Below are 109,824 nucleotides of genomic sequence, written 5' to 3'. Positions count from 1 at the left end.
AATGGAGCGCTTGCAACTTTCTTATGAGGTTACGAACCTGAAAATGCTATCAGGAAAACCATTGCCGGTTAATCTTGAGGTGGTGAACTAAAAAAAGGAAGAGCGGTAAACATCTGTTTACCGCTCTTCCTTTAAACAAACAACTAAAATTACCTTGTTTCTTTGCAATCAGATCAACCAATCAACCCTAAAAAAGTCCCTAATAACAAAACAAAAGACTATGTGATTGCAAAGGATTATATGATACGAATGTTTTATGCAATAAGTTTCATTTGCTTCGAAACTGGTTATTTTAGCGCAATTACATTCTTCTTTAACCATAGGAATACGTCATACAATCCCTATTGTCAATAGGTATTTCACTTTGTGTCAGCCTTTGGTGAAAATGTTTTGATTTTTTTTCTTATTGAATTGTTACAAGAATTCACGTAACTCATTCAATCAAAAGCAATTAAACCTAAAATCACACATAATGGAAGATTATCAAGATTTAATTGACAAAGCCTACGAGCTGATGCTCATCTATGCTCCCAAGATCGTATTGCCCATTCTTGTCCTTGTTATTGGCATGTGGATCTTCAACCGATTTACAAAAGCTACCAGACGAACGATGACCGTTCGTAGTGTCAACGTTTCGCTGATTGGATTTGTATCCAGCTTGACCAATCTGGGACTTAAAGCTCAGGGACACCTGGACGTGGTGAAGGAAATCCACATCTTCGTAACTATTTTATTGTCGCCAGACAGCAAAACGATCATCATTCCAAACGGTGCCATTTCGAATGGTGATATTACCAACTACAACACCGAGGGAAAAATCCGTGTTGACATGACTTCCGGAATTTCCTATGAATCCAATAGTAAAACCACGAAAGATGTTTTGATGGGCATTTTAACAGCTCACATCCCAAGGTGTTGAAAGAACCAGCACCTTTTGTTGGAGTCAGCGAATTGGCTAATAGTTCGGTGAATCTCGCTGTTCGTCCACATGTGAAACCCCAAGATTATTGGGCCGTTTATTTTGTTGATATGTATGAAAATGGAAAAATTGCACTGGATGAAGCCAAAATTACGATTCCCTTACCTCAAATGGATGTTCACGTGGATAAATAGGTTTCCGACTGGCTCTCATGACTGCGCGATGAAAAAGTCATTTAATCCTCTTTCTTCATGCGTTAAAAGAATAACATTTTTAGAAGGTCAGTGAATTTTTATTTGGCAGTTCAAATAAAAATTCATTTTTTTGTTGTCACAAGTTCAAAAAGATAATGATATAAATACAATATGGCTTCCGTGGTGGGGTCTTCTTTTGGTAAGAAGGTAATAGCCATATTGGTATTTAAAAAAAATATTTCAAATGAATCAGATCATGTTAACATCTTGGTGGTGGCGCAACAACTTTTCACAATACCGTGGAGAGAGGTAGCTTTCATGTCAAGACATGATCAAAGGAGCGGCTTATCGGAACACGGTAAGCCGCTTTTTTTATTTCGAAAATTAAATAATACAACATACCATGAACCCAATTAATGTACAAGTAAACGTCAAGAAAATTCTGGCCGACACGCTAACACCGGTCAGTGTTTATCTTAAGTTCAGGGAGTTGTTTCCCAACTCCATTTTGCTTGAAAGTTCCGATTACCACGGAAACGAAAACGCCTATTCATTCATCTGTATCAAGCCGATGTATTGCTTTACTGCCGATCAGGGGTTAATCACTATCGACCATTTGGGCAAGCAGCTGATGGAAAAGGAAGTTACAGATCATAAAACGGTAGCTGTCGATTTGGATGCTTTTTTTAAGTCGTTTAAGTTGAGAGGTGATGTGGCCGAAATGCCGGCCAACGGCTTATTTGGCTACCTGAGTTTTGATTCGATCAAGTATTTTGAGAAGATTGATATTACTGCCGAGCGAAAAGAAGAATACGCCGTGCCTGAAGTAAAGTATTGCTTTTACAAATACATCATTGCGATCGATCATAATAAAGACATGATCTCGCTGATCGAAAACCTCCCGGAAGGTGAAACAGCAGAGATGATACAAATTGAGTCCTTATTGAAAAACCTATCATTCCCCGATACACATTTTAATCTGGTAGGCGATGAGAAGTCGAACATAACAGATGAGGATTACCGACAAATGGTGACCAAAGGCAAAGAGCATTGCTATCGGGGCGACGTTTTTCAGATTGTACTTTCGCGCCAGTTTTCACAACAATATGCAGGCGATGAATTTAACGTGTACCGGGCACTGCGGTCAGTTAATCCATCGCCTTATTTATTTTTCTTCGACTATGGCGATTACCGAATTTTTGGGTCGAGCCCCGAAGCAGAACTGCGTATTAAAAAAGGTCGTGCGATAATCAATCCAATTGCCGGAACTTTCCGCAGAACAGGCAATGATGAACAGGATCGTGTATTAGCAGAGCAATTGTGCGCTGACCCGAAAGAGAATGCCGAACATGTGATGCTGGTTGATCTGGCACGCAACGACCTTAGCCGCAACGCCGAAGACGTGGTGGTAGACAGCTATCGCGAAGTGCAATACTTTTCGCATGTGATTCACCTGGTGTCAGAAGTTTCTGGCAAATTACCGGAAAATGCGAATATGGTGACCGTGTTAGGCGATTCCTTCCCTGCCGGAACTTTGTCGGGAGCTCCCAAGCACATGGCCATGCAGTTGATTGACCGATACGAAAACCAACGCCGGAGCTATTACGGAGGAGCCATTGGTTTTATGGGATTCGATAATAGTTTGAACCATGCCATCATGATCCGTTCATTTTTGAGTAAAGAAAAAACACTTTACTACCAGGCTGGTGCCGGAATTGTAGCAGATTCGCAGGAAGAAAACGAACTGCAGGAAGTAAATAACAAATTGGCCGCCTTGAAGAAAGCCATCGAAATTGCGAAGGAGATTTAATCATGAAAATAGTAGTCATAGATAATTACGATTCATTCACCTACAATTTGGTGCATGCTATTAAAAAGATATCTGGCCAGCCCGTTGATGTCATTCGCAACGATGAGTTGGTACTGAGTGATTTGGAAAAATACGATAAAATTGTACTTTCTCCCGGACCGGGAATACCTGAAGAAGCTGGTTTACTGCTAGATATTATCCGCGAATTTGCCCCACGGAAAAGCATGTTTGGTGTTTGTCTAGGGCATCAGGCCATTGGCGAAGCATTTGGTGGAACACTAACTAATATGAACCGAGTGCTGCATGGTATTGCCACTCCGGTGAGTCAGGTGGCAGCCGATCCGATTTTATTTGCCGGACTTCCTGAGCAATTTGACGCGGGCCGCTACCATAGCTGGATTGTTGATGCGGAAGGACTGCCCGACTGTTTTGAAGTAACCAGCACAGACAAAAATGGACAGATCATGTCGATGAAGCACAAAGAATATGACGTGCGAGGCGTGCAGTTTCATCCCGAGTCGGTATTAACTCCACTGGGCGAAAAGATGATCGAAAACTGGTTAAACAACTAAAAACTCGAAACTAATTGACATGAAAGATACTTTAAACTATTTATTTGAAGGAAATACGCTGACTGCTGCAGAAGCAGAAGCGATTCTGACAAAAATTGGTGAAGGGCAGTTTTCCGAATCTGAGATTGCTTCTTTTTTAACGGTTTTCCGCATGCGAAAAGTGAAAGGCGAAGAGATGGCCGGCTTTCGTCAGGCGATGTTGAACTTGTGCATTCCGGTCGACTTTTCTGACTTCAATACGATTGACGTGGTGGGCACCGGTGGCGACGGTAAAAACACGTTTAACATTTCAACTTTAAGTTGCTTTATTATTGCCGGAGCGGGTTATAAAGTTACTAAACATGGCAACTATGGTTTATCGTCGGTAAGCGGTTCTTCCAATATGTTTGAGCATTTTGGGTATCGGTTTACCAACGATCCTGAAAAGCTTCGTCGCGAAGTGGATGAAATCGGACTTTGCTTTTTTCATGCTCCGCTTTTCCATCCGGCGATGAAGCATGTTGGACCGGTTCGAAGAGCGTTGAAAGTAAGAACCTTATTCAATATTATGGGGCCACTGTTAAATCCATCTTTTCCAAAAAATCAACTGGTTGGGGTTTCTGATCTGGAGATTATGAAACTGTATCACGAGGTTTTTAAAAGCAGCGACCAGAACTACATGATTGTGCATAGCCTGGATGGCTACGACGAAGTTTCGCTAACCAGCGATGCTCAGGTTATTTCCACTCAGGATAACAAGATCCTTTCGCCTGCTGATTTTGGTTTTGACACTTACGCCCAGGAGGAATTATCGGGTGGAGAGTCGGTTGAAGATGCAGCATTTATTTTTAAGAGTATTTTGGAAAGCAAAGGAACATCGGCACAACAACATGTAGGAATTGCCAATGCGGCACTGGGCATTCAATGCATGTGTCCCGAAAAATCACTTTCTGACTGCGTTGCCGAAGCTACTGAAGCGTTGGAAAGCAAGAAAGCGTTGGCAGTTTTCACCAAACTAATGAATTCTTAGATGGGTTTTAAGCTCGAAAATATTGTGCCTTGGGGGCGAAATTTGTCAGAATATTGTGAGTTTTTCAGGTTGACAAAGGAAGATCTGAGCAAGCCGATATTGTCTTGCGCTGATGGCCCTGCATCATTCAATGCAGAACTTTCCAGAATTGGGGGCAGTTGTGTTTCAGTCGATCCGATTTATGAGTTCGCTAGTGAACAAATCAAACAACGGATTGATGAAACGGCCAACGAGATATACAACCAGTTGCTGATTCACCAAACCGACTACAACTGGGAATTATACGGGTCGCCCGAAAATTTATTGAAAATCAGGCTTGATGCAATGGACACGTTCTTGAAAGATTACCAAACCGGAGATGCGCATCATCGTTATCAATATGGTGTTTTGCCTGACTTGAAAAGTTTTTCGGGAGATTTCGATCTGGTGCTTTGCTCTCATTTTTTATTCACCTATTCAGAGCATCTTTCAAGCGAGTTCCATATTGAATCGATAAAGCAGATGCTCTCAAAAGGCAATGAGATTCGTATTTTCCCGATTTGTCAAATTGACGGCAGGCCCTCGGTCCATCTCGAGAAAGTTGTTGCGTATTTAAAACAGGAGAACTATCGATACTGCCAGGTGAAAGTTAACTTTGAATTTCAAAAAGGAGGAGACACGATGCTCCGGATCTTTAATAAAAAATGACATTGAAATGACCATATTAGACGAAATAAATAACAATAAACGGGCAGAAATTGCCGATGCTAAATCAAAAATCAGTCAGGAGGAATTGAAGCTTTCACCCTTTTTCAAGCGAAAGACAAATTCTTTGAAAACCGCTTTAAGTGTAGACCGTGCTTCCGGAATTATCGCTGAATTCAAAACAAAATCGCCCTCAAAAGGGATGATAAACGAAACGGCCGAAGTAACGGAGGTGACCGCAGGCTACGTTGCTGCCGGAGTATCTGGCTTGTCGGTATTGACTGATCGCAACTATTTTGGCGGCTCATTTGAAAACCTGGCGAAGGCAAGAATGACTAATCCGAATACACCGATTTTACGCAAAGATTTTATGCTTGACCCCTATCAGGTATACGAAGCCAAGGCACATGGTGCCGACCTGATTTTGTTGATCGCTGCCAGCTTGAGCAAAGAAGAAATGCTGCGTTTATCGGAAACAGCCAAAGAATTGGATTTGGAGATTTTGGTTGAAGTGCACACCGAGGAAGAAATCGAAAAGCTCAACCCTTTAATTGATTTGGTTGGGGTGAATAACCGTAACCTGAAAACCTTTGAGGTGGATATCGAAAACTCAGTTCGGTTGAGCAAATTATTGCCAACAGATATGATTCGCATTTCCGAAAGCGGATTGTCGTCGGTTGATAGTATTCGCTACTTGCGGAAAGCCGGTTTTAGCGGCTTCCTGATGGGTGAGAATTTTATGAAAACAGAGAATCCCGGGCAAGCTTGTGCCGGGTTTATAAAAAGTTTGTAGTAATTGAGCAGGTGACTTCAAGTCACCTGCTCAATAATCACAATAAGAATGAAAGACCTAAAAGTAAAAGTTTGCGGCATGCGGGATCCTGAGAATATTCAGGGTGTTTTAATTGCGGAGCCTGATTATTTGGGCTATATTTTCTATTCAAAATCCAAACGCTATGTTGGGAAAAATCCCGATCCAGAGATTTTTGAGATCGTTCCCAAGTCAACCCTAAAAGTAGGAGTATTTGTGAATGAACCTTTGGATAACGTGATTACAGCCTGCCGTAATTTTAAACTTGAAGTGGCTCAATTGCATGGTACCGAAGATCCCGATTATTGCAGTCTGATTCGGTCAACCGGCCTAACCGTCTTCAAAGCTTTTTCGGTAGATGAGGAGTTTGACTTTTCGTTATTGGAACCATACCGCGAAGTCGTCGATTTTTTTTTATTCGACACCAAAGGGAAACTACCGGGAGGCACCGGTTTAAAGTTCGACTGGGATATCTTGCAAAACTATCAACTGCCAGTTCCGTTCTTGTTGAGTGGAGGCATTAAGCCGGATGATGTTGAAGCACTCCTAGAATTCAACCATAAGCAATTTTATGCGTTGGATATTAACAGTGGATTTGAGATTAGTCCGGCTTTAAAAGCGGTTGATAACGTGCATACTTTTATTCAGAAAATGAGAAAATAAAAATATAAACACATGAAATATCAAGTTAACAAAAAAGGCTACTACGGTGAATTTGGGGGAGCATATATTCCCGAGATGATGCACCCGAACATTGAAGAACTTCAGCAAAAATACATGGAGATTATTGGTTCCTACAATTTCAAACAGGATTTCATTCACTTGTTGAAACATTATGTGGGAAGGCCATCTCCGCTGTATCCGGCACAACGGTTATCCGAAAAGTACAGGACAAATATTTACCTGAAACGTGAAGATCTGAATCACACAGGATCGCACAAAATTAACAATACCATTGGGCAGATTTTGCTGGCAAAGGCGTTGGGTAAAAAACGGATTATTGCTGAAACCGGAGCCGGACAACACGGCGTGGCCACAGCAACCGTTTGTGCCTTAATGGGAATGAAGTGCATCGTTTATATGGGAGCTTTAGACGTGCAACGACAGGCTCCGAACGTAAAAAAAATGAAGATGCTGGGGGCCGAGGTTGTCCCTGCTGTTTCGGGAAATCAAACCTTGAAAGACGCGACTAACGAGGCCATGCGCGACTGGATTAACAATCCGGTTGATACACATTACATCATTGGCTCGGTCGTTGGGCCACATCCGTTCCCGGATATGGTTACTCAGTTTCAAGCCGTGGTTAGCGAGGAAATTAAAATGCAATTGGATGAGCACATTGGCCGCGAGTTCCCCACACGAGTGGTTGCTTGCGTTGGTGGTGGAAGTAATGCAGCAGGTGCTTTCTATCATTTTTTGGAAAATGAAGAAGTCGAGTTAATTGGCGTTGAAGCTGCCGGCAAAGGAATTGACACACAGGAAACAGCTGCTACGTTAACGCTCGGCAAAGTGGGAGTGCTGCACAGTGCCAAGTCCATGCTAATGCAAACCGAAGATGGACAGATTATAGAACCATATTCTATTTCTGCCGGCTTGGATTACCCGGGAATTGGGCCATTGCACTCACACCTGTTTAAAACCGGTCGGGCCAAATACCTGTGGGCAACAGATGAGGAAGTTTTTGAAGCAGCTCTGGAACTAACCCAATTGGAAGGAATTATTCCTGCTTTAGAATCAGCGCATGCATTGGCAGCCCTCAAAAAAATCAAGATGAAACCCGATGATGTCACGGTCATCAATCTTTCAGGAAGAGGTGATAAAGACATGGAAACTTATCTGGATCATTTCGGCTATTAATCGACTCTAAAATTATTAATGATGAAGAATAGAATCAATCAACTATTTCAAGATAAAAAAGAAAACATCCTTTCTGTTTACTTTACGGCCGGTTATCCACAAGTGAATGACACGGTTGAAATTATCAAAACGCTGGAGAAAAACGGAGTTGACCTGATTGAAATCGGCATGCCATTCTCTGACCCGGTTGCCGATGGGCCTGTCATTCAGAATAGCAGTACTGTTGCGTTGAGAAATGGAATGAGCATCAAGCAGCTTTTCGAACAATTAAAGTCAATTCGGCAAACAGTCAACATTCCACTAATCCTAATGGGATATTTAAACCCGGTTATCCAGTTCGGTCTTGAGGCCTTCTGCAAGAAATGTCAGGAAGTTGGTATCGATGGACTCATCTTACCCGACTTACCGGTTTCTGTTTATCAGGAAGAATACAAAGAACTGTTTGAGCAGTATGGTCTGCATAATATTTTATTAATTACTCCTCAAACATCCGATGCACGGATACAGGAGATTGATAAAGCTTCCGGTGGTTTTATTTACATGGTATCCAGTTCATCAACCACCGGCACAAAAGATAAAGTTTCTGATTTTCATGAGGACTATTTTAATCGGGTGAACCAGTTGAAATTGAATAATCCCCGGCTGATCGGCTTTGGGATTTCAAATCAGGAGACCTTTGAGAATGCCTGTAAATATGCTTCGGGAGCAATCATAGGAAGTGCATTTGTAAAAGCTCTTGAGCAAGACAAAACACTGGAAGAAAAGATTTCAGCATTTGTTAATCGTATTGTAAAGCCTGTTTAATCTGAGGATCGTTTATTTGTACTGAGATCACATTTACAAATGTTATATAACAAGTTAAAACGCTGCTTTTTTTTACTGGCTGAATGTCAGTTTTTTATCCTTCATGTTGGGGTTAAGGGAAGTTAAATCGTGTTAATTTCTATTCTTCAACATACCAAAAAAGGACTAGTTTTGTTATCTTAATAAGGAAATTAATTAAACGTTCTTAATACTATGATTGAATATGCACAAGTAATTTTACCAAAGGTTAGTTTTAGCCGGGATTTATTCCGAAAAGAATTAATCAAATGTGTGAAATGGGCTGAGAGCACTAAAGACGTCAATGAACTTCGTATTTGGTGTGATGACAATTTTGGGGAAATGTATCCCGATATTTTAAATGATGTTTTTTCAATAATTGCAGCATAACTTAAAAAATAAAAAGGCCTTTTCCGGGGCCTTTTTTCATTCCAAATTTGTTGGACTATTCTCCAATACTTTTCAAAACACCATCCAAAACTCCATTCAGGTCAAACTCTCCTTTTTTAGAATAACCGGTTCGAATCACAATCAGCTCTTTCGATGGGATTATACAAATAAATTGACCATCATGTCCTTTGCACATCAACATATCTTTGGGTGCATCCGGATACTCAGCAGATTGATTGAGCCAGAAAAACGAACCATAACGACCGTTTGAACCATTGGCAACCTGAGCTGTATAATCAACCCAACCCTCGGGTAACAATTGCTCACCCTGCCAGTTTCCTCCGTTCAAATACAGCAGAGCAAAGCGTGCATAGTCGCGCATGGTAGCATATAAATAAGAAGATCCCACAAAAGTACCGGACGCATCCACTTCAAATACGGCGCTGGTCATTCCAATTTTATTGAATAAAGCTGTGCGTGGAAAAGCAAAGTACTCTTCATCAGATGCAAATGTCTTGCGTAATTCCCGACATACCAAATTAGTCGTTCCTGAAGAATACAACCAAACCGAATCAGCTGGATATTCATAAGGCTTTTGCTGTGCATACAATCCCATATCCCCTTTCTTATGAAGCATGATGGTCACGTCTGATAAATTTCCATAACCTTCATTCCATTCCAGACCACTATTCATGTGCATCAGGTTATTGAGCGTGATACCTTGCCGCTTATCATCCTGCCAATCATCAATCTTCAGGGGCTGCTGGATAGCCATCTTTCCATCTTTAACCCGCAAGCCAACGAGGGTATTGGTAAAGCTTTTGGCCATCGACCAACTTAAAAAGCGATTGTTTTCGTCAAAATCATCCCGGTAAACTTCGGCTACCGGCTGACCTTTGTAGATAACCATCAATGCAAAGGTGCCTTTGTAGGGAACGGTGTCTGCCATAGCCCGACTTAAAGCCAGCTTCAGTTTAACCGTGTCAAGATCAATTGGAATGGAGTCTGCAATTAAATTCCCCATTGGCCACGCCATGGTATCCGGATTCGCCGGACGACTTTCGATGATCGGATAATTCCTGTCTTTAATTTCCTTTTCAGAATACGCTTCCACCAACGTGCATCCATAACCGTCTATATAAACTGCTTTAGATTCGCTCCATAAAAAACGACTGACGACTTCCCTCTTTTCAAAATCGATCGTATTATTAGTGAAGGCAACAACCGAAAAATTCAGGTCTTCATTTTCCATCGCTTCCTGACTACGTCCAGCGACAAAAACTCCTGAAGCTAGGTTTTTTGCCGCATAACCGGTAACAACAGGCATTAGCAAGTTTAAATAATAAACAGCTCCAATTATAACAGCAATCAGGATGGCAACAAAAAGTCTTTTTTTCATAGTGAGGCAAATAGAAATTGTCTAATCAATTGCGCCTCAATTTACAAAAATATCAGGCATTCAAAATAAGATCGCGACACTTCCAGAACAAAACTGAACATCTATAAAACCAGGTCACCGAAGAAGACTTGTCAGGCATTAACTGTAAAAAGGGCAGTGCTTCCAAACTTAAGACCACAAAAAACCCCTTGAAAATCACTATTGCTCAAGAGGTTTCATTGCCTATCTCGTAGTCCCACCGGGAATCATGATATATTTTTTTAGATTTATCAACTTTGTTACTACTTGCAATAATTCAACTACTTACAAAGGTGTATTAACTTTCCTTTTTCCTAAATTTCGCCCATTTTTTACAAATTTCGTTCCCCCTGTCGTTCCCCTTTCTTATTTTTGTAGATAAATAGAACTTCAAAAGATATGGCTAAAATAGCTTTCCATCTGAACATGAGTAAAAGAGACAAAAATGATTTTGTACCGATCCGGACAAAAATCGCAGTTGAATCTAAGGCAGTCATGAAAAATTTGCCATTCAAAGTTAAGGTAAAGAAAAACAATAAAGGGTCTTTTGAACCTGTAAAATGGGACAAGGGAAAACAACGATTTGCCGGTTTTCGAAAGGAAGATAAAAACGCTGATTACTACAATAAGGCTAACGCATTTCTGGATGATTATACCTCAAAAGCAAATAATTTCTTTAACGACTGCTTGTTGAATGATATCCCGCTAACGATTCCTCTCATCAAAGATTTTTTTAATGGGATCACACCAAATTTAAAAAATAAGAAAGTGGGTTTTTGGATAGCTTGGGATGAATTTTTGACAGCCGGGGAACTCACGTACGAAGCAAATACCATTCGGAGCCGCAAATCGAAAAAGAAGAAATTTGAGGAATTTCAAAATGATACCGAATACAAAATGACTTTTGAAACTATCAACTTGGAATTTTGGGATAAACTTACAGAGTATATCTTATTTACAAAAGAACATGAATTCAATTATCTACCCGCACTCATAAAACAACTAAAAGCCTTTATGAAATGGAGCTACGAAAGGGGATATCACAACAGTAAAACTTATAAAAAGTTCTCAGTTCAGGAAAAAGAAGGGAGTATTATCTATTTGACGTATGCTGAATTAAAACAACTAGTTAACTTCCAGTTTAAAAACAAACGTCTTTCCCGTGTTCGGGATTTTTTCTGCTTTGGATGCCTGACCGGTGCCAGGTATAGCGATCTGATCCGGCTAACTAAAGACAACATTGCTGAGAGTACATTAAAATTCACCACTGAAAAAACGAACAAAGACGTAGCTATTCCAATTTTTCCAGAGCTGCAAACAATTATCGATCGGTATCCTGACCAATACAAACTTTTACCTTCGTACAGCGACCAGAAGGCACGAGACTACATAAAAGAAGCATGTCAATTAGCTGGCATTAAGGCCAAGACTGAAAAAAGAAGCTTCAAAAAGAATGAAACAATCAAAACATTCCGACCAAAATATGAACTAATAGGCACCCACACAGCCCGAAAAACATTCGTTTGCCTGGCACATGAGAGAGGAATGGATATTAAAACAATTATGGATATTACCGGAATAAAAGACCAACGGACACTCAGTAGGTATCTAAATGTTTCTATTAACACAAAAAAGCAACATCTTTCAAATACATTTGGAGATCTAAGCCCGAAAGAAGAATCTGACGAAACATTGACAGCAATGCGGGAAACACTTTTAAAAGCTGGTTTTGACCAAGAAAAAATTAATAAAATCATCAAAGAAAAAAACTAACTAAGTTTGAAGTACGAAATAAAGTACTTATTTTTGTACTTATTAAATATCGTGAGACATGAAAGCAGTTAATTATTCTGAATTGAGGCAAAACCTTAAAGCCAATCTGGATGCAGTAACAGAGGATGAGCTACTAGTCGTTCATCGATCAAAAGGCAAAAGTATTGTTATGATGTCATTAGAAGAATTCAACGCATTACAGGAAACCTTTCATCTGAACCGGAGCAGAACAAACCGCCAAAGGCTTGAAAATGCCGTTGAAAATATCAATTCTAAAACAAACCTGGTCAAAAAACCCATTGTAGAGTAATGGACATTTATTGGGATAAAACAGCCTGGGAAGATTACCAGCACTGGGTGGCAAATGATCGTAAGGTATTAAGGAAAATCAACGCCTTGATAAAAGAGTGCCAGCGCACACCATTTGCCGGAACCGGCAAGCCAGAAGCACTGAAACAAAACCTTTCCGGCTTTTGGTCGCGCAGGATAACAGGAGAACACCGCCTGGTTTATAAGGTTGAAAATGATATTTTATACATTGCTCAATGCAGATACCACTACTAAGCGAACGTTTATTTAACATTATATTTTATGTGTTGTGGCTTTTTACAAATATGTATAATATGATAAAAGTAACTATTGACGGAAAAACAGAAAAAAGCAAAAAGTTAATTGAATTATTAAAAGCTTTTCCTAAAAACGATATATTCAGGATTGTTGGTGAACCTACTGGTAAAAGTGATAATTCTTTAAAGGAACAAGATTTTAGCATCGATGAACTGCTAAAGAAAATAAGCGAATTGTAACGCTAACCAGAAAAAGAAAAGCCCGAAAAGCTACTTGATAAGATATTCCGGCCTAATGCTGTCTGGGTGCTTGTATGCTTTCGCCCATTGCAGACGTCCGAAACGTGCCCAGCCCAGCAATGCAAAGTTAAGTGATCCTAAGATTAAAAACAAAAAGCCCAACCAATGATCCTGATCCACTGCCAGTTGGGCTATCAGGTAATTCATGGCTGGGCAAAACCCGACTGATAAGCTAGTCCTGTCAAGGATACTGCATTGGACTCAGTCGGTTATTAGGCAGTAATTTTTTCTTTAAACCTTTTCATCAGAGGCTCAAAGTTTTGATCTTTAAATTCATTCTCTATTTCATCTTGCGAGAGAAGTCCATTTTTAACCCATGCAGCCAATAAACCGGCTTCAATATCAATAAATTTAAATTTTTTCTTGAAATGAATATTAATGTAGTCTGACTTTCCTTTGTCTACGGGCTGTTCTCTCTCAACTTGTTCTAGTTCCGTATAATAAAACTCCTTTATCCAATTGAGCGACATGCTTTTCATGCCCAGTAGGTCTCTAGAGTAATAGTGTTTTAAGCTAATATTATCCTCGAGTTGCCTTTGTAAAGATTCAATTTCCTTTTTCAGTTCCTCTATCAACCTTGATTGATCATTTTCTTTGTGGTCCACATCAAAAAGAAGATTGAAATCCTGATCTAATATTTTTGCAAGCCCTTTTCCAACCTGGATTGATATGCTCTTTGTTTTTCCCGTTTCAATACTTGCATATGATGCCTGAGTAAGTCCAGATGCTTCGGCTACTTGAGACTGACTTAATCCCTTTGATTTTCGTAACTGCTTTAATTTTTCGCCAATTTTATCCATACGTCAAAAATATAGAAATATCTATCATTCTCAAAATCAATAATAACTATATCGTTATTCATATCTTTTTTTTAATTATATTTATTTGTATTTGGTTATTTAAAACGATATTTCTATCATTGTATTGAAAAACAAATAAAATAATACAAAATGGAAAAACAAATCATTATTATTACCGACGAGCAAACCTTAGAAAGAACCATCGAATCTGCTTTAAGGAAAAACCTCGAAGGGAAAAACAGCCTTAACCCTGATTTTGAACAAGACAAGCTAACGTTGACCAAAGCAGCAAGACTTTCCAATATGTCAATTCCAACCTTTAACAACCGGGTAAAAGACGGCATTTTCAAAAAACACGGTACCGGCCGTAAAATCTTCTTTTTGAAATCTGAAATTATCGAAGCTCTAAAAAACAATGCTTAAATGGTATGCGGAATAAAAACACCAAAAATGAAAAACTAGCAGCTCTGTATATGAGAATTGGTACTGATTACTATAAGATTATTGAGCAGCCCTTAACATCAGGAGACCGAAATGAGATAATCAAAGTATGGAGAAAACAGGAAATAATAGATGATCATGGAAGACCATTTTTGAGTGATATTGGAAAATATGATTCATTTTGTTTTATCCCGGATCATGAAAACTATCAAAGAGTTGTCGGAAACTCATATAATAAATACGAACCGATACCTCACGAACCCAAAGAGGGAGAGTGGCAAAAAATAGAAGTATTTCTTAAGCATATCTTTGGAGAACAATATGCAATAGGATTGGACTACCTAACGATTATTTGGAAGTACCCAACACAAAGGCTCCCTATTCTATGCCTGGTTTCAGAGGAACGGAATACAGGAAAAACCACGTTTCTGTTATTTCTAAAAGCAATATTTGGTAAAAACATGACTTTCAACACAAACGAAGACTTTAGGACTCATTTCAATTCTGGCTGGACATGTAAGTCAATCATCGGTGTAGATGAAGTTTTTTTGGAAAGAAAAGAAGATGCGGAAAAGCTGAAAAATCTTTCAACCTCCAAAACAGTAAACAATGAAGCCAAAGGTAAAGATAGATTTGAACAGGAGTTCTTTGGAAAGTTTATCCTTTGCTCAAATAACGAAACAGATTTTTTAAAAATTGACTCAAAGGAAATACGTTATTGGATTCGCAAAGTCCCAACCTTTCAGACCGAAGATAAAGATCTATTGGACGAAATGAAAAAGGAGATACCGGCTTTTATTCATTTTCTAACATCCAGGGAGATTGAAACACCAAACAGAACTCGAATGTGGTTCACCAGAGAACAGCTATGGACTGATGCTTTAAAAAAGGTTATACAGTCTGGAACCTCTCCGCTCGAGCACGAAATAAAAGATGTAATTACCGACCAGTTTTTAAACTTTGAACAAGATGAAGTTAAACTAACTCAAAAAGACATTATTGACTTGCTAAAAAATGAAAACGGCGTTAACAATGTGAGAAAAAAGGACATTACTGACATTCTTAAAAAATGGGGATACGAACCAACCGAACAGCCTAAATATTACAAAAAATGGAGATATGTTTCTGATAATGAGGGAAAGCATATTCCGATGGAATTTTCAAATACTGGGCGTTACTGTACATTTAAACGCAGTGATTTTGTTAGTAAAAAGTGAGTTGTGAGAATTATATATCTACCTATCTAATAATAATACATATAGGTATCTCACAAATATCTCACAAACATCTCACATTCTCACAAATCGTCAAAATCTCACATAAAAAAACAAATGTGAGAAGTTTGTGAGATGCATAATCAATTACTATTCAGTGCATTAAGGTGCTTTTTCTCACATCTCACAATTATTTTGAGTATCGACGTGAAATTTTTGCTCATCAGAAAAGAAAAAAAACATGAATTGCAATCAAGCTAAACATATAAAAATAGTTGATTTTTTAAGCAATCACGGAATAGAACCGACTCGGGTTTACGGAGATTACGCCTGGTATAATTCACCTATCCGGACTGACAAAACCCCAAGTTTCAAAGTCAACCTTTCAAAAAACCAGTGGTTTGATGTTGGTGCCGGCTATGGCGGTAATATTCTTGATCTGGTTATGGAAATGAATGCAACCAGTATAACCGGCGCTTTAATGATCCTACAAGAACCCGAATTATCAAAACCCTCTTTTTCTTTTTCAGAAAAGCAAAAATCATCCGGGATTGAAATTAAACATGTTCAGCCACTTCAAAACAGAGCGTTACTACAATACCTTAGCAGTCGGAAAATACCGGCAAAAATCGCCTCTCTGTACGTTATGGAGGCTTATTACAAGGTAAAAGAAAGACAATACTTTGCCCTGGCCTTTAAAAACGATAAAGGAGGGTATGAGCTGCGGAGTAAAAGCTATAAATTGTGCAGTACTCCCAAATACATCACCACCATTCCCGGGAACAATAATTCAATCAATGTATTTGAGGGTTTCATGGACTTTCTTTCAGCGATGGTGTTTTTCAATACCAGAAAGCCCGCAAACAAAACTATCATCCTGAATACCACACACAATTTACGATACATAGAACAGCTCTTAAAATCAGCGCAAAGAATTAACCTATACCTGGACAATGACGAATCAGGGATAAAAGCAAGGAATGAGATAATGAAACTTAATCCCAATGTAACGGACTATTCATCAATCACATATCCCAATCACAATGATTTCAATCAATTTTTAAACTCAAATAATTATGAAAACAAAAGACAAAAAAAATGAAATGGTTCCTGTAATGGTTGATAAAAACGCTGCTTCTTTTATCAAATCAATTAGAGATGAAGAAGAAAAAGCGCTATCCTATTTCTCCGATGCAATTCGCGATCTTACACATTTAGTCCTTTTACATAAAGAACAGATAGACAAAGAGTATCATGAAAAGCTGGATAACTCATTAATCCATTTATCCTATTTAGTGGATCATCTGGAAAAATTTGAGATCACCCAATGATAAATGAGTTATAAAGCAATGCACAAAAAAGAGCTGGCGGAGTTGGTGGGGGTTTCTCTGCGGACTTTCCGCTATTGGCTAAACGAAAAATACTTCGTTGAATTGAAAGAGATCGGATATATGAAAACACAAAAAATACTTACTCCAAAACAGGTTTCTTTTCTTTTCAAAAAGTTAGTCATTACTCCAGAAGAAGAATAAGCAAGTTGCTTTATCTGTCTTTATTCAGTAGTAAACGGCAATAAACGGCAAAGATAGCCTATTGTAAACACTATATTGCAAGCATAAGTTCTTCTATATGGTTGAGACATTTACCCAGTATGAACACCTGTATTTCTAGTATATAGCTGATGTATATACCAACTCATAACAAGTAAATAACAGTTGCATTTTAGGTACATTTTTCGACCATGTATGAATAATATTAACCAAAAATCAGTTTACAAATGAAACGTCGTTATTCAAATTTTTACGATCAAAAGATCACCCCTTACGATGAACCGCAGCCGGTTGATCCATCAACTTCAGGTGGAAGTCAAACAAAACCTACTCCACAACCAACAGGTACGTCAAACCCCTCCTGGGGGACTGATCCATATTCAATTGGTATCTATGGTACAGATTGGAAGTGGATAGATAGTACATTAACTTATGTTGACCAAAATGGGCAGGAGCAAGCGCTTATGGTAAATGATCCAATTATGAGTGGACTTATAGCTATAGCAAAAGACCCGAACCAACCACAAGAAAATACTGATTCGGCTCAAAAGTTAAGCATTAGCCAAAGCTCCAGTCAAACATCTAGCACACCCAGCGAACAAAAAACACCCTGGAAAGTGATCGGACTGGCAACGGCTCTGATTATCACAGCTTTTATAATTTACAAAACACTTTAGCCATGTTGGACTACAAAAACAGGATCAAATTTTTTCAAGAAAGAAGGGGGAATTACTCCGAAGAAAAAGAGAATGAACATGATAATTTCATGGACGATAATGATCCCACTCAGTTTATTATTATCCTGAAAGATAAAATTGACTGGCTGGAAAACCAGGTTCAAACTCTAGAGGCTGAACTCTTCAATCAAGAACAGAAAACACAAGAACCAGCGCAACACGTAGCAGAACCGGAACCTATTGAAAACGCTAACAAACCAAAACCGGTCAATCCTTTTCTACTGTCAGCCGCAGCAATAATATTAATGCTAATCTTTTCAAAATTATAGTATGACACGCAAAAATTTTAAAAATATTCAGATTCAAGGTAAAATTGAACTTGCTGAACTTTTTGAAGACACTTACGAGCAGTCCGGAGCCAACTCAAAAGGAGAGTTTCTCAACATCCTCCTGGACACCTATCTGAATCCAAATCAAAAAACAGAAGATACTGGAAATGTCAAGCAGTTACTTTCTGAAAAAGAAAATCTAGAAGCACAAAAAGAAAATTTGGACAAAGAGATGAATGAAGCACAGGCAGAAAATCAGCAACTCAAAGTACGCTTGGGACTTTACGAGAATGACATTTTAAAGAAACTCCTGAAAAAGCACAAAGGAAAAACGCTTCATTTCAGAAATCCGGAAGGCGACTTGGTCAATGTTGACGTTTTTGATTTACCTGATGTCTACAAAGCACTTATTAACTCAATAGAAGTATAAGCTATGGAAATTAATCAAGCTTTTGATCCATTTAGGATGACAGCCAGTTCGGGAAAAACAAACTGGGTGCTACCAATTGTTTTCTTAATCGTATTTGCTGTTGTCGGATATTTAATCCACAGAAATAATTTAGATGAGTCATCAACTCGTTAGGATACGATACACAAGCGCAATTGCCTGGATTATCTTAACAATGGCACTTGGGGCACAAAAAACCCTCAAACTTTTTCTTTTCTTTCTGATAGTCCTGGGGATTGAAGGAGTGATCCACCTAACAAAGAAAGATATTTAACGATGTTTTAGTTTTGTACGCTAACGTTTGGATAATTATTCAAACTACAAAAAAAAGAGCTGCTATTTCGATAGTGGCTCTTTTTCTTTATTGAAATACAAAATTCGTTCCCCATTCATTCCCCTTTAAAGGCATTAGCATCTAACAATCAGCTTTTTATGAGTTTTTAAAGTAGTCCCACCGGGAATCGAACCCGGATCTACAGTTTAGGAAACTGCTATTCTATCCGTTGAACTATGGAACCATCATTTTTGTAAAAAACACATCATTACAAAAAAGCTTTGCAAAAATAGGAAAAAGCGACAGGATTCAAAAAAAGAAATAGATGCCAACTCATTTTTCGAGTTGAACTACTAATCTGGTTTTGTTAACAGAAAATTTACAAGGCAATCATTCTTACACATCTGACTCACTGCACATTATCACATATTTATCGAATTTTTCTTAGAAACGTTTTAAATTAGCTATTTTTGACCTTCCAATTATTGCGGGTAAAACCACTAAAATCTACTTTTGTGGAACTTTATCAGAAACATTAATTTTTTAAATAAAACTATTATCCTATGAGCAATTTTCTGACTTCTTCTATTGGGAAAAAGTTTATCATGAGTATCTCAGGCCTTTTCCTGATGATGTTCATTGTCGTTCACTTGGGAATCAATTTACTTTTGATTTTTGATGACAGCGGTGAGCTTTTTAACCTAGGGGCAAATTTTATGGCTACCAACCCGGCTATCCGTATAATGGAACCGATACTGGCGTTGGGCTTTATCGTACATATTTTATGGTCTCTCATTGTTAGTTTTCAAAACATGAAGGCTCGCCCTACCGGATACAACCAATCTAAAAATTCAAGTAACTGGGCATCTCGCAATATGCTTGTTCTTGGCTGTTTAATTTTTGTATTCCTGGTTATGCACATTTATAACTTCTTCTACATTATTAAATTTGAATACCAGAACCTACTGGAAGTCGATATTGACGGAGAAATCATGCATGATTCCTATTCATTAGTTGCCGGACTATTTAAAACAAGTGTAACGTATTGTATTCTTTACGTTATTGGCGCAATCCTTTTGGGACTGCATCTTGGACATGGTTTTTGGTCTTCGTTTCAAACCATTGGATTTGCGAATAAAGCGTGGTTGAAAAGATTACAGGTAATCGGACAAATTTACGCGATTGTCGTTACTGTCGGTTTTGCAATCATCCCATTGTATTTCCTGATTAAATTTTAACCGAAAAGAAGTATAGAATTATGAGCATACTAAATTCAAAGATACCAGAAGGGCCATTGGCTCAGAAATGGACAAATTATAAGAATCACCAAAAACTGGTGAACCCTGCCAACAAACGCAAACTCGATGTAATTGTCGTAGGAACGGGTTTGGCTGGTGGTGCTGCCGCAGCGTCACTTGGTGAAATGGGTTTCAATGTAAAAAACTTTACCATTCAGGATTCTCCACGCCGTGCGCACTCCATTGCCGCACAGGGTGGTATTAATGCTGCAAAAAACTATCCGAACGACGGTGACTCAGTTTACCGTTTGTTTTACGATACCATAAAAGGTGGTGACTACCGTGCCCGCGAGGCCAACGTTCACCGCTTAGCTGAAGTTAGTAATAGTATTATCGACCAGTGTGTTGCACAAGGTGTTCCTTTTGCCCGCGAATATGGCGGTTTATTAGACAACCGTTCGTTTGGTGGAGCACAAGTTAGTCGTACATTTTACGCACGTGGGCAAACCGGTCAGCAGCTATTGCTGGGAGCTTACCAGGCGTTGATGCGTCAGGTAAACAAAGGCTCGGTTACGATGCATACGCGTACCGAGTTAGTCGATATTGTCATTGTTGACGGCAAAGCACGCGGAATTATTACCCGCGACTTGGTAACCGGAGAATTGCAACGTCATTTTGGCCATGCTGTAGTGTTAGCTACCGGTGGCTACGGAAACACATTTTTCCTATCAACCAACGCGATGGGATCAAACGGATCAGCAGCTGTAAAAGCGTTCCACAAAGGAGCCATGTTTGCGAATCCATGTATGGCACAAATTCACCCAACTTGTATCCCTGTTCATGGGGAGTTCCAAAGTAAACTAACCTTGATGTCCGAATCACTTCGGAATGATGGACGTATTTGGGTGCCTGCTAAAAAAGAGGACGCTGAAGCTATTCGCGAAGGAAAACTGAAACCAACCGATATTAAGGAAGAAGATCGCGATTACTATTTGGAGCGTCGTTATCCTGCTTTCGGAAACCTGGTACCTCGTGATGTTGCATCGCGTGCAGCAAAAGAACGTTGCGATGCCGGTTTCGGTGTTGGAACCGGGCTGGCTGTTTACCTGGACTTCAAATCATCTATCGAGCGCTTAGGCAAAGATGTGATTGAAGCACGCTACGGTAACTTGTTCCAGATGTACGAAAAAATTGTCGACGACAATCCATACGAAACGCCAATGATGATTTACCCTGCAATCCACTACACCATGGGTGGTATTTGGGTTGATTATGAACTGCAAACCAATATTCCGGGCTTATTTGCTGCCGGTGAGGCTAACTTCTCCGACCACGGTGCCAACCGTTTGGGAGCTTCGGCTTTGATGCAAGGATTGGCAGATGGTTATTTTGTGTTACCATACACCATTCAGAATTACCTGGCTGATGAAATTCGTACTCCTCGCATGGATACGAATGCAAAAGAGTTTGTTGAAGCTGAGAAATCGGTAAAAGATCGATTTGAAAAACTGTTGAACATTAAAGGTAATCGTTCGGTAGATAGCATTCACAAAGAACTTGGCTTAATCATGTGGGACTTTGTTGGAATGGCTCGTAATGAAAAAGGTCTTAAAGATGCTATCAAAAAGATTGAAGCAGTTAAAAAAGAGTTCTGGACCAACGTCCGCATTCCTGGAAATAAAGAAGGAATGAATGTCGAATTGGAAAAAGCCAGCCGTTTGGCTGATTTCCTTGAAATTGCTGATCTGATGGCACGTGATGGATTGAACCGTGAGGAATCCTGCGGTGGTCATTTCCGTGAAGAATATCAAACCGGAGAAGGTGAAGCACTGCGTCAGGATGATAAGTTTGCCTATGTTTCTTGCTGGGAATATCAAGGTGAAAAAGAAGAACCAAAACTGAATAAAGAGGAATTGGTTTACGAGAATGTTCAAATGCTTCAACGTAATTACAAATAACGGCTATAAAAAAGGAGAGCAATCATGGATAAAACAATAAATCTCACGCTTAAGATTTGGCGTCAGAACGGTCCCAAAGAAAAAGGCCGTTTCGAAACCTATCAAGTTTCAGATATTTCAACTGACAGTTCTTTCCTCGAAATGATGGATATCTTGAACGAACAGTTGGTTAACGAAAATAAAGAACCCATCGCTTTCGATCACGATTGTCGTGAAGGAATCTGCGGAATGTGTTCACTATTCATCAACGGACGTCCACACGGACCGGATGAGGAAATTACAACCTGCCAGTTGCACATGCGTAAATTTAAAGATGGCGAAACAATAACCATCGAACCATGGCGCGCTGCTGCATTTCCAATCATCAAAGATTTGATTGTCGATCGTCAGGCGTTTGACAAAATCATTTCTTCGGGCGGTTATGTTTCCGTAAATACAGGTGGTGTTCCTGATGCAAATGCCATTCCGATTGCAAAACCTGCTGCCGACGAAGCGATGGATGCAGCTTCATGTATCGGTTGTGGAGCTTGTGTAGCGGCTTGTAAAAACTCGTCGGCCATGTTGTTTGTCTCGGCAAAAGTTAGCCAACTGGCCTTGCTTCCGCAGGGTAAAGTTGAAGCGAAACGCCGTGCGAAAGCAATGGTTGCAACAATGGACGAACTTGGATTTGGCGGATGTACCAACACCGGAGCTTGTGAAGTAGAATGCCCGAAAAGTATTTCTATTGCACACATCTCTCGTTTAAACCGTGAATTCTTGAAATCACGCTTGTCAGAATAAACCAGAGAATACAAGATAACAAAGCGGCCGTTTCTATCAAAAGAAACGGCCGCTTTGTTTTTTCACAAAATCAAGTTTAATCCCGACGAACATCGCCGCCACTGGATTCATTAATATCTTTTTGGGTCGGATTTCCTTTATATCGAATGTCGCCACCGCTACTCGAGTTGGCTTTAATCGATTTGGTTGCATGCACAACGGCATCTGCTCCACTAGAAGTTTTTACTTGACAATGTTCGGCAACTAAATCTCCACACGAAAGGTCAGAACCACTGGAACTGGACGCATCAAAATTGATAACCCGTCCGGTGATTTCAGCCTCCGATCCACTTGATGTATCCAGCCAAATCGTTTCTGCTGTTATACCTTCAATCTCCAAATCGGCTCCGCTGCTCACCGATATTTTCAGTTCATCCAGCTTGAAGCTGTTTTCTGATTCTACATCAGCACCCGATGAAACATCGAGCCGAGTCAAATCATCAAAAGTAACATGAGCCGTGCGATCTTCATTCCAACTCCAGTTCAATTTCTTCTTCATATAAATATGCAAAACCCCATCTTTTACTTCGGTTATGATATCGTCAATAATGTCAGGGTCAGCCTCTATCACAACCTTTTCCGAGTTTCCCTGCGTTAAGTATAAATCGATTCCACTACCAACCGAAATACCATGGAAATTGGGGGTTTGCCGAGTCTGTTTTCCAGCTCTTTCGTTTGCTGCCGGTACTTGCAAAACCAATACCATTGCAAGCAATAAAATGCTAGCTGAATAAAACCGTTTTCTTATTGTTTTCATACGTGTTGCTCTTAGTTATTGTTTTCTGATATTACCGCCTGAAGACTCATTAATGCTAACCGTGGAAGGACTACCTGAATAATAAATGTGACCACCGCTTGAGGCTTCCCCTTCAAATTCGTTGGTTACATCAATGTAGATATGTGCCCCGCTTGAAACATCGGCGAAACAATCTTCAGTGACCAAACCACTCCCTTTAATATGAGCCCCCGACGATGCTTTCAAATCAACTTTTTCAGCTTTCCCGTTGAGTTTAATGTGTGAGCCCGAAGATGCTCGCGCCTGCAAGTTCTGTGCATTAACGCCTAGATTTTGCTGGCTACCAGAACTGGCTTTTGTGCTAAAATCTTTCAAGTGAATCAGATCATCCGTGCTAACCATTGCTCCTGAACTGCTTGTCAGTTTTTCAATGCGGTTAAATTCGACCGTGATTAGTAATTTCTTCGCCTTTTTTATTCGTTCTTCCGAGAAAATATTCAATTCATCTCTTTTCAGTTCGGTTTTGATAACTTCGTGCAAATTCTCATCGGCTTCTACCGTGATCAGATTTTTATCCGACTGAACCAAGACCACCTTCATTCCGGTGGAAACTTTTACTTCATCGAAATCTCCGACTTCACGATATTCGGTTGTGACATGACCATTACCCTTTATGGACGGACCTAAAAAGATGCAGGCAGAAAAAATAGTCAATAGTACAGATAAGGAAATTGCTAAGGAAAAACGCTTTTTCATATGGTAATCGTTTTTGGGTTTTAAAGATATCAGAGGGAACTCGTTTGATAATCACGATTCGATAGGAGAATTGTTTATCATGCTCGTTTCACCTGTGAGTGTTTGCTGTTATTGACGCTAATTTTGAATTTTCGTTACACAATTTAGAAATCACTGCTCATTTTATTACCACAAATTCGCTGAAACAAGGTTATTTATCGGTAAATGAACAAAAAAAATGCCGGTTTAAACCGGCAATATTTCGTTAGCTCTTATCTTTCATTCTTCGATCACGCATGAGATGTCGGTGTTTTTCTTTTAAGCTTTGCATTTCCAATTTTTGCTCCTCGGTAAGTAACGACTGAATTTCGATACGTGACTTTGCCCGAATTTTAGACAATTCAGTTTGCAATTCACCCTGCTTATCCAAACTCTTATAAATTGCCTTCATGTCGGCAGTTTCGGCAGTCATTAGTGTTTGATGATGTGCTTTCAGTTCCCTCAACAGATCACGAAATGTTTTTGCTTCTTTCATGCTCTCCATCCGAATTGATTTAATCGCTTCTTTTTGATCTTCAGTTAATAGTTTCGCTGCAGGAAATCTGTGATGGTCATTGTCAGCATATTGTTCTAACTTTTGCTGACGTTCGAGTCGTTGCTTTTGCCCCTGTGCCATCGTTGTTAACGACAATAATATGGCAAACATAAATACCAATGCTGTAATTTTGTTTTTCATCGCTTAAAATTTTTAAATTCTCCCTTTGGACTGTCAGCTATCGCTTTCGTTTAATCCATCATCCGCATTTCACATTTTTTAACATCCTGTTAATCAACACAGTTAGCTATTGCAATCAATCCATCGAGCGTTAAATTCGCCTCAAAGTGGTCTATTTTAGACTTCTCTTCACGAAAAATACTTGATAAACCGCCTGTCGCAATGACGTGGAGCTCTTTATTTAATTCGGCTTCAGTTTGCTCAATAATCCTGCTGACTAATCCCAGATAACCATACACAACACCTGCTTGAATCGCGTTTACTGTATTAAGTCCCAACACTGACGGCGGCATTGACAACTGAACATGAGGCAACTGCGATGTGTTTCCTGCCAAAGCCGTTACCGCCGTACCCATTCCCGGAGCAATGGCAACTCCCAATATTTCACCGCTTTCGGCGAGTGTCAAAAAAGTAAGAGCAGTTCCAAAATCGATAACCATACAAGGCTTGTCGTACTTTACAAATGCTGCCATTGCATTGGCAACCAAATCGGTTCCAATCTGATACGGATTTAAGATTTTGATCGGTAGCTTTGAATAAGTTTCCGGCGCTACAAACAGAGGATGAATACCTAATAAACGGCTGATTAATTCTTTAAAATCGTCGTTTAACGAAGGTACAACACTGCTAATAATCACTTTGCTTATTTTTTCAGGCTCCACGCCTCCACTTTCAAAGAGGGATCGAAATATGACTTCGTATTCGTCTGCCGTTTTTAACTTATCTGTCCGAATCCTCCAAATATTCTTCCAATTTTCTTGTTTCCGGATTCCAAAAACAATATTTGTATTTCCAATATCAATTGCTAAACGCATCTGTTTCGTTGTTATTTGAGATGAAGTTGTAATAAATAAAGTTTATGTTATATCGAAATTTAATTCGCGAATTTTCATACTTTTATGTCCTATTCTTGTATATACAAGGTATTGTGTTTAATTTTTTACTAATTTTAACAAAAATAAGAATGAAAATTCTGCATAAGAGCATAACTAACTTATTATTCTTTAAAGATGCAAAATAATAAAGGTCCGTTAATTTTTGTAGTTGAAGATAATCCTGTCTATAACAAACTCGTTGTAAGTTATCTCAAAACCAATAAGTTTACCAACGTAGAAGCCTTTTTATCCGGAGAAGAAGTTTTGAAGGCGATGGAACGTCAGCCTAAAATCATCATTCAGGATTATTTATTAGATGGGATGAATGGGATTGAAGTACTAAAGAAAGCAAAAAAAATTGCTCCTGAGGTGGAGTTCATTTTCCTTTCGGGGCAGGACAGTATTGATGTTGCTATTAATACCATGAAATACGGTGCTTACGATTATATCGTAAAAGATCAGATGGCACTAAAAAAGATGGTGAGCAAGATGAATAAAATATTGTCGATTAGCAGCTTAGAAAAGACAAATAAGCGCTATAAAACCGGCGTAATATTGTTTTTCGTTTTCCTTTCACTTTTTATCATTGTAATCATTGCTATCGCATTACTGTACCCTGAAACATTTGGATTAAATTTCTAGTCAGTATCTCGGCGGTTATCTAAAATATTTTGCTGAACAGCTTTCAAAGTTTCATTTGAAAGCTGTTCAGCTTTTTTCGATGGTTGTTGATGTATTCCGAAGGCAGCTCCTTATACTCGGCTTTAAAATATTTCGAAAAATATCTTGGACTGTTAAATCCGCATGCATAGGCAATTTCGGAAACAGTCAACTCACTGTTCTCCATAAAATCAGCGGCTCTTCGAAGCCTGATAATCCGAATAAACTCAACCGGCGATTTTGTAGTAAGCTGAGTTAGTTTTTTGTATAAGCTAACTCTACTCATCCCTATTTCTTTGCTTAAGTTCTCAACCGAAAACTTGGTATTGTCCAAATTTTTCTCAACAATACCGAGCGCCTTTATTAAGAATTTTTCATCCTGTGATGTGACTTTAATCTTCTCCGGATTCATTCCAATCATCGATTGATAAGATCGTCGCAGCTGTTCTCTGGAATTGATCAGGTTCTCAATGCGCGATTCCAAAATCCTAAAATCAAATGGCTTTGAAATATAATCATCGGCACCAGACTGGAAGCCTTCAAGCGTTGGATCGGTATCTACCTTAGCTGTCAATAAAATGAGAGGAACATGAGCGGTTCGTCCATCACCTTTTATTTTCGAGCAAAATTCAATACCATCCATTTCGGGCATCACAACGTCGCTCACAATCAAGTCAGGGAGCTTCTTCAAAGTCATCTCCCATCCTATTTTACCGTTCCCGGCTTCATACACATTATAGTGCTCTTTCAGATTGTCTTTCAGGTAAAAGCGGAAATCTTCATTATCCTCAACCAATAAAATATTTTTTTTAGTCGAATCAGATTTAACTTCCTCGTTAAAAGCCGAGCGATTTTCCCGATAATAAATGACTGGCTCTTTAGAATCCCCGGACTGATTTTTTAAATCAATTTGTTCTTGCGAAAACAACTGCACCGGCAGAGTGACTTCAAAAACGCTGCCTTTATCTACGATACTTTCGACTCGGATAGTACCTCCCAATATTTTCACGTAATCATTTACCAGCGACAAACCAATTCCACTTCCCTGATTGACAAACGAATTTGGAAGATCATCCTGAAAAAACCGATCAAAAATTCGTTCTTGTTTTTCAACTGGTATTCCAATTCCATTATCCTTTACGGAGATTAATACCGTTCCCCGCCGACTACTATTTTCAGAGTCAACATCCGACTCAATAAATTTTAACCGCAATGTAATTTTACCTTTTTCAGGCGTAAACTTAAACGCATTCGACAACAAATTGGAGATCACTTTTTCAACTTTATCCTGATCAAAATAAGTAAACAAATCTTCCTTTTCAGCTTTAAACCTGAACTTGATTCCCTTATTTGCCGCTAAATCCTGAAAAGAGAGTCCAACTTCTTTTACAAATCCAATTAAATCGCCCCAATTTTCCTTGGCCTCAATCTGTTGAACTTCCATCTTTCTGAAATCGAGCAGTTGATTTACCATAGCCAAAAGCCTTCGCGCATGGCGATGGATAAATTTCAATTGAGCTTTTAACTTTTCATCCTTCGTCTCTCCAATTAATCGTTCAATTGGCGATAAAATCAAGGAGAGAGGAGTGCGAAACTCGTGACTAATATTGGTGAAAAATTTTGTTTTTAACCCATCTAGCTGATGAATGCGCTCTGCTTCCTGGTGTTCTTGCTCGGCTGCGAATTTCAATCGCTCTCGTTCAACTAAAATATGACGCGCCAGCAATAACAGACCGAAGATAAATAAAACATAAAACCCAAAGGCATAATTACTTTTCCAAAAAGGAGGTGTTATTTCAATCTTCAGGGGTGGGGTCAACGCTTGCCAGCTTTTGCCTCCATCATTCGACACACGCACATGAAACGCATATTCTCCGGCATTTAAGTTCGTAAAAGTGGCCTCTGCGTTTTGCGGGTCAGTTTTCAACCAAGCTTCATTGAACCCTTCCAGCTTATATTCGAAACTATTTTTTTCGGGTTGAAAGAAATTCAAAGAAGCAAAGCCCAGAGAGAAAACATTTTCGCGGTGACGCAAAGTAATTTTATCCTGTTGTGTAATTGATTTGTCAAGAATAATCCGATTTTGAATCGGCGTTCCAACCGGCACCTCACGATTGAAAACCTTTAAGTTTGTCAATACAACTTCGTTGCTGAGTTTTTGCTCTTCCAGGTTTTCCGGTTTAAATAGATTAAACCCATTTGCACCTCCAAAAATGAGTTCGCCGGCTTTCGTACGGTAAGCTGCATTTTCATTGAACTCTTTGCCTTGAAGACCATCCATCATGTCGTAATTGGTGGTTTGAATCTCCAATTGTTCAATTTTCGGATTGTCTGAAAAATTGACTATTTCGATCTTAGAAACACCGTTGGTTGTTCCAATCCATAAATTACCTTGTTCATCTTCAAGTATTGTTTTGACATTCGAATCAGGCAACCCATCTTTTTCAGTAAATACCCTGAACCGGTTTTCATGCTTGCTATATAAGTTTAGCCCCTCGGGAGTTGCAATCCAGATTAGTCCACGAGCATCTTCGTGAATCCCCAAGGCATTTTTATCACTCAACCCTCCGGGGACACCGGGCTCAGGCGTAAAATGTTCAAACCGCTTGGTTAACAAATTCAAACGATCGACCCCGTCAGATGTCCCTAACCACAGGTTACTTTGAGAATCTTCCATGATTGACATGATGAAGTTAGAGCCCACGGAGTTCATATCTTCAGAAGCATAATGATAAAAAACGCCTCTTTCGCGGTCATACAACTCTAGACCTCCAGCCAAGGTTCCAATCCATAAATTGCGCTTCGAATCTTCAAAAATCTCCCAAACGCGGTTATCTGACAATGATGCAGGATTGTCCGGATCATGTCGGTGATGGTGAAAAACACGACCGTCAAATCGATCCAATCCACCAAAATAAGTACCAATCCACAACTGATCATTTCGGTCAATAAAAAGTGAAACGATGATATTATTGCTTAAACTGTTCGGATCGGAAGAATCGTTCCTGTAAACCCTGTAACTGTCGCTCTTTCTGTTGAAATAAAGCAGCCCTCCTCCATTTGTGCCAATCCAGAGATTTCCCTTTTTGTCTTCTACAAAGCAGTTGACATCATTAAAAGGCAAGCTTGATGAAATAGATGGGACATGCCGGTAGTGATCAAACCGAATCAGGCTTTGGTGATAGTAACTCACGCCTTTTTTGTATGTTCCAGCCCAAATAATGTTCTGAGAATCTTTATACAGATAGTTCACACTATTTTGAATGAGGCTGTATTTATCATCCGGATTATTGGTCACGTAAATAACAGAAAAACCATTCTTGTCTAACCTATTTATGCCGCCATGATCGGTAGCCAACCAGATCATGCCTTCCTCATCCTCAACAATTGACGACACCAGGTCATTGTTTAATCTGGCTTTCTCCGATCGAGTATTAACATGCAAAACATTTCCGGTAGAGGTATCAATAAGGAAAGCACCATAGGGCTGACCAAGCGAATAAACCCATACGTCGTCTTCCGAATCAATAAAAATCCGATAGTTATTGGCCACGCTCTTAAACTCAGCATTCAGTTGAATACGATAGGAAACATGGAGGCTGTCCCGGTCTAGCTTTTCAAGCATACCAGAGGATGAAATGACCCAGAAATTCCCTTTGGAATCCTGATTAAGAGCCATCATTGAATTACTACTAATTGAGGTCGGATCACCCGCCTGATGCTGCAAAACGGTCACCGAACGACTTGAATGATCCAGTCGGTAAAGACCAGAGGAATTATTCACGAACCACGTATTTCCCTCTTGATCGTTAAAAATGGAATATAAAGATATCAGAGGAATTGAAAACTCACTCAAATAAGAATCCGGACTTGAAAACGTCTCCTTTTGCGGATCAAAAATGGCGAAGTCGTTCACTGACTTAATCCAAATTTGGCCTGACGAATCTTCAGATAAAAAGTCAATGGCATTAAACGGAATAGATGTACTATCATAAGGATCGTGCTTGTAGGTTTTAAATCTCAACCCATCGAAACGATTCAGTCCCCGACCTGTCCCAAACCACATAAAACCCTGACTATCTTTCAAAATTGAACGCACCTGATTATTTGACAAGCCGTCGTTAATCGTCAGGTGCATGAATTTATACTGCGTGTTTACCTGTGATTCGTTGGCAAACCCCGTGATGCCAATCAGCAAAAGAGCCAACAACAAATTAGCAATTTTTAAATCATTTTTTTTCAGCAGACCATCACTCATTAACATCCTGTATTAGACCCGTAAAAGATACAAGAAAAAAGAAATACTATTAAAGATATAACAGCTTTTCTTGACCTCTTACATTGCTACACCCACTTTCGAACCCGCATAACTTATAACTTTTCCGTTGTTTTTCGAAAAATCTAACGTCATGGAACTACCCTTTTTTACAAAGATTACTTCGAACTGACGCTCAGCCAACATACCTTCAAATTCACCTTCACGCTCACCTATTGTCAATGTTTTTAACTCTTCGTTATACGAAAACAGGATAGTTGAAAATGCCCCGTCTTCGTAACTGTAATTGGTTTCCTCGTCTTCGTACAACTCAAACGAACCATCGGCTCCAGTGTAAACATATAGCTTGATCAACTCGGGTTTTTTCTGCGACGTATATTCAATTTCGGGCCCAATTGGCAAGATCGATCCTTCGCGCACAAATATCGGCATTCGCTCAAATGGAGCATTCACATTTACTTTCTGTCCTCCGGCAATGTACTCGCTGGTGTACAAATTGTACCACCCACCATTGTTTGGGAAATAAACATCGCGCTGACGTGCTTTGTAATTATAAACCGGACAAACCATTAACGAGGGGCCAAATAAATACTGATCACCAATATTCTGCACCCGGTGGTCGTCTGCAAAATCCATCGCTAAACCACGCATAATCGTGTAGTCATCATGATAAACGGCTCCTGTCAAACTATAGATATAAGGCATCAAACGATAGCGTAGTTTATTGTAATACAGCATTGATTGATATGCCGGATGACTTTCTGGTGCCAGGTTGTAAATTTCGCGATATGGATATTGTCCGTGGACACGAAATAAGGGAACAAAAGCGCCAAACTGGTACCAGCGGGTGTTTAATTCGCGCCATTCCTCCAGATCTTCGCTTCCTTCCCTGGCATTTTCGAAGCGCTTTTGCACACAAAAACCACCAATATCCATTGTCCAGTAAGGTAACCCTGACATTGCAAAATTTATTCCTGCAGGAATCTGCGCTTCCATATCTTCCCAGCTTGTACCAATATCGCCACTCCAGGTTACCGCTCCATAATGTTGCAAGCCGGCAAAGCCCGAACGAGTAAGTATAAATACACGATCTCCGGGATTTTCTTTTCGCTGTCCTTCGTAGATTCCCTTAGCATTCATTAAAGCGTAGGCATTGAAGTATTTTGTCGAAGACCCAAGCGCTGTTGGGTTCATTAATTTTTTGCGATACTCCATGCTGGCATTCGATAAAATATCCGGTTCTGTCGCATCCAACCACCAGGCATCAATTCCTTTTTGATAAAGCTTGTCATTAATTTGATCCCAAAATAGCTTGCGTGCTTCCGGGTTGTAGGCATCGTAAAAAGAGCCTAAATATCCGGGGGAAATCCAATCGCGAACGCTGTCTTCTATTGCTCGTTGGTACATCCATCCGTTTTTATCAAACTCATCATAATGCTTCGTTCCCAAATAAAACTTGGGCCACACCGAAATCATGATTCGGGCGTGATTATCGTGCACTTCATCCATCATGGCTTTTGGATCGGGAAAACGCGCCGCTTCAAATTCGTGGGAGCCCCACTTATCAACTTCCCAGTACGACCAATCTTGTACGATGTTGTCAATAGGAATATGTCTTTTCCTGAATTCTTTCAGTGTATTGAGGAGTTCATCCTGTGTTTTATAACGCTCGCGGCTTTGCCAGAATCCCATAGCCCATTTGGGCATCACCTGAGCTTTTCCGGTCAATGTCCGGTAGTTTTTTATCACTCCGTCCATATTGTCACCATGCATAAAATAGTAATCAATCTGATCCCCCATTTCAGACCAAAAAGCGATATCGTCCTGCACCTCTGGGTCAACAGGAGACAAGGCTTTCAAACCAACGTAAGATACGCCACCATCGGGAATCCATTCTAACCTGAGGTGGTATTTTTCTCCCTCTTTCATCTGGTATTGAAATTTGGCAACAGACGGATTCCATGCTGTCCGCCATTGATCGGCTTTCAGCTGACCGTCAATCCAGATTTTGGTGTATCCGGCATAATAAAGCAAAAAGTGAAACAGGCCGGACTCTTCCGGCTCGATATCGCCTTCCCAGGTAATTTTAGCATGATTAAAAGCAAACCCTTCGGGGAAATTATTAATGGTGGTCAGATTTTCGTAATCAATCGTACTTTCCTGACGAACGGTAAAAACGTGGTTGCTTTCGGTATCATCAATGTACGTTGCTGTCAGACTACCTTCTTCGCCATCAGCATTAAAGAGTTTAAATTGATCAATCTGTCCGTATGGGCGCTTATCTCCATAGCGCGAAAAAGAGTAATTGTCCCAAAGTAAACCATAGTTTTTTGTTGAAATAAGAAATGGGATAGAAACCTTGGTATTGTACTGAAAAAGCTCTTCGTTTTTGCCTTTGTAGTTGATTTCGTGAGCCTGATGCTGACCCAAACCATAGAGAGCTTCATCTTCTGACGATTCAAAAACCTGACGAATGGAGTATCCTTTGCTCCCATCAACTTCCATCGGTTCAAATTCCTTTCCTCCGGTTGTTTTTTCCTGAAGCAAGCGATTGCCTTCCGAATCAAAAAACTGCACCTCTCCGGTTGTTTTTGATACCTCAACATTTGTTTTTTTAGTTGAAATCCGGATGATATCGCCCTGTTCTTTTGCCGAGAAATCAACGCTTTCGGTAACTGGCAGAGCGACTAAGCTTTCATCTTCGGCAAATGCCTTTGTAGCCGATGCTGTAACGCGAATAATCTCATCATTGATCGGTATAATTCGAACAGCCTTTGCGCCGTTATCCGAATCCATCTCAGGATAAACAACGACTCCTTCCTTATTTGCTTCCCAGTTTTTTTGCGCACAGGAAAAACAACATACCGCAATCAATGCGATGGCAACTAACTTCTTCATGGTTTCTTCTTTATTCTCTTCAATTATTGTTATCACCAGATTTTAATATGGGTAATCCCCAGCTTCGGCTCCTTTGATTAATCCATCCAAAACTTGCTGATCGCCAACCGTATTGGTACTCCGGTCAAAGATTCCCGAAGCATTGACGGTCGTCGGACCATTATCCCAATAAAAGGGAACCATTCCATTGTCTTTGGCTTTCTTGACAACATACTCGGCAAACCAAGCACGCGAATCATCGTGTTTCTCCTGCCAGGTTGTTCCGTAATTGCTCAGGTCGCGACGCGTTGCTGCAAATTCGCCCAAAATAACGGGAACTCCTTGATCAACAAATTTGGTTTTCATTTTTAAGAACTGTTCGTCGACTGTGTCTTCCTCACCCCAATTCGCATTTCGCTCGCCAGCATCGCTGACATGATTATCTGCACCCCAGAAGTAAAACACTTTTCCCCAGCTGGCGTCTTCTTCAAGGCCACAGAAGTTCCAGGGAGTATAATAATGCACCTCTGCCATCATTCGGTTTGCGGTTGGGTCGGCAGGCAGACTCATCAGCTCGTTTGTTTTATCGATATCGGTATTTGGTCCGGGAATGATCAGGTTGCGGTAAGTATTCCTTCCGCCTGTTGATCGCACCACATCAACAAAAGTTTGCATGTACACTTTCAATACAGCAGCCTGCACTGCATTGTCAGCGTTTGGTTCGTTTGCTCCGGCAAAAAGCAGGTGTTCGTCGTAATCACGAAAAGTGATGGCAATTTGTTTCCAGATAGCAGCTTGCTTTTTGTTGACCTCGTCCTGCTTTTCGGGCGTGACATTATTCTCCAGCCAACCCCCATCCCAATGGATGTTGAGCAAAGCATACATGTCATTATCGACACAATAGTCAACCACTTCTTTAACGCGCCCCAGCCAGCTTTCTTTAATTTTGTATGTTGTCTGATCTTCGAGGTAGTTGTCCCACGCACAGGGGATTCGGATGGCGTTGAAGCCGGCGTTTTTGACCGCCACAATTAATTCTTCGGTGGCTTTTGGATTGCCCCAGGCAGTTTCGCCACCAATGGCTTCCAAGGTATTTCCCAGGTTCCAGCCCAAAGTCATTCTCGACGCAATCACTTTAGCATCACTGTCCATTCCTGTGTTATCCGGAGCAATTGAATCTGCGGATTCAGGATCAGGTGGAATTATAACTGCAGCTGCCTGTGTAATCTGAAGTGAAATATCGTCAGTTCCATTCGCTGTAAGGATCATACTCATCGAACGTTCTTGTTCTATCGTATTTTCTTCGGCCGTTAAGGTAACTGTTGCATTCCCTGATGTTGTTTGAATCGAGGGTTTACACCACTCCGAAGTGTTGAAGTTAATTTTCCAAACAGCATTGCTGGTAATTGACAAATCAGCTGTTCCCCCTGCTGCTTCAAATGAAAAGCTCACTGGCGATGCGGAAAGCGTCGCTTCGGGTTCTTCAGGAGTTACTTCTTTCCCTGGGTCGTTGCTGCATGCAACAATTGTCATTAATAACATCAACAGGTATATCCACTTATTCATGTGCTTCATCTTTCTGTTTCGTTGATTCAAGATTTTAATTTCAGCTGCTCGCTTTCATGCGTAACAGTTGAACTTTATATTCTTCCCTGAAGCAATTGCTTCAGGGAAGATTTGGTTACTTGATTTTATTCAGTATCTATCAATAAGTGACAACTTTATCGATTGTCGCAGTAACAGCAGACAAGTCTGTAATATCAGCCCCCATGCCTAAAATATCTATCACAAAAACTACTGCTCCCTCTGCATCGCTTTCAGGAGAATAGGAAACAGTATAGGTACCGTCTCCATTGACTTGAATCACATCGCCATTCGCATTTGGAGTCCAGTCTGCGTCGGCATAATACATGGATGCATCATAATTACCGACGGCATCGTCTTTCAATGTTATTCCACTGATCGTAAAAGTGACATCAATCCGATTACTGAATACTAAATCCGCTGTATTAATTCCAGGATCAGCTTTCGTTAATCCATATTCGTTATACAATTCCAATCGTAGATTTCCTTTATCTTCAGGGTCACCAATCACCAACTTGGAATTATCAAACGCGATTTCTGTCCCTTGAGGTCCATTGTCACTTCCACCACCAGTCTGCGCAACCAAATGGAAAGCCGTGTACTGAGGGGCAGAAGCATCTCTTGCACCTACCCACATATCAGTCACATTACCCGACAAATCCTTTTTAATTTGAAGAATACGTAAGTGGTTATTGGCATCAGGCGCAAAACTTGCCCAATTGATCAAAGTAAAGGAAGGAACGGTGACATCAAAAGAGTAAATACCTTTGTCATCCAACGAATAGGTTCCGTTAGTTGTTGTTCCATCAGGAGTTACGAATACAACCGATTGGTCGTTAGAGTTCATAGTCATGGAAAAACTGCCATAAACCGATGGATCAGGAGTACCCAACCAATCGGGATAATCTTCAGGAGCTTGCCAGCCGTTCATCATCGAACCATCAAGATTAGCCCAATCCAATGGATTGCTTTCCGAAAGTTTCCAAACGATAGTTGTACTAACAGTTTTTGATATGATATCTTGCCATCCATCAGGCAATTCTGGTTCAGGGTCTGCATATTGGTAATTATCCGCATAATCTTTTGAAACATAATTGAAGACATACCACCATTCTTGCTCATCATTATTATCTCGATAGATGGCTACCCTCAACTGATTTTCAGTCAAATCAAGAACTTTTACATTGGTATTCCAGTTTTTTGCATTAGGAGCGATAGCCGCCAAACGAATAATAGTAGCATCAGTCGTACTCAGTGTATGATTTTTCACATTTAGATCAAAAACACCTTGTTCCGTTACATCTCCTTCATTTGGTTTATACGAAGTTAAATGAGGCCCACCAATCAAATCAAAAGTCATTTCTGCAGCATAGTCCTGATCAGTAGCGCCAACAGATGATCCAGAAGGATCCCAATTTATTTCATAATTCCCCCAAACTTGTTCCCGAGAAGGATCCGCAAAATACATTGGTCCATTAGTCAGTCCATATTTCCCGTTATCAAGGATCCAGGTCTTGGATTCGCCAACACCACCGGTCAACATGTTCCATAATGGATCATCAACATAGCTTAGGTTTGTTGTTGTAATGGAAATCACCATGGTATCAGCTTGCACAAATCCACCGGCACTTTCTACTCCATAAACGAATTTATATTCTCCGGGGAAAGCGATTTTTACCGTATCTTTTAGTTCTGTAGAACGCCCTGCCGGTGTAACCCATAGCGGAGTCATTTCTGGCGTTAAACTTTCAAGGATAATCATGTTTGGGTCGTCAGCATTTTGGGTAATGCTGTATTGCAAATCGTCTTTGGAAATTATTTTTCCAAGCGAGAACTCATCAGGCTGGCACGATGCAAAAGCCAGTACCAAGCCTAAAAGAGCGACAAATATATTTAACTTGCGTGTGTTCATACTTTCTTCTTTTTTAATATTATTTCCAACCGTCATTTTGAATCAATACTCCATCAGACAAGCTGATTTGCGTTTGAGGAATAACTTGAAAACCTTTGGTCGCCATAATTTTCGACTTTTCAATCTTCTTGGTTACTTCTACTCCACCGTTCAATACTGTTTGAGTTGTTGCAATGGTATTTGCAGCAGTTTCCAAGCCTTGGCGCAACAGATCCCAGTAGCGGATGCCTTCCAAAGCAAACTCGTAACGGCGCTCAGCCAACAGGTTTGCCGGGTTAACCGTTTTACTATCCAATCCTGCACGCATGCGTACCTCGTCAAAATAGGTTTGTGCACTGGCACTACCCAACTCAGCGGCCATCAGGAGCACATCAGCATAACGAATAACCACATAATCCTGATACTGACCAATCATGAAATTGGTAGCCCCATTTATTTCTGCTACATCTTTCCCATCAGGGTTCGATAATGGAATGTATTTTTTAGAAGTATACCCGGTGTATTCACGCTGGTCGCTGTTGTCGAAATCCAGTTCTTCCTCTGCAATACCAATGATAGATGCTTCCTTGCGCACGTCTTCTTCCTGGTAGGCATTGTATAATGATGGAAGCACTGTGCAAGATCCCCAGCCTTTACCATAAGGAGAAAAAGACTGTCCTCGTAATCCTAACATCACCATCCAATGATTGCCATCGGTGTTTCCGTCGTAATCTGACGTAATGTTGTACTTAATGGCGAAAACGGTTTCCTTGTTGTCTTTTCCCGCATAGGTTGTAGTCAATCCATCACCAGCTTCATTTGGGGTAGAGGAAGCCGCAGGCCAAAGGTTTTTATACTCTTCAACCAATCCATACTTATCGGCGGTAATGATATCTTCCAGGCCTTCCAGCACATCGCCTTTGGCAATGGTTAACAAATCAGTTTTTCCGTAATAACCGGTGTAGAAAAGATAAACTCGAGCAAGCATGGCTTTAGCAGCCCATTTATTAACACGCCCCGGCTCAACAGTTTCAGCTCCATTTGTAGCAGCAAATTGCAAATCTTCGGCAATCAACTTGTATACATCATCCGGATTGGCTTGTGGAATATTTTCATTCGTTGGTTCGGTCAACAATGGAATGTTCTCCCAAAGGCGAACCATATCGAAGTAGGCATAAGCTCTTAAAAAACGAGCTTGCGATTCAATGCTATTGCGTAATTGAAGGTCTTCGCCCCATTCGATCTGATCCATTTTCGAGAGCAAAACATTACAGCGATAAATTGCTTTGTAATAAGCTTTCCAATAATCATTAAGCATATCCACTTCGGCAGGAGAACGGGATAAATCAAACTCATCAGCAACCTGATAGTTATAGCTATCTGATACCCCTGTTGCTCCAAAACAATTATCGGACAGCACTTCTGCCATAACAGGGAAAGCCATTCCATTTCCGGCAGAATAAACCACCTGAAGTCCATCGTAACAACCTACAATTGCCATCTCTGCATCATCGGTTGTTTTATAAAAGTTTACATCAGTAAGCGAAGTAACTGGCTCACTATCCAAAAAGCTCTCCGAGCAGGCACTCCATAAAAACAGGCCCAGAGTCAATATATAAATGTGTATCTTTTTCATTATCCTTCAGATTTTAGAATTTAACATTAAGGCCAACTAAAAATGTTCTCGGACGAGGATAGTAGCCCACATCAACACCTGATGAGCCATTTTCAACTCCATAACCAACTTCAGGATCCATTCCGTTATACTCAGTAAATGTAAAGGCATTTTGAGCAGATGTGAACAGTCTCACCTGGCTGAGGTATTTGTTATTAATCAACTTCGCGAAATCATACCCTAAGGTAATATTGCTAATTCTCAAGAAATCGCCATCCTTCACAAATAAGTCCGAAAAGAGATAGTTGATGTTTGTTTCGGTTACTCTGGGAATCGTATTTGAAGTCCCCTCGCCATGCCAACGACCAAGAAATTCAGTTGTGTAGTTGGCAAATGCACTTGAATGATTTCGGTAGGTTTGTACAATTTGATTTCCGGCAACTCCATTGGCAGACATCGAGAAATCGAAGTTCTTATAGTCAAATCCCAAAGAGAATCCAAACGTGTAATCCGGGTTGGGATCGCCAACCATCGTTTTATCAGCTTCATTGATAACGCCGTCGCCATCCTGGTCAACATATCGTACATCGCCTGGTTTGGCAGAGGGTTGAATCACTTTCCCTGCTGAGTTCGTATTCGATGTTATCTCCGCTTCGTTTTGGAAAATACCATCCGTTTCCCATCCCCAGAAATATCCAATCGGAAATCCGGTCTCTGCCCGGTGATAAAACTCCAGGGCATTATCATATAACATGTTGGTTTTTCCATGTACAATACCATCTTCGGTGGGCACTTCAGTTACTTCATTTTTATTTTTGGCGATGTTTCCTGATATGAAATAATGGAAATCACCAATTTGGTCGTTCCAGTTTAGAGCCAGCTCAATACCGGTATTTTTCACATTACCACCGTTGATGTATGGCGCATCGGCACCCGCAGTTGCAAGTATTGGTGCTTCGAGCAACCAATCTTTTGTGGTCTTGTTGTACCAATCAACTGTTAAGCCTAATCGTGCATCCAGAAAGCGAGAGTCGATACCAATATTGGTTTGTTCCGATGTTTCCCATTGCAAATTTAAATTAGACAACCGACTAGGATAAGCTCCTACTGTATTGCCCGAAGCATCGTAATCAGCAGAACCAAAATAATAATTGGTATTTGATGTTTTAATCGGTGCTAAATATTGCCATGGGCTGATATTTTGATTTCCTACTTGGCCCCAGCTGGCGCGAATTTTCAGAAAGTCCATCCAACCTTGGGCTGATTCCAGAAATCCTTCGTTTGAAGCAACCCAACCAGCAGATACCGAAGGGAAGTTACCCCAGCGATGACTCTGGTCAAAGCGTGAAGATCCGTCACGACGAAAAGTCGCATTCAACATATACTTTTCCTGATAGTTGTAGCTTAAACGCCCAAAGTAAGATAACAACATCGATTCATCATTTGGAGCACCGCCGTAACTTAATCTGGTTAATTCAGTATTCGTCGTATTGTCGATATAGGCATGATCCAAATCAGAAATAATCAGATCGGCATTAGAAACATTTAGCCACGTTCCTCGGTTTCGATAAGCCTCAGTTCCAACAAGTGCAGAAAAAGAATGATCATCAATTTGATAATCGTAGGAAAGAACGTTGTTCCAGGTTAGCGCGAGCCCTTTACTTAAGTTTTGGCTGGCTTCATCATGAGTTCTAAATGCATAAATCGACAACTCATAAGTAGGCTTGTAGGAGCGGCTTTCTTCGGTGTAAAAATCAACACCCAAGGTGGTTTTAAAGGTTAAGTTTTTAATCGGATTGATTTCAATATACACATCCCCAAAAAGCTTTTGATTATTCTTTTTAGATTGATTGTTTAAAACCATCGAGGCGTACGGGTTACTTTCTCCCTCAGCCCAAGGATCCCAAACCTCTCCATTGTGCATCACACCAGCTCCTGATGTGTTATTCAAAAAGTTACCTTCATCATCATACATCGGTAAAAACGGACTGGTATTAAATGCACCACGCAAGGTATTGTTGTATTGATCGCCAACGCCAATTCCTCTTTTCTCAACGTAACCAAAAGTTAAGTGCTGTCCAACTTTTACATAGTCGTCATATAATTTGTGCTCCGTATTAACCCGGAAATTGTACCTGTCGTAGTTTGAAACAGAAGGTCCACCAACGGTTCCTTCCTGCCCGGTATACGAAAGCGAAATAGAATAAACCGAAGCGTCGGTACCTCCATTTATTCCCAGTGTGTAGTTCTGAGTAATCGCATCGTCGTATATCATTTCATCAATCCAGTCGGTGCCTTCTCCCATCGCAGAAATTTCATCGGCATTAAAATACGGTGCCTTGCCCGAATTGATTGCCGTTTCATTCATAATGACAGCATATTCCTTGCTATTCATCATATCAACCTGACGTGCAATATTCTGAACGCCATAATACGAATCGAATGAAATCTGAGCACTTCCTTTTTTTCCTGATTTAGTTGTAATCAAAACAACTCCGTTTGCTGCTTGCGATCCGTAAATGGCCGCCGAAGCGGCATCTTTCAGTACATCAATACTTTCAATATCTGAATTATTCAGGTAAGAGATATCGCCACTTTGAACACCGTCAACAACATAAAGTGGACCGGAGTTTCCAATAGTTCCCAAACCACGGACGGTTACGTTCATCCCTTCACCCGGTTGTCCTGAAGTAGACGAAATTTGCACACCGGGAGTTTGTCCCTGTAAAGCCTGAAGCGCGCTTGTTGTGCTTCGCTTTTGAAGTTCTTCCCCGTCAACCTGAATTGTTGCTCCGGTTACCAGTTTCTTTTTCTGAACGCCATACCCAACGACCACAACTTCATCGAAGAGTTCAACTTCTTCTTCCAGGGCAACCTGCAGATTTGATTTTCCGACAACCGAAACTTCCTGAGAAGCAAATCCAACGAACGAGATCAACAACACATCTTCATTCGATACGCCTAGCGTAAATTCACCATCGAAATTTGTGACTGTTCCAGTTGTAGTTCCTTTAATTACAACAGATGCTCCGGGAATTGGTGTTCCGGAATCTGCTTCTGTAACAACTCCGGAAATCATGCGCTCTGTAGTTTGAGCATTCCCGGAAAAGACAAGTAGCATTGAAAAGATTAGCAAGGCTGCACTCAAATGCATACCAAACAACCTTTTAATGGAGTTCTTAAAAAAACTCGCATCATTGCGTTTTTCTTTCATACGTTAAAGTTTATTGATTAGATATTTCAACTAGTTTAGTTATTGTTTGGAATTAAAAGCTCACCGCTCCAATTCCTCTTCTATGCATTCTCAAAAGTAGACGAGAACCATCCAAAAGGAATGAAGGAATGTTCAGAATTGGTAGTCAAATCGTTAATGCATACTGCTCATTTGTTAATTTCCACCGGGGCATTTGTTAATCTACAATTTCACAAATCGACACACAGATCTGTTTTACAACTCATTACGGTCAAAACATCAAAAGTTCCGGAAAATCTATCTTCGTATAATAATGGATTTTGCAGTCCGAATGAAAATCACAGTAAAGAGTTGATCTCTTTTTATATTTTTGCAGAATGAATTTTTACTCGTACGTAATATACAATCAGGAGCATCACCGTTTTTATTACGGGTTTTGCCAGGATCTGAAAAAAACCGAGATTGCCCACAACCAAGGGAAAGTGGAAGCTACCAAAGGCCTCACAGGTTGGGTAATTCTTTACAACGAAGGTTTTGCCAGTAAACAGGAAGCCATCCGCCGAAGCCGGTTTTACCGAACCGTTGCAGGCCAGCGATACCTGAAAAAGATTCTTAATTTTTAGATTTCAACAATCAATCGTTAATAATCTGTATCACAATGCACAATAAGCCGCATTGCTTTTTCGTATTTTTGAAGATCAAAACAACAAAACAATTAAAAAACTAGTCATGAAAAAAATAATGGTTGCCGTTCTAGCCCTGGGAGTATTATCATCAGGATGTAAGGTTTTTGAAAAACTAAAAAAGGATGATAAACAAACCACCGATACAATGCAGGAAGATACTCAAGCAAAAGTATTTTCAGTGCCAGCCACAACTTCTGAGGTGAGAGAGAATCCTACTTCGGATCGGATGTATGAAGAGCCGGAAGAAACGGAAAAGCCAGTACGCGTTCAGAGCGAGACGTTTACTTTCGCACAGAAAGAAGATCAGATAAAAAATGAAAGCAGCACTTACTTTGTAATCATCGGTAGTTTTAGCAGCAACGAAAATGCCAACCGTTATAAGCAAGAGCTAATCCCGCAAGGGTTTAATCCAATTGTATTGCACAGCGAAACCGGGTATTACCGGGTTTGTGTTAATTCGTATAACGAAGAGCTTGAAGCGAGAAAACGGGTTCATCAAATCAGAAATAATTACCCCAAATACGCTGATACCTGGTTGCTGATTAAAAAATAATCAAACAATAGTACCGTTCACGTTTAAACTTGGGATTAGTGGTATTGATTGGACGGCAAGTAATAACTTGCGACAACAGTGCTGTTAATCCCAAGTTTTTTTTTATCGCCCAACCATCTACATTCTTGCTCCAGAGTTTCAACACGGTCCAGCCGGCATCAAATGTGATTCAGTGTCAACTTAAAAGACAGATCCTCTCTTACTAGATCATAGATGGAACTTGGAGTAACTTTTCGGCTGCTTGCTCCAGTTTACCATTGTCCTTAGCAAAGCACACACGCAAGTAACTCTGGTTGGTCTTCTCGTGATAAAAAACAGAAGCAGGAGTTGTCCCAATACCAAAATCCCGGGCTAAGCGTTCGGCAAAAGCAAAATCCGGCTCGTCTGAAAGTTTGGAGTAATCCAATAGCTGAAAATAACCGCCTTGTGCATATACAATATCGTAGAGGCTGCCTTCCAGCAAGCGGTTAAAATAATTCCGTTTACCCTGAAATAATTCAGAGACTTCTTCAAAATTTTGATTTAGCGGCAGGTAATCAGCTAGTGCATACTGCAAGGGTGTATTCACATTGTAAATTTGAATTTGCTGCATTTTACGAAATTCGCGCATAAGCTTTTCAGGCGCCAAACAGTATGAAATTCCCCATCCATTGATGTTATACAGCGGTCCAAAAGATGAGATGATAAAACTGCGCTCCACCAACTTATCATGGCGGGCAATACTTTGATGAACCTGATTATCAAAAATAATGGATTCAAAGATCTCATCACTCAAAATGATGATGTTCGTGCCGTTTGTAAGTCGCTGTAATTGGAACAAGTCGTTCTCTGACAAAACAGCTCCCGAAGGATTGTGAGGCGAATTTAGAATGATCATCCGGGTTTTAGAAGAAACCATTTTCCGGAGTTCTTCCCAGTCAATCTTAAATGATGGAGCCTTTAACTTCACATAGACAGGTCGACCACCGTTTAGAATAATCGACGGTGCGAACGACTCAAAGGCCGGTTCAAACACAATCACCTCATCATCATCTTTAACGATTGAACTGATCGCCGTATAAATGGCCTGTATTGTTCCCGCAGTAATGGTAATTTCGGTATGCGGGTTGAACTTTTGAGCGTACTTCTTTTCAACCATATCACTAATGGCTTTTCTCAAAGGGAGTACACCCTCCAGCGGAGCATAGTTATTAAAACCATTATTGAAGTACTTCGTAGCCAGATCAATCAATTGCTGCGGACAACTAAAATCTGTCTTTCCAACAGCCATATCAATAGCTCCGGATTCTTCGATTAGTTTGTTAATCGAGGAAAAAACACTTGAACTCGTATTGGGTAATTTCGATTGCACCATAATTAAGCAGTGAGTTTGCAAAAATAATAAAAGTGGTGATAGTCCATCGAGAGTATGTCTAAAATTACGGAATTAATTCAAACCAATCAATTACTCCATAACTTCTTTTAATACAACTAAGGACTTTAAGTTTGAAGAAATATCCAGATGAATTTGATAGTACTTTATCAACTGGTCTAATAAAATAGTCCGCTGACGTTTATCGATTAACAGTTGTTCAATTTTACCTAAATCAAATTGAAATAATTGTTTAAAGTTCCCAGTGGTTTCGGCATTCATATATTGGTTATGCAAAGGTTCGGAGACGGAAAAAGCAGCCGATTCCAGATCAAAAAAGACCGTATGGGCATGCTCCGATTTCTGCGGCGCAACGCCCAAAAAACGGGTAAGATGAAACAGAAATGCGAGATGAAAATTTGCGATTCCATCCTTCTTCATATCCAACAAGGCAATGGCATGATATAGAAAGTCGAATAACTCCGGATTTGATTCTTCTTCTTTGAGACACTTCAGCAGGACTTCGGCCAAAAAAATAGCCTGAGAACTTTTTGTGATATCAAAAGGAATATGCTCAAAAGGGATACTAAATCGGACATCCCTCACCCGTTGCAAATTACGTCCCGGTCGATAATAAACTTCCAAATCTAACAGGAATAATGGCTGAAAAAGACTTTTCCTCATCGCAGCCTTTTTCTTACGAACCCCATTAATTAAGTATGATTGATTGCCAAACTTTTCGGTGTAGATCCGGGCAATGATGCTCGTTTCAGAATAATTAATGTGATGCAAAAAGATACCTCGGGTTTTTTCCAGCACGACCTTTTATTTCTATTAGTGAATGAACAGGATCTTGGTGGTGAACGTTTTTTCGCCAGACTTATCGTTTCCAAAAACAACATAAACCCCGGTACTTACCCGGTTGCCGTTCAGGTTTTTTCCATCCCAAATAGCTTGCCCACCCAGCGAAGTGGTTTTATAAATCAGGTTTCCACTTATGTCCGTTACTCTCACATCGGTATCAGCTAACAATCCGGTAATGACAATATCCCCGTCATAATCTTCGCGAACGGGATTAGGAAAGGCATACACATCAGCATACTCATTGGCTCCCCCCGTTGCCTCACCACGGTATGAAATAATACCTTCGGGTGTTCCGAAAAATACCTCCCCACTTTCCGGGTTGATGGCTATACTTTGAATGGTGTTCGATAGTAACGGGCTGTTATCTGCTGTAAAATTGAGCAATTCTTCGTCGCCATTCTCGGAGACCAGGTACACACCGGAATTTGATGTCCCGAACCACTTGCGGTTTGCCCCATCCACCGCAATCGCAGTCACTTTTTCGGTTCGTAACAAGGCATGAAAAATACCATCATTCAAGTCCAGGGCAGGCGGTGTTGCATAAAAAGTACTTTCGTCCCAAATATCCCCGGGATTATAAAAAACGGCGACTCCGTTGGAAGCACCGATCCAGATAGCACCATCATGATCCTTGGCAATCGAATAAATATCATTCATCCGGTTAATTTCTTCCACCGTACCATTGGTGAAGTAAGTTGTTAATTTTAGGTGTCTCCCATCCGTTCCATCACTTTTCCGAACAAAAAGGTCATTGCCCCGCGGTAAAACAATCCATTTATCATCATTGCCGGTAATAACAATATCACCAACAACTGTATTATCAACTCCGGGGAACTGGAACGATTCCCAGGTTCCATCTGTTTTATAAACCGACAGAGGTTCTCCAACTTCAGAGTTGGTAACCCACAGGTTATTTTCTGAGTCGAAAGCCATTCCTCCTATTCTCACATACGCCGAAGCAGAATCTTCGGGAATCGCAGTTTGTAAGGTACTGTTGAACTGATCGTGCCGATCGACATACTCCCGGCCTTGCATTTCAACCACCCCAAAGCCCCAGGTTCCAATAAATATATGATCGGGGTCGGCCGGGTCGGCCACAACATTTACAATATCTTCAAATGCTTCAAATTCATCGTGCGTCTTTCGGTTAAAAACACTCCAGCTTCCATCGCGAAATAACTGGAGCTGCGGAGCCTTATCCAAATTGCCCCAAAGACTAGAACGCCCGCCGGTTGTCACCCATAAATCGGCGCCATTGGTCGTCATAGAAAACACCTGATTATCAATAGGACCTTGAGGAGTAATCTGCTCATAGTCTCCGCCCGTTTTTTTAACTAATCCTTCGTTATTATCCGCCAGCCAAACAGCCCCATCTTTGTCATAGTATCCCTGAGCAACAACAATATCATATACTTTTCTGTTCGGATAATTGTAGTCGATGACATCTTCAACCAGTTGTTCATTTTCATCGTAAATACCCACGAATCCGCCTTGCGAAATAACAATTCGGTCGTCACATACCTGCATGTCAATCACCTGATCAACAGTTGTCAAGTAAGCAGTCCAGTTATCCCCTGATCCTTTATACAACTCATGTTTCCCGGCTGAAGCATTATAATAGCACGCAATTACTGAGTTACCCAAAAAACCGAGTTGGGTAAATTCTTCATCGGCATGAGGTATTGTTTCAATCCGGGTCCAATTATTGAAATTCTGTAAGTTTGGCTCATTCGCATCAGCTTTAAAAATACCCTCTTTGGTAGCCGCATACAACGATTCACCATCATAGGTCATTGCATTTACAACAACCGAAGATCCGTTTTCGCCAATGTAGTAAGTATCTTTTATCTCCCTCTTATCCAGACTCACAGCAACAATGCCAAAACCACACGATAAATAGGCTGTTGATCCAACAACCAGAACGTTGTAGATATTCTTGTCTCCCTGAATTTGTTTTCGCTTAATATCAGAAAGATTGAAAATCTCATCCTCAAAAATTAAGTCGAGGTTGCTGTTTTCATAGGCCAGAACAACCACACCATTTTGCTCGCCAAACGCCATTGCCTTTGGCGAAACATCTGACAATCCATTGATTTGATTCAACTTTCGGATGCTGTTATCGGTCTGGTCGTAAATAAAAAGTCCTCCGGTACTAATGCAGTAAACTTTAGTATCGTTGACAATTACTTTTTGAGCTGAATAATAAGATAAGTGCCCCATCCACTTGCCAACTCCAACCTGAGCAGAAAGCCCAAAAGAAAGTAAAACAAACAGGCACAGAATATTAAATCGTATCATAAATCTGAATTCAATGCTTTCAAATAGTTAGCCAGTTTTTGAACAGCCCGCCCACGATGGCTGATGTTATTTTTTTGTTTCGCATCCATTTCCGCAAAAGATTGACTACATCCTTCGGGCTGAAAAATCGGATCGTAACCAAACCCTTCTTCACCTTGTTTCGCTGTCAAAATATCGCCATCAACAACTCCTTCAAACTGCACTTCCCGGCCATCAATAACAAGTGAAATTACGGTTCTAAAACGAGCTTTCCGGTTTTTTATTTCTTTTAATTGATCAAGAACTTTCGTCATATTGGCAACAGCATCCTTTTCTTCTCCGGCATACCGGGCCGAATACACTCCGGGAGCTCCGTTCAATGCTTCAATTTCCAGACCGGTATCGTCGGCAAAACAGTTGTAGCCATGCTTGTTGTAAATGAAAAACGATTTTTCAGCAGCGTTTCCCTCCAGCGTTTCCTTGGTTTCCGGTATTTCTTCGTTACAATTAATATCCGCTAAACTGAGCAATTGAATTTGTCCTCCCAGTATTTGCTGAAGTTCTTTTAATTTGTGTGGATTATTGGTTGCAAAAACAAGTTTCATCATTCAAGAGTTTAGGCAAGTATTTTTGATCGGAAATCGATCGGAATGAATTGCCTCATTTATTTCTAATTCATTTTAAAGCACTCAAATTTACAAAAACCTACCAATGACCAATGCAGAAATTATTGATATGCTGATTCAAGACCGAAAAAGGTAGTTCAGTCAGAAAAGCCTGCGGATATGGTTCACCACCTAAAATGCCCGTTCATGAGCTGAGAAGGCCACTTCATCCATCAAAACGTGCAGTTCATAAAATAATGTTGAAAAATACACGATCACTTATTACTTATCGTTAAATTAGCATAGTCAGTTTTTTTTTCAGGCAGCCCAAGGGAGTGATGAAGAAAGCCGGGTCACTAAAAAACAAATCAGTACTAAACTCAGGCATTAAATTTTAATTTGAATGAACCTGGTCACGAACAAGCAATTTAAAATTTTTTTGAGTGAATCGGGTCGCTGAGAAGCTGTAAAAGAAATGAATTCGGCTCTCCGTTCATCAGGAGAAGCAATTTAAAATTTTTTTTGGCCCAGCGGGAGCAGAGTGAACGCGTAAAATTTTTTTTCACAAAAAAACAGACCAAACGAACAAAAACAAAAAATCAAGTAAGTTCTTTTTTATTAACCCAAAAACAACCCTTATGGAACTAAAATCATTTGTTGCGCTTTACGCGCGACACCTGACCATCGAACACCTGTACTCGATCAACAAATCGACCGTGGATTATGCCCGGCCGGTTATGGCTGAAATAGGTGGAGTCGCCCAGGCAACTTTCAACCAACTGGAAGCCGACAACCAGGCAATGGGCGACCAAATGAACAAAGCTTCAAAGAGTGTACTGACTGCTAACCTGTCCGCGATGGACGAGGATCGAGACGACCGTTTTGCCGAAATAAAGCGAAACGTGACCATGCACCTACTCGGGCGCGATGAACTAAAAAAAGAAGCCGCCCAACGCCTGAAAATATTTATGGACCCGTATTGGGATGCAAACGTTATGGCAATGAATACGCAAACCGGCATTTTGAACGAGCTTTTCAGAAAATTCGACCAACGGCAATCGCTGATAGCCGATGCCACAGCAACCGGTATTTTAGACATGATGACCGGTCTGGAAACGGCCAATACTGAATTTGATGCCCTATATGAGGAACGAAATGCCCTGGAAGCCGCCGCCGACGGCCCCTCGGCAACTAGCCTGAAAGCAGCGGCAGCCAGCAGTTACGAACAGTTTTGTACAGCCATTGAACAAGCGGTCAATTTTACTCCTTCTGAAACGCTCATGACCTTGTTTAACCAACTGGACGAGCTGCGTAAAACCTACGCCATACTGATCCATAAAAAGGAGAATAAAGAGGAAGGACCAGTTCAGCCTACTTAAAATGACAATGAAATACCTCCCGCGGGCAAGGATACAAATCCGTGCCTGCGGGAGGTAGAGTTCAGCCAGAGATCATAACCGAAAGGCAGGTTCTGTGCCAATTCAAACAACTTTGTGATATGAGTTACAAGCTCAGGACTGAATGCTAACCATAACTATTCGCGAATTCGTTCAACCCATCCTTTTTTCGTATTCCGAACAAAATACCAGTCTTTCCGTTTTTAATTACGTTGCTTTCCAACGCAATTACCGGGAAAGGTATACTGAACGAAATTTGAACCAATGAAAGATCTTCCACGCAATGTCTGGCTACTAACCACTTCTCAAGCTCTTTTATTCTCAGTTAGCTCAATGGTTGTTTTCGTTGGCCGTCTGATTGGGTTCGAACTAGCTCCGGTCGAAAATTTATCGACACGGCCTGTTGCCGGCATGCTTGTTGGAAATGCGTTAACCATTCTTCTGAAGGCACAATCGTATTCTGACGAATGAGTCACCTAAAAAAACGAATTATGCGTATCGGATTTAAATTTATCAAAACAAGGCTGTCCAATAGTTGGGAGGCGATCCACACCAGTTTTTGGTTTATTCCATCATTGATGTTACTCTCTGCCATTGTAGCCGCCTTATTCATGATTGCCCTGGATAAGACGATCGATATCGACTCTTCCTCTGTGTCACGAATTTTGTTTGATGTAGGACCCGAAGGCGCGCGTTCGGTGCTGGCTACCATTGCCGGATCGATGGTGACTGTAGCCGGTGTTGCTTTCTCGATTACGATTGTTGCACTTTCGCTGGCGTCCTCGCAGTTTGGTCCCCGGTTGTTGCGCAATTTCATGAAGGATGTCGGGAATCAAGTCGCACTTGGAACATTCATCGCTACCTTTATTTATTGCCTGATTGTGCTGCGTTCCATCTATGCCGGTGAAGAACATGCTTTTGTTCCGGTGCTATCTGTTAACTTTGGGGTTCTGCTGGCCATTGCCAACGTGGGTATGTTCATCTATTTTATTCATCATGTAGCTACCTCAATCCAGGCCGACCAAGTCGTTGCCAACGTATATTATGAATTGGACAATCGAATCGATCTGTTGTTCCCCAATACCATTGAAGCCAAAGAAAATGAAGATAAAACATTAGATGTTGAGAATGAAAAACAAAAATATACCGACACATACACGATTAATGCCCAAAGAAGCGGCTACCTGCAAGCAATTGATCGTGACGGTCTTGTAAAGATCGCTCAGGAAAACAATTGTCTGGTTGATTGTCCATATCGTCCGGGTGACTTTATCGTTCAAGGAAATCAATTCGTAACGGTAGAAAGCATGAACCAATTCGACGATGATTTCCAGAGCCATATCGGAAATCTATTTATTATCGGATCGAAAAGAACTCCGGAACAAGATGCGAAATTTGCTGTTCATCAATTGGTTGAAGTGGCTATCAGGGCGCTATCGTCCGGAATAAATGATCCGTATACAGCGCTTACCTGCATTGATCATCTGGGATCAATTTTATGCAAACTGGTCAACCGGAAATTTCCTTCTTCCCACTTAAAAGATGAAGAAGGCCGATTACGCGTCATCCTGAAAACAACATCATTCACAACCGTAACGAATACTGCTTTTAGTCAAATCAGACAATATGGAAGCAGTCATGTTTCGGTACTAAAACGACTTTTAGAAACCTTAATAACGATCGCCACGCTTGCTCAACAGCAAGAACAGTCAGCGGTTATACAACATCACGGCGAAATGATTGAACGTGCAGTACGGGAGTTTGTCCCTGAAAAGGATGACCAGGAAGAGATCATCTCTCGCTACCGTGAATTGATGCACGTTTTAGATCAAAAAAACTGACGTTACTGTGGCAAATATTCATCAGTCCAAAATCAAAACCATACACCAAATCTGAAAACTCAAAACAAAAAAAGGTTGCCGGGAAGCAACCTCATTTGGGAATAATTTCAAAAAAAGGGAAAGGGAAGGTCGAGAATAATCCTGTTAATCTAAAATCTACCAAGTATTAACAGACTCACTTTCGTATGATATTAAAAATTCTTTTTATAATTTTAATTGTCAATCACTTGTCTGTTGACCTTCTAAAATTAAGAGGCTTGTTTTATCTTTGTATTACGACTGAATTATAATAGCATCAACCTATTGTTAACAAAAAGCCAACGTATATTAACTTAACCTTTTTAAAATATTACAGTATTTGAAATAATGAGTCACCGCGATTGTTTAAAATGCCGTTAAAACAGAATTATATAAATGCTCTTCTGGAGCTCTTTTATCCGCGCCTTTGCTTGGTCTGTGGGGAAAAACTAATCGCTGATGAGAACTACATTTGCTTAAAATGCCTACTACATGCTCCACGCACCAATTTCCATTTAGAGCCTGAAAACCGAATGGAACAAGTTTTCTACGGTCGTGTTCCGATCGAAAGAGCAACCGCCTTTTTTGAATTTAAAAAAGGGAGCAACTATCAAAAAATTCTTCATCATCTAAAATACAAGGGTTCGAAAGAATTGGGTGAATTCATGGGTAGTCGGTATGCCGGGGAAATCAAAGATTCCAACTTCACTCAACATATCGATCTGATTTGTCCGGTTCCTCTTCATCCGCGCAAAGAGCGAAAAAGAGGCTACAACCAAAGCTATCATCTGGCTAAAGGACTTTCTGATGTTTTGCAAATTCCGATTGCAAATGACGCCCTTGTCAGAAAGACGTTTTCAAGTACACAAACCCGAAAAACCCGCTATGAACGCTGGGAAAATGTAGAAGATATATTTCAGGTCATCAGCCCGGTAAGCTTTACAAAAAAACACATTTTACTAATTGACGATGTTGTAACGACCGGAGCCACTTTAGAGGCTTGTGCTGCTACCATTTTAAAAAGCTGCGACTGTAAAATAAGCCTGTTAACCCTGGCCATTGCCTAACCCAGGAAAATAAAAGCCCTAATGATTGCTATTAATTTTCTACTTCAGCCCCATTATAAATAGCTTGTCCGCGTTGGACTTCCATCACAGCAAAAAAGCCAAGTCCACCATTGCTTATATTTCCTTTAGGATTGGCCGAAGGTCCGCTAAACAGGGGAATCTTTTCACCGGTTTCAAGATCTACTGCTGCAATATAATCGTAATACTCCTTCGTAATTCCGGCCATTTCCAGCATAATGGTATCTCCCTGCTCAACAAACTCTCCATTCTCTTCATCAAAATACTGAACAACAGGCCCATTGATCTCATTACCGTTAAAAAAGCGATCATCCGCCGTCCAATAATTATGGATAGAATCAGTATAAAGCACCCCGTTTTTGTATACTTTAAACAGGTAGTAATCTTCAGTTTCCGCAGGATCTTTACTGTAAAGTCCCACTTCCCAGCCTTCCCAGCTGGCATTATACGCAACCGCAACTCCCTGAACCGGAGCTGAAGCTTTCATTTCGGTTTCGGCCTCGTAAGTTTCCAGTTGACCATCTCCATTCACATCAACACCGGAAACTGTTAATTTGTAGTGCGCACCAACTACTCCTCTGTAGTCCTTTGGTGTTAAATAGATTCCCTGTCGATCTCGATCTTCAGTTAGTTGAATGGTTTGAAAATCATTTTCAATGGTAAGCACAGCTCCGGAAACCATTGCTGGAGACTGATTACTAAAATAGGGTGCTGATTTCCCCAACCAGACTTCGTGTGCTTTTACTTCGTTGGTTATTTCAGCAAAAACAACCAATCGAGGCTCCCCGGCCTCTTCCAGATCAATGTCTACACGTTCGGTGCACGATTGTACCAAAACAATTAAAAAAGCGATTGAATATATATATTTGAATGGCATGACGTTTAGAATTTAAAGTTGTAGGTAACTGCCGGAATTATCGGAAACAAATAAGTTTTCTCTGCATACGTTTCATTGGGGTTTTCTTCATCCTGAACAAAATTTAGTGCCCAGGTATTTTTTTGGTTGTAAACATTATAAATTGAAAAAACCCACTCGCCACTCCATGGTCTTTGTTTCTTGTTTTTAGATTGAAGTGTCAGCGATAAATCAAGTCGGTGATAATCATCATAGCGGGCACCATTTCGTTCCGAGTAATACGGGATAATTGTACCATTAACCTCGTAACGCTGCACAGGCAAAGTAACCGGCTGACCGGTTGAATACACCCAATTGGCAGACAATGAGACACGTTTGCTTAGTTGATGATTGAGAACCACACTTAAGTCGTGTGTTTTATCAAAAGGCGCAGAGTAGGTTTTGCCATCATTAATTTCAGGAATCTTTCGCTCCGATCTGGACAAGGTATAGCCAATCCATCCGGTTAATTTCCCTTCGGTTTTTTTCACTAAAAACTCTGCTCCATAAGCCTTTGCATTTCCAACCCGGAGTTCACCTTCCAGGTATTTGTTGAGCAACAATTCCGCATGGTCGGCAAAATCGATGGTATTTTTCATGTCTTTGTAATACGCCTCAACAGAAAGTTGGTAAACGCCGTTCTTTAAATTTCGGAATACCCCAAATGCAAACTGATCGGCAACCTGTGGCTTCACATTTGGACTCGCCGGAAACCAAATATCCAAAGGACTGCCCGCCGACGTATTCGCAGCCTGCTGAATGGTTTGACGAGACCGGTTGTAATTGAATTTAAACGACCAGTCTTTTGCAAACAAATAGTTTATCCCAAAACGTGGTTCCAATCCCCAATAGTTTTTATACACCTCTCCTGAACTGTAGACTGTGGAATCAACCACCTCGTAATTGTTGTCAAAATCGTATACCGTTCCTTCGCCAATATTCTGAAAAAGGGACGCCCGGATTCCATACTTCAACACCAGTTTATTGCCTATTTTATGCTGGTGCTCCAAATAGGCAGCATGCTCCAGAGCGTAATTCTTGTCAATAATGTATTCACCAAATATAGACTGATTGCCAACGCCCATAGCCGCACCAGGATTAAACGTGTGATGAAAGCTCTGTAGCCCAAACTTCAACGAATGCTCGGGGGTAATGTAATAACTAAAATCAGCTTTCAAACCAATATCTTCTAAATCTGATTCCCAAAGCCAGGATTCAGGTTCATCTTCCGCAGTGCCTAATTCATAGTCGTAACGGCTCCAAACCGTCGTCAGATTCATAAACAATTTCTGATTGAAAATATGGTTCCACCGGGCAGTGAAGGTTTTGTTTCCGAAACCCATCCTGAAAAAGGAACTCTTCATCACATCGCGCCCAAGATAACCACTCACATAAAGGCGGTTATTCTCATTGAACCGGTGAGTCAATTTCAAGCTGGCATCGTAAAAATACAAACGGCTGTCACGCACATCTTCATCCGACGACAATGGCAGAAACAGATCCATATACGTTCGTCGGCCCGACAACAGCATGGTGGTTTTATCTTTTTTCAGCGGGCCATCAATTGTTAAACGACTTGAGATAGTTCCAATTCCGCCTGCTCCTTCAAATTTTTTCGAATTACCATCTTTCATCCGCACATCCAAAAGCGACGATAAGCGACCACCATATTGCGAAGGCACGTCACCTTTGTACAACTTCAAATCTTTGATGGCATCATTATTAAATACCGAAAAGAAACCCATCAAATGCGAGGCATTGTAAACCGTTGCCTCATCAAGTAAAATCAGGTTCTGATCAGGACTTCCACCGCGAACACTAAAGCCGGAACCTCCCTCGGAAGTAGACTGAACTCCGGGTAACAATTGGATGGCTTTTATCAAGTCAACTTCACCCATTAATGCCGGAATCGATTTAATGGTGTGGGGCTGAAGTTTTTCAACTCCCATTTCAACCTGCTTGATGTTTTGGTCGCGACGCTCTCCTTTAACCTGAATTTCGTCCAATTCTTCCGATGAAGGAGTCAGCTCAACCTCCAGGCGGAGATCTTCGGTCATGTCAACTTTCTGCACATAATCTTCATAACCAATGTAACTGCAAATCAAGGTATATGATGCCGGTGTAATTGAAAGGGAATAAAAACCATAACTATTACTGATTGTGCCAACTCCCAATTCCTTAATTAATACCGAAGCCCCGATCAGGCTTTCACCACTTTCAGAATCGAGAATATGACCACTGATAATCTTTCGATCAGCTTTGTCATCTTCGTCAGCGTGTGCATAGTGCAGCCCCGCTGCACCTTGCAATACAGCAATTAAGAGAAGTAATTTTCTGAACATTTTCTAATTGTTTTCAGTTGTTTGTTGTTCTTTGTTTCCAGCTTTCTCTATAAGACAACCTCAATACCCAAACGTTGCAATTTTTTTTATGAAAAAAGAATTAAATGCAGGAAGCTGTGATTACAAGGCTCCGAGAATAATCAAAATCAGCGACCTAACCGATAATACAAACCAGTACTTATTACATTGCTGTATTGATCATCCAGCCAATAGGAAACAGCTTGTCCAGGCAAATCTCGAATGGGAAGCAGTGAATAGGCAAGTCTTAAATCAAGTGCTAGGCGATCGGTAAAGTCATACCGCATGCCAACAAAAGCCTGAAAATCGAAAGCGTTGAATTCGCGTTGTTCAACTTCCGGAATTTCACCGTAATTGTCCAGTTCTTTGCTGTGTACCAGGTATCCGGCCGATAGCCCTGCCAGGATTGAAATCCGATCGCTTGTTCGATACCCCAAAAAGAAAGGTACTTCAGCATAACCCAAACGCATGATATATTTTTCAAGATCTTCTTGTTGCACATTGGTGGTTTTATTCGACGGGTTTTTGCGGCTTCCTTTTTGCGAGTACTTAATTTCCATTCCAAAGAATAAGTCCCGACTGAAATCCCGCATCACATAACCACCTAGCAATATACCGGGTTTGCGATAACCATTGGTGTTATCTCCCGAAACCTGAGACGCATTAAATCCACCCAAAATCCCACCTTCAAAGCGTTGTGCCCGAAGCGCAAAAACCGTCAGGGCAAATAGTACTACAAGTAAAATTCTTCTCACGTTATTTCAATTTTTTAAGTTTCTCTTTCAGAATAGATACACCATGTCCAGCTTTTTCCTCAATAAACTCAATTCCATTTCGGTGAACCGGCGGACGCTCCGGATCAACGACAAAAATTGGAACTCCATCTTGCGTATAATGAATCAATCCGGCAGCCGGATATACATTGAGCGAAGTACCGACCACCACAAAAATATCGGCTTCCTTTACCAGTGGCATGGCCTCATCCATAGCCGGAACCATTTCGCCAAACCACACAATATGTGGCCGAAGCTGAAAGCCTTCTTCACAGGTGTCGCCAAACTTCAACTCCCAGCCATCTAAATCATAAATTAAGTCATCGTAACGTGTACTTCTCACCTTTTTTAATTCGCCATGTAAGTGCAGTACTTTTGAGCTTCCCGCCCGCTCGTGCAAATCGTCAATATTCTGAGTAATAATTTGCACGTCAAAATCGGCTTCCAGTTCTGCTAAACCGACATGTCCCGGATTTGGTTCGCATTCGTATAGCTGCTTTCGCCGATCGTTGTAAAATTTCATAACCAATTCCGGATTTCTGTGCCATGCCTCTGGAGTGGCCACCTCTGTGACATCATATTCTTCCCATAAACCTCCCATATCCCGAAAAGTACGAATCCCACTTTCCTGGCTCATTCCGGCACCGGTCAATATCACTAATCTCTTTTTCATGAATATCGGGTTTTTTTGTTTTAAAGATAATTTATTCAAGCTGAAAAACGAAAGGTAGTACACTTCGCATCCACGTAATTTGAAATCCAATTACTTTTCAACAGGCCTCATCAATTCAACTCTATTTTCCTACTTTTGTGGCTATGATCGACCAGTCAACAGTTGACCGCATAATGGATGCCGCAGAGATTACAGAAGTAGTCTCGGAGTTTGTAAGTTTAAAGCGGCGGGGAACCAACCAGCTTGGGTTATGCCCGTTTCACAACGAGAAAACTCCATCGTTTATGGTATCTCCTGCCAAAGGTATTTTTAAGTGTTTTGGCTGCGGAAAAGGAGGCAATTCGGTTAACTTTATCATGGAGCACGAATCCCTTTCGTACCCTGAAGCGCTGAAGTGGTTGGCCAAAAAATACCATATTGATGTCAAAGAAGAGGAAGAAACGGAAGCACAGAAGCAGCTCAAAGATGAGCGCGAAAGTATGATGATTGTTTCGGCCTTTGCCCAGAAATATTTTACCCGATTTGTGTGGGAAGAAAACGAGGGTCGAACTATTGGACTCAGCTACTTGCGCGAGCGGCAGTTGCAGGATAACATCATTAAAAAGTTCGAGCTGGGCTATTGCCCGGATGGGAAAGATAAGTTTACCCAAGCGGCACAAAGACAAGGATACCAGATGGAATTCCTCGAAAAAACGGGGCTGACTATCAAGCGCGACGATTGGGTGCGCGACCGCTTTGCCGGTCGGGTGATGTTTCCGATTCATAACGTAGCCGGCCGGGTGATTGCTTTTGGTGGACGAACACTGAAGGATGATAAAAAAATAGCCAAATACCTGAACTCGCCAGAGTCGGACATTTATCACAAAAGCCGGGTGCTGTACGGTATCTTTCAGGCCAAACGTGAGATCACGAAGCAAGATAAGTGCTATTTGGTTGAAGGATACACCGATGTGTTGGCCTTTCATCAGGCTGGGATTGAGAATGTGGTTGCCTCGTCAGGAACGGCATTAACTTCTGATCAAATTCGATTAATCAAGCGTTTTTCACCTAATATCACCATTATTTACGATGGTGACGAAGCCGGAATTAAGGCCTCACTCCGAGGAATTGATCTGGTGCTGGAAGAAGGGTTGAATGTCAAAGTTTTGCTACTTCCCCAAGGTGAAGATCCTGACTCTTTTTCCAGATCGATGAGCTCAACGGAACTTCAGGAATACATCGATAAAAACCAAACGGATTTCATTCGTTTCAAAACAAATTTGTTATTGAAAGATGCTGATAACGATCCGGTAAGCAAAGCCCGGCTGATTAACAATATCGTCCATTCGATATCGGTAGTTCCCGACGCAATCACCCGTTCTCTATACATCAAAGAATGCAGTAGCTTAATGGATGTTGAAGAGAACATCTTGTATACCGAAATGCGCAAGATGATGCAAAAGGAGTCGGAAGAGAATCGCCGGAAAGAATATCGCGATAAAGCAGCTCAACAACGACAACCCGCGCCACCTCCTACTCCGAAGGTTATCAAAAACCTGTGCGAAATTGAAGAACGAGAGATTTTGCGAATATTGATGAAATACTTTCACACTGAAGTTTTTGAAGAAGAAGGCGAAAACCCTGAAGAAAAGTTCTCTATTTCAGTTGGACATTTTGTGCTCAGCGAACTGGAGAATGATGGCCTGTATTCAGATAACGAGCTAATCAATCAATTTCTGGACTTTTTCAGGGAGAATCTGGACAACAAGAAATTTAATCCAAGCCAGTTTTTTACCCATCACCAGGATCAGCGAATCAGTCAAATGGCCAGTGATTTGATTTCAGAAAAATACACTGAAAGCAAACGTTGGGCGAGAGGTGGTGCTTTTGTTGAAGCCGAAGATGAAATTCTCGATTTACTGGTTCCGAAAATCGTTCAGGAATATAAACTGCGAAAGGTGAAAAACATGCTTTCGGATCTGGAAAAAGGCATTCAGCTGGCAGCAACTGAGAACGACATGGAGAAAGTCATGACAATTCAGAATCAATATCTCAACCTAAAAAAAGTGGAAAAACACCTTTCCATTCAACTTGGAAACCGAACCATTACCCGTTAAAGAAAAGATATGAGAACCCTGTTTATCGAAAATCGAGAAGAGATCGACGAAGTAATAAGAGCATGCAAGACCTGCTTTGTTGCCATGTCTGATAATGACCAGCCGTATGTATTGCCGATGAATTTCGCCTTGGAGAATGACACCATCATCTTGCATTCGGCACAGGAAGGCCGCATGTGGGAAACGATTAAAAAAAACCCGAGCATCTGCATTAACTGGACATTGGGCGAAGAGCTTGCCTGGCAAGATGTGAGTGTTGGATGCAGCTATCGTGTTAAATCAAAATCGGTGGTTGTTGAAGGAGCAATTGAAATTGTTGACGATTACAATGAAAAATACCGCCTGCTCAAGCTTGTAATGGCTCAATACAGCGACCGCGAATTTAAGTTTAGCAAGCCTGCCGTTGTTAATGTTGGCATTATGAAAGTGCACATTAAAAATATTAAAGGAAAGGTTTTTGGAGCCAAAGCAGTAACTCCCTGGAAGTCCTAAAAGTTATTTCCCTTTTTGGAGTCTCATTCGATGATAAAGTTATTTTTTAGACGATTTGGGTGAACTTCTTTTATATCAAACAAACGCATTTCGCTGCATAATTGAAGAAAAAAAATAAACCGCTCGTGAGAACTCCGCATCTGCGATTCTCTCATTCTCCGCCGATTAGAATCTTCTTTGGTTTCAAAAAATATACCTTTTTCGTCATTCATATTCTAAAATTAGAAAATAATCACCATTCTACAATATCATCAATTTTCACAGATTCTTTAATGTTTTATCTTTAGGCAAAATTACGCTATGATTTTTGTGACAGGAGGTACCGGATTGGTTGGATCCCATTTGCTGTTTAACCTGCTTAGTTCAGGTAAAAAGGTGCGCGTTTTAAAACGCCCTACCAGCAATGTTAAATGGGTGAAGAAAGTTTTTTCGTACTACAGCGATCAGTCCGAAGAACTATTTAGCCAAATTGAGTGGGTCGAAGGAGACATCTTGGATTACCACAGTCTGGAAAATTTGCTTGTTGGAGCTACTGAAGTTTATCATTGTGCAGCTATCGTATCTTTTCATGCCAACGACCGCGACAGCATGCTCAATAATAACGTAAAAGGAACCGCCAACCTGATTAATGCAGCCATCCACAATAAGGTTAGAAAGTTCGGCCACATCAGCTCTATTGCGGCCCTGGGAAGAACGCAGGATGGTAGCGAAATAAACGAAGAAACTTATTGGATTCCTTCGAAACAAAAATCGGGCTATAGCCTGAGCAAGTTTTTTTCGGAGATGGAAGTTTGGCGCGGTATCGAAGAAGGGCTTGACGCGGTGATTGTGAACCCATCGATAATTCTCGGGCCGGGTAACTGGGATATTGGCAGCCCCAAGCTTTTTCAAGCAATTGGGAAAGGATTAAAATATTACACCAAGGGAGAAACCGGGTTTGTTGATGTTCGTGATGTTGCTGCAGCAATGGTTCGGCTCATGGACGACAGCAATTTTAACAAGACCAAAAACCAACGTTTCATCCTGAATGCCGGCAATATGAGTTATCAGAATTTTTTTAATAAAATAGCTGACAATTTGCAAAAGCCGCGCCCAAGAACTTTCGCTTCCGATATGATTCTACAAGTAGCCTGGCGTGCTGCGCGGGTAGCCAGTTTTTTCTCGGGAAAACGCCCGCAAATTACCAAAGAAGCGATATCCGGATCTAACCGGATCAACCGTTACAACGGGGATAAAATTCAAAAAACAATTGATTTTCATTACCTCAATTTAGATACTACCATTGCTGACATTGCACATCTTTTTCAGAAAGATATTATATAAAAAACGGGTGCCCAATTGAGCACCCGTTTTTTATATATCGATTTGATCAATCGTACTATTCAACTTCCTTCCAAACTAAAGCACTAGCACCAACAATTGCGGCGTCTCCGGGTCTTAACTCTGAAGGTAAAACTTTAATCTTACCATTAAAGATTGGCAATAAATGTTCCTCCAGGCTAGCTTTTGTTGGTTTAAAAATGTAATCACCTGCCGCTGTTGGCCCACCAAATAAGAAAATTGCCTCAGGACTCAAGTGATGAACAGTATCCGCTAATCCTTGTCCCAACCATTTCCCGGTTTGTTCAAAAACCTCTAAGGCCACTTTATCTCCTTTCTCTGCAGCATCAAAAATCATTTTAGAGTTCAACTCATTAAACGATTTATCAGCCAACAAGCTATCTCCGGCATTGTCGCGAGCCATAATTTCAAAAGCGGTACGCTTCATGCCTGGTGCAGAGCAATAGGCTTCCAAGTGTCCTTTAGCAGTGCAACCGCACAAACGACCACCGGGTATCAAGGTTGTGTGTCCGCACTCTCCTGCGAAACCATCATGTCCGTAAACCAAGTCACCATTAACAACTACGCCACTTCCCACACCGGTTCCTAGTGTGTACATGACGAAGTTTTTCATGCCCTTCGCTCCACCATAAATCATTTCGCCAATAGCCGCTGCATTCGCATCATTAGTCAGCGCTAAAGCTTTCATTTCGGGGAAACTTTTACGCATAAGTTTAACGAATTGAACAACTCCTTTAAAAGAAAGGTTTGGAGCATATTCAATCGTCCCGTTGTAATAATTGCCATTTGGAGCACCGATACCAATTCCTAAAATTTCAATATCGTCATTCATCAGTTTCACCGACTTAATCAACTCTTGAATCGCAACAGTCAATTCATTGATGTATTTGTCAATATCTCCATGCGATGGTGTTAAAATTGAGTCTTTAACCATAACCTGGCCCTTGCTGTCAACCACACCAATTGCCGTATTCGTTCCACCAATATCAACACCTATTGTAACTTTTTTCATCTCGTTATAATTTTTAATTTCTAAAGTCTACAGTAACTACTTAATCAACCGGAATATCTGTATTAATGTTTTTGCTTCCAATAACTGCATAAAATAACAGATATCCAAAACAAACCACAATCAACCAGTAACTCGCCTGATAATCCGCCACATCAGCCAACCATCCTTGAATTGCAGGAAGAATACCTCCACCAGCTACGAGCACCATAAAAATCCCTGAAGCAGCAGCCAAATATTTACCGAGTCCTTCAACCGCAAGGTTAAAGATACTTCCCCACATGATTGAGGTACAGAGTCCGACCAATGCAATGAATAAGAATTTAATTGGAACAGGAACAAGGCCAAAACTCAAACCCGCGGTTCCTGATTGAAATGCCGGCATTGAGATCAATGTTCCCTCCGGCCAGAAAATTGCCAACACAATCAAAACGATTCCAAGAAATGAAGTAAAACCTAGCATCTTTCTACTGGAAACAGTGCTTCCAACTGCAGCACCAGTCAAACGACCAACCAACATCAACAGCCAGTAAAATCCGACAATTCCACCGGCAATTCCGGCTCCAATTCCTAATCCCGGCGTATCTCTCCCGTCAATAATTCTGTTTGAACTTTCGTAAGCTATTTCACTCACAACTTGCATACGATATCCATCAACGCTCGCATTTTTAACATCAAGAGCTGTGATTTCTTCAAGGTAAGCTGCATCGGATTGTTGTTTCTCATATTCAGCAATAATTGTTTCAGCTTGGTCTTCAGTAGGAGTTGTCATGTATAAATTGGCAATCCCCGGAGTTCCAACCTCAATTCCTACATATACAAAAATACCTATGGCTCCCAAAACGAAATGACGGAATTTTAAAGCTCCGGACATAAGGCCGCCCAGTGCTTCTTTTGGTTGGTCAGCATGTGGTTCAGGAATTCGTGTTAATCGAAGAATAAAGAATACCAGAGCAAAAACAGCCATGGCAATGTACAGGATCGGATATACATCGGGAATAGAAGCTTTTGTTGCTTCACCAATAAGAATACCTACAAATACCGGGGTAAATGTAGCCATAACTGAGTTGAAAGAACCACCCACCTGGATAAGCTGGTTTCCCTTGTTACCTTCTCCTCCAAGTTTATTTAGCATCGGGTTTACCACAATGTTTAACAAACACATGGAGAATCCCGCGATGAAGGCACCTAACAAATACACGGCAAAACTTTCGGCATGTCCTGAAAGGTATTGAATGCCGACCCCTACGAACCCAACCGCGACAGCAATAAGCGCTGTTTTTTTATATCCAACTTTTTGAAGTAAAATACCTCCGGGAATACCCATAACAGCATAGGCGATAAAGTTTGCCAGGTTTCCAAGCATTCCCAAACTATTAGAAACATTGAACTGATTTTTCAGCACGATACCCATCGGTGCTGCCAAGTTGGTAACAAATGAGATCATACCAAAAAGTAAAATCATCATAAAAATTGGCACTACATAATTCTTCTTACTCTCTTGCATAATTAAGTTAATTAAGGATAGTTTTAAATTATTTATTATTATTTAAGGTAATTTCAATTTGTTAACGGAGCTAGGGGAGAATTTAGACTTAAAAGAACCGGAAAATCCGGAATTATAAACAATAGCATAAAAATAAGTTGTGCTAAAGCGCAGTTTATTAGTCGGTTCCATCATGTATTATTTTAGGTTTATTTAAAAAGCATCCCAATGCTCTGTGATTTAGGCAGAGCAAATTTAAAAATTTAAATTGTTTTTCGGGATCAGGATATCCTGTTTCTCCTAATTTAGGTTCAATCCAAACATGTTGTAAAACTATTTCTCAACATTCAATCACGTTGTTTCAATGGATTTGAATATTTCGACTATTGGCACAAGAGTAAACCCGCCAGTCTATCAGCGTGTTGCACACGCAACATACCACTGCATAAAAATTATTTGTATCGTTAATCGTGGTTTGTGAAGTAGTCAAATTTGGATAAATTGCGAGAGATAAAAAATCAAATGGATAAATTGAACAAAGAGGAAATTCGAGTCAAAATTCTGAGGGAAATTGAAAAAACCCGCCAATACATTATTGACTACAAGGAAAACACTCAACCCATTGTTCCCGAGAATGCGATCGGTCGAATTTCCAGAATGGATGCCATCAACAATAAAAGTGTTGCAGAAGCCGCTTTGCGGAAAGCAGAAGAAAAACTCTTCAAACTCAACAGTGTATTAACAAAAATTGACGATGAGAATTTCGGACTTTGTGCCCGCTGCAAACAAGCTATTCCTTTGGGTCGCCTTCTGATGATGCCTCAAAGTTTGTATTGTGTTCAATGTTCTCATTAAGTCCAACCGGATTCGCCGCATCCTGATAGGGAGACGTAATTTTTCGTCCACCGTATTCAAAACGTTCATTCATAATATTCAGGATTTCATTAGCGCTGGATTCAACCGGTTTGCTTGATACGTGAATGACCGTAAACCCACCCTTTTTGAATACAAATGAAGCGTTCCGAATTTCGTTCTTCACCAACTTTTCGTCGGTGTATTTTGAGCTGTCATGACGCGGTAAACTTTTCAATCGCTTTATTCGGTGGGCAATCAGATGCTGCGGGCTAATATGTAAACCAAATACCCTTTTCGGATCAACCTCAAATAACTCCCGGGGTGGCTTAATTCCATTCACTAAGGGAACGTTTGCTACTTTCCATCCATACATCGACAAGTACACACTCAACGGTGTTTTACCCGATCGCGAGACTCCGCACAAAATAATTTCAGCTTTGTTTAAGCGCTCCGGACTCATTCCATCATCCTGATTCAACGTAAACTCAATCGCATCAATACGATCGAAGTACCGCTGGTTAATTTCGCGAAAAAGGCCGGGTGATTTCAACGAAGGAATGCCCAGTGTGCTATCCAGGTAATCGGCCAGCTCACCCATAAAATCAATCTGCTTGACACCCTCTTCCTTTGCTTGTCTGATCAGGCTTTTTCTTAAATCGGAATTAACCATGGTATGGGTAATCAAACCTCCATCCTTTTTTGCCTTAGATACAATCTCCCTCAGCTTTTTTTCGTCCGACACATTAGGAACAATAATAACCGGAACATCGTTGTTCGGATATTGAATCAGAACTGACTGAACCATGTTGTTTCCGGCTAATCCTTTCCCTCCTGACACGACATAAATAGGTTTTGTTTTTTTCTTTTTTTCTCGTTCTTCCACGTTCTTTATACTTTGTTTCCAATAAGATAAAACAAAACTTCTATAAAAAAAGCCCGAAAGTTTTAAAACATAAAAGAAGGGAGAAGAAACAAAAGCTCATTCTCATCTAGCAATTCATTATGCTTTTCCACCTTGTTTCCCATATGAGATGGGCATGGTCAATGAACTTGCCGTCTGGTTGGTTCCATCCTTTTCCACTAAACAATTGTTGATTTTGCGAATCCTAACAACTGGATTGGTTTTCTCTCGGTTTACTGGTTATCGAGTTAAATACGTTTTAGGAGTTGATCAATACCATTTTCAAAAAAGGACTTGACTCCAACGTATTGTTCATTCGCAGTTGGCTGACTAAGGATTTCACTTAACGGTAAAACGGCGCCATTCCAATCGGGAGTCATCCATTTCCCATTGGGTAATTCTTTTAATCCGTCCGAAAGGTTATTCGATTTTTCAGACGAAAAACTTAGATAGAAATAGGGCTCCTCAACCATACCGTCGGGAATAGCCCAGCCAAGCCCGATGGTTTTCGAAGCTTCTCCCTTTTCATTTTGTGCCAGCGTGGCAAAAGTACCGGTATCAAAATGATGAGGCCAGATACGCACCGGTTCAACAGTTGAAAAGGTTGAGGCAAATTCCTTCATGACCACCTCTGCATTATGCCGATATCGGATGCTTTCCTCAACCATTTCAGCCAAGTGAGCATGACTACAGAAGCCATCTTTCAGCAAATCCATATCGAGTTGGTAGGGCTGTTTCGTTTTTAACTGACTAACTTCTACTCCGAGCTTTTGAAGCTCTGTCTTTAATTCAAAGAATGAAGTTTCAAATGATCTCCCTACCAGTGAAATTTCACTGAGCAGTGACAAATTTTCATCCAGAATTTGCAGTTTTAATTGGTGTAGTTGCAGACCAACGAATATTCCGCGAGCTAATTGACTTCCCAGAAAAATCTGTTTTTTGGGAATATACTGCATATTAATATTGCTTTTGTCGGGCTTCTCAGGAATAAGATATCGGCCAACCAAGGCGATAAATTGAGCTGCAATGCGCTGCCGATGCAGGATCTTTTTTAAATCGTCATTAAAGGAGATGGATAGCTTTTGCCAACTGTCTGTTTGTTCCATAATTTCGAGCTTAAATTTTTTGCCAAAGTGAGTCTACAAAATAATTCCGTTTATCGGTAAAGTTTTCTACCACTTTAAAACCATGGTCTTGAGCCAACTTTTCAATACCCTGGCAATCGAATTTTTGGGACAATTCCATGAAAATAGTTTCCCATGGATTGAAATGAAAATCTTTATCCAGGTCGCCGACCGACACTGTTTGTTTCGTTTTGGAGACCAAAAAACTTTTCACTCTTCCTGTTTCCGGATTGTATTCGGTATGATGCTCAAAATTGGCTGGATTGAAATTAGCATTGAGTTCTTTATTCAGCCGTAGCAAATGGTTGAGGTTGAATTTTTCGGTGTGTCCGTGGGGATCATTGTATGCGTTCATAATCACATCGGGTGATTTTTTCAGATCGAAACCGATGAGTACCCGGTCTCCCTGATGACAGAGACCGGAGAGTTGACTGAAAAAGAGATCAATCTCTTCCTCCGAAAAATTTCCAATGTTCGACCCCAAAAATAAAATCACCTTGCGTAAGCCGGAGTGGCCATTTAACTTTTTCACTTCCTGAAAATAGTCGCCGGTTTGGGCGCTGACGTTCAACAACGGAAGTTCTTTTTCTAAACTGCTTACCAGTTCCACATTGGCTTTATGACTAATGTCTATCGGAATGTAACGAAAGCTAACCGAACTATCCATGAGGAACTGTAAGAGGACTTTTGTTTTCAATCCATCACCAGATCCTAATTCGATCAAATCAAATCCTTGAACACCATCTTTAAACGCATTGGTAATTTGCTTTCTGTGCGTTGAGAAAATTTCAAATTCACAATCAGTGAGGTAATATTCCGACATTTGCATGATATCCTGAAAAATAGAACTTCCCTGATCATCGTAAAAATATTTCGACAGAAGGTATTTCGGATTTGCAGAAAGGCCGTTTAACGTGTCGGCACCAATTTCGGAAATAAGTGTTTGTTGTTCCATGGGTTAAGAATAAATTTCAGCATTCCAGTTTTCAGGTATTCCTGTTTCATACGGATTCTCAGGATCATTGCTCCATTCGAACCAACCACCGTCGAATACCGAAACACGAGGCCAGCCCATCAGCCAGGCATTAAACCAGGCTTCACTACCGCGCCATCCGGTACCACAATAAAAGGCCAGGTGTTTATCCGGGGTAATGTCCACCTGTTTCCAAATCTCCGCTACTTCATGAAATTCGCGAGTTGTATGATCCACATGACGATAGTTTTCCATGTGATAGGCATCGGAACCGCAGTTGCCAAAAATAGCCCCGGGAATACGGCCCTTTTTTTCGATATAATTGTAACCGCTTACTTCGCCAATATACTCGGGCCAACTTCTAACGCAAACCAAATCGGCTGTTGAAGAGGCTAGCATTTCTTTCGCTTCCGGAACGTCAACGGCAAGTTCAGATTTTACAGGAATGTTTACCCCGAAGTTTTCAACCGGAGTTTTGGGAACATCATCGGTGGCGATTTCGTATGCCGCATCTTCCCAGGATTGAAATCCACCATTTAGTACCCGAACATCTTTCACGCCTGCATACATCATGATGAAGGCATTGCGGATGGCTCCGATGTCGCCGGCTGCGCTACCCGGAAATTCATCATCATTATCCGGAAACATGAATTTTCCGTATGAAATAACCAGTGTGTCTGACGTTATTCCATGTTGAAGCAAGGCTTGCTCCAATTCTTCCGGCGACCGGCGATTCCAGGTTTCCGTGGCTTCAAGGGCAAGCGTATCCATATCGATCGCACCGGGAATGTGACCACTCAAATAAGCATCGCGGTTGCGATAATGAGCATGAACAATCACCACTTTTTTCCCTTCGTACTCCAATGGTCTTTCGCCTGAAATGATCTCGTTTACGAAACTGGCGGGCACTAAATTTTCGAAACGTGGAAGAAAATCCATCGGTAATTCAGTGTTTGGCGACCACTCATCCTGAAAATGTTTGTAAATTTTAATTTGGTTGTACCCCGACTTTTGAAAGCGGGTTGCAATCTCTTCTATTTTATCTTTTGAATAGCCATACAACACTATTTCATGTTCGGGCAGAATTCCTTTTGACCGGACTATTTCAATCCAATCAATGTAATTGGCCCACTTCGCAGGCAGAGTTTTTGCACCTTCGATGTGACCACCTCGCGGTTCATTTTGAAGCTGCCAGCCATTGTAGGCGTCAACCGGACGGATGTCAATAAATTTTGCTTTGGGAGATGACAATAAAGCCACCAACTCGTCTGTCGATATTTCAGTAAACATAGAATTATTACTCATTTAGATTGTCTTCGTTTATAACAAACAACAAAATGTATTTGAGTTGGTTTATATGTTTATTTGAACTTAATCACTGATCACTTGTACACCTTTCCAAAGCGCGACACGTCCTTTGATGCTGTTTGCTATGCCGAACGGCTCCGCGTAACCAAGCGATATCCTGATTTACCTTACCATCAATTGCCCGGTCATCGTAAGAGGCAGTTCCTTTCCGGTGGCAAGCCTTCTGGGTGTCACCATCTTTTAAATATTCTTTGTTTAATGATTCAATTGGGAAATAGCTGTTTCCTTCCACATTGACGATGTCCTGACTTTCAGCGATTGCTTTTCCGTTTCAGGTTGATCTCATTGCACTATTTATTGATGTCGACTTACAACAATAGTCGTTAGCAGCTTCATAACGCGACGAGGATGGATCAATTTAGTTATGTGTTTGGATTGAAGTACCGCATGTTTAATTAAGGAATTCCATTGTCATAAGTTAACCGTGAAGTAAAACGTACTTCCTTTCCCGACCTCTGATTCTACCCAGATTGTTCCACCCATCTTATCCAAATATCCCTTGCAAATTGCCAAGCCGAGTCCGGATCCTTCGTATTTCCTTGCCAAATTCAAGTCAGCCTGGATGAAACGCTCAAAAATCGCGTCGATCTTCTCTTTAGGAATGCCATTCCCTGTATCAGACACATAGCATTTTACCTGATTTTGATCCAGTTCGAAACCAAAACTTACCTTTCCCTGGTTGGTAAACTTAATGGCATTATTTATGAGGTTTGTTAGAATAGAATTCAGCTTATTTCTATCTGTTCTTACCATTGTGCTTTGCAGCTCCTCCGAAATATTCAGAGAAATATCCAAGCCTTTTTTTCTCGCAATTAGTTCAAAAAAATTAAGTTGAAACTCAAAAACTCCAGCGAGCCTAAATTCCTCACTAACAAGAGGAATGTCGCCTGCTTCAATCTTAGAATATTCGATTAAATCATTTATCGTATCCAGAAGTCGCTCCCCGCTTTCATTAATAACCTTCGAAAATTCAGCTCGATCATCATCATTTAAGTTAGGCATTTGTATCAGCTCGATAAAGCCAAGGATACTATTCATCGGGGTTCTGATTTCATGACTCATGTTGGCCAGAAATGCCGATTTCAATCGATCAGATTGCTCAGCCTTTTCTTTCGATTCTTTTAAATCACAAATCATTTGTTTTGTGACTGTAATATCTTCTTTTATTGCCAGGTAGCTGAGCGTTTTGCCATTTTTGTCTTTTATAGGAGAAATACGTGCACTTTCCCAATACAAATTTCCATTCTTCCTTTTATTACAAAACTCACCCTGCCAACTCTTACCGGACAATAAGGTATTCCACAAATTCTTGTAAAATTGAGAATCATGATAGCCCGATGATAACATGTTCGTTTTTTCCCCGATCACTTCTTCTTGGTTAAATCCAGTAACTTTCTGAAATGTCGGATTCACATATTCAATTCTTCCTTCCAGGTCTGTTACGACTATGCATACAGGGCTTTGCTCAATAGCTTCGCTGAGTCTCAAGTTTCGCTGTTCTTGTTTAATTTGATCTGTAATATCCTGTATTGTTCCATACAGTCGGACAACCTTTCCATCTTCTTTCTCCGCCAGTCCAATTGTCCGAACCCATTTTTCTTCACCTTTTTCGCTAATAAATGGAGTTTCCAGATCGTAGGGCTTACCGGTATCTACTGCTTGTTTTAAGACTTGTTTAATTGTCTTTTGCCTTTCTAATGGATAATTTTTCAACCCCTCAATTCCTTTCGGAGGTTCATCTTCAACAGGTAGCCCATATATCCGCTTGGCTTCGTGTGAGTAATAGGATTGCATGGTTGCAAGATCAAGTTCCCAACCTCCAATTTTCGCTATTCGCCCTGTTTCATTTAGTAGCTTTTCTCTTCTTATTTGTTCCTTTTCGAGTCTTTTCTTCTCTGTTATATCCCTGAATTCAACAACTCTTACTTTTTTGCCTTTGTAATGAATCATTCTTCCTTCTAACCTCACCGGGTATCGTTCACCATTCTTTTTAATAGCGATTACCTCGTATGATTCTTCATACCCTTCAATAATATTATTCATGACTAACTCCCGGGCTTCCTCAGCAATTAGCGATAAACCATTCATGCCAACTAATTCTTCATGCGAATAGCCCGAAAGTTTCGAAAGTCCGAAATTACAATCCAGAATAACGCCTTTATCGTGGATGGCTATTCCCCCAAATGATGCATCATGCAATGCCTTAAAACGATGAGCACTTTGTTTGGCTAATTTCTTTGCTTCTTTTAATTTCTTATTCTTTCGTTTCAGTTTGTCTTGTGCTTTTTTAAGAGCAGTCACATCTTTAAAAATAGCTACTATTTCGCCGCTTGGTAACTTATAAATTGAGTTTTCGCGCCACCTGCCCTCCACACTGTCTGAATAACAAATAGGATCAAGATGAACCTCTTCGCCTGTTTCGTATACTTCCCTGACAGCTATGAACAGAGGAGACTCTGCCATGTTGGGGAATCGTTCAGAAAGCTTTTTGCCAATAATATTTTCTTTCGAGGTACTTGTTATTTTTTCAGCTGATGAATTAAAATCAACAAAAACAAAATCGTTGCCATCGTCTATCGGTCGATACACTGCGACCCCCGAAGGAAGATGCTCAGTTAGCTCCCGGTATCGTTCTTCATTTTCTTTTAATTGTTGTTTTATCTTTTTACTTTCCGTAATGTCCTTCGTAACCCCAACAATTCTTACTGCGCTTCCGTGTTTATAGCCCTTCCCTGTAGTTTCGAACCATGAAAGTTCCCCATTACCTTTTTTTATCTCATAAATAATGGAATACTCTTTCTCCTGATTTTGTAGTGCTTTTGAAATAGCGACATTTAGATTTTCTTTATATTCTGGTGGTAGATATGAGAAATATTTATCGAAACTATTGTTTATTGTACCTTTGGGAAGTACAAGAAGCTCGTCGGCAACATCTGAAATATACGAATGCACTATCCCGCCGGTATCAGTATTCCATTCTCCCATCCAGATAATATCAGGCAGGCTTTTGGTAATCTGTTCAAACTGATTATTTGCCTGAACTAAGAGTTGTTTGGTATGAATCTTTTCTGTCAGTTGATTTACGTAGACGTAGAGTAGTTCCGCAATTTTCCGGAATTTGGATTCACTCATAACAGTAACATCACGATAAGCGCGGATGAACCTTCCCCGGTCAACACCAATTTCATCGGCATATCTGGCAATGCTGTCTTCTTCAAAATCGTCTCCTTTAACCTGCCCAATTAACCAGTTTGCAACATGTTTATCCCCAACGTTTACACTCACTCCGCCGTCCCATAATCCGGCACTCAAGCATCTCCGAACAGTTGGCCCATCGGCATTGTAACGTCCTATAACAGAATCCGATCGAAAACAATTACGAGCCCCTTTTTCTGTTTGCCGGATCACATCCGAGCATAAGCTGGAAAAATTAGAGGCTTGCGTAATCGGAGTACCATCAGGATAAGTTATTAGCGACGCAATCTGGTGCACCTCTGCGAATAAGTCTTGTAGCTTTTGCAGTTCTGCGATTTCGAAAAACTCTCTGATATTAATTTGCTCCTTTGCCGTCGTCCCGCTATTTTCCGATTCCATGCAATTGCCAGGTTAACTATTTTTAATTTCTGCTGTTGCCATTAAAAGTAAATAAATAACTTGAAGAGGAGAGCACTCGTTGGTGGTTTTTTTTGAACTTCTTAAGTATAGTATATACTTTTACTGCAAATATCCAGAATTTAAATTAACCAAAAGGAGAGTTTTTAGCGAGCAGTAAATGAGTTTCAGGTCACTTCCCGGTTTCTATTGTGAGAGTCGATCCGTAGGAATTAATTTTGGTTCTCCGTTTGTATTCGGAAGCAGTAAGATTGATATTTAATTCTACTTACTGATTTAAAAAATAAGATAAACTATGGCATTTAAATAAATCTTTCGATATCTTTGGTTATAACAAACAAGAATAACTATACAACCATGACAATAATAGATAACCCTAAAATACTTATTGCAGAAGACGTTGAATCCAATTTTTTATACCTGAGTGCTGTTTTAAGCAAAATTAAGGCGAAAATTTATTGGGCTAAAAATGGAAAGGAAGCAATTGAAATCTTTAATAAGGAAGAAATTGATTTAGTATTGATGGACCTTCAAATGCCCGAGATGAATGGCTATGAAGCAACTAAAATCATGAAAGCAAAACGCCCCGACTTGCCAATTGTAGCGCAAACCGCCTTCGCCATGTCTGATGATCGGGAAAAGGCACTGGATGCCGGTTGCGACGATTATCTGGCAAAGCCCATCAAATCAAAAGACCTTTTAAACACGGTAGAAAAATACATGCACGTCTAAAAACGGTGCGTAAAAAATATCATGAAAACGTTCATTTCTTTTTAGAGGTGAACGTTTTTTTGTAATGCATTCGGCAACTTAAGACTGATGATTTATTACTTTTGCCAATTAATCACTTCATTCGATGGAAAATAAACAGTTTTTGCTTGATCAACGTTATTTGAAGATGGCCACTATTTGGGCTCAAAATTCGTATTGCGAGCGACGCCAGGTTGGTGCACTTTTGGTGAAAGACAAAATGATCATTTCCGATGGCTATAATGGAACGCCGTCTGGCTTCGAAAATATTTGTGAAGACGACAATAATAAGACAAAACCATACGTACTTCATGCCGAGGCCAATGCAATTACAAAGGTTGCAAAATCGAGTAACAGCAGCGAGGGAGGCACTATGTACGTTACGTCATCTCCTTGCCTCGAATGCGCCAAGCTGATTATTCAAGCCGGAATCAAACGTGTTGTGTTTACCGATAGTTACCGGTTGGAGGATGGCATCAACTTACTGAAGCGAGCTGATATTGAGGTCGTTCAGGTTGTAACTGATGAATAAATAAAAGTCAATGAATATAAAAAAGACAAATATTTACATGCCGGTTTTAATTGCTGTTTCAGTAATTATTGGTATTGTACTTGGCAATAGTTTGACCAAAATACAGGCACCGTCATCACAAAATTTCCTTCCTCAGCGAGCCAACAAGTTGAGCACCATTGTTGAATTAATAAATGAAGCATATGTCGACTCAGTCTCGACGAACGAGTTGGTTGAAAAGACAATTCCCGAACTGCTGAAAAATTTAGACCCGCATACGGCCTACATTCCTGCAAAAGACATGCAAGAAGTTCATGAAGAGATGCAAGGAAACTTTGGAGGAATCGGTGTACAGTTTTCGATCCACAACGATACCGTGCAAGTGGTTGATGTTGTTTCCGGTGGCCCCTCTTATCAATTGGGCATTTTAGCAGGCGACCGAATTGTGACAGTCAACGATTCAGTCATTGCAGGCGTTAACATCAATAATACAGATGTGTTGAATGTTCTTCGTGGCGAAAAAGGAACCAAAGTAGCTGTCGGCATCAAACGTCGGGGAATTCCCGAACTGATCGATTTTGAAATCACACGCGGCGACATTCCAATTTACAGCATTGACGTAAGTTATATGATTGACGATGTAACCGGTTTCGTAAAAGTAAACCGCTTTGCAGAGAAGACACATGAAGAGTTTGTTGAAGCTGTTGAAAAACTAACCACTTCCGGAGCACAAAAAATTATTGTTGATTTACGCGGAAACCCCGGAGGCTACCTGATGGCAGTGGTCAATATGGTCAACGAATTTTTGGACAAAGGAAAACTAATTGTTTATACCGAAGGAAATTCACAGCCTCGTAAAACCTACAACGCCACGAAATCGGGTGTTGCTTTAGACAAAGAAATCATTGTTTTAATTGATGAATATTCGGCTTCGGCCAGCGAAATCTTTGCGGGAGCTATTCAGGATAACGACCGTGGATTAGTTGTTGGCCGTCGTTCTTTCGGAAAAGGACTGGTGCAAGAGCAAATTCCTTTTCGCGATGGTTCAGCACTCCGGTTAACTGTTGCCCGTTACTACACCCCAAGTGGTCGGTGTATTCAAAAGCCCTATGTTGAAGGCGACCAGCTGGATTACTACCACGACATTGTGGACCGAGCCGAGCATGGTGAATTTCAAGTGGCTGATAGTATTCAATTCGCCGACTCCCTGAAGTATGAAACGATAGGTGGGCGTACTGTTTATGGTGGTGGTGGCGTGATGCCCGACTATTTCGTGGCTGCCGATACATCCGGCTATTCCGATTACTATTCGAAGATTACGCAAAAAGCATTGGTTTATCATTTTTCGTACCAGTATAGCGATAATAACCGGGAACTATTAAATGAACTTAAAACGGCGAAAGAGTTTAACAATTATCTGGATGATGCTAAAATTTTGGATCAGTTTTTAGTGTATGCCAGCGAAGAAGGCTTGGAAACTGATCGAAAGGGCTTGGCAAAAAGCGGAAAAATTATTGAAACTCAAATAAAAGCCTACATCGCCCGCAATATTATCGGGGAGGAAGGATTCTTCCCGATTATTAAAGATATCGATGAAACACTGCAACGGGCCATTCAGCTTTCTCAGTCAAAAAAACAACTTAGTCAGTTACTTGCTGTAACAAAATAAAACCTTAACCGTCATAAAGGTGTAACGACCCAAATAAGTATGACGGTTGAAGAATATAACCAAGCAGTAAATCTTTATGCAGATGGAGTTTTTCGATTTGTTCTGAAGAATATCAAAGACCAGGAAAAGGCACGAGATATTGTTCAGGACAGTTTCGAAAAGCTTTGGATGCATAAGCGAACGGTTGATTCAGCCAAAATAAAATCATATCTATTTTCTACGGCTTACCATCGAACAATTGATGTAATCCGAAAAGATCAGCGTCAAAAACGTTACGATGATCTGCAACTGCCGGATGAAGGGCACAATCAGCAATATTCCGATATTGGCGAAGTGCTGAATCAGGCCATTCGCTTGCTGCCGGAGGATCAGCGATCGGTCCTGATGTTGCGCGACTATGAAGGTTATTCCTACAAAGAGATTAGCGAATTAACCGCTCTGAATGAATCCCAGGTGAAGGTTTATATTTACCGCGCCCGGGTGTTTTTGAAGAATTATATTGGCAAATTAGATGTGCTTGTTTAAACTATGAATATTGACCGCACAAATTACGAGATCTACTTTTTAGATTATCTTGATGGTAACTTGCCGGATAATCAGGTTGATGCGTTTTTAGATTTTCTGAATGACAATCCTGATCTTCATGAAGAACTAAAAGCGGTTTCGTCCATTAAAAAGCTGGAGCCCGATTTAACGGTTTTACCAAGAAAAGAAGCTCTGAAAAAAAATGCGCTGACTGAATCTTCCGAATTTGATTATCGGGCAATTGCCCTGATGGAAAACGACTTGAGTATAGAAGATGAAAAAGCGTTTATTCATGAAATTACCAGCAATCCTAAAAAAGAGCTTTATTTTGACCAATTCCTGAAAACGAAACTTCAAGTTGAACCCAATATTGTTTTCACTGACAAGGAACGGCTTTACAAAAAATCAAACACAAAGGTTTTAATGCTTTGGGCAAGTCGCGTTGCAGCTGTTTTGCTCCTTTCCTTTTCTGTTTATGCTATTTGGAATTATTCAACTACAAATCAACAACCGGTTCAGTTGGCCAAAGAACAACAGCCGGATTTCGAAAAAGAAGAGGTCGCCACTCCGAATCAAGCACCGATTGTTTTGAATGAGTCTGAAAATCAGCAACCCAAAAAAGAACGCGAAGTCATCAAGCCGATTCCGGGCATTCAACCAACCATCACAACTCCTGTTGAAAAGCAATCAAATCAATTAATCTTCATCAGGGAAACCATTCCTGCAACTTTAAAGCCTAAAAGTATTCAGCTTAAACACAACAATCCGCAAGCAATTGCGCTGGTTGAAATGAAGAAGCATCAAGAGTCGAATGCACCTGATTATCTGAGTATAGACGAATACCTGGCTGAGAAAGTATTGAATAAAGACAAAAATGAATCATTGAGTTTGGGTAATATCATAACCGCAGGATTAGATGCCGTTTCAACTGTCAGTAATGAACGGGTAGACTACGAAAAAAATGGAAAAGGAAAACTATCCGAAATCAGTCTGAATACCCGGTTGTTCGCTTTTTCAATTCCGCTAAAAAAAGATTAATCCCATCTGTAACTTTTCCAAATAGCAGCCCGTCCTACTACCGGGAACAAAGCAAAACATGTTTCGCAAGGCTTTCAAAAAAAAAGGAAGTCATCCAGATCACTTGTAAAAACAGATAAACTTGAATATGATGAAAAGAGCAGTAACAACAACCCTGTTAATCTTCTTTTTTGCTGGGGCACTAGTTGCACAAGACACCACCAAAGTAGGAAAAGTAGTTGAAGTAAAAGAAGGACCCGGCAGAACTGAAGTGGGACTATTTAGAGATCGGATTTATATTGATGATAATGACGATAACGATACGACACACATTCGTTTTGGAAAGCGGAATATTGAGATTATAGAGCGAGATGGACAAACGAACATTAACATGCACCGTGACCGCTTTTTGGAAGATGAAGATAAGGATAAAGACAACTGGAAACATAACAATTTTGACGGCCACTGGGCTGGTTTTGAACTAGGCGTAAATGGCTTTTACGATACAAATTACCTCGGAGTCGATGAATTCATGGAGCTCGATCAGCCAAAATCGCTCGAAGTGAATATTAACTTCGTAGAATATAATATTGCCTTAAAAGAGAATCGGATTGGACTGGTAACAGGCATGGGCTGGTCGATGAACAACTATCGCTTTGATAATCCTATTACCATAGAAAAAGTGAGTGGAGTGATTGAGCCTCAGCCAATTGACCCTGACGGATTTGACAAGTCAAAACTGACGGTTTCGTATCTGACTATTCCGCTATTACTCGAATTTCAAGTTCCGGTCAACCGGCGAAGCAATTACCTGTTTATTCAGGGTGGCGTAATTGGTGGCTTAAATATTGGCTCGCACACCAAGTATAAAACCGACCACACCAAGAGCAAAGATCGTGGAAGTTTCAACATCAATCCATTTAAGTATTCACTTGCCGGGCGGATTGGGCTAAAAGATATCAGCTTGTTTGCCACATATAGCCTGTCGACCTTCTTCAAAGAAGATAAAGGACCGGAGCTTTTTCCCTTCTCTATCGGAATTGGCCTGGTTAACTTTTAATTACAATTTTCAGAAAATAGATAAGCCTGCTACGAGCAGGCTTCTTTTTTCAATTTTCATGCTTAACTTTGTTTGAGGAAATAAGTCATGAATCGAGCACGTAAAAAAATCCGCCCACACTGAAGGATCGTTTAAGCGAGTTCCACATGACCCCTACAAAAAGCAAACGATTATAATGAAACAATTTGCTCTGATATTATCATTAGTGGCTTGCGTATTTTTAGTCAGCGCACAATCAACAGATACATTGCAGGTTAAGCAATCCATGTCACGCCACCAGCCCAATATTATTCAACCACATGGTGTAGTAACGGATGGCTTTAATTACTGGGACGATGAATTCAAAGGTCATTGGTCGGGAATTTATCTGGGCTTAAATGGGTTTACCAATGAAGATTATTCGATGTATCCTGAAGAGGATGCCGGTTTTCTAGATGTCAACTTACTGCGATCTACCGTCTTGAATCTGAACCTGATCCAGTTTTCGAAAAGCTTGCAGCGAACCCGCAATACGATTGGACTGGTAACCGGATTGGGTCTGGAAATTCAAACTTACTTTCTCGATAAAAAAACAAGTATTGAAAAGGGAGGCTATCGCATTGAGCCAATCGAACAGTTTTATGATTCGAAGCAAAAATCGAAGCTGTCGTCAACCTACCTGAGTGTTCCATTATTGGTTGAATTTCAGGTTCCTTTAAAACAATATGGAAATCGAATTTATCTGGCTACCGGAGTGGTTCTTCAAAAGCGATTGAGTTCGCATACAAAAGTGAAGTACCGTGAAAACGGGAAAAAGGAAAAGCTGAAAACACCGGATGATTTTTATATCCACGATTTTCGTTTTTCGGGCATGGTCAAAATCGGCTACCGCTTTGTCAACTTATATGCAACGCTTGATCTTCAACCATTATTTGTCACCGACAAAGGGCCTGAATTATACCCATTTTCAATTGGGTTAGCCTTATTTTCCTTTTAAACCAGGCTGCTGATAAATTTCCTGTTTTATTCTTTTTGATTTTCCTATTTTAGTTGGCTTGTTAGAAATATTGAATCAATGATGTTTCGGATCATACAAATAGGAATAAACGTATGAAACGAACATGAGCTTTTTTAATCAAAAATTCACAAACAACGATGATTAAAAAAGTTTATGTGAGAGCGGAGCGGTTCCATCCGTTCTCAAATTTTAAAGTAAGTTTTAAAAAACTTGAAAATTTTAACCGGATGAAATTATTACTTCTTAGCAACTCAACAATGCCCGGAGAACCCTACCTGGGGTATCCCCAAAAGCAGATCCAGCAGTTTTTAGGCGATCGAAAAGTAAAAGCCTTATTCATTCCCTATGCGGCCGTTAGCTTTTCGTTTGACGAATATGAGCAAAAAGTAAATGAAAGCTTGCAGGAAATAGGCCACGAAGTCGTTGGTATTCATCACTTCAAAAATCCCGTAAAAGCAGTTGAAGAAGCTACAGCCATTGTGATTGGCGGGGGAAATACCTGGCAGTTGGTTCGTATGTTGCACGATCAGGATTTGATGGATCCGATTCGCGAGAAAGTGAAAGCCGGAACACCTTACATGGGTTGGAGTGCCGGATCGAATGTGGCTTGCCCATCGCTACGCACAACCAACGACATGCCCATTATTGATCCCAAGGGATTTAACACCATCAACCTGGTTTCATTTCAAATTAACCCACACTACCTCGATGCGAATCCTGAAGGACACGGTGGCGAAACCCGCGAACAGCGGATATCCGAGTTCTTGGAGATCAATCCCAATGTTTACGTAGTGGGTTTACGCGAAGGAACCATGCTGAAACTGGAAGACAATAAGCTGGAGTTGATTGGCAAACGGTCGACCCGTATTTTTATTCAGGGAGAAACACCATACGAGCTAAAGGCTGGCGACGATTTTTCCTTTCTGTTAAAAGAATAGTTAATCATCCTATTTATAGTGGCATTTAAAGACGTTGAGGCAAAAAGTTTATACTTTTGTAGCCTTAAAAATCAAATGCCATGGGTTTGTTTAGTAACAGCTATTTTGCACTTTTCCTGATCATTTTAATCGGTTTCATCATTGGCCGGATAAAAATAAAAGGGATATCACTCGATGTCTCTGCCGTAATTTTTGTCGCCTTGGTTTTCGGACACTTTGGAGTCATCATTCCCAAGGACTTTCAATATCTGGGGTTGGTATTATTTATCTTTACCATTGGAATTCAGGCGGGTCCCGGATTTTTTGGCTCGTTTAAAAAGAACGGTCGTGAATTGGCGGTGCTGGCCAGTTTACTAATTTTCACTTCCAGCCTGATTACCTTTGGTGTTTTCCACTTTATGGGAATTGATAAAAGCCTGTGCATTGGCTTGCTAACCGGGGCTTTAACCAGTACTCCCGGATTAGCAGCTGCTATCGATACAACCGGTTCTCCACTGGCGTCTATTGGTTATGGTATTGGCTACCCGTTTGGGGTTATTGGCGTCATTTTATTTGTCAGCTTATTACCTCGTTTTCTTCGGGTGAATATCAAGGATGCAGAAGCTCAATACAAAAAGGAAATGTCAGCCGGTTACCCCGAAATCATGCGCAAAAATTTTGTGGTTGAAAATGAAAATGTCGTTGGTAAAACCATTGGCGGACTGCGTATTCGGTTTATGACTAAAGCGGTTGTTTCGCGTGTCATGCACGGAGATACAGCGATTACCCCTTCACGGGATACGATGCTGCAAAAAGGAGACGTCATTAAAGCTGTTGGAACCGAAGAAGCCTTGAGCCGTGTTCAGTTGTTGATTGGCCCGGAAACAACGACCGAAATTCCACTGAGCACCCACTATGATGTACGCTCATTTTTGGTGACCAACAAAGAGATTGTGAATAAAACCCTGGGGCAACTCAATATTCTGAATACCTACAATGCAACGATCACCCGGATTCGTCGTTCGGGAATTAATATTTCCCCAAGCCCATCTTCAAAATTACAATTTGGCGATAAGCTCATTGTTGCTTGCCATAAAGAAAGCATGGAGCAGGTCGCCCGTATTTTTGGCGATGACGACCGTCGTTTGTCAGACACCGATTTCTTCCCAATTGCAACCGGAATTATTTTGGGAATCCTGGTTGGTAAGTTAAGCGTCAACTTTGGCTCATTCTCCTTTAGCTTAGGACTAACAGGCGGTATTTTACTGACAGCCCTTATTTTAGGACGTACCGGTAAAACCGGCCCTATTATGTGGACAATGACCGGTGCTGCCAATCAACTACTTCGGCAATTTGGTTTGTTGTTTTTTCTGGCCGCAGTGGGTACCGGAGCCGGATCGAGCCTGGTAGAAACCTTCCAGCAATATGGCGTTGAGCTATTTGTATATGGAATCATCATCACCCTGGTACCCATGATTATAACAACCATTATTGCACGCTATGCACTAAAAATGAATATCCTAACCCTGCTTGGAACCTTAACCGGTAGTATGACCAGTACGCCCGGCCTGGCAGCCATCGACGGAATGACCGATACCGATGCTCCGTCAGTAGCTTATGCAACGGTTTACCCAATTGCGATGGTGTTGTTAATTGTGTTTGTGCAGATTTTAAGTTTGATTTAGTAGATTCGAATCATGAGCTTTCAAGATATTCAGGTTATCGCTTTTGATGCCGACGATACCCTTTGGGAAAATGAAAATTTCTTTCGCGAAGCCGAACAGCAATTTTGTGAGTTGCTGAAAGCGTATCAAGCCCGCGAGCAGATCATGGAACAGCTTTTCAAGGTTGAGGTTCAGAACATGGAGATTTATGGCTACGGAATTAAAGCCTTCATCTTGTCGTTGGTTGAAACATCCTTGTTAATTTCGGATAAAAAAGTACGCCCGGAAGAGGTGGAGGCCATAGTCGACATTGGCAAAACCATGCTCAACAAAGACGTTGTTTTATTGGATGGTATTCGCGATGTGCTGGAAGAGCTTGCGCCAAACTATCGGTTGGTATTGGCTACCAAAGGCGATTTACTCGATCAGGAGCGGAAGTTGAAAAAGTCGGGCTTACTCAACTATTTTCATCATATTGAGGTGATGAGCCATAAAAAAGAGGCCAATTACCAGGCTCTTCTAAATCACCTGGATATTGAAGCCCGCCACTTTATGATGATCGGCAACTCCTTAAAATCGGATGTGCTCCCGGTGATTAACCTGGGAGGAACAGCCGTTCATGTGCCTTATTATACCACTTGGGTTCTCGAACAAATGAACCCGGAAGACATCAAAAGTGATCGATTTTTTGAACTAAAGAAAATACGTGATGTTTTGACATTGTTCACTAAAGCATAAATGGCCTGAAAATGGAATACCAAGGGAACATACTAAAAATGAGAACCGAGTTGGATGATCCAATTCAATATCAATTGCCAATTGGTGATGAGCTGGTGAATATGAATGCACTCATTGGCCAACACATTCAGTTTAGTTTTGACGGACAAATCAATTGTATTTCATGCGGAAAGAAAACCAAGACCTCGTTTAGTCAGGGTTTTTGCTACAATTGCTATCAAACAGTACCCGAGGCAGGAGCGGATGTCATGCGTCCGGAATTGTCGCGAGCACAATACGGTGTAGCTCGCGATATCAAGTGGGCCGAAGAGCACGACCTGATTGACCACTATGTGTATTTAGCTGTTTCGAGCGAATTGAAAGTCGGCGTTACCCGTCATCATCAAGTACCAACGCGCTGGATCGACCAGGGAGCAAGCCGGGCCATTCGCTTGGCCAAAACACCAAACCGGCACATTGCAGGCATCATCGAAGTGTTACTAAAAAAACACTTTACCGATAAAACCAACTGGCGGGCCATGTTGCAAAATCAGCTTAATGAATCGATTAAACTGGAAGAAGAAAAACAAAAAGCATTGAAGCTGATACCTGCCGAACTGCAGCAATACTTCTCCGACGAAAACGAAATACTTGAGCTTCACTACCCGGTAACGGCTTATCCTGAAAAGGTAAAAAGTGTAACTTTCGATAAACAAGCAGAGATTGTTGGTAAACTGATGGGAATTAAAGGACAATATCTTATTTTTGACAAAAATCAGGTGCTGAATATCCGAAAGCACAACGGATACTTTTTAAAGCTTTCTGTTAATTCATAATTGACGGTTCGTTACAGTTGTCAAATTAATAGCTTAAGCGCGAAAAGAATAAAGGATTGCTAATAGCCTGTTTTTGAACATGTGTGTAAAACATTTATTTAACCGTTGAAATGAATCAATTGACATCCCCGATTGACCATTTTTTCTTTATTTTAGGGTTTCTAAAAAAACCTGATTGGCAAACAATAAAACTATGGAAATTCAAGATTGGAAAACGATTGGCTTTGGATACCGCAAAACTAACCTGAATGTTCGTTGCTATTATAAAAATGGCGAGTGGGGCGAACTGCAACTGAGCGATTCCGAATACCTTAATATACACATGGCTGCTACGTCGTTGCATTATGGCCAGGAAGCCTTTGAAGGATTGAAAGCCTTTAAAGGGAAAGATGGTAAAGTCCGTGTATTTCGGATGGATGAAAATGCCAAGCGCATGCAACACTCGAGCGACGGCATTCTGATGCCTCATGTTCCTATCGAAACCTTTAAGGAAGCCGTTAAACTGGCGGTAAAAAAGAATATCGAATTTGTTCCTCCATACGGAAGCGGTGCCTCCTTGTATATTCGCCCGCTGCTGATTGGTGTTGGCCCCGAAATTGGTGTGCGCCCTTCGCAGGAGTACTTATTTATTGTTTTTGTAATGCCCGTGGGACCCTATTTCCCCGAAGGATTCAAACCAACCGACTTGCTGATTATGCGGCAGTTTGATCGTGCGGCACCACTGGGAACAGGAAAATACAAAGTGGGTGGAAACTATGCGGCAAGCTTAACAGCCGGCAAAAAGGCTAAAGCCGAAGGCTATTCTGCCGTACTTTACCTGGATGCCCGCGAAAAGAAATACCTCGACGAATGTGGACCGGCTAACTTTTTCGGAATCAAGAATAATACCTATATCACGCCGAAGTCAGAATCAATTTTGCCTTCAATTACCAACAAAAGCATTATACAAATTGCCGAAGATATGGGCTTGAAAGTTGAGCGCCGGCAGGTGCCTGTTGAAGAGTTGGAAACCTTTGAAGAAGTTGGAGCCTGCGGTACGGCTGCGGTCATTTCTCCAATCAAGCGAGTTTACGATGCCGACGAGGATAAAGAATACCTCTACGGAAATGAGCCCGGTACCTGGAGTACCAAACTATACGAAAAGCTTCGGGCCATACAAGATGGCGATGCCCCTGATCCATACGGATGGGTGACCGTTATTGAATAAATTACCTCAACCAAAAATATTGAAAGCCTTGTTTACCTAGTAAATGAGGCTTTTTTATTGGTGCAGAAACCAGCGCTCGGCCCAACTTCAACTTACTTTTTTACCTTGGGTGAAGTGGACGACGTCAAAACCACCCACCATGGTTCGGTCATTCTGAACTCGTTTCAGGAACGGCAGATGCTACCTTTACCCTAAAAAGGATCCGGCACGATGTTTTTCTGACCACTCCCGGTCTATTTTAGCCCAAGAAATATAAACCTGTTGAAGAGGAATACAAATCGCCTAAAGGTTAGTATAAATACAACAAAAAACTTTACTCGTGCCTGATTGTTCATGAAAAACAGACACCAATTAGCTACTTTTCTGACTCCACTTCTGGGTATCATTATTCTTACTTCGAGATGTGGCAATTTCCTGTAAGAGACTGCTATGTCAGGGGTTTACTCAACTATTTTCATGGTTATTTTTCCGGGAGTAAACAATTTATTTTTTTGTTACCTACGAAGGAATTAACTTTAAAAGATAATTGGATGAAACTCCACAACTGACTAGTTATTAAAGGGTGGCAATAATTATTAAATGACAGTGAATTATGCATAAGATACTTGTAATATTGTTCCTGCTGTGTTCCACTTTGGTGAATGCACAAACTGCTACCGATGCCGTTGATTATAGTTTTAAGCGTGGGTTTTATACAAATAGCTTTCAACTTGAATTATCGAGCGAGACACCGGGAGCCACAATTCGTTATACACTGGATGGGAGTAAACCTTCCGGCACAAACGGGCAAATTTATTCCGGACCGATAACCATCATTAAAACAACAATGGTTCGGACTTTTGCTTATGCATCGAATTATGAGGATTCAAAAATTAAAACCCATACGTTCATCTTCCCGGAGCAGGTGAAGCATCAAAAAAACACCATGCTGGAAGACTATGGTTTTGACTATTCACCAGAAGAAACCGGGAAAGTGTTCTGGACGGAGGAGATGGATCCGGAAATTGTTGATTCTCCTGAATACGGGAATCAAATTATCGAAGGGTTGAAAGACATTCCTACCTTGTCGATTGTGATGAAAAAAGAAGATTTGTGGGGTCAAACCGGCATTCATTGGGGATCTAATTTGACTAACAGAAGCGATTATTTTGAACGGGAATGTTCGATTGAAATGATTTATCCGGAAGGATACAAGGGAGACAAATATAAAAACTGGCAGGAGAACTGCGGAATTAAAATACAGGGCGGCGGCGGTCGGTGGAACCAAGGCACTTACGACCACAAGCAATCGTTTACCCTGAATTTTAAAAAAACCTATGGTGCCGGAAAATTAAAGAACGAAATATTTGCAGATGCACCACATGGAAGTGAAACAGCCTGTGGCAAATACGATAAAATCATCCTGCGGTCGGGTCACAACAAGGGGTGGGGCTCCACCTGGGATCGTGAGAAAACGGTATACACCCGCGACCAATTAGGACGGGATTTACAAATATTGATGTCTGGTTTCGGGTCACACGGCACCTTTGTCCACCTTTATCTTAACGGCAAATACTGGGGTTTGTATAATCCGTGTGAACGACCGGATGACAACTTTTTAGCCAATAATCTGGGCGGCGAAAACGAGGACTATTTTTTTGCAAAAGGGAAAGAGCCTAACGCAAGCGATGACCGGTCTGGTGAGCCGGGGCAAAGTAAATCACGTTTTTTTGAAGCGACTTCGAAAGATTATAGTCAAATGCCCTACGCTGAAATGAAAAACTGGGTCATGATCGATCAGAGCATCGCCTGTTTCCTAGTGTATGGCTATGCCAATCCCGGCGATGGTCCCCAGTATTATTATGGGAACAGTAATAATCCGGCCGGGCCGGTGGTCTGGATCCCCTGGGATGTAGAGGATGCTTTTGGCGGAGGAAGCAGAAGGACCGGAGCGCCGAGCGTGTCGAATATGATCAAATCTCTGAATACCGGCGATAATGGGTTTCAGGCATTCTGGACGAGTGTCGATTTCAGGATGCGTTTTAATGATTTAGTCTATCAATATTTTTTTAACGACGGCGTATTGACAGACGATCGTGTCATTGCCCATTGGGATGATCTTACCAATTATATCTATAAAGCTGTTGTCTGCGAATCGGCCCGGTGGGGTGATGAGCGGAGCACAGACCCGATGGACCGGGATCATGAATGGGACGCAGCCCGGCTGGCTGTTAGAAATGATTTAAGAGGACGAGGAGAAGATTTTGTTGCAAAGCTGCAGGAGAGTGGCTATTATTCTTATTTACAACCACCAAAATATTTTGTAAAAGGTGTTGAAGTACGTTCAGATAGTTTGAATGTCGGGAAAAACACAAGACTGAGCATTCAACTTGACGGGACTGAGGGAGTTATTTATTACACGATTGATGGTTCCGATCCACGAACATGGGACTTGACGGCTTCCGTTTCAGCCAGTGCGATATCCAACCAGAATATGACCATAGATAAGAATACAACCGTTAAGGCCAGAACAAAAAATGGCAGTGAATGGAGTCCTTTACATGAGATCCATATTGTCCCGACCAACGACAACATCAGTGTTGAAATTTCTCTCGGTGATACAACTGACAACATTGCTTTAAATGATGCCGGAAAGTTACGCGTATATCCTAACCCGGTAACGGATCGGCTGTTTTTGTCTAGCGAGAGCGAATTTCAAGTCTTTTCATCTACGGGAGTTCTATTGTTGGAAGGAAAGGGAGATGAAATTCAGATGTCAAATTTTCAAGATGGCTTGTACCTGATCAAAATAAATACCGAGGTCTATAAAATATTAAAAATGAATTAAAGATAAATAAACAACTCATTCGCTTAGGATTGTGGAAACATAAGATGAGCCTTGATGCAGAGAATTTACATTATTTCCATAAATCTAAACCGTGTATCTGTTCGAAAAGAAATTAACCATTTAGAGCATAATCAAAAATCATCTACAGAAATAAAGACATTAAATTTCAAATTACAACCGGATTTTTTAAGTGTATTTGGCAAACCACTACCCCTTCTCTTAGCGCACGCGGCGACAAGTGGCTCGCCGCGAGTCGTTTGTAATAACAACAAACGAGCCTATTGCGCTGAGAAGCATTTCTTAATAGTGTACAATCAAAAAATATCTGCTGACAACTATTTCATTACCGATCGCCGAGAGACTATACCCGAGAGAAAGGATTTGTGCCAATTCAAAGCAACATGGTAAATCAGCTACACACTCAGGACCGTGAATATTAAACGGTTGTGTTCATAAAACCGGGGTAACCGTTATTTTGAGTGAAATTAAATTATCGGTAATCGCATAATGCATAGTTCAAATTCACGAACCAGAGGGCTGTTCACACAATTAAACGGCGTTATTTTTCGCTTTGAAAGCTGATTATGAACCTTTACAAATTGCCCCTGTTTTTATAACATAACGCCGTGCAATCGCATGCACAAACCATAGGAAACAGGCATCAAAATGAACTTCAAAAAAAGAAATAGCCGCAAAACAAGTTGGGACAAATCCGATGAGGACTCCAAAACTGAGTTCATAGATAGTAAGAGTCAACGGAGGGAAAAACGTGGAGTTACAAAAAGCGCAGAAGTAAAAGGAGCAGAAAATCGTTTAAAAAAATTCAGACAGTCCACCATTTTGGCAGTTGCCGTTACAGGTTTTATACTTCTTCTGTTTTCGGGAGGTGATCTGGCATCCATGGAAGAACAAGCGCTTACCAACCAACCCGACACTACTGAAATTTTATCAACTGAGGTGGTAAAAAACTCCAGCACCGAAACCGAAAAAGCAGCAGACGAAGCCATTTGGGCAATTCAGAATATGTGGAACAGCTTTATCGTAAACCTTCCAAAAATACTGATTGCCATCATCTGTCTGATACTGGCATGGTTGCTCATTCGGCTTATAAAAACGATTTTGCGCCGATCATTCAGACGTTTAAAAAATATTGAGGGAATTACTACTCTTGTTTCCATTGCTATTTGGGTATTGGCCATTGGTGTGGTTTTTAGTATTGTGGCAGGAGATATTCGCGCACTTATCGGTTCATTCGGTCTTATTGGCCTGGCTTTATCCTGGGCATTGCAAACTCCAATTGAAAGTTTTACGGGTTGGTTGCTCAACACCTTTCGCAGATATTACAAAGTGGGTGATCGAATTCGGGTGGGCGATGTTTTTGGCGATGTGTATCGGATTGATTTCCTTTCGACCACGGTATGGGAAATTGGCTCACCTTATCAACCGGGCTTTGTAAGCGCGGAACAGTCAACCGGGCGACTTGTAACCTTCCCAAATAATGAAATTCTGACCGGAACTGTTATTAATCTCACCGGCGATTTTCCTTTTGTATGGGACGAACTGGATGTGGTTATAGCCAACGAATCGGATATTCCGTTTGCCATAGAAGTGCTCGATAAAACAGCTAACGACGTAATCGGGAAATATATGCGCGAACCGGCCAAACGTTATTCTAATATTTTGCATAAAGCGGGCCTAAATGAAGAGGTGTCCGAAAAGCCGGAAATATTTGTTGCGGCAAGTGACTCATGGACCAACATAATTGTCCGCTATTTGGTTGGCGCACGCGAACGAAGAAAATGGAAAACTGATCTTCTGCTAAAAATTTCGGCTGAAATCAACAAAGCGGAATACAAAAACAAAATTATCCCTGTTTATCCCCGGCAGCAAATCCAACTTATTGATGCCAATGGTATTCCAGTGGATCAAGGGAAAACGTGAGCCGGAATACTCTTTTCTTAACGGCAAATGAGAAACGCTTTGTTGGATAATTTGCACGACATAACCGTGCTCATAAAAATTTAGCTCGCATGTAATAATCTTTGATTTATGCCACCAACTAAATAAAAACAACATTGAGTAGCGATTTTTATAACACATTTATTTTGCCGTTTGCCGGAATAATCATCAAGTTATGTCGGGCGTATACGAATTCGCAAGAAGATTTCGAAGATTATTATCAAGAAGTTTGCTTACAAATTTGGAGGAGTAAAGATAACTTTCGCGAGCAATCGGAATGGAGTACCTGGGTTTACCGAATTTCGCTAAACGTTTGCTTGACCTTACTGAAGAAAAAGAAAAATAACAGGCAGCATTTTGTATCGGACTCTTTACCGACTGAAGAAACTGAAGATAACTATGCATTTTCAGACGAATCTCTCGATCTGCTATATACGGCTATTCGGAAACTATCAGAAATTGACAGAGCTATTATTATGCTTTATCTGGAAGAAAAATCCTATCAGGAAATTGCCGATATTATAGGAACAAACCCCAATAATATTGGTGTCCGTGTTCAACGAATTAAAACCAGACTAAAAAAAATATTAGATGGAAAAATCAATTGAAAACATCTGGAAAGAAGGCTTTCTAAAAAGTGATGCCTTAGTTGCGCCAAAGATAAACGATCTGTACAACAAAAAGTCAATTCATATCATTGATAAATTCAAACGAATGTTTCGCATTAATTTAATTGCAATTGTTGTATTCTCTTTTGTCTTTTTAATTGTATCCTATTTTGTGGGAATACCCTTAACGGGCGCTATCTTTTTTGTAACACTTACCGTACTTGTTATTATTAATAAAAGCTTGCTGAATGGGTTAGAGCGTATCGATAAAGGTGAAAACAGCTATCAATACCTCAAAGAATTTGATCAGTGGATTAAAAAGCAGGTAGCAGTCAACAAACGAATATCAAGGGTTTTATACCCGGTTATATTTATGTCGCTTATTTTAGGCTTTTGGTTTAAAGATGCTGAGGGTATCGCACTAGGCGAACGACTTTTGAGTGAGGTTCTAAACCGGTTTCCTGACATGTACCTGATCTTCGGAATCCCATTAGTAGGAATCATTGTTCTAAGTGTAATTCTGGGTTTATTGACATTTTTTGGCGGTCGCATTTACCAATGGGATTTAAACATTGTTTATGGGAGGGTATTTAAAAAACTGGAAGAGTTAATGACTGATCTGGAAAGCTTAAACACATAAAAGAGTGCGATTTTGAGGCCTTTAAAAAAAAAGATAAGTCTAACATGTAATAATTATTGCTTTGAGCCACTAACCAGGAAAACATTAGAAATTATGACATTACAAGAAGCCTATAACTTTTTTGAACGTTTAAAAACCAAAACAACGAATAAAGCTGAACGAAAGGTTTATGAGAAATTTGCTCATGTGCTAAGCAAATTGAAAAGCAGAGAATTCTCTAAAGATGAAATTCAATCCATAGAAACGGAACTTGATCGTTTGAATTTAGACTCAACCTCAGGAAATAGCAAAAAATACCTTCAGAAAGCACTCCGTAAATTTGAAAAATATTTAAAGGATACCTTCTCTTTAATTTCTAAAGGGTATTACACCAACCTGGGGATAGGCTTAGGATCGTCTTTCGGAATTCTTTTGGGAATTGTGTTTTTATCGGATTTTGAGCGGTCATTAGGCATTGCTTATGGTGTTTCTTTCGGAATGCTAATTGGCTTAATTATTGGTCGTAGCATGGATGCTAAGGCCACAGCAGAAGACAACGTATTATAATTAACCGTCCCGAAAAAATTCAATAGAAATAAAAGCGCTTAACACAATTAAGTACTCGATTAACGGACAAAGAAAGTTCTACAGTGCCTCTCCCCTCCGTCGGTCTCCAATGAATTACCAAGAGCGCTATCCCTGAAAAACGATCAGGCATGCGTCGTTTTACCTATTGACAAAAATCTGTACTTTAAACATTTTCCGATAGCTCTCGGGAAAGTGTGGCTATGTTTAGATCAATTATATTCATAACTAATTTGCCAGTCAACTATTTGCGAAGTCTTGTTTTTTAAGTATGTTCGTATGTTATTGAAAAAAAACAGGCTTAAAGGCAAAGCTGTTTATTCGTACTGCAAGAGCGCTGGGAGGTAACAATACCTTGTAGATAGATTGAAGTCAGATATTACCAACAACAACATTTTACTTCAGCTTCAGCTGAAAGCATAGCGTCATCAGTGCAAACGTAAAAGGACGAATGGTATTTTAAATCAGCACAAAGTGTACCTTTTTTGAAAGGTTCGTTTGGCCTTGTCATTAGAATGATTACCTATTTCAAATAATATTTTGTTAATTCTTAACGTTTTTTCTGCAGTAAAAAGATTTGTATCTCGAACATGCAAAATAAAAAACACAATAAGGATCGAATTCCTGGTGAGAATGACTTTCGAACGAACGATAGCCTTTATCGTGAGATATTTGAAAACTGTTCCGCTGCCATAGTGGTGTTTGAAGCCGATGCTGAAATTACAATGGTAAACGAGGCCTTTTGTAAATTAAGTGGTTATACAAAAGATGAACTGACAGGCACTAAATGGACCGATAAAATGCCTCCTGAGGAAATCGAACGATTAAAGGAATACAACCGAAAAAGAAAGCTTGGTAGCCCCGATGTTCCGATTGAATATGAAGCCGTCTTTTTTACCCGGGAAAAAAAACTTCGTTCAGCTCTTTTTTCTGCGTCACTAATTAAATCAAGTATGAGAACAGTTTTAACTGTGATTGATATTAGTGAAAAGAAGCAAGCGCTAGAGAAACTACAAATAAGCGAAGAGCGCTTTCGGTCCATGGTAGAGTATGCCGCCGACATTGTTTTTTCGATCTCCAAAGATGCTGTTTTCACCTATATTTCCCCAAATTGGAAAGAAATCATGGGACACGATGTTGATGAGATTATCGGTACTTCCTTCATTCCACTCATCCATCCGAATGATATTGGAAGCTTAAAAACGAAGATGGCTGAGCATTTCTCAACCGGAAAAAAATTTAGCGGAGTTGAATATCGGGTAAAACATAAAAATGGGAGTTGGAGGTGGCATTCAGCCAGCACATCCCCACTTGTCACGTCCGATGGTGAAATAAGCTCTTTAATTGGTATCGCCCGTGATATTACTGACAGAAAGAATATGGAAGAGAGTTTAGCCGAAAACGAACTCTTTTTCAGAGAATCACAACAAGCAGCAAATATTGGTTCGTTCAAGTATAATATAGAAGAGAAATACCTGGAATTATCAGAAGTACTGGAAGATATTTATGGATTTGAGCGAAGTATTGATAAAAAAATTAATCATGAATGGGAGACCGTTTTGCATCCCGATGACCGGGAGTATATCCTAAATTACCTCCGCGATGTGATTATAGATAAACAAAAACAATTTAACACGGAATATCGAATCATTCGAAGATCGGATAGTGAAACCCGCTGGGTTCACGGCATCGGCAAGCTTGTTTTCGATGAAAACCGGAAACCAAAATCATTAATAGGTACAGTCCAGGATATCACCTATCGGAAACGATCAGAACAAGCCATTCGTGATCATCAGATTCAACTGAATATTGCTTTAAAAATTGCTCGTTTAGGTCCCTGGGAACTGAACATGGAAGAGAACTTATTTCATTTTAACGATACATTTTATTCCATTTTCAAAACCAGCAGTCAGGAGGTCGGTGGTAATACCATGACACCAGAAGAATATGCCAATAGATTTATTTATCCGGATGATCGTTACCTAGTTGCTCAGGAGATCGAGAAAGCAGTGAATACCACAGATACTGAACATACATGCCAAATAGAACACCGTATGCTGTACGCAAATGGCGAAATGGGCTATGTTGCTGTTCGATTTGCAGTTATTAAAAATGACAAAGGAAAAACAATAAAGACTTTTGGCCTCAACCAAGACATTACCTCAATTAGAAAAGCTGAAAATAAGCTGAAAGAAAGTGAAGCTCAGCTTCGCGAATTAAATTCGATGAAAGATAAGTTTTTCTCCATCATTGCCCATGATTTAAAAAGCCCTCTTTCTGCAATTGCTGGTTTAAGCGAACTACTTGCGGAAAATGTAAACGCAAAGGATCTTGATGAAGTTGAAACATTATCAACCTTTATTTTACAATCCTCAAAGAAAGCAATTGAGCTACTTACCAATCTGATGGAGTGGTCGCGATCAGAAACAGGCAGAATGGAATTCACTCCTAAAAAGCTGTCACTACGCGAAACGATAAATAAAACAGTTGAAATTTTCACTCTTAACGCTCAAAGCAAAAGGATTACTATAAATAGTGATATTCCTGAAAGTCTATATGTCTTTGCTGATTTGGCGATGCTTAGTACCATTTTACGCAATCTGATTTCAAATGCGCTAAAGTTTACTTTTGCAAATGGAAAAATTGATATTTCTACTACGGAAAATGAGAATGAAGTAATTGTTGAAGTAGCTGATAATGGCAAAGGGATGTCTGAAGAGATACTAAAGAAATTATTTCGGATTGATGAAAATATATCTTCAATGGGGACCGAGAATGAAAAGGGAACCGGTTTAGGGTTGATTCTTTGTAAAGAATTTGTTGAAAAACATGGTGGTCGTATTTGGGTGAAAAGTGAAGAAGGTAAAGGCTCTAGTTTCTATTTCTCTATTTCAAAATAGCATAATTACTACGGTGAATGTGAGAAGTCTTGAATTAACATCTAATGGATATTAAAGTAAAAGACACTGCTCGTAATCAAACAGACGATTAATAGACTATGAAATCCGTCCGCGTACCGCTACACCTCCAAGCCGATTCTATAGGGTGCGCATAAAAGAATAAGGCTATAGGAAAACACCAGACTTTTTCAGAGTGTAACATCGCCTGCAAGCTCCACTATAATAACCTTTTATAGGGTATTCCCCAATCATCTTAAAATGAAGTTTTGAATTGCCTCGCTTAGTATGCTGAGTAGGCGACAGTTCTCAATTGAGAAACAACCTTTTTGTTAATATTCAATTAACATTACAATCAAAATGACAAAATAAAACCCTTAAGCAAATCAAATAGAAACACACAGAATGATAAAAGATAATCGTTCCCAGCTTATTTACAACACATTAGTGGTGTTTATCTAAATAAAGCTCCACAATAAAGCATTGTTTTTTATGTATTTTGACCATGTTTTATGTAGCTTTATTACATCATATTACAAGCAAAAACATCAATTTAATGTTTTATTAACAGATAAAATAACAAAATGGTAGTATTCTTTCCATTTCTTTGAACAAACGTTTTAAGACAAAACGATCTTTAATGATTAAAATCGAAGAGTATGGGAAATTCAAAATCACAAAAAGCGGCAAAGATTAACTTATTCAGTTTAAAGACCGTTCAGATGAGAACATTCCACATCACTTGGTTCTCATTCTTTTTATGCTTTTTCGGCTGGTTCGGAGTTGCCCCTTTAATGGCTGTTATCCGAGAAGAACTGCTTCTTTCGAAGTCGCAAATCGGAAACATCATCATTTCATCGGTAATGATTACCATTTTTGCCCGCCTGTTTATTGGTTGGCTTGCCGATAAAATCGGACCACGAATTACGTACACCTGGCTGCTCATTCTCGGATCAATTCCTGTCATGCTGGTGGGACTGAGCAATGACTACACCTCACTGTTGATTTTCCGACTGATGATTGGCGTCATAGGCGCCTCGTTTGTGATTACCCAATTCCATACTTCCCTCATGTTTGCTCCCAACGTGGTTGGAACAGCCAATGCTACAACTGCCGGCTGGGGAAACCTGGGTGGCGGTGTAACCCAAATGGTGATGCCCATAATTTTTGCAGCCTTATTAGGATTCGGATTTATAGAAAGTCAGGCATGGAGACTGGCCATGATTGCCCCCGGGATATTTATGATCATCATGGGAATTGTCTACTATAAATACACGACCGATACTCCGGAAGGCAATATAAAAGATCTTCGAAAAAAAGACCCTAATTTCGAGTTTAAGAAAAAAGCCGACAAAGGTGCCTTTTTGAATGCGCTAAAAGATTACCGCGTATGGGGCTTGTTTATAATTTATGGAGCTTGCTTTGGAATTGAACTAACCATCAATAATATCGCGTCACTCTATTATGTCGACTATTTTAGTTTGGATGTAAAAACAGCAGGATTAATAGCCGGCTTGTTTGGACTGATGAACATATTTGCTCGTTCAGTTGGGGGAATATTAGGCGACAAATCAGGAATCAAGTTTGGACTAAGAGGACGGGTCTACTTTCTATTTTTTACGCTGCTAATCGAAGGATTCGCAATCATGCTGTTCAGCAAAATGACCGTCCTGCCGCTTGCGATTGGATCAATGATTCTGTTTAGCCTCTTTGTTCAAATGTCAGAGGGGGCAACATTTTCTGTCGTGCCATTCATCAATAAAAAGGCTGTAGGTACCATTTCCGGAATTGTTGGAGCCGGCGGAAATGCCGGGGCTGTTGCTGCAGGATTCCTATTCAAAATGGAAGGGATATCCTATCCCCAGGCGCTTTTCATTATCGGGATGATTGTCGTTGGTATTTCGCTCATCGCCTTTTTCATTCGTTTTTCTGAGGAAGCGGAACTGGAAGCCCAGACAGAAATGCAAGAACTGATGGATTTCAAAGAAAAACTAAAAGTTAATCCTGCCTATGCATACAGCAACACTCAAAATACAATCAAAAAATATGAATGCCGATGAAGGTAGGAGAATACAAATCAACATGCTCATATTGCGGTGTAGGCTGTGGAGTACTCGTAAACCGGCTGCCCGACGGAAAGGTTAAGGTGAAAGGTGATCTTGATCATCCGGTCAACCGGGGTAAATTGTGCTCCAAAGGGTTGAACCTGCATTATGTGGTAAACAACCAATCCGACCGCTTGCTGTACCCTCAAATGCGGTTAGGAAAAGGGCATCCACTGCGCAAAGTAGAATGGCCTGAAGCTGTTGATCGTGTTGCTACCGTTTTCAAATCGTTAATCAAAAAATTCGGCCCGGATTCAGTTGGATTCTACGTTTCGGGCCAATGCCTGACCGAAGAATATTACGTGGCCACCAAATTGGCCAAAGGTTTTTGGGGCACCAATAATATTGATACCAACTCCCGCCTTTGCATGAGCTCGGCCGTGGTAGGCTATAAAATGCAATTGGGCGAAGACGCGGTACCTGCCTCTTATGAAGATATTGACCTTGCAGACTGTTTTTACATTACCGGAGCTAACCCGGCCTGGTGTCACCCCATTTTATTTCGCCGGATAGAAGCTCGAAAGGCCGCTAGCCCGGATGTTAAAATCATTGTAGCTGACCCTCGCCGGACCCAAAGTTGCGAATCAGCTGACCTTCATCTGCAACTTAAACCGGGCACCGATGTGTACCTCAACAATGCCATTGGGCGTTGCCTGATTGAAGATGGGTTGTTGGATTGGGATTTCGTGCGCAAGTATGTAAATGGCTTTGACGAATACCAACAGCAGGTAATGAAACACACCGTGGAGGAATCAGCACAAATTTGTGGTGTTCCTGTAAAAGACATCCGTTTAGCAGCCAAATATATCGGAGAATCCAAAGGCTACATTTCGATGTGGGCCATGGGTTTAAATCAAAGTGTGATTGGGGTCAATAAAAATTTATCATTGATCAACTTGTCGTTGATTACAGGCCAAATTGGCAAACCTGGTTCCGGACCATTTTCACTAACCGGGCAACCCAATGCCATGGGAGGACGCGAAGTAGGCGGTATGTGCAACTTACTGCCGGCACATCGTAATCTGGATAATGAAGCTCACCGAAAAGAAGTAGCAGATTTTTGGGGGGTGGATAAAGTTCCTGCAAAAGTTGGTTACAGCGCTACCGAAATGATCGATGCTTTGGAAAGTGGAAAACTAAAGGCAATCTGGATCATTTGTACCAACCCCATGGTTAGCCTGCCCAATGCCAATAAAGTTGAAAAGGCATTGCAAAACGCTAAGTTTGTGGTGGTTCAGGACATTTCCGACAAATCGGACACCTTGCCATTTGCCGATGTGGTGCTGCCGGCAGCGGGCTGGCTGGAGAAAGATGGTACGATGACCAACTCAGAGCGACGCATTAATTACATCAACCAAGTAGTAAAGGCACCCGGCGAAGCATTGCCCGACTACGAAATTATTTGTCGTGTGGCTCGAAAAATGGGCTATTCAGGATTCAACTTTAGAAGTGCCAACGAAGTTTTTGACGAGTTCAAACAGCTGACCGCTGGAACAAACCTTTCTTTCGAATCATTAACTTACGATCACCTTCAAACGCACGGAACAGCTCAATGGCCTTTCATAAACGGCAATGGAACCGAACGTCTGTTTAAGGATAAGAAATTTTACACCCCAAATCAAAAAGCAAATTTGTTTGCCGTTCAACCTCAAAACGAATCGGAAGAACCAAGCAAAGAGTTCCCCCTGATTTTGACAACCGGCCGTGTTCGCGACCAATGGCACACGATGACCAAAACCGGCAAAGTACAAAAGTTGAAGCAGCACATTGAGCATTCCTATCTGGAAGTCAATCCGATTGACGCAGACTTGCACGATATTAAGAACGATGATATTGTCGTCGTTGAAGGTCGAAATGGAAAAGTTCAGGTTCCGGCAAAAGTAACCGACGAAATTCGCCAAGGCGTTGTTTTCCTTCCCATGCACTGGGGAAAAGTGCTGTCGGGTATCAATGCTCGAACCAACAATATTACCAATGACCTGGTCGACCCAAAATCGAAGGAACCGGATTTTAAATTCACCACTGTCGCTATTTCAAAATACAGCAAACCCCGGGAACAAATTGTTGTGGCAGGTGCAGGAGCTGCTGCCATTCAATTCATTAGAAGCTATCGTAAAAAAAATACAACTGACGAAATTATCGTCATTTCCAAAGAAAATCACCCTTTTTACAACCGGGTGTTATTGCCCGATTACATTGCTGGAACGTTGAGTTGGGAAGCGCTGCAAAAGACAAGTGATGAGGAAATCGAACGTTTAAACATCAAATTGGAAGCCAGTGTAACACTTGAAAAAATTGATTCAAAAGACAAGACCATATTTTGCTCCGACGGAAAAAGCATCAGTTACGATAAGCTGATTTTGGCAACCGGTTCATGCCCAAATGTTGCCAAGCCGGAATGGATGCAACATCCGAGAGTATTTACCATTCGAGACAAACACGATGCCGATCGTTTTAAAGACAACGTAAAGCCAACCGACCAGGTACTGGTCGTAGGTGGAGGATTGCTGGGACTGGAAATGGCCGCTTCAATGTTGGAATTAGATGTTAAAGTCTCCTTAGCTAATCGCAACCCACGCCTGATGGACCGTCAACTCGATAATGAATCCGGCAGTTTGCTTCGTGAAATTCTGGAAGAAAAAGGAATGAACATTCTCTTTAACGATGAAGTCAGCCAACTTTCAGCCGATCCGAAAAATCGATATCTGGTCTCGTTTAAAAGTGGGAAACGTATTTCGTTTGATGCAGTAGTTTTCGCCATAGGCACCAAGCCAAATATCGAGTATGCCAAAGATGTTGTGAATACCCGCCGTGGAATTTTGATTAACGAGCACTTGCAAACCAGCTGCCACTCTATTTATGCCATTGGCGAAATTGCAGAACTGAACGGTAACCTCTTTGGAATTACTGCCGCCGCCGAAGATCAGGCGAAAGTTTTAGCCGACCATATCAATGGCAATCCAATGAGCGAATACCACGGAACCGAATCCATGAATATTTTAAAATTCCCCGGAATTGACCTATGCTCAATCGGACTTACCCGAATACCTGATGGCTCGAAAGATTATGAGGAAGTGATTTTTATTGATAAAGCCACCCGGTATTATAAAAAGTGCATTGTAAAAGATGACGTATTGATGGGTGCAATTTTGATGGGAGACAAAGCTGAATTTGCTGAATTCAAAAAGCTGATCATTAAAAAAACCGAATTAGCCGGATTACGAAATAAACTGCTGCGTACAGGTAAACCTGTTGAACCGGTCGTTGGCAAACTGCTTTGCTCCTGCAACAATGTGGGGGTAGGAAATATTCAAAAAGTTATCCGGGAAGGCGCTAATAATATGGATGCGGTCTGTGAGCACACCAGTGCCGGCTTGGGCTGTGGAAGCTGTCGCCCGGAAATTCAAAAAATATTGAAAGAAGAACAAAAATTGGTTGCGATCAACTAAGAAGAACATGAGTGAAACAAAAGAACTATATCGAATTTTAAATAAAGGAGGAGTGCTCTCTCCCGCCCTGCTATACGAAATACTGTTGGTAGCAGAAAAGGCCGGGAACAACCATGTTCATTTTGGATCACGGCAAGATATTCTGTTTTATCTGCCAACGAATTTTCAACCCGAACAGCTGAACAGAAGTGGTGTTTCCATTCACAAACGCACATCCGGAATTCAAAATTTAGTTTCATCTTATTCTTGTGTCGACATTTTACCTTCAACATCGTGGATATATTCCGGTATTTACCTGAAAATCATCGATCAGTTTACCTACGACCATTTTCTGCGAATAAACATCGTTGACCCAAAACAAAATATGGTGCCACTTTTTTATGGGCACCTCAATTTTGTAGCATCCGAAACACCAAACTATTGGCTTTTGCACCTGAGTTTAAACCCGAACAAAGACCCACAAGTTTGGCCCGCACTAATTTTCACAGATGACATTGCAACATTCGCCCAAACACTGGAGCAGTTAATTATTCGGGACAAGCTAGAAACAGTTGACGCCTTGTTGAATGCACTCGCAAGTTCACCGTTACTGAAAAGCACACTCGAAAACACGAAAAAAATTGACCTCCCAATCGGATTTTTTCCTTACTACGAAGGCTTAAATAAAATAGATGGTAAGGATCAGTATTGGGCCGGGTTTTACTGGCGAAACAACAACTATCCTATTCAATTTTTAAAGGAAGTTTGTCAGCTCTGCCAGCGAACAAATGTGGTGAAAATAAGCTTCACACCCTGGAAAACACTTCTGATAAAAGATATTGAAACTAAAGATAAAATACACTGGGAAGAACTGATAGGGCGATTCGGGATTAACATGCGCCACTCTTCGTTTGAACTGAATTGGCACTTGCCATTATTGGATGAGAAAGCATTTAAACTAAAACGATACCTGGTTTCAGCGTTCGACAAATTTGACATCCGAACTTATGGATTGTCATTTGGAATTCAGACCCAGCCGGGAGAAAAATTTACTTCGGTTGTCATCCGAATTAAAGGCCGATTGTCTTTTTTGGGCAAGTACGATTTCACCCGAAAATACAGCATTGAATATGCTTATGATTTCAATCCAAACAATAACCATTACCTGGAATATGCCGGTAACCTAAGTAAGGATGAGCTGCCGGAAAAGCTAAATGACATTTCAAAAAAATACTATGCGCAGTCGTTTGTGCAAAGCCAAACGCGCCACCTAAACAGGCAGGAATCTCCCAGGCGCACATATAAAATCGTGCACCAATGCCCCGAATGCCGCACTGTATATGACGAGCGATATGGCGATTTATTAACCAAGATTGAAGCGGGTACCGCATTTAATGAATTACCGGAGCACTACCGTTGCCCGGTTTGTGAAACCCCGAAAACAGCCTTTAGCGAACTAGAAATAACTGAATTAACAAGCTAAAAATAGATTGATGCAAAAAATTGAAGACCATATCGGAAGACGTTTTGAGAAACTACGGGTGAGCTTACTAAACACCTGCAATTTCTCTTGCGAATACTGCGTCAGCGACGACACGGCGGCTTCAGGAATGGCTGTCATTTCTGCTCCCAAAGAAGAGCAGCTAAGCACCGATGAGTTTGCATCAATGATTGGTGCCGTTCATAAGTTGGTCAACCTAAAAAGCATCCGCTTAACGGGTGGCGAACCGCTGCTGTACATGGGCCTTTTTGAGCTGATTAGTAAAATAAGAAAGCTCGGAATTGAGGATATACGCCTGACAACAAATGGTTATTACTTGAAGCAAACAGCCAGCCAGTTGAAGGAAGCCGGACTTCAGTCAATCAACATTTCGATTGACGCTATTGACCTGGAACTATTCAAAAAAATAGCCAGACATCATCAAGCCCAACGGGTTTTTGACGGCATTGAAGCAGCTTTACATGCCGGATTTCATGTGAAGCTGAATGCTGTCATCATGCGTGGGAGGAATGAATCACAGATTATTCCGCTGTTAGATTATGCCGCTCAACTGGGCGTTAAAATCCGGTACCTCGAGCTGATGAAAATGGGGCATCTGTTCGAAGGAAACAACAACTTGTTCTTTTCCGAAAAAGAGATACTGGAGACCATTGATCAGCATTACGGAATTTCGAAATTGCCCCGAAAACAATCGGAAACAGCACGCTACTGGTCGGCTGGAGAAAACCGAACATTTGGAATTATTGCCAACGAGTCAACACCTTTTTGTCATGATTGCAATCGCTTGCGAATGGACAGCCGAGGCTATTTCTACGGATGCCTAAGCAATGCCCGTGGCGAAAAATTAGCACCCTTTATTCAAAAACCTGAAGTATTAACCCAAAAATTACAGCAATTGCTACTGCTAAAACAACCGGTCAGGTTTCATGGCAGCCAATTGTCAATGAGAAATATAGGAGGATAACAATGGAAACACAAATTCAAATTACATGCTTTGCCGGACTGCGAAAGTTTTTCGCGCCGCAGATGGAAGTACAATTGAAACTTCCGGCATCGTACCAGTCAGTCATTCAAAAACTAAAAAAACTAAACCCTGAAGCCAATGAGATTTTGGACAATTGCCGGATCGCAGTCAACGAAAAGTTTGTACCGCATACTCAAATAAAAACAAGCGATGAGCCGGTTTACCTGATTCCACCATCAAGTGGTGGCTAAAGAAAAGTTGGCAGCGGACAGTCACAGTAATCCGTGAGTGACAAACAAATGACTATCAATGACAATATAATGACTAATCAATGAAGCACATTCAACATACACCCATCAATTACGCCAACTTGTTCGATGACTTTCGCGATCCGAACTCAGGTGCTGTGGTTTTGTTCAGTGGCGAAGTGCGCGACAATAACAAAGGCAAAGCAGTTACTCATTTGGAGTACGAGGCATACGAGCCCATGGCCGAGAAAATGATTGAAGAGATTTTAACCGATACCCATAAAAAATGGGACCTGAACAAGGCGATCTGTGTGCACCGTGTCGGACATGTTGATATTTCCGGATGTGCCGTAGTGGTTATTACCGCATCGGCACACCGGGCTGCGGCATACGAGGCCAACCGTTACATAATCGATCGGGTAAAGTATGAAGTGCCTATTTGGAAACACGAATTTTATACCGATGGAAGCAGCGAATGGGGACAAAACTGCGATTGCAGCTCCCCTTCACACCCACATCATCATAAACACGAACACCAACACGCCGAATGAAACGAGCATGTAAAGGTTTTTACAAAAAAGAGGATCATTATAAGCGAGTTCCATCGAATACCGCTAAAAATTAAAAATATAATGAGATGAAGAAGCTAACCACAGAAGAATATAGCCGCTTTTCCCGTCACCTTTCGCTAGCCGAAATTGGTGAAGCAGGACAGCAAAAGCTAAAAAATTCTCGGGTGCTGGTGATTGGCGCCGGAGGATTGGGAAGCCCTGTGCTGATTTACCTGGCGGCTGCAGGTGTTGGCACCATTGGTATGGTGGACGATGATGTTGTCAGCCTCTCTAACTTACAACGGCAAGTGCTGTACACTTCTTCGCAAGTTGGTAAAAAGAAGATTGAAATGGCGGCAGAGCGGCTAACTGATTTATATCCGGCCATTGAAATTGAATTATACGACACCCGACTAAATAAAGAAAATGCAACCAAGCTGCTTGAATCATACGATGTAATAGCAGATTGCTCAGATAATTTCGCCACCCGCCAACTCTTGGGCAGCAAAACACAACGACTCAGCAAACCGCTGGCTTTTGCCTCGGTAATGAACTACGAAGGGCAAGTTACCGTGTTCAACTATCAAAACGGACCCGCTTTTAGCCAGCTCTTCCCAACCGTTCCTAAGGACGGGATTTATCAACCAGACGATATTGGACTGGTGGGCGTTTTGCCCGGCATTACCGGCAGCCTTCAGGCCAACGAAGTGATCAAAATAATCACCGGATACGGTGAGGTAATCTCTGGCAAATTATTGGTTTTCTCAATTTCTGAAAACCGATTTAACCTGTTTTCAATTTAACCCAAGGCTTGCGCGACAACCCGTCGGGTTGGCTCAGGCAAATTTAACTGTAAAGCAACATGATGACCATGATCAGACATTTTACCCCAGGTTTTTTGCACAATCTGAACCAGTTGCGCATCCGACTTTCCATGCATAAAATCATTCATGTAATGCTCAAGGAAAACAAGACAAACCACATCCTCCAGTTTTTGTGCTTCATCCAACCGATGAATGTTCAGCTTCTTCAGGATGTCAACCACCTCCGAAATAAAATCGTCAGAGTAGCCACTGGCTTTCAGAATAGCCTTGGCTCTGTCAGCTTGGTAATCGCCCAAAAAGTTGCGCCACTGGAAGTAGCCAATCCGCCCCTCGGGGTATTCAGATCGCTTAACTTCCCATCGATGCAAATGCTGACAGTAGGTTGCAATGGTCAACGCTTCCGAAGCATCGGGGTAAACTTGCGTCAAACAAGCAAGCAGCCGCCGGGTGTACAACCACTCTGCCGGGACTTGGTCAGAACCGACAAGTTCAATATTGGGATCTTGCAAATGGGCGGCTTTCAACGCCTCCGTTGCATTTTGAAAAGATTCACTGTGCATGAGAAAAAGATTTTAATGATTAAACGTGAACTAAGCTGAAAAGTTGACTTCCTGACAAAAGGATATTAATCGCATTTACCGTACTGATTTTAAAGAGAAAACGAGAACCCAAAACTGGTTCCCGGGGATCTCTACACCTTATTGAAAAAATTCAAGAATTTAATATAGCCAAAAATGAGGAAAAGAATTGTATTAATTGGAAACGGAATGACCGGCTACAAATTTTGCGAAAAGTTTGCCTCTTCCCTTTTAAAAGAGCAGTATGAGCTGGTTGTTTTTGGCGAAGAACCACACCCGGCTTACGATCGGGTTCACCTTACATCGTACTACACCGGAACGGTTCCTGATGAGCTGCTGCTGGCACCTGCCGGGTGGTACGATGAGCACAATATTGACTTGTTGACCAATGAAAAAGTAACCGCCATTGACAGAGAAGCCAAAACGGTAAGCTCTGAAAAAGAAAAGACTTATTCCTATGATATCCTGGTATTGGCCACCGGATCATCGGCATTTGTCCCACCAATTGAGGGTATTGAAAAAGAGGGAGTCTTTGTATACCGCACGTTTGACGATATCGACAAAATCAAGAAATATATTCCAAAGGCCAGTAAAGCTGCAGTAATTGGTGGTGGATTGCTTGGTTTAGAAGCTGCAAAAGCAGTATTGGACGACGGCCTGCCGACCAGTATTATTGAATTTGCATCCCGCTTGATGCCGCGTCAGTTGGACCCTCAGGGCGCTAATATTTTGAAATCGAAACTGGAAAATTTTGACCTGGAAGTGCTACTCAATAAAAGTACCGAGAAGATTACAGGCAATGGCAAACTGGAAGGCTTGCAATTTGCCGATGGATCCTCGCTGGATGCTGACCTGTTGGTTATTTCTGCAGGAATTCGCCCACGAGACGAATTGGCCAGAAGTGCAGGACTGGAAGTGCACCAACGAGGAGGAATCGTGGTGAACAGCAAAATGGAAACCGCCGATCCTTCGATTTTCGCAATTGGCGAATGTGTTGTGGTGCACAATATGGTGTGGGGGCTAGTTGCTCCTTGCTACGAGATGGCCGAAATTTTGGTAAATAATATTGGTGGACAATCGCAGGAGTTCTTAGGCTTCGACCTTTCATCTAAATTGAAATTAATTGGAACTGACGTTGCCAGTTTTGGTGAAGCACTGGTTGAAAGCGATAAAATTAAAACCATCGTTTACGAAAACAAATCACGTGGTATATACAAACGCCTGAACATTTCGGAAGATGGCAAGTATCTGCTGGGCGGTATTTTGGTTGGTGAAGCCGAAGAATACAACATGCTGAAACAGGTCGTCAATAACAAAATAGCCTTGCCTGAAAATCCTGAGGACTTTATACTTGGAGCACGCGGTGGAGAAGGTGCCGCGGGAATTGGGGTTGGCGACCTACCCGACACCGCTGCTATTTGTTCGTGCGAAAACATTACCAAAGGCGATATACTCAGCGCCATTGAAACCGATGGTGCTGAATCGGTGCCAAAAATTAAAAAGTGTACCAAAGCCGGAACCGGGTGTGGTGGCTGCGCTCCAATGCTTGACGATTTGCTGACACACTATATGAAATCGCAAGGTCGGGAGGTGCGAAAAACCATCTGCGAGCATTTCGATTATACCCGTCAGGAACTATATGATTTGATTAAAATTAATGAATTCAAAAGCTACAATGAGTTGATTCTTGCTTATGGCAAAGGCTCAGGTTGCGAAACATGTAAGCCGGTTGTGGCTTCTTTGCTGGCAAGCATCTGGAATGATTTGATCACAAAGCAAGATACAATTCAGGATACCAACGACCGCTTTTTGGCAAACATTCAGCAACGCGGAGTTTATTCTGTCGTTCCCCGAATTCCAGGTGGTGAGATTACTCCTGAGAAATTGATTGTCATTGGACAGGTAGCGAAAAAATACGATCTGTATACCAAGATTACCGGAGGACAACGAATTGACTTATTTGGTGCCCGGGTAGATCAGCTACCCGCCATTTGGGAGGAACTGATTGATGCCGGCTTTGAAAGTGGTCATGCCTACGGAAAATCGCTGCGGACTGTTAAAAGCTGTGTGGGATCGACTTGGTGTCGCTACGGAATGCACGATTCGGTTTCGTTTGCCATTGAGGTTGAAGACCGCTACAAAGGATTGCGTTCTCCGCACAAACTAAAAGGTGGCGTCTCGGGCTGTGTGCGCGAATGTGCCGAAGCTCGCGGTAAAGATTTTGGAATCATCGCCACCGAAAAAGGCTGGAACTTGTTCGTGTGTGGCAACGGAGGAGCCAATCCACGCCATGCTGACCTGCTGGCATCCGATATCGACAAGGAAATAGTGGTTAAATACCTCGATCGCTTCCTGATGTACTACATTAAAACAGCCGAACCATTAACCCGGACATCCAAATGGCTGGCTAGCCTGGAAGGCGGATTGGGCTACTTGAAAGATGTGGTGGTGAAAGACTCACTTGGCATAGGGAACAAGCTGGAAGAGGAAATGGCCGAGCTGATATCTCACTACAAATGCGAATGGACTGAAGTTGTCCGCACTCCGGAATTAAGAAATAAATTCCGTCATTTCGTGAATTCAGACGAAATCGACAATAACATCAAATTTGTACCACTACGGGATCAAAAAATCCCTGCAAAAGCATAACAATCATGAAAGTAAAAGAACAAACCGAAATCAAAGAATGGGTGAAGGCCGCTGCAGTGGAGGATTTTCCTAGAAATGGAGGAGCTGCAGTACTCGTTAACGGAGAGCAAATTGCAGTTTTCAACTTTACCAACGAAGGGCGTTGGTTTGCCACTCAAAACCAATGCCCACACAAAGGCGAAATGGCTATTTCGCGCGGACTGACGGGCGACAGTGAAGGACATCCGAAAGTGGCGTGTCCGTTTCATAAAAAAACCTTTTCGCTGGAAGATGGCAAATGCCTGACGGATGAAGAATACCAGCTGAAAACCTTCCCGGTGAAAATTGAGGAGGGGTATGTATTTATCGGAATTGAATAAAATTCTATAAATCGACGATCAACGAAAAGAAGTAGCCGATTTTGCAAAAACCACGGAGGAGCAGGTAATTCGTGTCATCTCGGCGCTCAAAAAAGAAGGGCTCATTGTCAGCGACGCAAAAAAGTTAGGAATTCCCAGCGCCGAAATACTAAAACAAGAGATTTTTCACCGAACACCGTGCACGTTTAATTGCAGGGTACAAAACCGACAAGTTTGGCTTCAAAATGTCTCTTCAGGATGTGCGCATCTGGGGCGAAACCGGACAGATCAACAAGTCGGATCAGTTATTAAGTACCCACGAAGCATATGGTGAATATTATGCTTCAACCCAATCGACTTTCCGTGTTGGGCGCCAGGAAATAATTTTATTGGCCGACCGGGTAATCCCATTGAAACCGGGACCAAAAGCTACTTTGGGAACCGTTTTCCCAATCGAATTCAAACGTCCGCGAGATAAAGCCACAATTAATGCTGATGAGAATTTCAAGAAGGAACGCAATGCAATTAATAGCTACTTAATGGAATTGGGTAAATTTCGATCTGCTTCAAACAAAAAAGTATATCATCTACCACAGATTGAACCCCAACTACCCAGGCAGAAAAAGGCGATTGTTTAACACTTCAAATACTGATAAAGATGGAAATTGTAACCGATACCAAGGTCATGTTGGAGTGTAAAGACCTGAAAAAAGCTTATCCAACACCAACAGGCGATTTTGTAGTGCTGGAAGATTTTCAGCTACAAGTCAAAGAAGAAGAATTCATATCGATCATCGGCCATTCGGGCTGCGGAAAATCAACCTTATTAACCATGGTCGCAGGCCTGAATGAGATTACAGCAGGTCAGGTTTTGCTTGACGATGTGCCAATCAACGGAGCAGGTCCAGACCGGGCAGTTGTTTTTCAGTCGCCCAGCCTGCTTCCCTGGATGACGGCGATTGAAAATGTGATGATCGGAGTGAAGCAAGTTTTTCCGCATGCCACAAAAGCCCAACGAAACGACATTTGTAAATACTACCTGAGTAAAGTCGGTTTGGCAGATGCCTTTCATAAAAAGGCGATCGATTTGTCGCAGGGCATGAAGCAACGTGTTGGAATTGCCCGGGCATTTGCTTTAAAGCCAAAAGTTTTATTACTTGATGAGCCATTTGGAATGCTCGACTCAATGACTCGTGTGGAGCTGCAGGACGTTCTGATTGATGTGTGGTCCAAAGAAAAAATTACAGCTATTATGGTTACGCATGATGTGGACGAGGCGATTTTTCTGTCGGACCGGGTAATTATGATGACCTCCGGCCCTTACGCCAAAGTAGGCGACTTGGCTCATATTAAACTAAAACGTCCTCGTGAACGTCATACAGTAGTGAAGCATTCTAATTTTTATAAATATCGTCAACACTTACTAACATTCCTGGATCATTAATACAAACCAATGAATCTAAAAAATTATACTTGTCGTTCCTGCACCAACGAGAATTGCTTGATTAAAAAGCACATTCATACTGAAGCTATACAGCCCTACCTCAAGCAGAAAAACACATTCCCGTGCAATAAAAAGCAGCAATTTATTCTCGAGGGAGCTCCCGTCAGCGGGCTATATTTTATTTACGAAGGCTGTGTAAAAGTTTTTAAACAAACAGCCAACAAGAATTCGCAGATTATTCGTTTTTCCAAAAACGGTGAGATTGTTGGCCACCGCGGTTTTGGAACCAATTACGTATACGACATCAGCGCAAGCGCTTTGACTGACTCTATTTTGTGTAACTTCTCGACCGATGTGTTGATAGAAATGTTACACAAAACACCACCGTTAATGTTCGACTTTATGCTTTTTTACGCGGATCAGCTTCAAAAAAGCGAAGCCAATGCCAAACGGTTTGCACAGATGACCGTTCGCGAAAAAGTGATCAATGGCTTGTTGTTTATCATGCAAAAATTCGGTCAAACTGATAGTTTCATCAACATAACGCTTTCACGCAAGGACATTGCAGACTTTGCCGGCACTTCAACCGATCAGGTAATTCGTGTTATTTCGGCCTTAAAAAAAGAGGGACTGTTAAATGCTAAAGGGAAAAGACTAGGCATCCCTGATGTTGAAAAATTTGAAGCTCAACTTAAAGAAACCCAATATTTCCTGGAAGGATAAGTCAGAAGCTAAAAAAAATAATTCCTTGCAAATCAGCTCCAACTATTGCGGTGAGTTGTTTTCGCCATCCTTTCATAATTAGATATTTTATAATACTCGCAAACCGCTAAACACCAACCAATAATCATCTAAAAAAAACTTCAAACCCAAATCAAGGCCTGATTAAGCACTGCCTGCTCCCCCGTGGTTTTGATAAACTTTACCTTTTTACCTTTTGAGGGAGTTTCGAGAATAGCCCGAGCCTTCTCAATTTGCTTTTCCATCTCATACTTGTCCTTTCGGTTTGGATAAATTGCCCAGCCTTGCTCCAACAATGTAGTTGATGTTATTTGACAAAAGCGCCTGAATGTTGGTAGTGCTTATCATTGCTGCATCGGCAACC

The 109,824-nt window shown here is 41.0% G+C and carries 99 protein-coding genes and 1 tRNA gene; 68 read left to right on the top strand and 32 right to left on the bottom strand.

Going from position 1 to position 109,824, the window contains the following annotated elements; genetic code table 11:
• The first annotated feature begins 472 nt into the window (after nt 1-472).
• The 11 genes from ACTB00_RS09395 to ACTB00_RS09345 all read left to right on the top strand — a co-directional run bounded on the left by ACTB00_RS09395 (nt 473) and on the right by ACTB00_RS09345 (nt 9,068).
• The gene (locus ACTB00_RS09395) at nt 473-919 is read left to right on the top strand and encodes a mechanosensitive ion channel domain-containing protein (protein ID WP_463299656.1); all 447 of its coding nucleotides are present in this window, start codon (nt 473-475) and stop codon (nt 917-919) included.
• A complete protein-coding gene (locus ACTB00_RS09390; RefSeq protein WP_463299655.1) occupies nt 916-1,113 on the top strand; it encodes a hypothetical protein in 198 nt (65 codons plus the stop codon). The genes ACTB00_RS09395 and ACTB00_RS09390 overlap by 4 nt, the downstream gene beginning before the upstream one ends.
• A 403-nt stretch (nt 1,114-1,516) precedes the next feature.
• A complete protein-coding gene (locus ACTB00_RS09385; RefSeq protein ID WP_463299654.1) occupies nt 1,517-2,923 on the top strand; it encodes an anthranilate synthase component I family protein in 1,407 nt (468 codons plus the stop codon).
• Between the two features lie 2 nt (nt 2,924-2,925).
• The gene (locus tag ACTB00_RS09380; protein ID WP_463299653.1) at nt 2,926-3,495 is read left to right on the top strand and encodes an anthranilate synthase component II; all 570 of its coding nucleotides are present in this window, start codon (nt 2,926-2,928) and stop codon (nt 3,493-3,495) included.
• A 19-nt stretch (nt 3,496-3,514) separates the two neighbouring features.
• Nucleotides 3,515-4,504: an anthranilate phosphoribosyltransferase gene (gene trpD / locus ACTB00_RS09375; RefSeq protein ID WP_463299652.1), complete on the top strand. Its 990-nt coding sequence runs from the start codon at nt 3,515-3,517 to the stop codon at nt 4,502-4,504.
• Nucleotides 4,505-5,191 carry a hypothetical protein gene (locus ACTB00_RS09370; RefSeq protein ID WP_463299651.1) on the top strand — a complete coding sequence of 229 codons (687 nt, stop codon included), beginning with the start codon at nt 4,505-4,507 and terminating at the stop codon, nt 5,189-5,191. It begins immediately after the preceding gene.
• A gap of 7 nt (nt 5,192-5,198) precedes the next feature.
• On the top strand, nt 5,199-5,981 hold the full coding sequence (gene trpC / locus ACTB00_RS09365) for an indole-3-glycerol phosphate synthase TrpC (RefSeq protein WP_463299650.1): 783 nt from the start codon (nt 5,199-5,201) through the stop codon (nt 5,979-5,981).
• Nucleotides 5,982-6,029: 48 nt separating this feature from the next.
• Nucleotides 6,030-6,662 (top strand): phosphoribosylanthranilate isomerase, encoded by a 633-nt coding sequence (locus ACTB00_RS09360; RefSeq protein WP_463299649.1) that lies wholly within the window; start codon nt 6,030-6,032, stop codon nt 6,660-6,662.
• Between the two features lie 12 nt (nt 6,663-6,674).
• Nucleotides 6,675-7,856 (top strand): tryptophan synthase subunit beta, encoded by a 1,182-nt coding sequence (gene trpB / locus ACTB00_RS09355; protein ID WP_463299648.1) that lies wholly within the window; start codon nt 6,675-6,677, stop codon nt 7,854-7,856.
• 18 nt (nt 7,857-7,874) lie between these two features.
• Nucleotides 7,875-8,660, top strand: coding sequence for a tryptophan synthase subunit alpha (gene trpA, locus ACTB00_RS09350; RefSeq protein WP_463299647.1), 786 nt, complete (start codon nt 7,875-7,877; stop codon nt 8,658-8,660).
• Nucleotides 8,661-8,873: 213 nt separating this feature from the next.
• Complete coding sequence (locus ACTB00_RS09345; protein WP_463299646.1) at nt 8,874-9,068, top strand: hypothetical protein; 195 nt, start codon at nt 8,874-8,876, stop codon at nt 9,066-9,068.
• A gap of 55 nt (nt 9,069-9,123) precedes the next feature.
• Here ACTB00_RS09345 and ACTB00_RS09340 read toward each other — a convergent pair whose 3' ends face one another.
• On the bottom strand, nt 9,124-10,467 hold the full coding sequence (locus tag ACTB00_RS09340; protein ID WP_463299645.1) for a serine hydrolase domain-containing protein: 1,344 nt from the start codon (nt 10,465-10,467) through the stop codon (nt 9,124-9,126).
• Nucleotides 10,468-10,884: 417 nt separating this feature from the next.
• Between ACTB00_RS09340 and ACTB00_RS09335 the strand changes: the two genes are divergently transcribed.
• The 4 genes from ACTB00_RS09335 to ACTB00_RS09320 are packed head-to-tail and all read left to right on the top strand — an operon-like array spanning nt 10,885 to nt 13,064.
• Complete coding sequence (locus tag ACTB00_RS09335; RefSeq protein ID WP_463299644.1) at nt 10,885-12,258, top strand: site-specific integrase; 1,374 nt, start codon at nt 10,885-10,887, stop codon at nt 12,256-12,258.
• Between the two features lie 58 nt (nt 12,259-12,316).
• A complete protein-coding gene (locus tag ACTB00_RS09330) occupies nt 12,317-12,568 on the top strand; it encodes a type II toxin-antitoxin system Phd/YefM family antitoxin (protein WP_463299643.1) in 252 nt (83 codons plus the stop codon).
• On the top strand, nt 12,568-12,822 hold the full coding sequence (locus ACTB00_RS09325) for a Txe/YoeB family addiction module toxin (protein WP_463299642.1): 255 nt from the start codon (nt 12,568-12,570) through the stop codon (nt 12,820-12,822). The genes ACTB00_RS09330 and ACTB00_RS09325 overlap by 1 nt, the downstream gene beginning before the upstream one ends.
• Before the next feature lie 59 nt (nt 12,823-12,881).
• Entirely contained in the window at nt 12,882-13,064 is a 183-nt protein-coding gene (locus ACTB00_RS09320; protein ID WP_463299641.1) for a hypothetical protein, read from the top strand.
• A gap of 30 nt (nt 13,065-13,094) precedes the next feature.
• Here ACTB00_RS09320 and ACTB00_RS09315 read toward each other — a convergent pair whose 3' ends face one another.
• Both ACTB00_RS09315 and ACTB00_RS09310 read right to left on the bottom strand, forming a co-directional pair.
• A complete protein-coding gene (locus ACTB00_RS09315) occupies nt 13,095-13,271 on the bottom strand; it encodes a hypothetical protein (RefSeq protein WP_463299640.1) in 177 nt (58 codons plus the stop codon).
• Between the two features lie 65 nt (nt 13,272-13,336).
• The gene (locus tag ACTB00_RS09310; protein ID WP_463299639.1) at nt 13,337-13,924 is read right to left on the bottom strand and encodes a helix-turn-helix domain-containing protein; all 588 of its coding nucleotides are present in this window, start codon (nt 13,922-13,924) and stop codon (nt 13,337-13,339) included.
• A gap of 150 nt (nt 13,925-14,074) precedes the next feature.
• Between ACTB00_RS09310 and ACTB00_RS09305 the strand changes: the two genes are divergently transcribed.
• The 8 genes from ACTB00_RS09305 (at nt 14,075) to ACTB00_RS09270 (ending at nt 18,565) form a co-directional block, all read left to right on the top strand.
• Nucleotides 14,075-14,347: a helix-turn-helix domain-containing protein gene (locus ACTB00_RS09305; RefSeq protein ID WP_463299638.1), complete on the top strand. Its 273-nt coding sequence runs from the start codon at nt 14,075-14,077 to the stop codon at nt 14,345-14,347.
• 5 nt (nt 14,348-14,352) lie between these two features.
• Nucleotides 14,353-15,582 carry a primase-helicase family protein gene (locus ACTB00_RS09300; protein ID WP_463299637.1) on the top strand — a complete coding sequence of 410 codons (1,230 nt, stop codon included), beginning with the start codon at nt 14,353-14,355 and terminating at the stop codon, nt 15,580-15,582.
• A gap of 238 nt (nt 15,583-15,820) precedes the next feature.
• Nucleotides 15,821-16,681, top strand: a complete 861-nt coding sequence (locus tag ACTB00_RS09295) for a toprim domain-containing protein (RefSeq protein WP_463299636.1) — start codon at nt 15,821-15,823, stop codon at nt 16,679-16,681.
• Nucleotides 16,656-16,910, top strand: coding sequence for a hypothetical protein (locus ACTB00_RS09290; RefSeq protein ID WP_463299635.1), 255 nt, complete (start codon nt 16,656-16,658; stop codon nt 16,908-16,910). The genes ACTB00_RS09295 and ACTB00_RS09290 overlap by 26 nt, the downstream gene beginning before the upstream one ends.
• A gap of 3 nt (nt 16,911-16,913) precedes the next feature.
• A complete protein-coding gene (locus ACTB00_RS09285) occupies nt 16,914-17,111 on the top strand; it encodes a hypothetical protein (protein WP_463299634.1) in 198 nt (65 codons plus the stop codon).
• Between the two features lie 245 nt (nt 17,112-17,356).
• Complete coding sequence (locus tag ACTB00_RS09280; protein ID WP_463299633.1) at nt 17,357-17,806, top strand: hypothetical protein; 450 nt, start codon at nt 17,357-17,359, stop codon at nt 17,804-17,806.
• Between the two features lie 2 nt (nt 17,807-17,808).
• Nucleotides 17,809-18,135: a hypothetical protein gene (locus ACTB00_RS09275; RefSeq protein ID WP_463299632.1), complete on the top strand. Its 327-nt coding sequence runs from the start codon at nt 17,809-17,811 to the stop codon at nt 18,133-18,135.
• Between the two features lies 1 nt (nt 18,136).
• The gene (locus ACTB00_RS09270) at nt 18,137-18,565 is read left to right on the top strand and encodes a hypothetical protein (RefSeq protein WP_463299631.1); all 429 of its coding nucleotides are present in this window, start codon (nt 18,137-18,139) and stop codon (nt 18,563-18,565) included.
• 464 nt (nt 18,566-19,029) lie between these two features.
• Here the strand turns inward: ACTB00_RS09270 and ACTB00_RS09265 are convergent.
• Nucleotides 19,030-19,101 (bottom strand) — tRNA-Arg (locus ACTB00_RS09265).
• Between the two features lie 319 nt (nt 19,102-19,420).
• On the opposite strand from ACTB00_RS09265, the gene ACTB00_RS09260 reads away from it, so the two are divergent.
• The 3 genes from ACTB00_RS09260 to ACTB00_RS09250 are packed head-to-tail and all read left to right on the top strand — an operon-like array spanning nt 19,421 to nt 22,833.
• Entirely contained in the window at nt 19,421-20,095 is a 675-nt protein-coding gene (locus ACTB00_RS09260) for a succinate dehydrogenase cytochrome b subunit (protein ID WP_463299630.1), read from the top strand.
• A 20-nt stretch (nt 20,096-20,115) separates the two neighbouring features.
• Nucleotides 20,116-22,053 carry a fumarate reductase/succinate dehydrogenase flavoprotein subunit gene (locus tag ACTB00_RS09255; RefSeq protein ID WP_463299629.1) on the top strand — a complete coding sequence of 646 codons (1,938 nt, stop codon included), beginning with the start codon at nt 20,116-20,118 and terminating at the stop codon, nt 22,051-22,053.
• 24 nt (nt 22,054-22,077) lie between these two features.
• On the top strand, nt 22,078-22,833 hold the full coding sequence (locus tag ACTB00_RS09250; protein ID WP_321288310.1) for a succinate dehydrogenase/fumarate reductase iron-sulfur subunit: 756 nt from the start codon (nt 22,078-22,080) through the stop codon (nt 22,831-22,833).
• Nucleotides 22,834-22,909: 76 nt separating this feature from the next.
• On the opposite strand, the gene ACTB00_RS09245 is transcribed toward ACTB00_RS09250, so the two are convergent.
• From ACTB00_RS09245 to ACTB00_RS09230, 4 genes are all read right to left on the bottom strand, one after another.
• A complete protein-coding gene (locus ACTB00_RS09245) occupies nt 22,910-23,629 on the bottom strand; it encodes a head GIN domain-containing protein (RefSeq protein ID WP_463299628.1) in 720 nt (239 codons plus the stop codon).
• Nucleotides 23,630-23,644: 15 nt separating this feature from the next.
• Nucleotides 23,645-24,364, bottom strand: a complete 720-nt coding sequence (locus ACTB00_RS09240; protein WP_463299627.1) for a head GIN domain-containing protein — start codon at nt 24,362-24,364, stop codon at nt 23,645-23,647.
• Between the two features lie 244 nt (nt 24,365-24,608).
• Nucleotides 24,609-25,079 carry a Spy/CpxP family protein refolding chaperone gene (locus ACTB00_RS09235; RefSeq protein WP_463299626.1) on the bottom strand — a complete coding sequence of 157 codons (471 nt, stop codon included), beginning with the start codon at nt 25,077-25,079 and terminating at the stop codon, nt 24,609-24,611.
• A gap of 89 nt (nt 25,080-25,168) precedes the next feature.
• The gene (locus ACTB00_RS09230; protein ID WP_463299625.1) at nt 25,169-25,933 is read right to left on the bottom strand and encodes a type III pantothenate kinase; all 765 of its coding nucleotides are present in this window, start codon (nt 25,931-25,933) and stop codon (nt 25,169-25,171) included.
• A gap of 195 nt (nt 25,934-26,128) precedes the next feature.
• Here ACTB00_RS09230 and ACTB00_RS09225 point away from each other — a divergent pair, with 195 nt between their 5' ends.
• Entirely contained in the window at nt 26,129-26,635 is a 507-nt protein-coding gene (locus ACTB00_RS09225) for a response regulator (RefSeq protein WP_321288381.1), read from the top strand.
• Between the two features lie 43 nt (nt 26,636-26,678).
• Here ACTB00_RS09225 and ACTB00_RS09220 read toward each other — a convergent pair whose 3' ends face one another.
• From ACTB00_RS09220 to ACTB00_RS09195, 6 genes are all read right to left on the bottom strand, one after another.
• Nucleotides 26,679-30,911 carry a two-component regulator propeller domain-containing protein gene (locus tag ACTB00_RS09220; RefSeq protein ID WP_463299624.1) on the bottom strand — a complete coding sequence of 1,411 codons (4,233 nt, stop codon included), beginning with the start codon at nt 30,909-30,911 and terminating at the stop codon, nt 26,679-26,681.
• 78 nt (nt 30,912-30,989) lie between these two features.
• Nucleotides 30,990-33,863 carry a TIM-barrel domain-containing protein gene (locus ACTB00_RS09215; protein WP_463299623.1) on the bottom strand — a complete coding sequence of 958 codons (2,874 nt, stop codon included), beginning with the start codon at nt 33,861-33,863 and terminating at the stop codon, nt 30,990-30,992.
• A 6-nt stretch (nt 33,864-33,869) separates the two neighbouring features.
• Nucleotides 33,870-35,372, bottom strand: a complete 1,503-nt coding sequence (locus ACTB00_RS09210; protein ID WP_463299622.1) for a cellulase family glycosylhydrolase — start codon at nt 35,370-35,372, stop codon at nt 33,870-33,872.
• Nucleotides 35,373-35,511: 139 nt separating this feature from the next.
• Nucleotides 35,512-37,302, bottom strand: coding sequence for a hypothetical protein (locus ACTB00_RS09205; protein WP_463299621.1), 1,791 nt, complete (start codon nt 37,300-37,302; stop codon nt 35,512-35,514).
• 19 nt (nt 37,303-37,321) lie between these two features.
• Entirely contained in the window at nt 37,322-38,917 is a 1,596-nt protein-coding gene (locus tag ACTB00_RS09200) for a RagB/SusD family nutrient uptake outer membrane protein (protein ID WP_463299620.1), read from the bottom strand.
• A 13-nt stretch (nt 38,918-38,930) separates the two neighbouring features.
• The gene (locus ACTB00_RS09195; protein WP_463299619.1) at nt 38,931-42,110 is read right to left on the bottom strand and encodes a SusC/RagA family TonB-linked outer membrane protein; all 3,180 of its coding nucleotides are present in this window, start codon (nt 42,108-42,110) and stop codon (nt 38,931-38,933) included.
• A gap of 356 nt (nt 42,111-42,466) precedes the next feature.
• On the opposite strand from ACTB00_RS09195, the gene ACTB00_RS09190 reads away from it, so the two are divergent.
• The gene (locus tag ACTB00_RS09190; protein WP_463299618.1) at nt 42,467-42,712 is read left to right on the top strand and encodes a GIY-YIG nuclease family protein; all 246 of its coding nucleotides are present in this window, start codon (nt 42,467-42,469) and stop codon (nt 42,710-42,712) included.
• Nucleotides 42,713-42,818: 106 nt separating this feature from the next.
• Complete coding sequence (locus ACTB00_RS09185) at nt 42,819-43,328, top strand: SPOR domain-containing protein (protein WP_463299617.1); 510 nt, start codon at nt 42,819-42,821, stop codon at nt 43,326-43,328.
• Nucleotides 43,329-43,530: 202 nt separating this feature from the next.
• Here ACTB00_RS09185 and ACTB00_RS09180 read toward each other — a convergent pair whose 3' ends face one another.
• The 4 genes from ACTB00_RS09180 to ACTB00_RS09165 all read right to left on the bottom strand — a co-directional run bounded on the left by ACTB00_RS09180 (nt 43,531) and on the right by ACTB00_RS09165 (nt 48,428).
• Complete coding sequence (locus tag ACTB00_RS09180) at nt 43,531-44,682, bottom strand: methionine aminotransferase (RefSeq protein ID WP_463299616.1); 1,152 nt, start codon at nt 44,680-44,682, stop codon at nt 43,531-43,533.
• A 90-nt stretch (nt 44,683-44,772) separates the two neighbouring features.
• Nucleotides 44,773-45,498 carry a DNA repair protein RecO gene (recO, locus tag ACTB00_RS09175; RefSeq protein WP_463299615.1) on the bottom strand — a complete coding sequence of 242 codons (726 nt, stop codon included), beginning with the start codon at nt 45,496-45,498 and terminating at the stop codon, nt 44,773-44,775.
• Nucleotides 45,499-45,513: 15 nt separating this feature from the next.
• Nucleotides 45,514-47,841: a type IX secretion system anionic LPS delivery protein PorZ gene (gene porZ, locus ACTB00_RS09170; RefSeq protein ID WP_463299614.1), complete on the bottom strand. Its 2,328-nt coding sequence runs from the start codon at nt 47,839-47,841 to the stop codon at nt 45,514-45,516.
• Nucleotides 47,838-48,428: a non-canonical purine NTP diphosphatase gene (locus ACTB00_RS09165; protein ID WP_463299613.1), complete on the bottom strand. Its 591-nt coding sequence runs from the start codon at nt 48,426-48,428 to the stop codon at nt 47,838-47,840. The genes porZ and ACTB00_RS09165 overlap by 4 nt, the downstream gene beginning before the upstream one ends.
• Nucleotides 48,429-49,063: 635 nt before the next feature.
• Here ACTB00_RS09165 and ACTB00_RS09160 point away from each other — a divergent pair.
• The 4 genes from ACTB00_RS09160 (at nt 49,064) to ACTB00_RS09145 (ending at nt 52,748) form a co-directional block, all read left to right on the top strand.
• On the top strand, nt 49,064-49,804 hold the full coding sequence (locus ACTB00_RS09160; protein ID WP_463299612.1) for a DUF6261 family protein: 741 nt from the start codon (nt 49,064-49,066) through the stop codon (nt 49,802-49,804).
• Between the two features lie 282 nt (nt 49,805-50,086).
• Entirely contained in the window at nt 50,087-50,293 is a 207-nt protein-coding gene (locus ACTB00_RS09155; protein ID WP_463299611.1) for a hypothetical protein, read from the top strand.
• Nucleotides 50,290-51,663 (top strand): DUF2254 domain-containing protein, encoded by a 1,374-nt coding sequence (locus ACTB00_RS09150; protein WP_463299610.1) that lies wholly within the window; start codon nt 50,290-50,292, stop codon nt 51,661-51,663. The genes ACTB00_RS09155 and ACTB00_RS09150 overlap by 4 nt, the downstream gene beginning before the upstream one ends.
• A 551-nt stretch (nt 51,664-52,214) precedes the next feature.
• Nucleotides 52,215-52,748 (top strand): ComF family protein, encoded by a 534-nt coding sequence (locus ACTB00_RS09145; RefSeq protein WP_463299609.1) that lies wholly within the window; start codon nt 52,215-52,217, stop codon nt 52,746-52,748.
• A 31-nt stretch (nt 52,749-52,779) separates the two neighbouring features.
• Here ACTB00_RS09145 and ACTB00_RS09140 read toward each other — a convergent pair whose 3' ends face one another.
• The 4 genes from ACTB00_RS09140 to ACTB00_RS09125 form a co-directional block, all read right to left on the bottom strand.
• On the bottom strand, nt 52,780-53,643 hold the full coding sequence (locus ACTB00_RS09140; protein ID WP_463299608.1) for a DUF4249 domain-containing protein: 864 nt from the start codon (nt 53,641-53,643) through the stop codon (nt 52,780-52,782).
• 5 nt (nt 53,644-53,648) lie between these two features.
• Entirely contained in the window at nt 53,649-56,003 is a 2,355-nt protein-coding gene (locus ACTB00_RS09135; protein WP_463299607.1) for a TonB-dependent receptor, read from the bottom strand.
• Nucleotides 56,004-56,149: 146 nt separating this feature from the next.
• Nucleotides 56,150-56,776 (bottom strand): porin family protein, encoded by a 627-nt coding sequence (locus tag ACTB00_RS09130; RefSeq protein WP_463299606.1) that lies wholly within the window; start codon nt 56,774-56,776, stop codon nt 56,150-56,152.
• 1 nt (nt 56,777) lies between these two features.
• Nucleotides 56,778-57,467, bottom strand: a complete 690-nt coding sequence (locus ACTB00_RS09125; RefSeq protein ID WP_463299605.1) for an SIR2 family NAD-dependent protein deacylase — start codon at nt 57,465-57,467, stop codon at nt 56,778-56,780.
• 143 nt (nt 57,468-57,610) lie between these two features.
• On the opposite strand from ACTB00_RS09125, the gene dnaG reads away from it, so the two are divergent.
• The 3 genes from dnaG (at nt 57,611) to ACTB00_RS09110 (ending at nt 61,378) form a co-directional block, all read left to right on the top strand.
• On the top strand, nt 57,611-59,563 hold the full coding sequence (dnaG, locus tag ACTB00_RS09120) for a DNA primase (RefSeq protein WP_463299604.1): 1,953 nt from the start codon (nt 57,611-57,613) through the stop codon (nt 59,561-59,563).
• Nucleotides 59,564-59,572: 9 nt separating this feature from the next.
• Nucleotides 59,573-60,055, top strand: a complete 483-nt coding sequence (locus tag ACTB00_RS09115; RefSeq protein ID WP_463299603.1) for a pyridoxamine 5'-phosphate oxidase family protein — start codon at nt 59,573-59,575, stop codon at nt 60,053-60,055.
• A gap of 300 nt (nt 60,056-60,355) precedes the next feature.
• On the top strand, nt 60,356-61,378 hold the full coding sequence (locus ACTB00_RS09110) for an NAD-dependent epimerase/dehydratase family protein (protein WP_463299602.1): 1,023 nt from the start codon (nt 60,356-60,358) through the stop codon (nt 61,376-61,378).
• Between the two features lie 55 nt (nt 61,379-61,433).
• Here the strand turns inward: ACTB00_RS09110 and ACTB00_RS09105 are convergent, their stop codons facing one another.
• Together ACTB00_RS09105 and ACTB00_RS09100 are read right to left on the bottom strand one after the other, a co-directional pair.
• Nucleotides 61,434-62,408 carry an ROK family protein gene (locus tag ACTB00_RS09105; RefSeq protein WP_463299601.1) on the bottom strand — a complete coding sequence of 325 codons (975 nt, stop codon included), beginning with the start codon at nt 62,406-62,408 and terminating at the stop codon, nt 61,434-61,436.
• A gap of 40 nt (nt 62,409-62,448) precedes the next feature.
• Nucleotides 62,449-63,912, bottom strand: coding sequence for an MFS transporter (locus tag ACTB00_RS09100; RefSeq protein ID WP_463299600.1), 1,464 nt, complete (start codon nt 63,910-63,912; stop codon nt 62,449-62,451).
• A gap of 501 nt (nt 63,913-64,413) precedes the next feature.
• On the opposite strand from ACTB00_RS09100, the gene ACTB00_RS09095 reads away from it, so the two are divergent.
• Nucleotides 64,414-64,746 carry a TraR/DksA family transcriptional regulator gene (locus ACTB00_RS09095; RefSeq protein WP_463299599.1) on the top strand — a complete coding sequence of 111 codons (333 nt, stop codon included), beginning with the start codon at nt 64,414-64,416 and terminating at the stop codon, nt 64,744-64,746.
• On the opposite strand, the gene ACTB00_RS09090 is transcribed toward ACTB00_RS09095, so the two are convergent.
• From ACTB00_RS09090 to ACTB00_RS09065, 6 genes are all read right to left on the bottom strand, one after another.
• A complete protein-coding gene (locus ACTB00_RS09090; protein WP_463299598.1) occupies nt 64,682-65,629 on the bottom strand; it encodes a pyruvate, water dikinase regulatory protein in 948 nt (315 codons plus the stop codon). The two genes, ACTB00_RS09095 and ACTB00_RS09090, sit on opposite strands and share 65 nt — an antisense overlap.
• A 266-nt stretch (nt 65,630-65,895) precedes the next feature.
• Complete coding sequence (locus ACTB00_RS09085) at nt 65,896-66,753, bottom strand: hypothetical protein (protein WP_463299597.1); 858 nt, start codon at nt 66,751-66,753, stop codon at nt 65,896-65,898.
• 10 nt (nt 66,754-66,763) lie between these two features.
• Complete coding sequence (locus ACTB00_RS09080) at nt 66,764-67,726, bottom strand: L-histidine N(alpha)-methyltransferase (protein WP_463299596.1); 963 nt, start codon at nt 67,724-67,726, stop codon at nt 66,764-66,766.
• Nucleotides 67,727-67,729: 3 nt separating this feature from the next.
• On the bottom strand, nt 67,730-69,049 hold the full coding sequence (locus ACTB00_RS09075; protein ID WP_463299595.1) for a rhodanese-like domain-containing protein: 1,320 nt from the start codon (nt 69,047-69,049) through the stop codon (nt 67,730-67,732).
• Nucleotides 69,050-69,119: 70 nt separating this feature from the next.
• Nucleotides 69,120-69,344, bottom strand: a complete 225-nt coding sequence (locus tag ACTB00_RS09070; protein ID WP_463299594.1) for a DUF427 domain-containing protein — start codon at nt 69,342-69,344, stop codon at nt 69,120-69,122.
• 179 nt (nt 69,345-69,523) lie between these two features.
• Entirely contained in the window at nt 69,524-72,706 is a 3,183-nt protein-coding gene (locus ACTB00_RS09065) for a PAS domain S-box protein (RefSeq protein WP_463299593.1), read from the bottom strand.
• A gap of 375 nt (nt 72,707-73,081) precedes the next feature.
• Between ACTB00_RS09065 and ACTB00_RS09060 the strand changes: the two genes are divergently transcribed.
• The 25 genes from ACTB00_RS09060 (at nt 73,082) to ACTB00_RS08940 (ending at nt 103,689) form a co-directional block, all read left to right on the top strand.
• Entirely contained in the window at nt 73,082-73,456 is a 375-nt protein-coding gene (locus ACTB00_RS09060) for a response regulator (protein ID WP_463299592.1), read from the top strand.
• 124 nt (nt 73,457-73,580) lie between these two features.
• The gene (locus tag ACTB00_RS09055) at nt 73,581-74,006 is read left to right on the top strand and encodes a deoxycytidylate deaminase (protein ID WP_463299591.1); all 426 of its coding nucleotides are present in this window, start codon (nt 73,581-73,583) and stop codon (nt 74,004-74,006) included.
• A gap of 10 nt (nt 74,007-74,016) precedes the next feature.
• Complete coding sequence (locus ACTB00_RS09050) at nt 74,017-75,654, top strand: S41 family peptidase (RefSeq protein ID WP_463299590.1); 1,638 nt, start codon at nt 74,017-74,019, stop codon at nt 75,652-75,654.
• Between the two features lie 39 nt (nt 75,655-75,693).
• The gene (locus tag ACTB00_RS09045; protein WP_463299589.1) at nt 75,694-76,179 is read left to right on the top strand and encodes an RNA polymerase sigma factor; all 486 of its coding nucleotides are present in this window, start codon (nt 75,694-75,696) and stop codon (nt 76,177-76,179) included.
• A gap of 3 nt (nt 76,180-76,182) precedes the next feature.
• Nucleotides 76,183-77,217, top strand: coding sequence for a hypothetical protein (locus ACTB00_RS09040; protein WP_463299588.1), 1,035 nt, complete (start codon nt 76,183-76,185; stop codon nt 77,215-77,217).
• A gap of 127 nt (nt 77,218-77,344) precedes the next feature.
• A complete protein-coding gene (locus ACTB00_RS09035; protein ID WP_463299587.1) occupies nt 77,345-78,256 on the top strand; it encodes an outer membrane beta-barrel protein in 912 nt (303 codons plus the stop codon).
• Nucleotides 78,257-78,431: 175 nt separating this feature from the next.
• On the top strand, nt 78,432-79,232 hold the full coding sequence (locus ACTB00_RS09030; RefSeq protein WP_463299586.1) for a hypothetical protein: 801 nt from the start codon (nt 78,432-78,434) through the stop codon (nt 79,230-79,232).
• 248 nt (nt 79,233-79,480) lie between these two features.
• Entirely contained in the window at nt 79,481-80,191 is a 711-nt protein-coding gene (pepE, locus tag ACTB00_RS09025; protein ID WP_463299585.1) for a dipeptidase PepE, read from the top strand.
• 80 nt (nt 80,192-80,271) lie between these two features.
• On the top strand, nt 80,272-81,855 hold the full coding sequence (locus ACTB00_RS09020; RefSeq protein WP_463299584.1) for an aspartate:alanine exchanger family transporter: 1,584 nt from the start codon (nt 80,272-80,274) through the stop codon (nt 81,853-81,855).
• 12 nt (nt 81,856-81,867) lie between these two features.
• Nucleotides 81,868-82,572, top strand: coding sequence for an HAD family hydrolase (locus ACTB00_RS09015; protein ID WP_463299583.1), 705 nt, complete (start codon nt 81,868-81,870; stop codon nt 82,570-82,572).
• 11 nt (nt 82,573-82,583) lie between these two features.
• Nucleotides 82,584-83,387, top strand: coding sequence for a DUF2797 domain-containing protein (locus tag ACTB00_RS09010; protein WP_463299582.1), 804 nt, complete (start codon nt 82,584-82,586; stop codon nt 83,385-83,387).
• A gap of 193 nt (nt 83,388-83,580) precedes the next feature.
• The gene (locus ACTB00_RS09005) at nt 83,581-84,594 is read left to right on the top strand and encodes a branched-chain amino acid aminotransferase (RefSeq protein WP_463299581.1); all 1,014 of its coding nucleotides are present in this window, start codon (nt 83,581-83,583) and stop codon (nt 84,592-84,594) included.
• A 592-nt stretch (nt 84,595-85,186) separates the two neighbouring features.
• Nucleotides 85,187-87,421, top strand: a complete 2,235-nt coding sequence (locus ACTB00_RS09000) for an FN3 associated domain-containing protein (RefSeq protein ID WP_463299580.1) — start codon at nt 85,187-85,189, stop codon at nt 87,419-87,421.
• Between the two features lie 666 nt (nt 87,422-88,087).
• On the top strand, nt 88,088-89,362 hold the full coding sequence (locus ACTB00_RS08995) for a mechanosensitive ion channel family protein (protein WP_463299579.1): 1,275 nt from the start codon (nt 88,088-88,090) through the stop codon (nt 89,360-89,362).
• 134 nt (nt 89,363-89,496) lie between these two features.
• Nucleotides 89,497-89,988, top strand: a complete 492-nt coding sequence (locus ACTB00_RS08990) for an RNA polymerase sigma factor (RefSeq protein WP_463299578.1) — start codon at nt 89,497-89,499, stop codon at nt 89,986-89,988.
• Nucleotides 89,972-90,628 (top strand): hypothetical protein, encoded by a 657-nt coding sequence (locus tag ACTB00_RS08985; RefSeq protein WP_463299577.1) that lies wholly within the window; start codon nt 89,972-89,974, stop codon nt 90,626-90,628. Before ACTB00_RS08990 ends, ACTB00_RS08985 begins: the two co-directional genes overlap by 17 nt.
• 93 nt (nt 90,629-90,721) lie before the next feature.
• Nucleotides 90,722-91,174 (top strand): hypothetical protein, encoded by a 453-nt coding sequence (locus ACTB00_RS08980; protein ID WP_463299576.1) that lies wholly within the window; start codon nt 90,722-90,724, stop codon nt 91,172-91,174.
• A gap of 608 nt (nt 91,175-91,782) precedes the next feature.
• On the top strand, nt 91,783-94,092 hold the full coding sequence (locus ACTB00_RS08975) for a PAS domain-containing sensor histidine kinase (protein WP_463299575.1): 2,310 nt from the start codon (nt 91,783-91,785) through the stop codon (nt 94,090-94,092).
• 656 nt (nt 94,093-94,748) lie between these two features.
• Nucleotides 94,749-96,149, top strand: coding sequence for an MFS transporter (locus ACTB00_RS08970; RefSeq protein WP_463299574.1), 1,401 nt, complete (start codon nt 94,749-94,751; stop codon nt 96,147-96,149).
• A complete protein-coding gene (locus tag ACTB00_RS08965; protein WP_463299573.1) occupies nt 96,146-99,643 on the top strand; it encodes a molybdopterin-dependent oxidoreductase in 3,498 nt (1,165 codons plus the stop codon). Before ACTB00_RS08970 ends, ACTB00_RS08965 begins: the two co-directional genes overlap by 4 nt.
• A gap of 7 nt (nt 99,644-99,650) precedes the next feature.
• The gene (locus ACTB00_RS08960; RefSeq protein WP_463299572.1) at nt 99,651-101,105 is read left to right on the top strand and encodes a rubredoxin; all 1,455 of its coding nucleotides are present in this window, start codon (nt 99,651-99,653) and stop codon (nt 101,103-101,105) included.
• A 10-nt stretch (nt 101,106-101,115) separates the two neighbouring features.
• The gene (locus ACTB00_RS08955; RefSeq protein WP_463299571.1) at nt 101,116-102,087 is read left to right on the top strand and encodes a GTP 3',8-cyclase MoaA; all 972 of its coding nucleotides are present in this window, start codon (nt 101,116-101,118) and stop codon (nt 102,085-102,087) included.
• A 2-nt stretch (nt 102,088-102,089) separates the two neighbouring features.
• Nucleotides 102,090-102,338, top strand: a complete 249-nt coding sequence (locus ACTB00_RS08950; protein WP_463299570.1) for a MoaD/ThiS family protein — start codon at nt 102,090-102,092, stop codon at nt 102,336-102,338.
• Between the two features lie 80 nt (nt 102,339-102,418).
• Nucleotides 102,419-102,886, top strand: coding sequence for a molybdenum cofactor biosynthesis protein MoaE (locus tag ACTB00_RS08945; protein WP_463299569.1), 468 nt, complete (start codon nt 102,419-102,421; stop codon nt 102,884-102,886).
• 86 nt (nt 102,887-102,972) lie between these two features.
• Nucleotides 102,973-103,689, top strand: a complete 717-nt coding sequence (locus tag ACTB00_RS08940; RefSeq protein ID WP_463299568.1) for a HesA/MoeB/ThiF family protein — start codon at nt 102,973-102,975, stop codon at nt 103,687-103,689.
• Here the strand turns inward: ACTB00_RS08940 and ACTB00_RS08935 are convergent.
• The gene (locus ACTB00_RS08935; protein WP_463299567.1) at nt 103,686-104,270 is read right to left on the bottom strand and encodes a DUF4202 domain-containing protein; all 585 of its coding nucleotides are present in this window, start codon (nt 104,268-104,270) and stop codon (nt 103,686-103,688) included. The two genes, ACTB00_RS08940 and ACTB00_RS08935, sit on opposite strands and share 4 nt — an antisense overlap.
• 174 nt (nt 104,271-104,444) lie before the next feature.
• Between ACTB00_RS08935 and nirB the strand changes: the two genes are divergently transcribed.
• From nirB to ACTB00_RS08905, 6 genes are read left to right on the top strand one after another with little or no spacing between them, the layout of a single operon-like run.
• A complete protein-coding gene (gene nirB, locus ACTB00_RS08930) occupies nt 104,445-106,937 on the top strand; it encodes a nitrite reductase large subunit NirB (protein ID WP_463299566.1) in 2,493 nt (830 codons plus the stop codon).
• A 5-nt stretch (nt 106,938-106,942) separates the two neighbouring features.
• Nucleotides 106,943-107,296: a nitrite reductase small subunit NirD gene (nirD, locus tag ACTB00_RS08925; RefSeq protein WP_463299565.1), complete on the top strand. Its 354-nt coding sequence runs from the start codon at nt 106,943-106,945 to the stop codon at nt 107,294-107,296.
• A gap of 10 nt (nt 107,297-107,306) precedes the next feature.
• Nucleotides 107,307-107,609: a hypothetical protein gene (locus tag ACTB00_RS08920; protein WP_463299657.1), complete on the top strand. Its 303-nt coding sequence runs from the start codon at nt 107,307-107,309 to the stop codon at nt 107,607-107,609.
• On the top strand, nt 107,521-107,913 hold the full coding sequence (locus ACTB00_RS08915; protein WP_463299564.1) for a hypothetical protein: 393 nt from the start codon (nt 107,521-107,523) through the stop codon (nt 107,911-107,913). Before ACTB00_RS08920 ends, ACTB00_RS08915 begins: the two co-directional genes overlap by 89 nt.
• Nucleotides 107,914-107,933: 20 nt before the next feature.
• Nucleotides 107,934-108,719, top strand: a complete 786-nt coding sequence (locus tag ACTB00_RS08910; protein WP_463299563.1) for an ABC transporter ATP-binding protein — start codon at nt 107,934-107,936, stop codon at nt 108,717-108,719.
• Between the two features lie 9 nt (nt 108,720-108,728).
• The gene (locus tag ACTB00_RS08905) at nt 108,729-109,442 is read left to right on the top strand and encodes a Crp/Fnr family transcriptional regulator (protein ID WP_463299562.1); all 714 of its coding nucleotides are present in this window, start codon (nt 108,729-108,731) and stop codon (nt 109,440-109,442) included.
• Nucleotides 109,443-109,582: 140 nt separating this feature from the next.
• Here the strand turns inward: ACTB00_RS08905 and ACTB00_RS08900 are convergent, their stop codons facing one another.
• Nucleotides 109,583-109,705 carry a hypothetical protein gene (locus ACTB00_RS08900; protein ID WP_463299561.1) on the bottom strand — a complete coding sequence of 41 codons (123 nt, stop codon included), beginning with the start codon at nt 109,703-109,705 and terminating at the stop codon, nt 109,583-109,585.
• Nucleotides 109,706-109,824: the final 119 nt, after the last annotated feature.

The sequence above is a fragment of the Sunxiuqinia sp. genome (assembly GCF_055140945.1).
Note: the sequence above shows the minus strand (reverse complement) of the source record. Positions and strands in the feature narration are given on the sequence as shown.

Coding starts and splice junctions, on each gene's coding strand:
- ACTB00_RS09395 (WP_463299656.1), top strand. CDS start 473: ATGGAAGATTATCAAGATTTAATTGACAAAGCCTACGAGCTGATGCTC.
- ACTB00_RS09385 (WP_463299654.1), top strand. CDS start 1,517: ATGAACCCAATTAATGTACAAGTAAACGTCAAGAAAATTCTGGCCGAC.
- ACTB00_RS09380 (WP_463299653.1), top strand. CDS start 2,926: ATGAAAATAGTAGTCATAGATAATTACGATTCATTCACCTACAATTTG.
- trpD (WP_463299652.1), top strand. CDS start 3,515: ATGAAAGATACTTTAAACTATTTATTTGAAGGAAATACGCTGACTGCT.
- ACTB00_RS09370 (WP_463299651.1), top strand. CDS start 4,505: ATGGGTTTTAAGCTCGAAAATATTGTGCCTTGGGGGCGAAATTTGTCA.
- trpC (WP_463299650.1), top strand. CDS start 5,199: ATGACCATATTAGACGAAATAAATAACAATAAACGGGCAGAAATTGCC.
- ACTB00_RS09360 (WP_463299649.1), top strand. CDS start 6,030: ATGAAAGACCTAAAAGTAAAAGTTTGCGGCATGCGGGATCCTGAGAAT.
- trpB (WP_463299648.1), top strand. CDS start 6,675: ATGAAATATCAAGTTAACAAAAAAGGCTACTACGGTGAATTTGGGGGA.
- trpA (WP_463299647.1), top strand. CDS start 7,875: ATGATGAAGAATAGAATCAATCAACTATTTCAAGATAAAAAAGAAAAC.
- ACTB00_RS09345 (WP_463299646.1), top strand. CDS start 8,874: ATGATTGAATATGCACAAGTAATTTTACCAAAGGTTAGTTTTAGCCGG.
- ACTB00_RS09340 (WP_463299645.1), bottom strand. CDS start 10,467: ATGAAAAAAAGACTTTTTGTTGCCATCCTGATTGCTGTTATAATTGGA.
- ACTB00_RS09335 (WP_463299644.1), top strand. CDS start 10,885: ATGGCTAAAATAGCTTTCCATCTGAACATGAGTAAAAGAGACAAAAAT.
- ACTB00_RS09330 (WP_463299643.1), top strand. CDS start 12,317: ATGAAAGCAGTTAATTATTCTGAATTGAGGCAAAACCTTAAAGCCAAT.
- ACTB00_RS09325 (WP_463299642.1), top strand. CDS start 12,568: ATGGACATTTATTGGGATAAAACAGCCTGGGAAGATTACCAGCACTGG.
- ACTB00_RS09320 (WP_463299641.1), top strand. CDS start 12,882: ATGATAAAAGTAACTATTGACGGAAAAACAGAAAAAAGCAAAAAGTTA.
- ACTB00_RS09315 (WP_463299640.1), bottom strand. CDS start 13,271: ATGAATTACCTGATAGCCCAACTGGCAGTGGATCAGGATCATTGGTTG.
- ACTB00_RS09310 (WP_463299639.1), bottom strand. CDS start 13,924: ATGGATAAAATTGGCGAAAAATTAAAGCAGTTACGAAAATCAAAGGGA.
- ACTB00_RS09305 (WP_463299638.1), top strand. CDS start 14,075: ATGGAAAAACAAATCATTATTATTACCGACGAGCAAACCTTAGAAAGA.
- ACTB00_RS09300 (WP_463299637.1), top strand. CDS start 14,353: ATGCGGAATAAAAACACCAAAAATGAAAAACTAGCAGCTCTGTATATG.
- ACTB00_RS09295 (WP_463299636.1), top strand. CDS start 15,821: ATGAATTGCAATCAAGCTAAACATATAAAAATAGTTGATTTTTTAAGC.
- ACTB00_RS09290 (WP_463299635.1), top strand. CDS start 16,656: ATGAAAACAAAAGACAAAAAAAATGAAATGGTTCCTGTAATGGTTGAT.
- ACTB00_RS09285 (WP_463299634.1), top strand. CDS start 16,914: ATGAGTTATAAAGCAATGCACAAAAAAGAGCTGGCGGAGTTGGTGGGG.
- ACTB00_RS09280 (WP_463299633.1), top strand. CDS start 17,357: ATGAAACGTCGTTATTCAAATTTTTACGATCAAAAGATCACCCCTTAC.
- ACTB00_RS09275 (WP_463299632.1), top strand. CDS start 17,809: ATGTTGGACTACAAAAACAGGATCAAATTTTTTCAAGAAAGAAGGGGG.
- ACTB00_RS09270 (WP_463299631.1), top strand. CDS start 18,137: ATGACACGCAAAAATTTTAAAAATATTCAGATTCAAGGTAAAATTGAA.
- ACTB00_RS09260 (WP_463299630.1), top strand. CDS start 19,421: ATGAGCAATTTTCTGACTTCTTCTATTGGGAAAAAGTTTATCATGAGT.
- ACTB00_RS09255 (WP_463299629.1), top strand. CDS start 20,116: ATGAGCATACTAAATTCAAAGATACCAGAAGGGCCATTGGCTCAGAAA.
- ACTB00_RS09250 (WP_321288310.1), top strand. CDS start 22,078: ATGGATAAAACAATAAATCTCACGCTTAAGATTTGGCGTCAGAACGGT.
- ACTB00_RS09245 (WP_463299628.1), bottom strand. CDS start 23,629: ATGAAAACAATAAGAAAACGGTTTTATTCAGCTAGCATTTTATTGCTT.
- ACTB00_RS09240 (WP_463299627.1), bottom strand. CDS start 24,364: ATGAAAAAGCGTTTTTCCTTAGCAATTTCCTTATCTGTACTATTGACT.
- ACTB00_RS09235 (WP_463299626.1), bottom strand. CDS start 25,079: ATGAAAAACAAAATTACAGCATTGGTATTTATGTTTGCCATATTATTG.
- ACTB00_RS09230 (WP_463299625.1), bottom strand. CDS start 25,933: ATGCGTTTAGCAATTGATATTGGAAATACAAATATTGTTTTTGGAATC.
- ACTB00_RS09225 (WP_321288381.1), top strand. CDS start 26,129: ATGCAAAATAATAAAGGTCCGTTAATTTTTGTAGTTGAAGATAATCCT.
- ACTB00_RS09220 (WP_463299624.1), bottom strand. CDS start 30,911: ATGAGTGATGGTCTGCTGAAAAAAAATGATTTAAAAATTGCTAATTTG.
- ACTB00_RS09210 (WP_463299622.1), bottom strand. CDS start 35,372: ATGAATAAGTGGATATACCTGTTGATGTTATTAATGACAATTGTTGCA.
- ACTB00_RS09205 (WP_463299621.1), bottom strand. CDS start 37,302: ATGAACACACGCAAGTTAAATATATTTGTCGCTCTTTTAGGCTTGGTA.
- ACTB00_RS09200 (WP_463299620.1), bottom strand. CDS start 38,917: ATGAAAAAGATACACATTTATATATTGACTCTGGGCCTGTTTTTATGG.
- ACTB00_RS09195 (WP_463299619.1), bottom strand. CDS start 42,110: ATGAAAGAAAAACGCAATGATGCGAGTTTTTTTAAGAACTCCATTAAA.
- ACTB00_RS09190 (WP_463299618.1), top strand. CDS start 42,467: ATGAATTTTTACTCGTACGTAATATACAATCAGGAGCATCACCGTTTT.
- ACTB00_RS09185 (WP_463299617.1), top strand. CDS start 42,819: ATGAAAAAAATAATGGTTGCCGTTCTAGCCCTGGGAGTATTATCATCA.
- ACTB00_RS09180 (WP_463299616.1), bottom strand. CDS start 44,682: ATGGTGCAATCGAAATTACCCAATACGAGTTCAAGTGTTTTTTCCTCG.
- porZ (WP_463299614.1), bottom strand. CDS start 47,841: ATGATACGATTTAATATTCTGTGCCTGTTTGTTTTACTTTCTTTTGGG.
- ACTB00_RS09165 (WP_463299613.1), bottom strand. CDS start 48,428: ATGATGAAACTTGTTTTTGCAACCAATAATCCACACAAATTAAAAGAA.
- ACTB00_RS09160 (WP_463299612.1), top strand. CDS start 49,064: ATGGAACTAAAATCATTTGTTGCGCTTTACGCGCGACACCTGACCATC.
- ACTB00_RS09155 (WP_463299611.1), top strand. CDS start 50,087: ATGAAAGATCTTCCACGCAATGTCTGGCTACTAACCACTTCTCAAGCT.
- ACTB00_RS09150 (WP_463299610.1), top strand. CDS start 50,290: ATGAGTCACCTAAAAAAACGAATTATGCGTATCGGATTTAAATTTATC.
- ACTB00_RS09145 (WP_463299609.1), top strand. CDS start 52,215: ATGGAACAAGTTTTCTACGGTCGTGTTCCGATCGAAAGAGCAACCGCC.
- ACTB00_RS09140 (WP_463299608.1), bottom strand. CDS start 53,643: ATGCCATTCAAATATATATATTCAATCGCTTTTTTAATTGTTTTGGTA.
- ACTB00_RS09135 (WP_463299607.1), bottom strand. CDS start 56,003: ATGTTCAGAAAATTACTTCTCTTAATTGCTGTATTGCAAGGTGCAGCG.
- ACTB00_RS09125 (WP_463299605.1), bottom strand. CDS start 57,467: ATGAAAAAGAGATTAGTGATATTGACCGGTGCCGGAATGAGCCAGGAA.
- dnaG (WP_463299604.1), top strand. CDS start 57,611: ATGATCGACCAGTCAACAGTTGACCGCATAATGGATGCCGCAGAGATT.
- ACTB00_RS09115 (WP_463299603.1), top strand. CDS start 59,573: ATGAGAACCCTGTTTATCGAAAATCGAGAAGAGATCGACGAAGTAATA.
- ACTB00_RS09110 (WP_463299602.1), top strand. CDS start 60,356: ATGATTTTTGTGACAGGAGGTACCGGATTGGTTGGATCCCATTTGCTG.
- ACTB00_RS09105 (WP_463299601.1), bottom strand. CDS start 62,408: ATGAAAAAAGTTACAATAGGTGTTGATATTGGTGGAACGAATACGGCA.
- ACTB00_RS09100 (WP_463299600.1), bottom strand. CDS start 63,912: ATGCAAGAGAGTAAGAAGAATTATGTAGTGCCAATTTTTATGATGATT.
- ACTB00_RS09095 (WP_463299599.1), top strand. CDS start 64,414: ATGGATAAATTGAACAAAGAGGAAATTCGAGTCAAAATTCTGAGGGAA.
- ACTB00_RS09085 (WP_463299597.1), bottom strand. CDS start 66,753: ATGGAACAAACAGACAGTTGGCAAAAGCTATCCATCTCCTTTAATGAC.
- ACTB00_RS09080 (WP_463299596.1), bottom strand. CDS start 67,726: ATGGAACAACAAACACTTATTTCCGAAATTGGTGCCGACACGTTAAAC.
- ACTB00_RS09075 (WP_463299595.1), bottom strand. CDS start 69,049: ATGAGTAATAATTCTATGTTTACTGAAATATCGACAGACGAGTTGGTG.
- ACTB00_RS09065 (WP_463299593.1), bottom strand. CDS start 72,706: ATGGAATCGGAAAATAGCGGGACGACGGCAAAGGAGCAAATTAATATC.
- ACTB00_RS09060 (WP_463299592.1), top strand. CDS start 73,082: ATGACAATAATAGATAACCCTAAAATACTTATTGCAGAAGACGTTGAA.
- ACTB00_RS09055 (WP_463299591.1), top strand. CDS start 73,581: ATGGAAAATAAACAGTTTTTGCTTGATCAACGTTATTTGAAGATGGCC.
- ACTB00_RS09050 (WP_463299590.1), top strand. CDS start 74,017: ATGAATATAAAAAAGACAAATATTTACATGCCGGTTTTAATTGCTGTT.
- ACTB00_RS09045 (WP_463299589.1), top strand. CDS start 75,694: ATGACGGTTGAAGAATATAACCAAGCAGTAAATCTTTATGCAGATGGA.
- ACTB00_RS09040 (WP_463299588.1), top strand. CDS start 76,183: ATGAATATTGACCGCACAAATTACGAGATCTACTTTTTAGATTATCTT.
- ACTB00_RS09035 (WP_463299587.1), top strand. CDS start 77,345: ATGATGAAAAGAGCAGTAACAACAACCCTGTTAATCTTCTTTTTTGCT.
- ACTB00_RS09030 (WP_463299586.1), top strand. CDS start 78,432: ATGAAACAATTTGCTCTGATATTATCATTAGTGGCTTGCGTATTTTTA.
- pepE (WP_463299585.1), top strand. CDS start 79,481: ATGAAATTATTACTTCTTAGCAACTCAACAATGCCCGGAGAACCCTAC.
- ACTB00_RS09020 (WP_463299584.1), top strand. CDS start 80,272: ATGGGTTTGTTTAGTAACAGCTATTTTGCACTTTTCCTGATCATTTTA.
- ACTB00_RS09015 (WP_463299583.1), top strand. CDS start 81,868: ATGAGCTTTCAAGATATTCAGGTTATCGCTTTTGATGCCGACGATACC.
- ACTB00_RS09010 (WP_463299582.1), top strand. CDS start 82,584: ATGGAATACCAAGGGAACATACTAAAAATGAGAACCGAGTTGGATGAT.
- ACTB00_RS09005 (WP_463299581.1), top strand. CDS start 83,581: ATGGAAATTCAAGATTGGAAAACGATTGGCTTTGGATACCGCAAAACT.
- ACTB00_RS09000 (WP_463299580.1), top strand. CDS start 85,187: ATGCATAAGATACTTGTAATATTGTTCCTGCTGTGTTCCACTTTGGTG.
- ACTB00_RS08995 (WP_463299579.1), top strand. CDS start 88,088: ATGAACTTCAAAAAAAGAAATAGCCGCAAAACAAGTTGGGACAAATCC.
- ACTB00_RS08985 (WP_463299577.1), top strand. CDS start 89,972: ATGGAAAAATCAATTGAAAACATCTGGAAAGAAGGCTTTCTAAAAAGT.
- ACTB00_RS08980 (WP_463299576.1), top strand. CDS start 90,722: ATGACATTACAAGAAGCCTATAACTTTTTTGAACGTTTAAAAACCAAA.
- ACTB00_RS08975 (WP_463299575.1), top strand. CDS start 91,783: ATGCAAAATAAAAAACACAATAAGGATCGAATTCCTGGTGAGAATGAC.
- ACTB00_RS08970 (WP_463299574.1), top strand. CDS start 94,749: ATGGGAAATTCAAAATCACAAAAAGCGGCAAAGATTAACTTATTCAGT.
- ACTB00_RS08965 (WP_463299573.1), top strand. CDS start 96,146: ATGAAGGTAGGAGAATACAAATCAACATGCTCATATTGCGGTGTAGGC.
- ACTB00_RS08960 (WP_463299572.1), top strand. CDS start 99,651: ATGAGTGAAACAAAAGAACTATATCGAATTTTAAATAAAGGAGGAGTG.
- ACTB00_RS08955 (WP_463299571.1), top strand. CDS start 101,116: ATGCAAAAAATTGAAGACCATATCGGAAGACGTTTTGAGAAACTACGG.
- ACTB00_RS08950 (WP_463299570.1), top strand. CDS start 102,090: ATGGAAACACAAATTCAAATTACATGCTTTGCCGGACTGCGAAAGTTT.
- ACTB00_RS08945 (WP_463299569.1), top strand. CDS start 102,419: ATGAAGCACATTCAACATACACCCATCAATTACGCCAACTTGTTCGAT.
- ACTB00_RS08940 (WP_463299568.1), top strand. CDS start 102,973: ATGAAGAAGCTAACCACAGAAGAATATAGCCGCTTTTCCCGTCACCTT.
- ACTB00_RS08935 (WP_463299567.1), bottom strand. CDS start 104,270: ATGCACAGTGAATCTTTTCAAAATGCAACGGAGGCGTTGAAAGCCGCC.
- nirB (WP_463299566.1), top strand. CDS start 104,445: ATGAGGAAAAGAATTGTATTAATTGGAAACGGAATGACCGGCTACAAA.
- nirD (WP_463299565.1), top strand. CDS start 106,943: ATGAAAGTAAAAGAACAAACCGAAATCAAAGAATGGGTGAAGGCCGCT.
- ACTB00_RS08915 (WP_463299564.1), top strand. CDS start 107,521: ATGTCTCTTCAGGATGTGCGCATCTGGGGCGAAACCGGACAGATCAAC.
- ACTB00_RS08910 (WP_463299563.1), top strand. CDS start 107,934: ATGGAAATTGTAACCGATACCAAGGTCATGTTGGAGTGTAAAGACCTG.
- ACTB00_RS08905 (WP_463299562.1), top strand. CDS start 108,729: ATGAATCTAAAAAATTATACTTGTCGTTCCTGCACCAACGAGAATTGC.
- ACTB00_RS08900 (WP_463299561.1), bottom strand. CDS start 109,705: ATGGAAAAGCAAATTGAGAAGGCTCGGGCTATTCTCGAAACTCCCTCA.